The sequence below is a fragment of the Aquimarina callyspongiae genome (assembly GCF_034322225.1).
Taxonomy (GTDB): domain Bacteria; phylum Bacteroidota; class Bacteroidia; order Flavobacteriales; family Flavobacteriaceae; genus Aquimarina.
This window is the reverse complement of the sequence record NZ_JAXLPA010000003.1, coordinates 57672-173014: the sequence shown is the minus strand read 5'-3', so window position 1 is coordinate 173014 and position 115343 is coordinate 57672. Positions and strand designations below refer to the sequence as shown.

The following is a 115343-nucleotide window of genomic DNA, read 5'->3' as shown; positions in this document are numbered from 1 at the left end:
AAAACTCAAATTGTTTGTAGAAGGAAGAAAAGAGGTTTTTGAAACTCTAGAGAGTAAAATAAATATAGATGATAAGGTACTCTGGTTTCATTGTGCATCTTTAGGAGAATATGAACAAGGAGTCCCAGTGATGGAAGCTTTAAAAAAGCAATTTCCTAGTTATAAATTATTGGTTACTTTCTTCTCTCCATCAGGTTATGAAGCAAAGAAAAACAGTACGTTAGCAGATGTTATTGTATATCTGCCTATGGACACAAAATCAAAGGTTAAACGATTTGTTGAAATAGTAAATCCAGAATTAGCAGTTTTTGTAAAATACGAGTTTTGGCCTAATTATTTAAAAGAACTTCATAAAAGAAACATCCCGATAGTAATGGTTTCTGCAGCATTTAGAGAAGATCAAGCTTTTTTTAAGTGGTATGGCGGTTTTATGAGAAAAACCTTAAGAACAATTGATCACTTTTTTGTACAGGATGCTGTTTCTAAAACATTACTAGAAAAACAAGCTTTTGATAATGTAACATTGAGCGGTGATACGCGTTTTGATCGGGTATCTCATCAAATCGAAATGGATAACCGGGTTGATTTTATATCTGAGTTTGTAAATAATCGACTTTGTATAGTAATAGGGAGTTCCTGGTCTGAAGATGAAGAGGTATTTATAGAATTTATTAATAATACCTCAAAGGATGTATGCTTTATTATTGCTCCTCATGAAATAAAAAATAATGGAGTAAGAGCTTTACAGCAAAAGTTAAGCAGAAATACTGTTTTGTACTCTGAAAAAGATGGAATACAATTAAAAGATCAACAAATATTTATTATGAATACCATAGGCTACTTATCCAGAGTATATAGTTATGCTGATATTGCTTATGTGGGTGGCGCAATGGGGACATCAGGATTACATAATATTCTGGAGCCGGCAACTTTTGGGATTCCTATTGTAATAGGTAAGAATTTCGAAAAATTCAGAGAAGCAAAACAACTTCAGAAATTGGCAGGATTGTTTTCTGTTGCCAATGCTACAGAGTTTTCTCAAATACTGAACAAACTTATTGATGATAAAAAATTCAGAGAAAAAACAGGAATGATTTCTGGACATTTTATCAATAGTAATACTGGAGCTACGGCTATGATTCTTGAGTATCTTGAGAATAAAATTGAAGAAAAGAAATAAATATAGGAGACATTAATTTTTTACCATTATCTAAACGGTAACCGCTTCATTTAAATATCTTCTGAATGGGAGCATTTCTTTATATACTTGGATTACTTTTTCATCAAAATCATCTTGTAAAATATCTTCTTTTGATAATGGATGAATAACGGCTAAGGTTTTGTAACGGAGTAAATCAATGTATTCGTGATCTATTGTATATCCTTTGGGAGCTTTGGATAGTTTATCTTTGGCAGGATATAATCCACCAAAGGTTTTCTGAAAACTTTTTTTAGTTATTATTTTTAATAATTCATCCCCATTATAGTCAATGGCTTCACGTATACTACTTAACTCTTTATTATTAGGTTTCCAATAGCCACCAGCCAATTCACAATCATTAATACCAATCTGGATATAAAAATCTCCTTGTTTGGAACGTTGATCTAGTCCAGCTGCAAAATGATCTTTATAGACAGGTCTGTTGGGATGAAAAAGTAAATTGTTGTTAATACGATTAATCCCTTTTTTACCAGGTGTAGGATAATAATCAGGATCTATAGCCGCTAACCTAGTATCTAGATGATCCAGCCATTGTATAAAATCATTTCGGATCGTTTGATACTGCTTTCTATGCAGATTCATCCAATCTTTATTGTTATTTTTCTGTAGTTCTGAAAGAAATTGAAATAATGCCCTAAAATCCATAGATGCCTTGCTTCTTAGAATAAACCGTTTAATTCTGCATCAATACGATTAATAATACTTCCAAGATCCTCTGGGTTATCAACAAAATTAAGGTGATCTACATCTACAACAAGAAGATTTCCTTTATTATAATCGTGAGCCCAGGCTTCATATCGCTCGTTTAATCGACTTAGATAATCGATGCTAATTGTATTTTCATACTCTCGTCCGCGTTTATGAATTTGTGCAACGAGATTAGGGATACTACTTCTTAAGTAAATTAGAAGATCGGGTCCTTCTACCACACTTTCCATAAGATCAAAAAGAGATTTATAGTTTTCAAAATCTCGATTAGTCATAAGTCCCATGGCATGTAGATTAGGTGCAAAAATATAAGCATCCTCATAAATCGTTCTATCCTGAATAATATCTTTACCACTCTCGCGAATTTCAAGAATTTGTCTAAAACGACTATTCAAAAAATAGATTTGCAGGTTAAAAGACCAGCGTTCCATCTTATTATAAAAATCTTCGAGGTATGGGTTCTCTAATACATCCTCAAATTGAGGCTCCCACTTATAATGCTTTGCTAGTAATTTAGTTAACGTTGTTTTTCCGGCACCAATATTTCCTGCAATGGCTACATGCATATTTGATTTATTTTTGGAGTGTTAGGTCGAAACTGTAAATCTTTGTCTGGTGGTAAATATAAAGGATTTCATTAGTAACATAAAACTGTTTTACAGTAATTTCAGGAAGTTTTATTTTTTCCAGGCTTTCAGACTGTGTATCATAATAAAATAGATTATTTTCTTTTTTCAAGATTAAATCATTATTCACGATACATAGATCAGAATATCCAGAATTTTGAAATTTATATAATAAACTACCGTAGACATTATATTGTAAAAATTGATTGTTGATTAATATCCAACATACATTAAAATTACTTTGTAACGCAACAGGTAGCTCATTTATCGGTTGGGCGCTGAGTAAAGTTTTACGAGAGTTTGTATCAAATAACTCTAAGCGTTGATTGTTATTATCAAAAATCCATATACTATTGTCATTAGCTGGAGAAGCTTTTGTAACATTTTTAAATTCTGTGATAACATTAAAATTGATGCGTTCTATTTCTGTAAGATACTTATCTACTAATACAATTGTATTAGAGGATTCATAGAAAAGCATAATTTTTAAAGGATTGAGAATAGAAACACTACTTAATTGTCCTAATATATAATCACCATATTGCCATTCTTGATTATTCCATTTTTTATAAAAAACGTTGTCTTTTGAGTAAAAAATGGCATCAAAAGAATCAACTCCCCAAAAAGAATCTGCTTCTATTGAGATAGAATCTTTTATGGATACATTTCTTTGTGCGAAAGTATATTGTGTAAAGAATATAAATGTCAAAAAAAGAATTCGTCTTTTCATACTTGGGCAAAGTACAAAAATAAAGCCATTTTTAGCATACTAATTTATAACCATACCCTCTTACATTAATGATTTGTATGGTATCATCTTGTTTTAATTTTTTACGAAGTTTAGTAATAAATACATCCATACTTCTTCCATTAAAGAAATCATCATCTCCCCATAGTTTTTTGAGGATCATAGATCTGTCAAGAACCTGATTTTTATTTTTGATTAAATGAAACAGAAGGTGTGCTTCTCTGTGTGTAAGTTGCTGATTTTCGTCACGAAAAGAAAGAATTTGTTTCGGAAAATCAAATGTGTATTCTCCAATTGTAAGGACCTCTGCATTTTGCTGAAGTTTGGTTCGGTGTAATAAACTATTGATTCTAACAATCAATTCTTCCATACTAAATGGCTTTTTGAGATAATCGTTTCCGCCAATTGTAAACCCTTCTACCACGTCTTGTGTTTGCGATTTGGCTGTGAGAAATATAATAGGAATTGTTTCATCCTCTAACCGAATCTCTTTTGCAAGTGTAAAACCATCTTTTTTGGGCATCATCACATCCAAAACCAGTAACTTGGGAGCTACTTTTTTATAATATTGATAGGCTTCTTCTCCATCAAGAGCAAGGTGTACTTTGAAATTTCTGGTTTCAAGGCTTTCCTTAATGATTTGTCCTAATGAAGGTTCGTCTTCTGCAAGTAATATTTCTATAGTTTCAGCCATTGGGTAGTGTAATTTTGAAATTTGTTTGCCCCTGATCTAATAATAATTGAATGTTTCCCTTATGTTTTTCGATGATTGTTTTGGTATAAAATAAACCAATTCCAAAACCTTTTATATCGTGGGTGTTTCCTTTGGGAACACGATAAAACTTTTCAAAAATCTTTTCTTTATGAGTTTTGGTTAAAGAATTTCCGTTATCCTTAATTTCTATATGTATGTTGGGATTTGTATTCTTAATGTTTATTGCAATAAGATCGCCACCATATTTAATTGCATTATCTATTATATTATTTACAGCATTTTCAAAATGAAATACATCAATCTTTTTCCAGATGTTTGAATGGGTACTTTCAAAGGTTATATTCTTCTGAGGAGAATTGGTTTTATGTTTTTCAATAATATTATCTATTAATTCTACCATATTTGCTTCCTCCAGATTAAGCTGTAATTCATCACTGTCCAGAGTAGCCGTTTCTAATATTTTTTCAACCATAGTATTGAGTTTCCCTAATTGATTAGAAGACATCTCGACATACTTTTTGGTCTTTTGGGGATCATTAGCTTGATTAAAACTCCGAATCCCTTCCATCGCTGCACTTATAGTTGCAATAGGAGTTTTAAACTCGTGTGTAATATTACTGATCAAATCATTTTTAAGTTCTGCAAGTTGTTTTTGACGATTAATGATTCTGAGTAAGTATAACAAACACCCAATTACAGCACTAACAAGTAGAAAAGAAAGTAAGATTCCAAATAAATTCCTTTCGAGAATTATACGTGTAGTATTAGTGAAAAATAATTTTAAAGAGCTATCATATGGCAAATAAGAAGATTTAGAAACAGTATATAACTGTTCTTCTTTAGCCACGATCGAACTATTTTCGTTTTTACTGTATGATTGTCCTAAAGGATCGGTGTATTGTAAAATGTAATCTGCAGAAACTTTTTTTCTTGATAACTCAAACTTTAATAGGCTATCTATTTTTTTTAATTCTAAATCATCTTGACCAATAGAAACAACAACTTTAGAAGTTAAGATTTCAAAAGGATTAAGATCCGCATAAATGGTAATAGAATCAGAGTCATTTATTTGAATCATGGTTTTGATAGAATCAGGTTTCTTAAAAACCTTAAATAATGGATGTGTTGAATCCGTTATTTTTCTTTTGATAATGGGAGAGGTGAAAGCTTTTGTAGAATCAAGATAACGAAAAAAACTCCTATGGTCATTTATATGAGTGGGAGTAGAATCCCATATTTTTGCAACCTTATTACGTCTTAGGTTATTAGGCAAACAGTCTGAATACTCTGTGTCAGAGATAAATCTAAAAGTTTGATTTTTTGCTAGTTCCTCATAATATTGATCCACAGCATTATCAAGACTAATCTGTACTTCATTAATCAACTGTTGTTTTGAAGCCTGATAATTTTTAAGATTCCAGTATACCTGAATACTTAAAGTAACCACAATTACAGCAGTGATAAAATATAGTATGGTTTTATAATTTCTCCTTTTCATACTTCAAAAGTAAGATACTTATCTAATATAAAACCAATCGGTTAACACTCGTTAACATTGGTTAACTGTATAGTTGTCATTGAGTTTTCATATTTGTGGTGTAATTAATTTTTAAACCAAACCATTATGATACGCATTATAATATTGATATTACTGTTTATAATCAACAGTATGTCAGCACAAGAATTTCAAGGAGTCGTGACTTACAAAACTGATCGTAAGCTGGAGATAAAAATAGATAGTACTCAAGCAGGTTTTGACATGCAACAACAGATTCAAGAAATGATGAGAAAACAATTTCAGAAAGATTTTACCTTACGATTTAATATGAAAGAATCTATATATAAGGAAGAAAAAAGCCTTGGAGCTCCTCAACCTGCGGGAGTTCAAATAGTCATGGTAGGCGGAGGCGGTGAATCTGATGAATTGTATAAAAATATAAAAGAAGAACGTTATTCTAGTCAACGAGATTTGATGGGTAAAACTTTTCTGGTAAAAGATGAGTTAAAAAAACTGGAATGGAAACTAGAGGATGAAACCAAAAAGATTGGTAATTATACCTGCTATAAAGCAACAGCTAAAAGGATGATATCGACTCTAAGTGGTTTTACAGAAGATGAAGATGATCAAGAAGAACCTGAAGAACGAGAAATTACTATTACAGCCTGGTATACACCAGAAATCCCAATAAGCAATGGGCCAGAAAACTATTGGGGGCTTCCTGGATTGATACTGGAAACCAATGATGGGCAACAAAGTATTTTGTGTAGTAAAATAGTATTAAATGCAAAGAAAAAAATCGAAATTAGTGAACCCACAAAAGGTAAAGTAGTAACAGAAAATAAATTTGAAACCATTATGCAGAAAAAAATGAAAGAAATGAGAGATCGAATGCCCAGAAGAGGAGATGGTGATGGTTTTCAATTGCGAATAGGAGGATAAATCATCAAAATCAATCAAAAAATGAACAGGATAATAATTTTAATAATTGGCTTGATCACAATTGCTTTAAAAGCGCAAGTGGCAACCATATCATTTGAAGAAAATGATTTAGTATTTGTAAAAGTGTCAATAAATGATGGTAAAGAGTTAAATTTTGTATTTGATACAGGTGCATCAACTGCAGTGTTGGATAAAACCGTAGCTAGCAATTTAGGGGTAAAATCAAATTATTCTCAAAGCACACAAGGAGCTAATGGATCAGAGACTTATGAGATTGCTCTTGGCCAAAAACTAAGCGTTGGCGAAATTGATATAGAAAACGCATCAGTAGTTCTTGTAGATCTACAAAAACTGTCTCAAAGATCAGGACAAAATATAGATGGGATTATTGGGTATGATGTTCTAAAACGATATATCACCCAATTCGATTTTGAGCAAAAAACGATACAATTGTATGAAAAAGAAAGTCAGGTTTCAGGATTAGAAGATTATATCAAAATACCAATGAAGTTTGACGGTACTCCGATTCCGCAAATAGATCTCACAATTACTTTAAATGATGGAAGTGTAAAAACAGGTAATTTTTTGTTTGATAGTGGTGCAAATATGGCATTGTTATTTAATACACCGTTTGCTCAAAAACATGATATCGAAACAAAGTCAGGAAAGACCATTAAAGGGAAAGCACAAGGTCTTACCACATCAACCACATTTACAAGAGCGAGTATACAAAAACTCAATTTTAATGGTTTTGAGTTTAAAGATTTACCTATTGATATTTCTGAAGGAAAAACAGGAGTGTCAGGATCTAAAAAATATGCAGGGATACTAGGAGCTGATATAATCAATAGATTTAATATGGTATTAGATTATAAAAAGAAGTTTTTTTACTTGAAACCTAATTCCAAATTTAAAACACCGTTTGATTTTCCTTTGAGTGGAATAGGTATAGAAAAGAAGGGGAATAAAATAATGGTTAATCATGTGATTCTTGATAGCGAAGCTTACCAAAAAGGAATTCGAGAAGGCGATGAATTATTATCGGTTAATGATTATAAAGGAAAAGATCTTACAGTATGGAAAAGCTATTTTAAAACTGCTCAAAAAGAAATAACAGTGGAGGTAAAGAACAAATCCGGAAATGTTCATACCGTTATTATTTTCTTAAAGCGATTAATATGATTATAAGGTTTGATTTTTTAGGATAAAATTAACGTTAGCTCATTAAACGATGTGTGGAGCATACAGTCCAAGTACTTTAAAAACCACACAGAAAATGAAAACAAACATTCTATTAATTTTTACACTTATTACCAGCCTGACTGTTGCACAGGATTTTCAAGGCAAGGCCTATTATTTTAGCAAAACAAGCATGGATATGAATTTTGGAAGAAGACAAATGTCTGAAGACCAAAAAAAAGCAATAGCCGAGAGAATGAAATCTGCTTTTGAAAAAACCTTTGTACTGACTTTTGATAAAAACAGCTCTGTTTATAAAGAAGAAGCACAGCTTGAAGCAACAGGAAATGGAGGAAGATGGGGAGCTATGTTCTCAGGTCTTACTTCTAATAATTATTATAAAAATATTAAAGAGGGAGAGTATTATGATCAGCGCGAATTTTATGGCAAGAATTTTTTGATTAAAGACACTTTAACCAAATATAGTTGGACGATGGTTAATGAGACAAAAAAAATTGGCAACTATACCTGTTTTAAAGCAGTGGCTACTGCAAAAACAAGTGAAACAATGGATTTTGGGAGTATACGTCAAAAGGCGAGAGAACGTAGAAGAAAAGAAGAAAAAAATGGAGGTGCATCATCAGAAACCAGAGAAGAATTAAATATTCCTAAGAGACCAGAAGAAATTGAAATAGTAGCTTGGTATACTCCAGAAATCCCGGTTAACCAAGGACCTGGAGAATTTTGGGGATTACCAGGATTAATTTTGGAAATACAACAAGGAAGAACATCCTTGCTCTGCAATAAGATTGTATTGAACACTAAAGAAAAAGAAGAAATAAAAAAACCTTCTAAAGGAAAAGAAGTATCGCAAGCAAAATTTGACGAAATCACCGAAAAGAAGGTAGAAGAAATGATAGAACAATTCAGTACTCAAAGAAGAGGACAAGGACGTGCAGGAGGAGGACGTAGAAATTAAGATCCTTATCTCAAAACTTTTTAAAAAAGTATAACGGCTTAGTTCTTATCAAAGAAAATCAACAAAAGACATGACTAAAAAAATACAAATTTTGGTATTCCTTTTAGGAATAACACTGGCAGCTTCTGCTCAAAAAGTACAAATTACAGGTTTTGTAAAAGACTCTGTGGGTAGTCCTCTAGAGATGGCAAATGTTATTGCTTATAAAAAATCAGATAATGCGATGACTGCTTATGGAATTACTAACGATAAAGGTAAATATAAGATCTCAGTCCCTCAGAATGATAGCTATATTCTCAAAGTAAGCTTTATAGGCCTTTCTGCAGAAGCCAAAACTATTAACATATCTACCTCAGATGTGTCTGCTGATTTTGTAATGACTGAAGAACAGAATAGCCTTGATGAAGTAGAAATTGTTTATGAGATGCCTGTTGTTGTAAAAGGAGATACTTTGGTGTATAATACGGACTCATTTACTAATGGGACAGAAAAGAAATTGGGAGATGTTTTAGAGAAATTACCAGGAGTAGAGGTCAACGATGATGGAGAAATTGAAGTAGAAGGAAAAACGGTCTCTAAAGTAATGGTAGAAGGAAAAGATTTTTTTGATGGAGATTCTAAGCTAGCAACCAAAAATATTCCTGCAGATGCATTAGATAAAGTAGAAGTATTGAAAAATTATGATGATGTGAGTCAAATGAGAGGGCTTCGCAATTCACAAGATCAAGTGGCAATTAATATAAAACTGAAGGAAGGAAAAAAGAACTTCTGGTTTGGGGATATCACAGCTGGATCAGGAGTAGGAGAAACTGAACGGTATTTGATAAAGCCAAAACTATTTTATTATAGCCCTGATTATAGTCTTAATATTCTTACTGATTTTAACGATATAGGAGAAGTCCCTTTTACTTTAAACGATTATTTTAGATTTACTGGAGGATTTAGAAACCTGGGTCGTGGCGGAACTTCTTTTAATATTTCAGATAGTGATTTAGGGTTTGCAGTGCCCCAGAATAATCGTGCCAATGATATCAATACTAAATTTGGAGCAATTAATTTTAGTATGTCTGCAAGTAAAACATTAGATGTAAGTGGTTATGGAATTGTAAGTGATACTAAAACCGATTTGATTACAACTACAAGAAGAGTATATATTGATGATACTCCCGACCCTACAGATAATACAGTGGAAGAAACTTTTGATAATGCAGAGCAAAGAAATAAGTTGGGACTGTTAAAATTAAGCGCTACGTATAAACCAAATAGCGATTTAAGATTGGATTATGACGTTTTTGGGAAACTTTCTAAGCAAGAAGAGGATGATGTGTTTCTCTCAGTAAGAGAAAATGTGTCAGAAGATATTACAGAACGTTTAGAGAATACTCCTTTTTCGATTCAGCAAAATATGAATGCATATTATACATTAAATGAAAAGAATATTTTCTCATTAGAAGCACAGCATTTGTTTCAGGATGAAGACCCGTTTTATAATGCCGTAAGAGATGAAGTTCCTTTCAGAGGTATTTTTACAGAAATCAATGATCCTACAAACCCGGATTTAGATACATTTGATCCGCTTCAAGAATCAACCAGGTATAATATCAATCAGGAAAAACAAGTTAAGACGAGTAAACTGGATGCAAAACTGGATTATTTCTATGTACTTAATAAGAAAAGTAACCTGAATTTTACTTTAGGTTCCATTTTAAGTACACAAAACTTTGATTCTGGAATCTTTCAAATTCTGGATAACGGAGATCAGAATGATTTTGATACTACAGATTTCACCAATAATGTAAAGTATAATTTTAGAGATGTCTTTGCTAGTATGCATTATAAGTTTATTACTGGGATTTTTACAATTAATCCTGGTGTAAGTGTTCATAATTATGATCTTAAGGATCAGCAATTGGGAACAACCATCGATCAAAATGAATGGCAGGTATTACCAGATCTTTTTATTTTGGCACAATTTAAAAAAAGCGAAAGCCTACGATTTAATTATTCAATTACGGCAAACTATACCGATATTAATCGATTAGCTTCAGGATATGTATTTAATAATTATAATTCACTATCACAAGGAAATCGTAATCTCGAAAATGGTTTGTACGATAATTATTCATTGAACTATTTTAGTTTCAATATGTTTAATTATACAAATATATTCGCAAGTGTTAATTATAGCAATAGACGGAACCCTATTAAAAATACAAGTGTAATTAACGGCATTAATAGAGTTAATACTCCTGTAAATTCTAACCTTGCTGATCAGGTACTCTCTGCAAACGGAAGATTTAGTCGTACTTTTGGTAAGATAAAAGGAAATTTGAATGCCAATTTTAGTTGGTCTAGTTTTAATAATATTGTCAATAACCTTCCTAGTGAGAGTATAAGCCTTACTCAAACATATAGAACACAATGGTCAACAAACTTTAAGAAAGGACCTAATTTTGATCTAGGTTATAGTATTTCTGTTAATGATTATGATAATAATGGAACCCAAAATACATTTTATACAAGTAGACCTTTTGCAAAACTGGATTGGTCATTTGCTAAAGGGTTTTTATTAAAATCTTCTTACAGTTATTATAATTATAGCGATAAAGAAGATACATTGAATGAATATAGTTTTTGGGATGCTGACGTGTTCTATCAAAAACAGGATAGTAAGTGGGAATATAAATTTTCTGTAACTAATATTCTTAATACAGATACAATCAATCAAGATAGTTTTAATGAATTGTTTAATAGCACTTCCAGTTATATTGTTCAGCCACGATATTGGATTTTTACTGTTAAGTATAATTTATAATAAAATCAAAAAACATAACAAAATTGATTAGATATTAAGGATTAAATACCCCAGTCGTTTTTTTACTACTGGGGTTTTCTATTTTTCTCTTTGTTAATCTTATAATAAACTCAAAACCTCAATTTTTGTTTTCGGTTATCTTTAGGTTAAAAAATAGAATTATGACAAATAAAGTATGGTATTGGTTTTTGTTAGTTTTCATTTTGATGTCCTGTAATCAAAAACAAAATAATACGTCTAAAGAAGGACAAATCGTACCAAAGAAGAATATGGAAATTACAACACAACAAGGAATAATTACTAAAAAAAGCACTAAAAACTTTGAAGAAACATACAACTCTTTAATAAAGATAATCACCAATAATCCAAACCTTAAAATAATTGCAGAATTAGATCATCAAAACAATGCCGGTTCAGTAGGTTTAGATTTACGACCAACACGTATTGTTTTATTTGGTAACCCAAGATTAGGAACACCATTAATGCAAAATTCTCAAACCACTGGGTTAGATTTACCACAAAAAATTCTGGTATGGCAGGATAGCGATGATAATATCAATATATCTTATAATAACCCTGCATATCTACAGAAGAGGCATGAGATTACCGGAAATGAAGAGATATTAAAAAAGGTAAGTGGAGCATTGGATAACATTACAAATGGAGCTGCGGGATTATAATTGATCCTACAGAACATTCCCAAAATTTGGTTTTATTGATAACAACAGATTCAAAATCAAGAAATTCCTTATTTTGACAATTCTTTCTTTTACTTTTTTGATTGTATATAGTAGATAAAAGCTTGTGAAAAAAGTAACGGAAGTATCGGTTAAATAAAAAGTTAAAGGAGAAAGAAATTAAATCTCCTTTTTTTTATTGTTTTAAAAATCAGTATCTTATAGTGGTGTAACCAATAAATCTATTTGTCATGCCAACTATTAAGTCATTAAACAAATGGGCTAATGCGCATTCTTATTATCCTTTAGACCTTTTAAGAATTGCCCTAGGGGTATTTTTATTTATAAAAGGAATAAATTTTTTAAGTAATAGTCAAATACTGGTAGATCTACTAAAACCGGTTCAAAATTTGGCTGGATCTATGATCGTTATTCATTATGTAGCTCCTGCACATTTGATAGGAGGAATATTAATTGCTTTTGGATTATTAACAAGATGGTCAGTTGTAGCACAACTTCCGTTATTGATAGGAGCAATTATAATTAATTTTGTGGGCGAAATGAATGTTGCTAATCTTATTATTGCCAGCATAATTTTTATTCTGTGTGTTTTCTTTTTGTTTTATGGATCAGGAAAACATTCAACAGATTATTATCTTAAAATGCAACAATAACTTTTTACAATTCGTTGTTAAAAATAGCCTGGTGACAATAGTAAATTACTTTCACCAGGCTATTTTTAATTAATTCTGAACTTTTACTTTAATTGGGCCACCACTAGAAAGGTAGCTTCCTCCAACTTCATCAATATTGATATCTAATTCTTCGTTAGTACTTATGCTGTTAAGGTCAACTTTTAATTTATCATAGGTGTCAATATCTTTAATATTAACATCTATTACATCATAATTACTTAATCTCACAGTAATTGAGCCATCTTCATTGACCGGAACCAAACCATATCCTATAGAGGTTGATGATGTGCTGGCATGCGCTTTGGGAATCATGTTGATGTCTCTTAATACAATAATCACTAGGCAAGCAGCAATGATTGTAAGTATGGTTTTGCTAAAAGTATCAGTTTTCATAAAATTGGTTTTTAAAATATATTGATAGTCACCAATAATCACACCATTTTGGAATTGTTTAAAAAATGGATTTGTTATCTATTTGAAAATCAGTATTTAAAATAGTTAAAAAGGTGTTAAAGATGTATAAAAAATAGTTAGCTTTGCGCCTTTTAAACAATAATATGGCTCAAGACTGGTTTTTGGGTCAAAACCGACAACCACTAAAACCATGAATAAACCAACCAAAAGGTTACACTTTTTGGATGCTATAAGAGCATTTGCAATTTTGATGATGTTGCAAGGGCATTTTGTGCATTCTCTTCTTGGTAACATATACCGAGATAAAACTAATATAGTTTATAGTATATGGGAGTATTTTCGAGGTATGACGGCACCTACTTTTTTTACTATAACGGGTTTTGTTTTTACATTTCTGATATTAAAACAAAAATCTAAAGGGAAAAATAATCCTAGAGTAATAAAAGGTGTCAAAAGAGCAATAAAACTTATTTTCTGGGGATATCTATTGAGGTTAAGTGCTTTTTCCATTTTTGAGGGAACTGTAAACTCATCATTTTTTTATGTAGATGTATTGCAGTGTATCGGGATCTCACTACTTATGTTGATAGGATTGTATTTAATGTCGTATCGATATAACATAAAACTTTTTCAGTATTTATTATTGGTGTTAGGAGTATTAATTTTTCTTTTACAACCTCTTTATGATGTACTCTTATTAGAGTTTTTACCAGAAACATTTGCCAATTATTTCACTAATAAATATGGTTCTATATTCACATTGTTTCCTTGGTTCGGATATGTTTGTTTTGGAGGGTTTTTAGCAGTGATTTTTATAAGATATGGAAAACAGGTACGATTTTATCCCTTTATTATTTCTGTAATGACATTTATAGGCTTTTTGTTGATATTCTATTCTTCAAAAGGACTTATGTTATTATATGATCTTAGTGGGGTTATGGTTTTTAAATCTGTAGCCTATAATAATTTCTTATTTATAAGATTAGGAAATGTGACCATTATTTTTACCATATTCTTGATATTAAGAAATTATCTCAATGCACCGATAATTGCTAAAATAGGAGGAAGAACTTTATCCATTTATATCATCCATTTCTTTGTACTATATGGCAGTTGGTTTGGATTAGGGTTAAGTCGTTTTTTTTATCGCTCGCTAGAACCATTAGAAATAATTATTGGAGCTGCATTTTTTATAGTAGGAGTTTGTGCATTAGTATTATCCTATTACAAATATGAGGTAGAATTTAAATCCAAAATTGATCAAAGTAAACTGTTGATTTACAATAAATTAAATAGTGAATTGCCAAAAAACATCATTTCTGTTTCTTTTATAAAAAGTAGACTAAGAAGAGGTTATAATGCTTTGAAATATAACAGAAGGTAGATGTTTAGTCAGTTTTGGAAGTGTCAATATTTTTAGAATGAACGATCTGATATTCTGTAATTCTGATGATTTCTTTATTATTTTTGGTTTCAATGTTTTGATTACTATTTTGATATTGTATTGATTTAAAACCAAATATTACTGTAAAAACTAAACCAAATACAAAAGATGATACCTGGATTAAAAAAGGAATTCTAATATTGCGATCATATATGTGTGGTTCCTTTTCTTCTGTTATTTGATTAAGCCTTATGTTAATGTCTGAAGTAGAATTTTTTTCTTTTTTCGAGCTGGGCTGAAGCGTACCAGTCATAGCAAGTTTTGCCCAAACACCTGAGAAAACACAAAGAATATAAAATCCCCAGGCCCAAAATAACCAATTAAAAGATTCATTGCCAAAATCTTTCAAAATATCCTTAGCAAAAGTAATGGTGAGCGCTATAATTCCTGTAGATAAGGTAATTAATTGTTTAGAAGCATCAGATGCAAAATCAAATGCTTTTTTTACGTTTTCTTTCATCTGGTTATATTTATTGTTCTTTAATGGTTAGATGGAATCGTCAAGTAATCATATCGATGGATATCAACCTGATTATTATGACTTATTTCATGTCTAACAAAATGGAAATAAAGGACAAATACTATTTTTGATTTTTTTTAAGGTATCAGAATCTAGAATTTTTATACCCCCTTTTTTAATTCCTTCAGCTAATAAAGCATCAGCCAGAACTAATGAATTTATTTTGGCTTCGGTTATTTTATTTTCGGTTAAATCATCAAAGGGATAAAGATTATCTAATCCTTTGCGTATTAAATCCTTGAGCTCTCTTTGTAAATCTTTTGATAATTCAAAACCGTTTGTGATTATACGGTTATTAATTATAGTATATAACTCCTGATTAAAGTTTCTGTTAAGATTCATGTTTTTGTGATTATATTTTTGACTGTTAGCTTAATAGTTTTTTGTCTAGTGATTCAGTTTGTTCTTTAAAATACCATCCTTTTTTAAGTTGGTTAACATCGATTTCGAGAATTGGATTTACGTGATAATTGATGTTTTTTAAAGAATAATGTAATGCATTAGAAATATTATTAATTGCTAATGGTAATTTAGGTAGGTTAACTCTTCCGATTCTCATTTCATCAATACTTTCGGGATAGTTTTGTTCAATAGCTTTTCGCTTTTCTGTGGGATTTAAGTTTCCGTCAATATGATTAGGGATTTTAACTTTACCAGATAGAGATAGCCCTATTCGTTCTACTAGTTCAGATCTAATCTTTAAAGATGCAAAATTAGGGGAGATGATATCTGGTGTTTTGTTATCCTTGATATATTCTAGAAGATACACCTGAAAAAAATATTGGTGCCGATTCCCTTGTTTATATTCTAATGTTTTTCTTTTAGTTATTTTTTGATCAGAAGATTTTACTAATAAAGCTTTGTTTAATTTTGAATCACTTAAAATAGAAATTGTCACTGGTTCTAATGAAAAGTAGTTAACCTGATCAACGCTATGTTTGATGAATTTTTTCAAAAGATTAGAACCTCTCCAGGGAGATTTTTTAAATAATGACTTTGCCAATAACCATATAGAAGTTATAGGTAGAGCGATTGTTCCTAGAAGAGAAGTGGCAACAAAAGGAACTTTGAGAAGTAAAAAGCTTATAAATTTATTTTGTAATAAAATACCTTTAATACGTTTTACAGATGGTTCGTATAGATCTTTTTTAAGATCATTGGCATATGGATTGTCTTTATTGAAAAAATTGATTGCTTCAATTTTTTTGGTAATTTGATTTTCTAGAGCTACAAAATCCTGACCTACAATAAAAGGACTACCAGGTCTGAATCCTTCTTTGTTTTCTTTTAATGAAATTAATGTACTTAATCTAGCAAACTCAAATGCATATTTTCTTGCTTTTAAAGAAGCAAACCCTCCAAATGCTTCTATTTCTGTTCCCGGTAATTCTATCGTTTCTAACTTTTTGTTTATCGGCATAATAGCGGCGCGATAAGCATTTTTGCTTTTACCACCGGTATTGAGTGCAAAATCAGTCACTACTTTAAACACAATTTGCGCAAAGGCATTTCGATCTGCTGGAGTTTGAAGATTAAGCTTATTAAAGACATCCCCAATACCAGTTTGAGTATTGTTTTTACGATCTAGAATAATTTGTTCTTTTACAGATTCAAGCATTTCGCGAGTAATCAAGAGGCAAGCATTAGAGTTTTCTCCCTGTTGATCACAACTTTTTTTAATTTCTGTAAGAAAATATGTAATAGGGTCTCTTGTTCCTAAAGAAATAATATTACCATTCAGGTTCTTTTCTATTTTATCAAAAGCGGTACCTATGACTGCAATACTAAGATTTTCTCCCATAGTAGTGTTTGCATTGAGGTAATTGAACATATTACTTCTAAGTGCAAGATTTTCTTTTACGTCAATCATTTTATGCTCTTCCTTAATACTACCTTGATTGGCTAACACTCCAATAATACCTGATACGTTACCCATAAGTTTACTAAGCTCATTTTTGAACATTACTTGGTTGTCTGAAGTTTTAACGGGTTCAAAAGAAGATACTTTAAAAGAGTGGTATTGTTCTTTTCGTACGATTGGATCGACAAATAAAATAAGTCTTTCTTCATTTTCTGGAGTATGAGTTATTCGCCCAAAATCCTGAAACGTTCCTATTTTAAAGGCTTCTTTTATGGGTTCATTGTTAAAAGTACCGCCATCTATATAAGGAAAATTAAAACTCGTATAGTCAAGGGTGTTTTCTTTTCTTTCATTAAAAACACAATTGTAGTTAAACTCTGTATCAGGATGATTTATACTATAAGTTTTGATTTCAGATTGAATATCTTTGAAAGATTTAGGCCAGGTAGAATGCTCATTATCGCCAAATTCTCTCTGATATCTTTTTAATAATACGGGTTCAAATGCAATTGGAAAAGCTCCACAAGCCAAAGCAGATGCTGCTATGGTAGACCAAGCTTCTTTTGAAGTGATTTCAAAATGAGTTGGATTATTAACATCAGGATTTTTACAGAATTTTATCCATCTGCTATCAGTATCTTTATTACTATCGGTGACGGCATCTTGTTCAAAAACAAAGTCAATAACTCTTAATTCAGAATGATTTTCGGACCCTACTGATTTTAAAACATTTTCTTCAAGTTTTCTCTTTTTTTTGTGAGAGAAATCCATTTCTATCGGCAGAAGATTTGTTAATGAACAGGCAAAGATCACACGATTATTATCCAATAGTTGTCTTCGTGAAATATCAACTCCATCAGTAACCATTAAATATTTTTTTGTTAAACTTTCAAGGAGTTCTCTGTCAAGTAAAGCAAAGGATTTATTAGGGTCGGCGTTATAATCTTTTTTGACTTTACTTCCATATAATCTCAAAGAATTTACCTCGTCTACCCATAGTTTGTATTGGATCTTTTGTGCCAATTGCAAGGCCTTTAAAGCTTCAATTTTATGATGTTGTTTCGCGATTTGCAGATCATTATTAAAATAATCTGCTGCTATTTCATTCAACAATTCATCTTCAGTTAAATTGTTGCTGTATAAAGGAATCATAGAATGATAATCGATAAGACATTTTAGCATGATTGTCAAGGCGATGGCTCCGGCACTTGCACCACTCATTCCGTCAACAATGACATCTTCATAAGGTTCATCATTTTCTCCTTTTCCATAGAGAATTAATAATTTAAGTGCTTCTGTTAATGCCGATCCAGAAAAAGAACCTAGAGAAACTCCTCCACCCATAGCGAGACAAATTCGTAATGTTTTTTTCATGATAATACAGTGCTTAGGTTTATATTTTGGTTTTGATAAAAAAGTATCTTTTTATACGTTGATATTTAATACTTGCAATTAGCAGAGTATAAAACCAATAGTTTTTCTGTTAAGCGGTAATATTTTTAGGAAGATTATAAGGGGTATCTTTATAGTCTTAAGCTACGAATAAAATAATGAAATCGGTTACGGAAAAACCACACCTGATAAAGGGGTTATTTCCCTGTAAATGGAGCCTGAGCTATTGTAATTACTCGATTTTTGTTTCAAAAATCCTTTAAAAAAGTAAAGTTTATTTTTTTTAACTATATCCAAGTAATTATCGATTAATCATAGAAGTAGTAAGGGTTTCGGGAGAAAGACCTTTTTATAAAGAGAAAGTGTTAATTGTTTGAAAATAGGGTAATTAAGATGGTTTAGGTAGTTTTTTTCATGTATAAAAATTAAAAAGACGTCAGATGGGACAAAAAAACTTGATTAAATTATAAGATCAACTGACTAGATATTGCCAATTGATCTTAGTTTTGTGATCATAGATTACCAATCGGATAATCTAGTATCGTTTGTGAATTTTGGAATATCAAGAAATATAGTATCTATAATTTTAGAAGCTTTAATTTCTTGTTTTTGTTGAGAGATTCTCTTTTTATTTCTTTTGATTTGTCGTTCTATTTTCTTCCATTTTTTGTCAGTATATGTTTTGGAAGTTTTGGTATTTGATTCTTTTTCTAATGAACTAAGCTTTGAATAATCTTGAATGTTTGAAGTGGTGTCAAAATCTTTGGTATCATTTACTTTGGCGTTTTTAGTTTTAAGAGGCTTCTTTACGGTTTTGATATCCTGCGCATAAGACATCTGAAGTAACAATAAAAAACTAAAAGCCATTACAATTTTTAATTTCATCTTTCTTTTATTAATTAAACAATATTTTAATGAACTTATTGATTTGGGTGTAAGTCATTGATTTTCAATATGAAGATAGGAATAATAAATGAATTTCAATTACGGTAAATCCATATTTAATTATGGGGGTATTTCCCTGTGAGATACTCGTTAAGTACCGTAATTGCTGAAGATTTTATTCAAAAAAGTTATAAAATATATCTTTTTGATTTAGAAATTAAAAATCTTACTGTAAAAAGAGAATTGTTAGTAATAACAAGGGTTTTGAGCTATTGTGGAGATTTTTGAGAAAACCATAAATTATCAAAATAAATATTCATTTTATGGTTTCCCTCTGTTTTTTTAAGAATGTAAAAGGCGATAAAAATGCTAATATAGAGCAGATTAGGTGTTGTGTGTTTGAAAAAAGAACAAAAAAAACTGCCAAATAAAGGCAGCTTTTTAATTTTATATATAATTGTTGTTACCAACCGGATAATTGAGATTCTCCAGATAGTGCAGGGACATCTAAGTAAATAGTGTCAATAACTTTAGAAGAATGAATATTATCTCTTCGATTAGCAACTTTCTTTTTATTCCTTTTTATTTGCTTCTGTATTTTTTTCCATTCTTTTTCACTGTAAAACTTATCGTTTTTAGTTTTGGAATTGGATTGATTTCCGGAAACTTTTAAAACCAATTTGTCAGTTATGGCTTTTTTATCTGCGTTATATGATCCTTGGTCTATTCTAGAATCAAGAATTTTTACAGATTCGGTACTGCTTTTATAATCTTGACTAAATGATACTTGAAAAGACAAAAACAAGACAAAGGTTACCAATACAATTTTTAATTTCATTTTCCTAAATTTTGATGATTTAATCATTGCGCCTAAAGATATTGTTAATAATAACAGTAACTTTAACATTTTAGTATTCGTAGGCTCTTTTGTAGTATTCGGGGTACTGTTAAATTATCAAATCAAGCTATTTGAGCACTAAATATTTGACGGTCAAAAATTTACATCAAATAGATAATAAAATAATTAGATTCTAAAAGCTTTTTTTACAGAATCGACATAATCTAGTTTTTCCCAGGTGAAAAGCTCTACTTCTTTTTCAATTTTGCCAGAATAAGGGCTTTCAAAAATTTTGGTTACGGTTTTTGATTCTTTCCCCATATGACCATAAGCTGCGGTTTCCTGATAAATTGGATTACGTAACTTTAAACGTTCTTCAATTGCGGCTGGCCTCATATCAAAAATACTTGCCACTTTTTCTGCAATTTCTCCATCAGTTAATCCCAAAGAGCTGGTACCATAAGTGTCTACAAAGATAGAAGTGGGTTCAACAACACCAATAGCATAAGAAACTTGCACTAAGACTTCATTTGCTACCCCAGCTGCTACCAAATTTTTTGCAATATGTCTAGAAGCGTATGCTGCTGATCTATCTACTTTACTTGGATCTTTTCCAGAGAAAGCACCACCACCGTGTGCACCTTTTCCTCCATAAGTGTCAACGATAATTTTTCGTCCAGTAAGACCTGTATCACCGTGAGGACCTCCAATCACAAACTTTCCTGTGGGATTAATATGATATGTTATCTGGTCATTAAATAGCTCTTGTACATATTGTGGTAATTGTGCAATTACTCTTGGCATTAGAATAGAAATGATATCATTTTTGATTTTTGCCAACATTACATCATCATCGATATCAAAATCATCATGTTGAGTAGATACCACAATCGCAACTATGCGTTGAGGTACATTATCATCACTATATTCTATGGTAACCTGACTTTTTGAATCAGGACGTAAGTAAGGGATTTCAATTCCTTCTCGCCTTAACTCGGCTAATTCGATAAGAATTTTATGAGAAATGTCTAATGCTAAAGGCATGTAGTTAGCAGTTTCCTTGGTTGCATATCCAAACATCATCCCTTGGTCACCTGCACCTTGTTCTTCTTTAGTATCTCGATCTACACCTTGATTAATATCCTGTGATTGCTCGTGGATAAGAGATATAACACCACAAGAATCTCCACTAAACTGATAAGCTCCTTTAGTATATCCAATTTTATTTATAACCTCTCTGGCAATATGTTGTACGTCAAGATATGTTTTTGATTTAACCTCTCCTGCCAATACAACTTGACCTGTGGTAACTAATGTTTCGCAAGCAACTTTAGAATCTTTGTCAAAAGCTAAAAAATTATCTAGTAAAGCATCACTGATCTGATCAGCTACTTTATCCGGATGTCCTTCAGATACGCTTTCTGAAGTAAATAAATATGCCATTCGTTATTGTTTTTGTGTGAAAAATTAGACGAGATTTTAATATGAAGCTTTCGATCTCACAATATTAAATCGAACTGCTTTAGCATTTTTAATGATGAAATACGATTTCATTATTTTGGGTTGCAATCAGTCAAATCTTTCCCTGTAAAATGTTTCGGCAAAGGTAAAAAAAATGATCACATTTAAAAGTATTTAACGAATCATTAATTACTTAAGAATAAACCTTAGGAGTTTCTAAAACTTTTAAGGTTTATTAAATAATTCTTTTTTGTTTAAAAATAATTACTAGCTTTGCCCTCAAGTTTCTTATACATTTTAGTTAGTTATCAAGAAAGGTGGAGGGAATAGACCCTGTGAAACCTTAGCAACCCTTTATTCATAAAGAAGGTGCTAAATTCTATCCGAAATCAAATTTATGCTTTAGGAATAGATAACTCGATACAATTGCAATTTTGCAATTGTTATTCCTTTCTTTTTAATTTTCTATATCCATACGCTTAAAATTAGTAAGTGTTTGATGTATTTGAATTTTTTTAATCTATTAAAATTTAAATTTAGAAAATTATGAGCACTCAGAAATTTGCTACAGAAGCTTTACACGCAGGTCACGATGTAACTATTAATGGAGGAACAAGAGCTGTTCCTATTTATCAAACCACTTCTTATGTTTTTGATGATGCAAATCATGCTGCTAATCTTTTTAATTTGTCAGAACCAGGATTTATCTATACTCGATTAAATAATCCAACAAATGATATTTTAGAAAAACGATTAGCCGCTCTTGAAGGTGGGATTGCATCGGTTGTTACTGCTTCTGGGACAGCAGCAATTAGTACTACTTTATTAACACTCTTAAAAGCTGGAGATCATATTGTAGCATCAAGTAGTTTGTATGGAGGTACGTTTAACCTTTTGAATGTTACACTTCCCAGACTTGGGATTACAACCACCTTTGTTGACCCGTCAAATATCGAAAATTTCAAAAACGCAGTCAAACAAAATACAAGAGCAGTTTTTGTTGAATCTTTGGGAAATCCAAAGTTAGACGTTCTGGATTTAAAGGCAATTGCTGATGAAGCTAAAGCCTATAATGTACCATTGATTGTTGATAATACCGTTGCAACACCGGCATTATTGAACCCTATTGAATATGGAGCCAATATTGTAATACATTCACTTACAAAATACATTAGCGGAAATGGGACCTCGTTAGGAGGAGTTATCATTGATGCAGGAACATTTGATTGGTCCAGCGGTAAATTTCCTGAATTTACTGAACCTTCTCCTGGTTATCATGGATTAGTATATCACGAAGCAATTGGAGCAGCTGCATTTATTGCCAAAGTAAGAATAGAAGGGCTACGAGATTATGGAGCTGCATTGAGTCCTTTTAATGCGTTTCAGATTCTACAAGGATTAGAAACATTAGAAATAAGGATTAAAAAACATAGTGAGAATGCATTAACTCTGGCTGAGTGGTTAGAGGTTCAAGAAGAAGTCACTTGGGTAAAATATCCTGGATTGAAAAAAGACCCTTATAATGATCTTGCAAAAAAATACTTGCCAAAAGGACAAAGTGGAATTATAACTTTTGGAGTACAAGGAGGCTTTGAATCAGCTAAAAAAGTAGCGGATAAAACAAAGATATTTTCTTTACTAGCCAATATAGGAGATTCTAAATCTTTAATTATTCACCCGGCAAGTACTACTCATCAGCAATTAACTCAAGAACAACAAGAATCTACAGGAGTAACAAGTGATTTGATAAGGCTTTCTGTAGGACTTGAAGACATAGAAGATTTGAAAGCAGATTTAAAAGAGGTTTTTGCAAAGCTAAAAGTAGAAGTATAGTAATCATTTTATAAAGAAAAGCTCAAATTTTTCTAAACCTGATTAACAATATAAAAGAGAAATCGATTAAAATATGCTCCAAGAAATTTATATAGCTGAGTATACAACGTTAAAAGGAGAACTCCTCCATTCAATTCCGTTGACCTATGAGGTTTTTGGAAAACCACTATCAAGTGCGCCAATAGTATTGGTGAATCATGCACTAACTGGTAATTCGACAGTCTGCGGAGAAAATGGATGGTGGAATGGCCTTATTGGAGAAGGTAAATGTATTGATACTAATAAGTATACTATACTATCTTTTAATATTCCAGGAAACGGATATGATGGTGTTGAGAAGCACTTAATTTCTGATCACAAAGCTTTTAATGCAAGAGATATTGCGGCAATTTTTGCAAAGGGATTAGAACAATTACAGATTAGACAGTTATATGCTGTTATAGGAGGTTCTGTGGGAGGAGGAATCGCTTGGGAACTTGCAGTATTGCAACCAAAGCTTATTAAACATCTTATCCCTGTAGCAACAGATTGGAAATCTTCGGATTGGTTAAAAGCTAACTGTTTGGTTCAAGAACAGATCTTATTAAATTCTAGTAATCCCGTTCACGATGCAAGGTTACATGCGATGCTGATTTATAGATCTCCAGAATCATTTAAACAGAAATTTGATAGAAGTATAAATGAAGAAAAAGGAATTTATAATGTTGAGAGTTGGTTGCTTCATCACGGAAAAAAACTAAAAGAGAGGTTTACTCTTTCGGCATATAAACAGCTGAATCACATTCTTGCCAATATTGATATTACAACCAATAGAGGAAGTTTTGAAGAGGTAGCTGGATCTATTGAATCAGATATTCATATTGTAAGTGTCGATTCTGATATTTTCTTTACAGCAGAAGAGGATAAAGAGACATTTAGTGCGTTGAAAAAGGTGAAAAGTAATATAACTCATGGAATTATAAATTCTGTTCATGGACATGATGCTTTTCTTATAGAATATGAACAATTAAACAAGTTGCTAAAAAATATATTTTAACATACTTAAACCCTTTCTGGGTTTAATAATTGAATAATAAAATGAAAGTTTTAAAATTTGGAGGAAAATCACTGGCTAACGGTAAAGGTATTCATACAGTTGTGGATATTATTAAAAATAAGGTGGAAAGAGGTGAGAGAATAACGGTAGTACTTTCTGCACGTGGTAATTCTACAGATGAACTCGAAGCTATTTTAGAGAAAGCTGCTAAGAATGAAAGTTACCAGCAGCAATTACAAGCTTTTAAGGAATATCAACTTGCAGATTTTTCTAATGTTGATGTAGAAGAAGAGTTCAAAACGTTAGAAAAACTTTTTGAAGGAGTTTCGTTATTAGGAGATTATAGTAAAAGAATAAAGGATCAGGTTTTGTCTCAAGGAGAGGTGATTTCGGCTAAGTTAGTGACGCAATTACTTAAAGAAGAGAATGTCAATGCTCATTTTACGGATAGTAGAGAGTTGATCATTACAGATGGGCAATTTGGAGATGCACAACCATTAGATAAGTTGTCCAAGGAAAATGTGACCGATCATTTCAAAAAATACAATGGATCTACAGTAAATGTAGTAACAGGTTTTATTGCATCCAATGCCAAGAATGAAACAACTACTTTGGGTAGAAATGGTAGTAATTATACAGCTTCCTTATTGGCTAATTATCTGGATGCCGAAGAATTACAAAATTTTACTCACGTAAATGGGATTTATACTGCAAACCCGGATTTAGTTCCTGATGCCAAGAAAATTGAAAAACTTTCATTTACTGAAGCAAATGAATTAGCATATTTTGGAGCTAATATTTTACATGCAAAGACAATTATACCTTTGATAGAAAAGAATATCCCGTTAAGGATATTAAATACCTTTGATCAAAATAGTGAAGGAACATTAATCACATCAGAATCTAGTAAGAAAGGAATCAAGTCACTTTCAGTTTTAGAAAATGTTTCCTTAATCAATTTAGAAGGAAGAGGGCTTTTAGGAAAAGTGGGAGTTGATGCTAGAATTTTTAAAGCACTTGCTTATAAGAATATAAGTGTGAGTATTATTTCTCAAGGATCATCAGAAAGGGGAATAGGTCTAGTTGTTGAAGCTGAACAGGCGTCGCTTGCAAAAACGATATTAGAACAAGAATTTGAAGCAGATTTTGATAAAAAAGATGTGAGCCATATTACTGTAGAAAAGAATGTATCTGTAATCTCAATAATAGGTCAGGATCTAAGTACATTTCATAAACCATATAATGCATTGATTAAAAATCAGATCACTCCAATTCTTTTTAACAATACCGTTACCGGAAAAAATGTAAGTCTGGTGGTTAGAAAAGATCAATTACATAAAGCATTAAATGTAATACACGGAGGGATTTTTGGGATTGCCAAAAAAATCAATTTAGCGATTTTTGGACATGGATTGGTAGGAGGTACATTAATCGATCAGATCTTAAAATCAGCAAAGGGTATTGAGAAAAGAAAAAAAATTGATTTGAATATTTTTGCAGTAGCTAATTCTAAAAAAGTATTACTAAACAAAGATGGTGTTGATAATGAGTGGCAATCAACTTTAGAAAAAGAAGGTGTTTCTTATGCAATCGAAGATGTGATTCGATATGCAGATGAGAATCATTTAGAAAACCTAATAGCAATTGATAATACTGCTAGCGCAGTTTTTACAGAAAACTATATTAATTTGGTCGCACACGGGTTTGATTTAGTATCCTCTAATAAAGTGGCAAATACGTTGAGTTTTGATTTTTATAAAGAACTCAGAGCAACTTTAGAAGAAAATCAGAAACAATACCTTTATGAAACTAATGTGGGAGCAGGGTTGCCATTAATTGATACTATTAAACTCTTACATTTATCGGGAGAAAACATTACTAGAATTAAAGGTGTGTTTTCGGGTTCATTAAGTTATTTATTTAATACCTTTTCTGCAGAAGAAAGACCGTTTAGTGAAGTATTGCAAGAAGCAATTGATAAAGGATATACAGAACCAGATCCCAGAGAAGATTTGTGTGGTAATGATGTAGGAAGAAAGCTATTGATTTTAGCAAGAGAATTGGATCTGAGTAATGAGTTTACCGATGTTAATATCGATAATTTGATTCCTGAAAACTTACGTGAAGGAGATGCAGACGAATTTTTGAAAAAATTAGAAGAATTAAACTCGGTTTACAATAAAGTTAAATCAGATCAGAAGCCAGATCATGTATTAAGATATATCGGTGATCTTCATGGAGATCTTTCACAAGAGAAAGGTATATTAGATGTAAAATTGGTTTCTGTTCCTTCTGGTAGTGCGTTAGGACAAGTTAAAGGTTCCGACTCTATATTCGAGATTTATACAGAATCATATGGAGATCAGCCTATAGTGATTCAGGGAGCAGGAGCAGGAGCAGCAGTTACTGCAAGAGGAGTGTTTGGAGATGTGTTGAGATTAGCAGAAAAGGGATAAGAATTCCAATTTTGTTGTAGAAACAAAATAATAATAAGTTAAAAGATATAATAAGCATCATGAAAGTACAACTTAAAAGAATAGATAACGATTATCATTTCGAACTTAAGAACGAAAGAGGACATGTAACACATATTGATAATAAAACTGAGAATGGGGGGCACGATTTGGCACCTAGTCCAATGGAATATGTGTTAATGGGAGTAGCAGGTTGCAGTGCGATTGATGTCATTTCTATATTAAAAAAACAACGACAAGAAATAACTTCATACCGAGCAGAAGTAGATGGAAGTCGCCAAAAGATTGATGGAGCAACTCCGTTTAAAGAAATTGATGTTGTTGTATACCTTGAAGGAGATATTGATCCTTCAAAAGCAAATAGAGCTGCACAATTATCTTTTGAGAAATATTGCTCTGTATCCAAAACTCTGGAGCCTACGGCCAGCATAAATTATAAGGTAGTGCTTAATAATAAAGAAATATGAGCCAAAATAAAAAGCATTTCGAAACACAAGCAGTAAGGACACAAGTAGAAAAAACGCAGTTTTTAGAACACTCTACACCAATGTATCTAACTTCTGGATTTGTCTTTGAGGATTCTGAAGAGATGAGAGCAGCTTTTGCTGAAGAAAAAGAACGAAACCTTTATAGCCGTTTTAGTAATCCTAATACTACAGAGTTTGTAGATAAGATATGTAAAATGGAAGGAGCAGAAGAAGGCTTTGCATTTGCTACAGGTATGGCAGCTGTGTTTTCGACTTTTGCTGCATTATTAGATTCAGGAGATCATATTGTTTCAGCTAGATCGGTTTTCGGTTCTACGCATACCTTATTTACAAAGTACTTTCCGAAATGGAATATTGAGACAAGTTATTTTCCTGTTAATGAAGTTGAAAAGGTTGAAAGTTTAATTCAGCCAAACACTAAAATTATTTATGCCGAATCACCAACCAATCCTGGGGTTGATGTATTAGATTTAGAAGTGTTAGGAACAATAGCAAAAAAACATAATTTACTTTTAATTATTGACAATTGTTTTGCAACTCCTTACTTACAAAATCCGATTAAATTTGGTGCTGATTTGGTAATACATTCAGCAACAAAACTCATTGATGGGCAAGGAAGAGTATTAGGAGGTGTTACTGTAGGTAAAGCAGAATTGATAAGAGAGATTTATTTATTTTCTAGAAACACAGGACCAGCTTTATCTCCTTTTAATGCCTGGGTATTGTCCAAAAGCTTAGAAACTCTTGCTGTGCGAGTAGAAAAACATTGTGAGAATGCTCATAAATTAGCAGAGTTCTTAGAATCACATGATAAAGTAAATTGGGTGAAATATCCTTTTTTAAAATCTCATCCTAAGTATGAAGTGGCAAAAAAACAAATGAAATTAGGAGGTAATATTGTGGCTTTCGAAGTTAAAGGAGGTGTAGAGGGAGGCCGTACTTTTTTTGATAATATCAAAATGTGTTCTCTTTCTGCTAACCTTGGAGATACCAGAACTATTGTAACACATCCAGCTTCTACTACCCATAGTAAATTAGCAGTTGATGATAAATTAGCGGTTGGTATTACCGATGGAGCAGTGAGATGCTCGGTAGGATTAGAACATATAGAGGATGTTATCGAGGATATAAACCAAGCCTTGGAAAAAATATAGAACAAAAAAGGTCGGGATTTACCCGACCTTTTTTAATATTAAATTAAAAAATAAATTTAGTTTTTGGTAAGCGTGAAAATTTGACTACCAGTAGCTTCAAAAGTAAAACCTTGTTGTTCAACCGTTTCATCAATTGTAGCTTTTAAGCTCATAGTTTGAGCACTTAGTGCGATTATTTCAAAAGATTGTTCCTGTCCCTGAGCAGAAGTAGTTAAAGTATTTCCTTCAACACTCCATTCTCCATTACCTATAAAATCCGGAATCGCTTCTTCATAATCAATAGATTGAGTTGGGATACTTACAGTGGCAACAAGAGTAAACCCACCAGAACTTGTAAAAGTATTAGGATCGGTGCCTGATACTTCGGTAAAAGTCACTTGGGCCGTATAATCTTTTCCCGTTAGATCATAACTACCACTAACTGGTACACCCTGAATAGTAGTAGTAACCCTTCCATCTTCAGATCTGATCTCGGTTAAGCTCCATTCTCCAGGAATTAAAGATTCATCAATAACGATTGTATCATCATCATCATTACTACATGAAATAAATAATGATGAAGCAGATAAAAACAATAGTATGGCAAATTTTTTCATTTCAATTTAGATTTAGGTTGATATTAATTAATTAACGAGAATCGTATCCTCATATTGTTTTGTATATAATATGAAGAGATCCATTAATCATTTGATTAAATGTATAGGTAAAAATATGAGAATCTTCGGATTAATAGTTTTTTGAAGCGTTATTTTGAAATATTGAACCCAAAATTGAGGAAAATTTATGAACATATATTCAATGGTTTTAAAGATGTTTTAATAATCTACTAAGTTGCTAGGGTTTTTATTAAATATATCATAATTATGAGGGTTTTGGTGAAAATTTTAAATTTTAAAATCAATTAAACAATTTTTTATATATACATTTGTTTAATAATCTACTAATCCGATAGGGTAATAGAATTTAAAAATGATTATAGATCAAATGATATTAGATAAAGTAGCTACGGAGAAAACAACGTATGAGTCTGACAAAACATCAGAAAAACCGATACGTAGTATTGCCAAAGCAGTAAGTTGGAGAGTTATAGGTACATTAGATACATTAGTAGTGTCTTATCTTCTTACTAGTGAGATAGTACTTGCTACATCAATTGCATCTGTTGATTTTGTAACTAAAATGATTCTGTATTTCTTTCACGAAAGAATTTGGAATCGAATTAAATGGGGGAAATAATTGCTATTAGTCCTTTGAAAAAGATTTAAGTAGGAGAAAAACCTACGTTGAATGAAAATTAGAAAAATGAGTTTCACAGAAAAAGAAATAGAGAATTTAAATAAAGAGCTTAGAAATAAGACTCCGTTAGAAATTACAAAATGGGCGGTTTTGAATGCGACAAAACCTGTTGTAACTACTAATTTCAGACCTTATGAAGCTGCTATTCTTAATGTGTGTGCAAAAACATTACAAGATATTCCTGTGATATGGTGTGATTCAGGTTATAATACACCTAATACATACAAACATGCTGAAGAGGTTATTAGTTTATTATCATTAAACGTTAAGCTATATGTTCCAAAACAAACCTCAGCTCATAGAGATGTTGTAATGGGAATCCCAGGTGTTGATGATCCAAAACACGTAGAGTTTACGAAGCAAGTAAAATTAGAACCGTTTAAAAGAGCAATGGCTGATTTTACTCCTGATGTTTGGTTCACAAATCTTAGAAAAGGACAGACAGCATTGAGAGATTCATTGGATATTTTAAGTTTAGGTAGTGATGGAGTGCTTAAAGTAAGTCCGTTTTATTATTATTCTGATTCAGAGTTGGATATATATTTAGAAGAAAACAAGTTGCCAAACGAGTTTAAATATTTTGACCCTACCAAGGTGCTGGAGAACAGAGAGTGTGGGTTACATACAAGTTAATTTGATATAAAATTATAATTATTAGGGATATCTTTTATTCCTTATATTTAAAAAGAAATAAATGGAAGTGATTGAAAATATAAAAGAACAAATTTTGGATAAGAAAATTTTAAATGTTAATCCATTAGAAAGTGAAGCAATTTATATTTTTCGTGAAGTTGTAGCTCAGTTTGAGAAACCAGTATTGCTTTTTTCGGGAGGAAAAGATTCTATTACATTAGTAAGACTAGCTCAGAAAGCATTTTATCCGGGTAAAATACCTTTCCCATTATTACATATTGACACAGGTCATAATTTCCCTGAAACTATAGAATTTAGAGATCGTCTGGTAGAAGAATTAGGAGTAGAATTGATTGTTCGCAATGTACAAGATTCTATTGATCAAGGAAAAGTGATCGAAGAAAAAGGAAAATATGCAAGTCGTAATAGTTTACAAACAACTACACTTCTTGATGCTTTAGAAGAATTTAAGTTTGATGCTGCTATTGGTGGAGCACGTAGGGATGAAGAAAAAGCAAGAGCTAAAGAAAGAATTTTTTCGGTTAGAGATGATTTTGGACAGTGGGATGAAAAAAACCAAAGACCAGAATTGTTTGATCACCTTAACGGAAAAATTGATTTAGGGCAGAATGTGCGTGTATTTCCAATTAGTAATTGGACAGAGCTGGATGTGTGGAGTTATATTCAAAAAGAAGGAATCGAAATACCTTCTATATATTTTGCTCATAAGCGAAAAACATTTGTTAGAGATGGTATGATATGGTCCGCAGAAGATGGAGTGGTTTTCAGAGAAGAAGATGAATTGGTAGAAGAGAGAATGGTTCGTTTTCGTACAGTAGGAGATATGTCTTGTACAGCAGCAGTACTTTCTGATGCAATTACGATAGATAAGGTGGTATCAGAGATCAGAGAATCTACTATTTCAGAGAGAGGAGCTCGAATAGATGATAAAAGATCAGAAGCTGCAATGGAGAAACGTAAGCAACAAGGATACTTTTAATTTTTGAGATATTCTGACAAATTTGATTATTAAATAAAAATAAAATACCTCCTTATAAAGGGATAAAAATAGAGGTAAATGGACGTATTAAAAATAGCAACAGCAGGAAGTGTAGATGATGGTAAAAGTACCTTAATCGGTCGTATCCTTTATGATACAAAATCATTAACTACAGATAAATTAGAAGCTATTGAGGCTAGAAGTAAGGCTAATGGATTTGATTATCTTGATTTCTCACTAGCAACAGATGGACTGGTTGCAGAACGTGAGCAAGGAATTACCATTGATGTAGCACATATTTATTTTTCAACAAAAAGAAAAAGTTATATCATAGCAGACACTCCAGGACATATAGAGTATACCAGAAACATGGTTACCGGAGCTTCAACTTCACAGGCTTCTATTATTTTGGTAGATGCCCGCAAAGGAGTAATAGAGCAAACATATAGACACTTTTTTATCAATAATTTATTAAGAGTTAAAGATGTTATAGTTGCTGTTAATAAAATGGATTTAGTAGATTTTTCTCAAGAAAAATATGAAGCTATCAAAGCAGATTTTGAGAAATTAATCGAAAAAAGTGATTACAAAGAGCAAAACATAACATTTATTCCGGTAAGTGCTCTTCAAGGAGATAACGTGGTAGATTCTTCAGGAAATACACCTTGGTATAACGGTCAAACATTATTAGAACACTTAGAAGAATTAGATGCTCAAGATGTATATGAAAAAGCTCAAGTTCGCTTTCCAATACAAACAGTAATAAGACCTAAAAAAGATGAGTTTCATGACTTTAGAGGATATGCAGGTAAGTTATATGGAGGGGAGCTTTCTGTTGGAGATGAGGTTACTGTCTTACCATCATTAACGACATCAAAAATAAAAGAGATATACTTTTTTGATCAAAAATTTGATTCTGCCGGAAGAGGAAGTTCTTGCACAATTACTTTAGAAGATGATGTGAATGTGAGTAGAGGTGATATGATAGTTAAATCTACAGAACAACCTAGAGTAGAAAAACAATTGATAGCTACCGTTTGTTGGATGGATAGTAAAAATCTTAATCCAGGAACCAATTACCTTTTACAAAGTGGAAGCAGTCGTATTTTGGCAAAAGTAAAAGCTGTAACAGGAACGATAGCAACTGATTTCTCAGGAGAAGATACATCAAAAAATGTATTAAGTCTAAATGAGATAGGTAAAGTTCAAATACAATTAAGTAAACCTTTGGCAATAGATTCTTATAGTAAGAACAAAGCTTCAGGGTCATTTATATTAATAGATTCGCAAACCAATAATACTTCTGGAGTAGGTTTTATAGAATAAAAAATCAAGAGCTAATTCTTCAAAAAAGAGGAATACAAATCAGGAATTTTTAAATAAAAAAACATCACACAAAAGTCATAACTATGCCCTTTTTTAAGGGATGAAATACGAAAAGAGATGCAAAGTTTTAGAACAGAAATAGAAAACCCAATTGTCGAAAAAGACATTATAGAACTGGCTAATAAAATAGAACAGTTTCATAAGGGTAAGATTGATGAAGAGAAGTTTCGTAGCCTTCGTTTAGCGCGAGGAGTATATGGACAGCGTCAGGAAGGAGTACAGATGATTCGTATTAAACTACCTTATGGTAAAGTATTAAGTAATCAGTTAAGACGTATATGTGATGTGTCAGATGAATATTCAAGAGGAAGGTTGCATATCACAACACGTCAAGATATCCAAATCCATTATGTAGACCTTAATAGAACTCCAGAGCTTTGGGCAGAACTAGAGAGAGATGATGTAACACTTAGAGAAGCTTGTGGTAATACTGTTCGTAATGTGACTGCGTCAGAAACTGCTGGGATTGACCCAAAAGAACCTTTTGACGTATCACCATATGCAGATGCTCTATTTCGTTTCTTTTTAAGAAACCCTATTTGTCAGGAAATGGGGCGTAAGTTTAAAGTGTCTTTTTCAGGAACTGATGAAGATACTGGATTATCCTATATGCATGATCTTGGTTTTATTGCCAAAATAGAAAATGGAGTTCGAGGGTTCAAAGTGATGTTAGGAGGTGGTTTAGGTTCTCAACCTCGCCATGCAGATGAGTTATATGCCTTTTTACCATCAGATAAGATTATTCCTTTAATGGAAGGAGTTTTACGAATTTTTGACCGTCACGGTGAGAGAAAAAGTAGAGCAAAAGCCAGAATGAAGTTTTTAATCAAGGATATAGGACTTGAAGCATTTAAAGAATTGGTAGAGGCTGAGCAAGCGGCGATTCTGAATAAAACCGTAGCTATAGATGCAGAAGCTTATCAAGTATCAGTACCTGTTTCTATTGATGCTCCACAAGTGACAATTAAAGATCAGAAAGCCTTTGATTTATGGAAATCAACTAATGTAATTCCTCAAAAACAAGAAGGATATGTTGCCATAGGAATTAAAGTATTATTAGGAGATTTTTATACAGATAAAGCTAGATTATTAGCTGATTTGGTGGAAAAATATGGAGCAGGAGAAATACGTTTATCGCTTCGTCAAAACATTTTAATTCCGTTTGTAAAAGAAGATTTGATACCATTTTTCTATCAGGAATTAGAAAAATTAGGCTTTGTAGCATCTGGATATAATAAAGCTATTGATATTACTGCTTGTCCGGGAACAGATACGTGTAATCTGGGGATAGCAAGTAGTACGGGTATTGCAGAAGAATTAGAAAGAGTAATTAAAACAGAATACCCTCAATATTTAAAGAAAGAAGATCTGGTAATCAAGATCAGTGGATGTATGAATGCTTGTGGACAGCATAATATGGCCAATATTGGTTTTCAGGGAATGTCTGTTCGAACAAAAGATAAATTGGTTGCTCCGGCATTACAAGTATTGCTGGGAGGAGGAAATTTAGGAAACGGAAAAGGTCGTTTTGCAGATAAAGTAGTAAAAATACCTAGTAGAAGAGGACCTGAAGCCTTAAGAAGAATCTTAAATGATTTCGAAGCCAATGCCAATGAAAGAGTTTTTGTAGAGTATTATGCAGAACAAGGAGAGAAATATTTCTATGATTTATTAACTGATTTGTCAAATGTAGATAACCTTACCCAAGAAGATTTTATCGATTGGGGAACCGAAGAAGAGTACGTAAAAGCTATAGGTATTGGTGAATGTGCAGGCGTAGTTATTGATTTAATAGCAACCCTTTTCTTAGAGAGCGAAGAAAAAATAGAGAATGCCAAAAAATCTTTTGAAAACGAAATATATTCTGATGCCATTTACCATGCGTATAGTTCTATTATAAACTCAGCAAAAGCATTATTATTAGCAGAAAATAAAAAAACAAATACGCACGCTAATATTGTTAATCAATTTGATGAGCTTTTTGTAGAAAGTAAAAGAATAAACTTAGAAGGTACCTTTTCAGATTTAGTATATCAGATTAATAAAAATGCACCAACTAAAGATTTTGCAGTAGATTATATTAAAAATGCAAAAGGGTTTTTACAAAAAGTACAATCTTATAGAACCGCTGAGGTAGAAAATGCATAATACGATACATTAATTGTGTTGATCTTAAGCTTTAAAGACAGAATATAGAATTAAAATGAGTAATAAAACACCAAAATTAACGGTAGTAGGTGCAGGTCCAGGAGATCCGGATTTGATAACTCTTAAGGCAATAAAAGCCTTAAAGTCGGCAGATGTGGTGTTATACGATGCACTCATTAATGAATCTTTGCTGGAATATGCTCCTGATGCAGAAAAAATATATGTAGGTAAAAGAAAAGGATGTTATGCATATCAACAAGAACAGATCAATGAATTAATTATAAGTAGAGCAAAAAGCCATGGACATGTTGTAAGACTAAAAGGAGGAGATCCTTTTATTTTTGGACGAGGAGCAGAAGAAATTGATTATGTGCAACGGTTTGGAATCGAAACAAACATGGTTCCTGGAATATCATCATCGCTGGCAGTTCCGGCTTATCAGGGAATTCCTTTAACCAAAAGAGGATCATCAGAAAGTTTTTGGGTAATTACAGGAACAACAAAGGCGCATAAGTTATCACAAGATGTTTATCTGGCAGCTAAATCTAATGCAACTGTGGTAATTTTGATGGGAATGAGTAAATTAAACGAAATTGTTAGCATCTTTGCAAAAGAAAATAAGCAAGATGTTCCAGTAGCGATTATTCAGAATGGAACAACGAAGCATGAAAAATTTGGTTTTGGTTCTATTAAGACAATTGAACAAGTAGTCTTAGATAAAGAACTATCTTCTCCGGCTATTATTGTTATAGGAGAAGTTGTAAATCAACGAGTAAAATTAACGTCGGTTTATGAACAAGTTCAGGAGGAAATTGTATTTTGATCATTTCAGGATACTATAATAATGAAAGAAAGAAATAATTTATATCCGATTTTTTTGAAGGCTAAAAACCTTGAATTCCTAATTGTTGGAGGAGGAAATGTAGCCGAAGAAAAACTTACGTTCTTACTAAAATCTAGTCCAGACGCTAAAGTAACAATGGTGTCACCAATGTATCGAGAAGGTACAATAACTTTAGCCAAAAATTATGGAGTAGAAATGATAAAAAAAAAATATCACAAACGTTTTTTAAAAGGAAAACATATTGTGATAGCTACCACTGATACTCCCAAGGTTAATATGCAAGTGTATAAAGACTGTAGAAAAAAGAGTAAACTAGTTAATGTAGCAGACAATCCTCCATATTGTGATTTTTATATGGGAAGTATTGTTAATAAAGGTAGTGTAAAAGTGGCTATTTCTACAAATGGAAAATCGCCAACTACTGCCAAACGATTGCGTCAATTTTTTGAAGAAGTAATTCCCGAAAATATTGATGATTTGGTTAAAAATTTAAATGAATATAGGAAAACCATAAAAGGAGATTTTGAAGAAAAAGTGGAAACACTTAATGAATTTACAAAAGGATTAATAGGAAAAAAAGAAGTTGAAAATGATAAAGACTGATATTTTAATTATTGGAGCAGGACCAACAGGTTTGTTTACAGTGTTTGAAGCAGGATTGCTAAAATTAAAAACACATTTAATAGATGCCTTACCACAACCAGGAGGGCAATGTTCAGAGATATATCCTAAAAAACCCATTTATGATATCCCAGGATTCCCTGAGATTCTTGCGGGAGAATTAGTAGATAATCTGATGGAACAAATTAAGCCTTTCAAACCTGGATTTACATTAGGAGAAAGAGCAGAAACTATTGAGAAGTTAGAAGATGAAACATTTTTGGTCACTACCAATAAAGGAACTCAGCATAATGCACCAGTTGTAGCTATTGCAGGAGGATTAGGTTCTTTTGAACCTCGTAAACCACCGATTCCTAATATTACAGATTTTGAAGATAATGGTGTAGCTTACATCATTCGTGATCCAGAAGTATATAGAGATAAACGTGTAGTAATAGCTGGAGGAGGTGACTCAGCATTGGATTGGACAATTTTCTTGGCTGATGTAGCAAGCGAAGTAACCTTGGTACATAGAAGAAATGAATTTCGTGGAGCATTAGATTCTGTAGAAAGAGTAGGTGAATTAACCAAACTAGGAAAAGTAAACCTTATTACAGAAGCAGAAGTAAAAGAATTAAAAGGAGATAAAACTCTTGAAGCTGTAGGAATTAAACATAAAACCGAAGGAGACATTCATCTGGATACAGATTATTTTATCCCATTATTTGGATTGTCACCAAAACTAGGTCCAATAGGAGACTGGGGATTAGAGATAGAAAAGAATGCAATAAAAGTTGATAACTCGTATGATTATCAAACAAATATCCCTGGTATTTACGCTATCGGAGATGTAAATACATATAAAGGAAAATTAAAATTGATTCTTTCAGGTTTTCACGAAGCTGCAATTATGTGTCAAAGTGCTTATCAGCGAATTTTCCCAGATAAGAAATATGTGATGAAATATACAACAGTTGGAGGTGTAGAAGGATTTGACGGAACAAAGAAAGAAGCCAAAAAAGAAGTTGTAAAAGCAATAGTATAAAAAAACTAGATAATAGATCCCTCGCATATATACTGAATCATTTAGGTATATTTGCGAGGATTTTTATACCATTAAGATAAGATTATGTCAGACGTTACAATTAAAATAAAAGATCGAGAAGGTGAGGTTCATGAAATTCAGGCACCCACCGATATGGCAATGAATCTCATGGAAGTTTGTAAGGCTTATGAACTACCTGTTGAAGGAACCTGTGGAGGAATGGCCATGTGCGCCTCCTGTCAATGCTACATTTTATCAGATCATCAATTACCAGAAATGGGCCAGGATGAAGATTTAATGCTTGCAGAAGCCTTTTATGTAGAAGATAATAGTCGATTAGGGTGTCAGATTCCAATTACTCCAGAATTAGATGGATTAGAAATTGAGTTGGCTCCAGAATCATAATTTTTGATTATTTATTTCATTAAAACCTTATTTTAAGTATTCAATTGTAGCTTGATAAGTTTTACCTCTGAATCTTAAATAATTAAAGATGTTAAGTAATAAGTATAATATTGATAGATTTTCTCTTATTTTCAAATTTAATTTGCATAAGAACAAGCTATATCATTACTTTGCACACTAGTTCATAAATTTACTTAATTGTTATCAAGAAAGGTGGAGGGAATAGACCCTGTGAAACCTTAGCAACCCTTTATCTGTTAAAGAAGGTGCTACATTCTATCTCGAGAATTCGAGAATAGATAACCAATACCCCATAGCTAAGCTATACCCCATTTATTTTCTTGATACAATTTTCTTTATTTTGATAAAGATTTAACGATATTTTTTCATTTCGGTGAACTACTCTATCATGACTTTTATTTTGATAGAAACCGAAATCTATAGTAATACAGATTAAATAAATGAAAGACATAAAAAAAATATTAGATCAAAGAATTCTTGTGCTTGATGGAGCAATGGGAACCATGTTGCAAAGGCATAAGTTTACTGAAGAAGATTTCAGAGGAGAGAGGTTTAAAGATTGGTCAGTTCCTGTTCAAGGAAATAATGATTTATTAAGCATTACGCAACCCGAAGCAATAAAAGAGGTACATAGATTGTATTTTGAAGCCGGAGCAGATATTGTAGAGACTAATACTTTTTCTGGAACCACAATTGCTATGGCTGATTATGAGATGGAAGAATTGGTTTACGAATTGAACTATCAATCGGCAAAAATTGCCAAAGAAGTTGCAGATGAATTTACCGCTAATGAGCCAGACAAACCTCGTTTTGTTGCGGGTTCTATAGGACCTACTAACAGAACGGCTAGTATGTCTCCCGATGTCAATGATCCAGGATTTAGAGCTGTAACCTTTAATGAGTTAAGAGTAGCATACAAACAACAGGTAGAAGCTTTGTTGGATGGAGGAGCAGATATTCTATTAGTAGAAACTGTTTTTGACACACTTAATGCAAAAGCAGCGCTTTTTGCAATAGAAGAAGTAAAAGATCAAAGAAATATTGATGTACCGATTATGGTAAGTGGTACCATTACTGATGCCAGTGGTCGTACATTATCTGGGCAAACTGCAGAAGCTTTTTTAGTATCTGTCTCTCATATTCCAATGCTTTCTGTTGGGTTTAATTGTGCTTTAGGAGCTAATCAGTTAACTCCTCATTTAGAAGTTTTATCGCAAAAAACAGATTTTGGAGTATCTGCTCATCCCAATGCAGGGTTACCTAATGCTTTTGGAGAATATGATGAAACTCCTGAGCAAATGGCAGAACAGATTAAAGAATATGTAGATAAAGGTTTAGTAAATATTGTAGGAGGTTGTTGCGGTACTACACCAGAACATATTAAAGCAATAGCAGAATTAGTAAAAGAGTATAAACCAAGAAGAAGACCAGCGGCTTTAGTTAATTAAGACAAAATCTGTGCTGAATTAGAGAATATAATATGACAGAGAAAGAAGTAAGGCCAATGAAACTTTCAGGTTTAGAGCCGTTAATTATTACTCCCGAATCCAATTTTATCAATGTTGGAGAGCGTACTAATGTAGCAGGATCTCGTAAGTTTTTGCGTTTGATCAAAGAAGAAAAATTTGATGAGGCATTAGACATTGCAAGACATCAGGTAGAAGGAGGGGCGCAAGTGATTGATATCAATATGGACGATGGTTTGATTGATGGTAAAGAAGCAATGGTACGGTTTTTAAACCTTATTATGGCAGAACCTGATATTGCAAGAGTTCCTATAATGATTGATAGCTCAAAATGGGAGATTATAGAAGCAGGTCTTCAGGTGGTTCAAGGTAAATGTGTAGTGAACTCTATAAGCCTTAAAGAAGGAGAAGAAGAGTTTATTGCTCATGCAAAAGCTATAAAAAGATATGGGGCTGCAGTTGTTGTAATGGCTTTTGATGAAGTTGGTCAGGCAGATAATTATGAACGCCGAATCGAAATCTCTAAACGATCCTATGATGTTTTAGTTAATCAGGTAAAGTTCCCTCCTGAGGATATCATATTCGATCTTAATATTTTTCCTGTAGCAACAGGAATGGAAGAACATCGTAAAAATGCTATAGATTTTATCGAAGCAACTCGATGGGTAAAACAAAATTTGCCTCATTGCAGTGTTAGCGGAGGTGTAAGTAATGTTTCTTTTTCGTTTAGAGGAAATAATACAGTTAGAGAAGCAATGCACTCTGTGTTTTTATATCATGCGATAAAAGCAGGAATGAATATAGGGATTGTAAACCCAGCAATGCTCGAAGTATATGATGATATCCCTAAAGATCTTTTAGAATATGTAGAAGATGTAATTCTGGATCGTAAAGATGATGCTACAGAAAGATTATTGGATTTTGCAGAAACTGTAAAAGGATCAAAAAAAGAACAGACTATTGATCTATCATGGAGAGAAGAACCATTGCAAAATAGGATTACAAGAGCGCTGGTAAAAGGAATTGATCAATATGTAGTAGAAGATGTAGAAGAGGCTCGACAAAGCGTGAGTAAACCAATTGAGGTTATAGAAGGGCATTTAATGACCGGGATGAATGTAGTAGGAGATTTGTTTGGATCTGGTAAAATGTTCTTGCCGCAGGTAGTAAAATCTGCAAGGGTTATGAAAAAAGCAGTGGCATATTTACTTCCATATATCGAAGAGGAAAAAAGAAAAAATCCAAAACAAGCAGAAGGTAATGGGTCCAATGGTCGTATACTTATGGCTACGGTAAAAGGAGATGTACATGATATCGGAAAAAACATTGTTTCAGTAGTGCTGGGATGTAATAATTATGAAATTGTAGATTTAGGAGTGATGGTTCCTCCAGAAAAAATTATTCAGACGGCAATCGATGAACAAGTAGATATTATTGGACTTAGCGGTTTGATTACACCATCTCTTGACGAAATGGTATATCTCGCCAAAGAAATGGAACGTAAAAATTTTAAAATACCTTTATTAATAGGTGGTGCTACGACTTCCAAAGCTCATACAGCAGTAAAAATTGACACGCAATATCAAAACGCCGTAGTACATGTTAATGATGCTTCCAGAGCAGTGACTGTGGTTGGAGACTTACTTAATAAAAGAAGTAATCAAAAGTATGTTGGGGATCTTAAAGAAGATTATGAAAAATTCAGAGAAGGCTTCTTAAAAAGAACCAAACAAAAAGAATATTTGACAATAACCGAGGCAAGAAAGAATAAATATTCCATAGAGTGGAGTGCTTCAGAAATTGTAAAACCAAATCAATTGGGTGTTCAGGTGATAGAAGATTTTGATTTGAAAAAATTGGAATCTTATATTGATTGGACTCCATTTTTCAGATCATGGGATCTACACGGTAAATATCCAGCGATTTTAGAAGATAGTGTTGTAGGAGAGCAAGCCGTTTCTTTGTTTAAGGATGCACAAGAATTATTGCAAAAAATATTTACCGATAAATTACTAGGAGCAAAAGCGGTATATGGTCTGTTTGAGGCAAACACTGTAAATGATGATGATATAGAGGTTTTTTCTGGAGAAGGTAAATATACGTTCAGAACGCTTCGTCAACAACTGAAAAAATATGCCGGCAAACCTAATTTTGCTTTGTCTGATTTTATTGCCCCAAAAGAATCTGGTATACAAGATTATATAGGATGCTTTTGTGTTACTACCGGATTTGGAACAAAAGAACTAGCAGAGGCATATGAAAAAGATCACGATGATTATAATTCGATTATGATTAAGGCACTGGCTGACCGTCTGGCAGAAGCTTTTGCAGAATATCTGCATAAAAAGGTTCGTAAGGATAATTGGGGATACGCTAATAATGAAGAATTAACAAATGAAGAGTTAATTAAAGAAGCATACAAAGGAATTCGACCGGCTCCAGGATATCCGGCTTGCCCTGATCATTTGGAAAAATTAACTATCTGGGAGCTACTTCTGGTTAAAGAAAAAATAGGAGTAGAATTAACAGAAAGCCTTGCTATGTGGCCTGCAGCGTCAGTGTCAGGGTATTATTTTGCTAATCCTGAAGCAAGATATTTTGGATTAGGAAAAATAAAAGAAGATCAGGTAAGAGATTTTGCAAAACGTAAGAATATTGATCTCGAATCTGCTACAAAATGGTTAAGTCCCAATTTGATTGATTAACGATAAACGTAAAGATGAAAGTAACTGAACATATTAAACAAGCAAAAGGAAAAACGTTATTCTCTTTTGAATTGATACCACCACAAAAAGGAAGAAGTATTCAAGAACTCTATAATAATATTGATCCTTTAATAGAATTTAATCCTCCTTTTATTGATGTTACCACTTCGCGAGAAGAGTTTATTTATATCGATAAAGATGGATTGCTTGATAAAAAATTAACTCGAATGAGACCGGGAACGGTTGGAATCTGTGCTTCTATTAAGCATAAATATAATGTGGATACAATTCCCCATGTATTATGTGGAGGGTTTACCAAAGAAGAAACTGAGTATCTCCTAGTAGACTGCCATTATTTGGGAATTGATAATGTTATGGCATTACGAGGAGATGCTATGAAAGAAGAAAAGTATTTTAATCCGACAAAAGGAGGGCATTGCTATGCAAATGAATTAGTGACACAGATTACCAATATGAATAACGGTCAATTTCTTCACGAAGTTATAGAAAGTGATAATCAATCCGATTTTTGCGTGGGAGTAGCCGGGTATCCAGAAAAACATATGGAAGCACCATCTATGGATTCTGATATAAGGCGATTAAAAGAAAAAGTAGATGCAGGTGCGGATTATGTGGTAACCCAGATGTTTTTTGATAATAAAAAGTATTTTGCGTTTGTAGAAAAGGCTAGAGAAGCTGGGATAGAAGTCCCAATTATTCCCGGAATCAAACCCGTTGCGGTTAAAAGACATCTTCAATTATTACCTCAGGTATTTAAACTTGATATACCAGATGATTTGGTACAAGCAGTAGAAAAATGTAAGACCAATAAAGAAGTAAGAGAAGTAGGTGTCGAATTTGCAATCCAGCAATCCAAAGAATTGATGGAGTATGGGGCACCAGTATTGCATTATTACTCTATGGGTAAATCAGATAACATTAAAAAGATAGCATCAGAAATTTTTTAAGTAAACCTTCAAGGTTTTATTACATTTGCCTGATGGTAAAAAGAATTTGTTGTATTCTGATAATTTGTATCTCTTTTGTTGTATCAGGTCAGGAGAATAAGAAGTATTATGATTTAGACATCAATAATTTCTACGGAACAATACTTGAACATAACCCAGATATTTCTCATTTGATTACAGGACATCCTTCTGGGATTATTATGTCTTTAAACAAGAAAACTTTTGGAAATAAAGAGTGGCAAAGGTTATATAATGCTCCTGATTATGGGGTTTCATTTATCTATCAAGATTTAGATAATGAGTTTTTAGGTGATAATATTGGGTTATACGCTCATTATAATTTTTATTTTCTAAATAGATCATTGATGCTCAGAATAGGACAAGGAGTTGCATACACAACTAATCCCTATGATGAAGATGAGAATTTTAGAAACGTGGCATATGGTTCTCATTTTTTGAGTTCTACATTCGCTCTCTTAAATTTTAAAAAAGAAAATATTGTTGGCGGACTAGGATTAAATGCAGGAATAGGAGTAATTCACTATTCTAATGCAAACTTTAAAGCACCTAACAAAAGTACAAACACTTTTCTTTTTAATGTTGGGGTGAATTATTTAATAGATTCTGATCTTCCCGAATATATCGAAAAAGAAAAAGGATTAGCAAGAGGATCAGAAGCAATAGGCTTTGGAGCTATAGTACGCTCCGGAATTAATGAAAGTGATGTTGTAGGTTCTGGACAATACCCTTTTTTAACAATAGGAGTTTTTGCCGATAAACGATTAAATAAGAAAAGTGCTATTCAATTAGGAGCAGAATTGTTTTTTTCCAGAGCCTTGGAGCGTTTCATAGATTTTAGAGCAACAGGAAATTTTAATGATGGTACTACTGGTGATGAGGATGCTAAAAGAATAGGAGTATTTTTAGGTCATGAGTTAAGAATTAATAAACTCTCTGTTTTAACTCAATTAGGATATTATGCGTATTACCCATATGATTTTGAGGGAGATGTGTATAATAGAATAGGATTACAGTATTATTTTACAAAAAATATATTTAGTGCTGTCACTGTAAGATCACATGCCGCTAAAGCAGAAGCAGTAGAATTTTCTTTAGGATATAGATTATGAAAAAAATAGTATACATAGTTTTTATATTAATTATATACGGATGTGATACTGAAAATGCTTTAGATTGTTTTCAGAGAACTGGAGATATAATAAGAGAAGAAATTGTTGTTTCAGATTTTACCAGGATTCTTGTAAATCCTAATGTAGAGTTGATCTTGAAGGAAGGTGAGACCACAGAAGTGATTGTTGAAACAGGAGATAATCTGTTGAATGAGGTTTCAGCTATTGTAGAAGGAAATCGTTTGATATTAAGTAATACCAATGACTGTAATTTTGCGAGAGATTTTAATCAAACCAAAATTTATGTCACTGCTCCTAATATTACAGAAATAAGAAGTGCCACCCAGTTTGATATTTTTTCAGATGGTACATTGTCATACCCTTCTTTGAAACTATTGTCAGAAGATTTTAATGAAGATACAGGAACAACTACAGGAACATTTAATTTGCAATTAGATAACGAAAGTGTTGAAGTCGTATCTAATAATATAGCATCTTTTTTTCTTTCAGGAATCACTGAAAATCTAAATGTCGGAATCTTTTCAGGAACAGGAAGGTTTGAAGGAGCCGAATTAATTGCTCAAAATGTAGAAATTTTTCATAGAGGAACTAATAAAATTATTGTAAACCCTCAACAATCTTTAAGAGGTGAAATTCGAAGTACAGGTGATATAATTTCAGTGAATAGACCACCAACAGTTGATGTAACTACATTTTTTACTGGAAAATTGCTTTTTCAGTAATTTTTATCCAATCACGTATTAGTAATTAGGGTAAATTTCCCCATTTATTTTTTCTAAAACAGAAGCTTTTTTTAACCTTTTTTTTAGATTTTTTAATTCTTGAACTCTTTCTGTATACAATAAAAATATTTTTAATGTATTGATTGCTAGTGGTTTGTATTGGATTGTTGAACCGAGATTAATTTGAAATTAATAGGATTGAACGCTATAGCATGTAAAGTGTTTTGTCGAAATATTAAGAATTTTTCGTGCTCTTAATTCAAATTAATGTCTAACTTTAGAAAACCTCAAATCTTTACTACTAAACCCATACCCAAAAATGATTCAAAATCAATCTGATAAAATAGAAAGCAAGCAAAAACTAAGTGCAGATTATCTTAAAGGAGAATTATATGCTCTAATTAAAAAAGACGATTCAATTTTTGATTTCATCATGGAGAATGGTTATGATGGATTGTGGTTTTGGGACTTGAACAATCTTGAGAAAGATTGGAAAAACCCAAAATTTTTAAATACCATAGGGTATGATTTTGAAGAAATGCTTAATACAATATCAATAAAGCAGGACGTAATTAACAAAGAGGATTTGAAATTGATATTTGGCAACTTAGCAAAACATCTTAAAGATTCCTCATATTCTTTTGATCAAATCCTAAGATATAAGCATAAATTAGGACATATTGTATCTATGAAATGTAAAGGTTTGGTAGTATTAGACAATGCTGATAAGCCATCAAGGATATTACTTGCACATCGGTTAATTACTAATTTAGATGGTATAGAAATAGAATTGCAAAATAAAGTAGTATGCTATAGACATATTATTGAATCTACCAACCTTGGAACGTGGGAGTGGAATGTAAAAACTGGTGAAACAATATTTAATGAAAGATGGGCAGAAATTATTGGGTATGATCTGTCTGAACTTGGATCCATTTCAATAGACACTTGGATTAAATACTCACATCCAGATGATCTGGAAAAATCGAATGAACTTTTACAAGAGCATTTTAAAGGAGATACACCATTCTATGAATGTGAGGCTAGAATGAAACACAAAGATGGTCACTGGATTTGGGTATTAGATAGAGGAAAAGTGATAAGTTGGGATACTGAAGGAAATCCTGAATGGATGACCGGTTCGCATCAGGAAATTACAGAAAATAAAGAGGCATTTACAACACTTGAAAATATAATTGATGATATAACCCAAGTTAGTATTATAGGTACAGATAAAAACGGTTTGATTACTACTTTTAATAAAGGAGCTGAAAACCTCTTGGGATATGCAAAACAAGAAGTAATATTTAAAGAATCTGTTGAGATTTTACATCTCGAAGAAGAAATGACTTATAGAAGAGATGAATTATCATCTTTACTTGGATATGAGATTGAAGGATTTGATGTCTTTACCACTTTACTAGAAAAAGAAGAATATGATACTAGAGAATGGACACATGTTAGAAAAGATGGAGGTACATTTCCTGTTCAGGTTACATTGTCACCTATCAGAAATAATAACGAAATAACCGGATACTTAGGAGTTGCTACTGATATAAGCGAAATTAAAAAAGTAGAAAAAGAGCTGAAATCGTTACTGGCCGTTGCCGAAGATCAAAATAGAAGACTTAAAAACTTTGCTCACATCGTTTCGCATAACCTTAAATCACATTCAGGAAATTTTGAAATGCTTTTAGAATTATTCGTTCAAGAAAACCCTGGAATCGAAGAAAACGAAATTATTAAACTTTTTAAAACAGCATCAGAGCACTTGACCGAAACTATTGTTCATTTAAATGAGGTAGTACTTATGAATACTTCTGTAAATGAAAATATGATTGGCTTGAATTTAAGAGAAGCAGCAAATAGAACGATCGAAAGTATTTCTGCTTTTGCAATTGAAACAGATGTAACAATTCATAACCAAATAAATCATGAGGTCCGTATTTTAGGAATCCCAGCATATCTGGATAGTATTTTGCTTAATTTCATTACTAACGGTATTAAATATAGTACTGATAAAAAAGATAGTTATATCGCTTTAAAGAGTTATTTAGAAAAAGAATATGTAGTATTAGTTATTGAAGATAATGGTCTTGGGATCGATCTTAAAAAACATAGAGCCAAATTATTTGGGATGTATAAAACCTTTCATAATAAGAAAGACTCAAGAGGTATAGGGCTTTTTATTACCAAAAATCAAGTTGAAGCTATTGGTGGTAAAATAGAAGTGAAAAGTAAAGTTAATGAAGGAACTACTTTTAAAATTTATATGAAACATGAAAAAAATTGATATTGCCTGTATTATTGATGATGATCCCATTTTTGTATTTGGGGTAAAAAAAATAATGGAAATTATTAATTTTTGTAATAGCGTGATGGTTTTTCGTAATGGAGAAGAAGCATTAAATAATTTAAAAGCAATTATTTCTGCTAATGAGAAAATACCTGATATTATCTTACTGGATCTTAATATGCCCGTATTAGACGGATGGCAGTTTTTGGAAGAATTCATTAAAGTACCTTGTCAAAAAAAGATAATAATTTATATAGTTTCTTCATCCGTAGATCCCGAAGATGTATTAAGAGCCAAATCTTACGAAAGAGTTAGTGATTATATTGTAAAACCCGTAACTGTTCAAAAACTAAAAGAAGTTTTACAGGATATAGATAAAGCAAGTTAACTTTAAGCAAGTTAAAAAAAACTTTTTACGAAGGATTGGTGAGTTCTCTAAATATGCTTTCAAGATCTCTGTTCTTTCTGGATAACTGAAGAATTTTGAGTTCATTATCATGTGCAAAATCAAAAACAACAGGTCTCATATCAGTTGTAGTATCAAAAGTAAGTAAATAGGCAAATCCATGAATATTCTTCACTTCCTTTATATGTGGGAGTTTTAAAAGAAAAGCCTCTTCAACTCTGTAATCAAATTCGACTTCGATAACCTGATTTGTTTGATCGATCACTTCATTAAGGTTTTTGTCTGCAACAATTTCGCCTTTATTAATAATAATTACTCGATCACACATCGCTTCCACTTCTTGCATAATATGAGTTGATAGAAAAACTGTTTTTTCTTTACCTACAGATTTTATTAATTCTCTAATTTCAACTAATTGATTGGGGTCTAAACCAGTGGTAGGTTCATCCAGAATTAAAACCTTTGGATCATGAAGTAATGCACAAGCTAATCCAACTCGCTGGCGATATCCTTTGGATAATTGATTGATCTTTTTATTAGCTTCAGAAAGAAGACCAGTTAACCCTATTACTTCTTCTATTCTGGATTTAGGTGTCCCATACACTTTTGCATTAAACAATAGATATTCTCTAACATACATATCAAGATATAAAGGATTATGTTCTGGAAGATATCCAACACTTTTTCGCACATCAATAGATTCTTGATTCACATCAAAACCGTTAACAGATGCTTTACCATCAGATGGATCTAAATAAGTAGTTAGTATTTTCATCATAGTCGATTTACCAGCACCGTTAGGTCCTAAAAAACCAACGATTTCTCCTTGTTTTACTTCAAACGAAATTTTATTCAAAGCTCTTTGCTCATTATAGAGTTTAGAAACATTAGATACTGAAATAGACATAAATAAAAAATGAAAATAGATTAAATTCAAAAATACATAATTCAAGAATGTATCATAACGAGAACTCATAAAATTCCTGAAAAGTATATTAACACTTTGATAATATTCTGATAAAACACAGGAAAGAATGTTTATTTATCTTTAAAGTTATAAGAATTAAAGTATGTTTCAGAAAATTATAAAACAGACACTCAAGAAGTTCTTGACTAAGTTAGTTAGCTTGGGACAGCAATTAATTTTTCGTTTGATATTTCCTTTCTTCAAAATAGGACTGTTTAAACACTAATGATTACAACTTATATACTTCAAAAGGTTAATGAATACAGTTAAAGGCCTTATTTGGGGTGTTACTACAGCCGCAGCTCAAACTGAAGGAGCATTTGATAAAGATGGTAAAGGGCCTTCAATTTGGGATGAATTCACAAAAAAAACACATAGAATAAAAGATGGCTCAAATGCTAAGGTAGCTACGGATTTTTATCATCGTTATAAAGAGGATATCCAATTAGCCTCAGATATCGGATTAAAGATTTTTAGATTTTCAATTTCCTGGTCAAGAATCCTTCCCGATGGTACTGGAACCATAAATCAAAAAGGAATTGATTTCTATAATCGTGTAATTGATTACTGCATTAAAACGAACATCGAACCCTGGATTACCACCTATCACTGGGATTTACCTCAAAAACTACAAGATCAAGGAGGTTGGACAAACCGAAAAATTATTGATTGGTATGCGGATTACGTTCAGATTCTTAGAGATCATTTTGCCGATCGTGTTAAATATTGGGTGCTAATCAATGAAGGTATTGTTTGTATAGGAGGAGGATATTTTTTGGGAGTTCATGCTCCGGGAAAAAGAGGTGTCAGAAATTTTATTTCAAGTACACATCATCTTTTATTAGCACAAGCAGAAGGTTTTAGAGTCTTAAAGCAAATAAAAGAACTTCAAGTTGGAGCCGCCATAAGTTGTACAAAAATAGAAGCTTACAGAAATACTAAATCAGATCGTAAAGCCGCAGAAAAAATCGATACTTTAATGAATCGACTATTTATAGAACCACATCTTGGCTTAGGATACCCAACTGGAGATTTGCCTTTTCTAAAAAGGATTTCCAGGTATTGTTTAGAAGGAGATTTAGAAAGGTTAGAAATAGATTTTGATTTTTTGGGAATTCAGACATATACCAGAGAAGTGGTCAAAAATGCCTGGTATATACCATATTTGGGAGCATTATTGGTAAGAGCAGGAAAGAGAAATGTGCCGGTTTCGATCATGGGATGGGAGACATATACAGAAGGGATACCTTATTTTTTAGAGCGATTTTCTAAATATGACTCTAGAAAAGCATTATGGTTATCTGAATGTGGTATGGCACTATCAGAAGATGAAGATGATCAAAAACGTATTGAATACTATGAAAAAGTAATAGAGCACACTCAAGAGGTTTTAACTAAAGACATTCAGTTAAAAGGAATATTACTTTGGACATTAGTAGATAATTTTGAATGGGCAGAAGGATATATTCCAAAGTTTGGAATTGTTGATATGGATATGAATACTTTGGAAAGAAAGATGAAAAAAACTGCTTATTGGTTTAAAAACCTTTTGAAAAATAAAACTCCTTAGTACTAATAAAAACAAGGTCGCTTAAATATAAAATTCAGAAGTATGCTTGATTTCTTTTAAAACAAAAGTACTATTAAGAACCCCAATATTTTCTATTTTAGATAATTTGGTTTTTACAAAATCGTGATATTCCTCAAGACTCTTAGTGTGTATTTTTAATATAAAATCTACTTGTCCAGCCATATGGTAACATTCCTGAACTTCTTTTAAATTTTGTATCTGCTCTTCAAATTTTTCTATAAAAGCTTCATTGTGATATCGCATGGATACTTGACAAATAGTAGTTATAGATCGATCAATTAGTTTTTTGTCAAGTATTGCAACATACTTTTTTATAAACCCTTGTTTTTCTAACCTTCTTACCCTTTCATAAACCGGAGAAGGAGTAAGGTTGAGGATCGTTGCAATTTCTTTTGCAGTTTTTTTAGAATCCTTTTGTAAGATTCTTAGAATGGTAATATCGGTTTGATCTAACTGTTCCATATGCCCAAAAAAATTACTACAAAACTTTTATTTGTAGTACGTGAAAAGTAAATATAGCTATTATTATTTCTTAATACAGTATTTATTACTTAATTTTTTGATTAATTCGGATATAAAAGTTGTTATTATTACTTTAGTGAGTAAATAATGCTTTTATTATATTGATTTTGAATAGAATTATGGGAACAAAGATTTTAGTAATTGGAGCTAATGGCCAGTTGGGTTCGGTTCTTACAGATGCGTTACAGCATAAGTTTGGAAATGATAATGTAATAGCTTCAGATCTTAGGGTTAAAGAAGGATATAAAGGGAAATTTGAAATAATTGATGCAACAAACAAAGATCGTATTGAAGAAATTGTAGTCAAATATAAGATTACCCAGATATATCATTTAGCCGCAATTTTATCTGCAAAAGGAGAAGAAACACCATTAGCGACTTGGGATATAAATATGAAAACATTATTTAATGTTCTCGAAGTTTCAAGAGCTAATAATATTGAAAAGATATTTTTTCCAAGTTCGATAGCTGTTTTTGGAGAAGGAGCACCACTGGATCATACACCTAACAATGCTTATTTGGATCCGGCAACAGTTTATGGAATAAGTAAGGCCGCAGGTGAAAATTGGGCTCAATACTATTTCTTGAGGTATGGTTTAGATGTTAGATCAATCCGTTATCCAGGAGTTATAGGATATCAATCATTACCAGGAGGTGGAACAACTGATTATGCTGTAGATATTTATCATAAGGCGGTTCTAGAAGAAGAGTTTTCTTGTTTCTTAAAAGAAGATGCGACACTTCCAATGATTTTTATGGATGATGCTATTCGAGCTACAATAGAACTTATGGATGCACCAAAAGAAAGTATTAAACTTAGAACTTCATACAATATTGCAGGAATTAGCTTTTCTCCTGCAGAAGTAGTAGCAGAAATTCGTAAATTATATCCGAATTTTAAAGTAAAATACGAACCAGATTTTAGACAGGATATTGCTTCAAAATGGCCTAAGTCTGTAGAGGATATGGCAGCAGCACAAGATTGGGGTTGGAAACCCAAATATGATTTGGAAATGATAACCACAACAATGGTCAAAGAATTACAAAAAAAATATAAAACAGGATCAAAAAATCTAGAAACTTTACTATTATAACCCAGTAAAAAAACTTAGAAGAGATAAATTACAGAAATAAAATTAAAGAATAACAAATCATGTTTTCAAATATAAAAGAAGAGATACAAAAAGAATTAGAAGAAATTAAATCTGCGGGCTTATATAAATCCGAAAGAATTATTACAACACCTCAGGGAGCACAGATAGATACGACACAAACTAAAGATGTTTTAAATTTTTGTGCAAATAATTATTTAGGTCTTTCATCACATCCTGATGTTATTGAAGCAGGAAAAAAAGCAATTGATTCTCACGGTTATGGGTTGTCATCTGTTCGTTTTATCTGTGGAACTCAAGATATTCATAAAGAATTAGAGCATAAAACAGCAGAGTTTCTAGGAATGGAAGATTGTATTCTATATGCGGCAGCTTTTGATGCAAACGGAGGAGTTTTTGAACCTATTCTTGGTCCTGAAGATGCAATTATTTCTGATGCGTTAAATCATGCGTCTATTATTGATGGTATTCGTCTGTGTAAAGCTAAGCGTTTTAGGTATGAACACAATAATATGGTAGATCTTGAGAAGCAATTAGTGCAAGCAGAAAGTTCAAGAAGGAAATTAATTGTAACAGATGGATCATTCTCTATGGATGGAACCATTGCCCAATTAGATAAAATTTGTGATTTAGCAGATAAGTACGGAGCTATGGTGATGATCGATGAATGTCACTCAACTGGATTTTTAGGTAAAACAGGGCGTGGTACACATGAATATCGTGATGTTATGGGAAGAATTGATATCATCACAGGAACATATGGTAAAGCTCTCGGTGGAGCCTCAGGTGGATTTACTGCAGCAAGAAAAGAAATCGTAGATATGTTAAGACAACGATCTAGGCCATATCTGTTTTCTAATACTGTAGCACCATCTATTGTAGGAGCCTCCATCAAAGTATTAGATGTATTAAGTTCTTCAACAACACTTCGTGATAAGCTAGAAGAAAATACAAAATATTTTAGATCAGAAATGACCAAAGCTGGATTTGATATCATACCTGGTGATCACCCTATAGTACCAGTAATGTTGTATGAAGCAAAATTGGCGCAGGAGTTTGCTGCAAAGTTATTGGATGAAGGTATCTACGTAATTGGATTCTTCTACCCTGTAGTTCCAAAAGGGAAAGCTCGAATTAGAGTTCAATTATCTGCAGGACATGAACAAAATCACCTTGAGAAAGCAGTAAAAGCTTTTACTAAAGTTGGTAAAGAGCTGGGAGTGATTTAGATACAAACGTTTGTTAGTGCGTTAAAAAGTAGAAGATTAATAATGTTATTAATGTTTCGTTTTTGATTTTTCATAGAAATGGATAAAAAAATTGAAGATTAATGATAATGCACTAATAAAGGTGAAAAAAAGAAAAAAATATTTTGAATAGAAATAGTTTTGCCTACTTTAGCATCATAATATAACAAGACAATGAACAACGTATTTACTTGGAACCGATTTTATTTTTTCTTCTTTTATTTTAAAAGTAAGGTCGGGATCACTATGTAAATAATAGTTTAAAAGATATAGTTAAAATCCCGATAGTTAGACATCGGGATTTTTTTTTAGCAAAAATTTCAAATTGAAACCATTATTGAGTTCAGATTGAATGATTAAATAAATCTATAGAAAATTAGAATACTGTAATGAAACAGATAGATCATAATATAGAGTATATAGACAAAGCCTCTTATCCAAAACAGGATAAAGCATTAAAAGTTGCCATACAAGGTATAAGAGGTTCATACCATCATGGTGTTGCTCAAGCTTATTTTGGAGAGCAAGTAGAGGTTGAAGAATGCATGTCATTTCAAGAGTTAGTAAGCAGTCTGGAAAAAGGAAAAAGCACTGATGCAGTAATGGCTATTGAAAACTCTATTGCAGGATCTATTATACCTAATTATGCCTATATAGATGAACATAATCTAACAATAAGTGGAGAATATTTCTTACCTATTTATCATTGTTTGATGGCATTAAAAGGTCAAAAAATCTCCGATATAAAAGAAGTGTATTCTCATCCGATGGCACTATTACAATGCAAAGAATTTTTTAGAGGATTACCACATATTAAACTGGTTGAGGATGTCGATACAGCAGCAGTGGCAAAAAGAATTCAGGAAGATCAGTTATATGGTATTGCTGCAGTGGCAGGAGAGACAGCTGCTGGGATATACCAATTAGATGTTTTGGCAAAAGATATTCAAACTATTAAATCAAATAGTACAAGATTCTTTATTCTAAATACAAGAACTGATAGTGAGATAAAGAAAAAAGATATAAATAAAGCATCTCTTAAATTTCTTACAGATCATAAAAGAGGAAGTTTGGCAACAGTATTAAATGTTATGAGCGATTGTGGATTAAATCTAACAAAGATTCAATCGTTACCAGTAATTGATATGCCTTGGAAGTACTCATTCTTTGTAGACGTAACCTTTAATGCTTATGAAGATTATCAAAAAGCAATGTCAATATTAAAAATAATGGCTTTAGAATTAAAAGTTCTGGGCGAATATAAAAATCAAAACGGATGAGCATTCAAACAGCAAAACGATTAGAGACTGTTGAAGAATATTATTTCTCCAAAAAATTAAGAGAAGTAAGAGGCCTAGTAGCTTCTGGTAAGCCAATCCTTAATATGGCGATCGGTAGTCCTGATCTTGATCCTCCCAAAGAAGTGGTGCAGGCAATTAAAGATGCAGTAGTAGTTGATGGCGCTCACAAATATCAAAGTTATCAAGGTATTCCTGAGTTGCGCCAGGCCATAGCTGATTTTTATAAAGAAAAATATAAAGTTCTGCTAAATCCCGAAAATGAAATTTTACCATTAATGGGATCTAAAGAAGGGATTATGCATATCTCATTGGCATACCTCAATGAAGGGGATGAAGTATTGGTACCTAATCCAGGATACCCCACATATACCTCAGTAACCAAATTAATCGGTGCTAAACCAGTATTTTATGATTTAGTAGAGAGTAATGGCTGGGAGCCTGACTTTGAAGCACTATCTAAAAAAGATTTGAGTAAGGTAAAAATTATGTGGGTTAATTATCCTCATATGCCAACGGGAGCGTCAGGAAATATTGATTTATTTGACAAATTGATTGCCTTTGCTAAAGAAAATAATATTCTCATTGTAAAAGACAACCCATACAGTTTTATACTTAATGATAGCCCTTTGAGCATACTGTCAATCGATGGAGCAAAAGATGTAGCTTTAGAACTTAATTCTTTAAGTAAAACTTTTAATATGGCAGGATGGCGAGTAGGAATGGTGAGCGGAAGTTCTGAAAAAATTGAGGCAATACTAAAAGTTAAAAGTAATATGGATAGCGGTATGTTTCAAGGAATCCAAAAAGGAGCAATTGCAGCATTAAAAATCACAAACGGATGGTACGATAAAATGAATGCTATTTATAAAGAAAGAAGAGAGTTAATATGGCAATTGGCATCACTTATAAATTGTACTTATGATAAAACTGCCAAAGGAATGTTTGTTTGGGCAAAATTACCGCAAGGGATGGACGCTGTTAAATTCATAGATACCGTGTTGTATCAAAACGATATTTTTATAGCTCCGGGAGATATTTTCGGAAGTAATGGAAAAGGATATATAAGATTTTCATTATGTGTTACTAAAGAGAATATTAAGGAAGCGATTGGAAGGTTTAAAAACCATAAAGTTCAACCTCAAATTAATACTGTTGTCAAATAAGAAGTATGAAAGTATTTATAATTGGTATCGGTTTAATAGGAGGATCATTCGCAATTGATATAAAAGCAGCCTTTAATGAAGCAGAAATTCATGGTATAGATAAGAATGATGAAAACCTGGAAAAAGCATTATCCTTAGGTTTGATACATAAAAAATCAGAATTAGAATCTTTAAACGAAGCAGATGTTGTGATTACAGCTATTCCAGTTGATGCTACGGTTAAAATATTGCCTTCGATCCTTGAAATAATTAATGATCAATGCCTGGTGTTTGATGTTGGTTCTACAAAAGAGAAACTTTGTGATGCCATAAAAGATCATCCTAAAAGAAGAAATTACCTTGCCGCTCATCCAATTGCAGGTACAGAGTTTTCAGGGCCACAAGCTGCAATAGCAAATTTGTATAGAGGTAAAACCAATATCATTTGTGAAGTAGAAAAAACAGCATTCAAACTCCAAGAGAAAGCAATGGAGATTTTTAATAGGTTAGGGATGCGAATTCGATATATGGATCCTGTATCACATGATAAACACATTGCATATGTTTCTCACCTCTCTCATATCAGTTCTTTTATGTTAGGTAAAACGGTTATTGAGAAAGAAAAAAATGAAAGAGATATTTTTGATATGGCAGGAAGTGGTTTTGCCTCAACAGTTAGATTGGCAAAAAGTTCGCCTGCAATGTGGGCGCCAATTTTTAAACATAATAAAAAGAATGTCATTGAAACATTAGATGAATATATTGCTAACCTAAAGCAGTTTAAAAGACTAATGGAAGAAGACGATTTTGAAGAGATTTATAAAGAAATGAAAGATACCAATCATATAAAAACAATTTTAAAAGGAATTAGTTAGAGAATAATATTAAATAAACGACAAAGAATAAAAAATAGAGATGGAAAATAAAAAAGAACTTAGAAACTGGTTAGATGCATACAACCTGGACCATCCTTTGGTAATAAGTGGTCCTTGTAGTGCAGAAACCGAAGACCAGGTAGTAAAAATAGCACATCAACTTAAAGATTCTGATGCTACAGTGCTGAGAGCAGGAATTTGGAAACCAAGAACCAGACCTGGTAATTTTGAAGGTGTTGGTGCTTTAGGTTTAAAATGGTTACAAAGAGCAAAAGAAGAAACCGGAATGAAAATAGCTACAGAAGTAGCAAATCCGCATCACGTAGAGTTAGCATTAGAACACGGTGTAGATGTATTATGGATTGGAGCCAGAAGTACCGTATCGCCATTTATCGTTCAGGATATTGCAGATGCTTGTAAAGGGATTGATAACCCGGTTTTAATTAAAAACCCTATTAATCCGGATCTGTCTCTTTGGTTAGGAGCTGTTGAGCGTTTTTATACAGCTAATGTTAAAAACTTAGGAGTAATCCATAGAGGGTTTTCTACTTATGAAAAAACAAAATATCGTAACATCCCAGAATGGCAAATACCGATAGATTTACAGAATCGTTTTCCTGACTTGCCTTTGATCTTGGATCCATCGCATATAGCAGGAAGAAGAGATTTGATTTTTGATCTTTCGCAAACAGCTTTAGATCTTAATTTTGATGGTTTGATTGTAGAAACACACTATGACCCAGATAATGCATGGAGTGATGCAAAACAACAAATAACTCCAGAAACTTTAATCCAGCATATGAAAGACTTAAGAATTCGTAAAGAAATTGGAGAAGATGAAGCATATCAAAAAGCATTGTCTGAACTACGAGCTAAGATTGACATTGCAGATAATCAATTGCTAGAGGTATTATCAAAAAGAATGAAAATTTCAGACGAAATAGGTAAGGTAAAAGCAAAACAAAATGTTGCAATCTTACAATCTAAGCGTTGGAATGAAATTTTAGGAAGAATGATTCTTGAAGGAGAAGAAAATGGACTGAGTGAAGAATTTATTTTGAGAATCTATAAAGCAATTCACCAGGAGTCTATTAACCATCAGAAAAAAGTTGCTAGAGCATAAAAAATTAAACACCTCCTGATTAGATGATCGGGAGGTATTTAATTGATGAAATGAAATTTATGTTATTTTTTTCTTTTAAAAAGATATCTGGTAACATAAATACCGTTATTGTCACCTTTGCCACCAACACTTTCAACACCACTGTTTACGAAAGCTAATTCCCAGCCTTCAGCAGCCATTGTGTTTATTTTAGAAGTAACAAGGGCATCATTAGCAGCGATATTTTGAAAACGAATTCCTCCTAAGTTAAAGAAGTTTAAAAGTTTTGTTTCATCAAAACCTTTTACACGGATTTCACTTCTGTCAGATTTATTTCTTTTATCCTTTTCTCCTGTTCTTGTAGATGTAAATTCTTTGTAATCTCTAGTCTCGTTGGCAGAAATCATTCTAGATCTTCCTAATCCATTAGGAACAATAGATTCGATAACTGTAACGATTTGATATTCATAGATTTCTTGAGCAAAAGTGCTTGTAGAACCTAGAATCATAAGAGCAAGAAGTAAAAAAGTTTTTTTCATTTTGATATTTGTTTTTAAAGTTAATACGGATTCTTTATCAATAGTTATGCCATTGATAATAAAGAGGGGATTTTACAGATGGCGAATTTAAAAAAATAAACTTAAAACCGAGATTGAAACTTATAATTTGCATCTTTGTGATTATGACAGGAACTGTTTATAAATCTACCGGAAGTTGGTATACCGTTAAAACTAATAACGGTAAAGTTTTTCAATGTCGTATTAAAGGAAAATTCAGGATTAAAGGTATTAAGAGTACTAATCCTGTCGCTGTGGGAGATCAGGTTCGTTTTACTTTAGAAACCAAAAATGACCAGGATACTGGAGTGATAGAACATATCGATGAGCGTAGAAATTACATCATTAGAAAATCTGTAAACCTATCAAAGCAAACTCATATTATCGCTTCTAATATTGATGTAGTCTTTTTGCTTGTTACTCTTAATAATCCACCAACTTTTACAACATTTATAGATCGTTTCTTAATCACGGCAGAAGCTTATGATATTAAAACTGTTTTACTTTTCAATAAGATTGATATATATAACCAAGAAGAATTGTCAGAAATTAAATATCTGGCTGCACTCTACAGAAAAATTGGATATGAGTGTATAGGTATTTCTGCCAAAACTGCTAAAAATGTAAATAAAGTAAAAGCACTAATGGAAGGTAAAGTAAGTATGTTTTCCGGACATAGTGGAGTAGGAAAATCTACACTAATTAATACCATAGAAGAAGGACTATCTCTCAAAACGGCAGAGATTAGTGATCAACATCAACAAGGACAACACACTACTACATTTGCAGAAATGTTTGATCTTAGCTTTGATGCCAGAATTATTGATACTCCAGGAATAAAAGGTTTTGGAGTTGTTGATATGGATAAAGAAGAACTTGGAGATTACTTTCCTGAATTCTTTGAGCTTAAATCTCAATGTAAGTTTAATAATTGTCTACATATTAATGAACCCAAGTGTGCAGTAAAAGAAGCATTGGATAATGAAGAAATAGCTTGGTCCAGATATAAAAGTTATCTCCAAATCTTAGAAGGAGAAGAAGAACATTACCGAAAAAATAACTATGATACCGAGGATTGATAAAAAAAAATAAGATTCGATGGTAACAAATCTACGGTTCAAGACACTATATAGTAAATGAGGGCAGTAATTCAAAGAGTTTCTGAAGCTTCTGTAAAAGTTGAAGGAAAAATAGTTTCTGAAATAAAAAAAGGACTACTTATTCTGATTGGGATTGAAGAAGAAGACAATACCGATGACATAAAGTGGTTGTCTGGAAAAATAGCTAGGTTGAGAATATTTGCCGACGAAAATGATGTAATGAATAAAAGTATTTTAGAAGTAAATGGAGACGCAATCGTTGTGAGTCAATTTACTTTACAAGCAAGTACAAAAAAAGGCAATAGGCCCAGTTACATCAAAGCAGCAAGACCCGATAAAGCTATTCCTTTGTATGAAAGTTTTGTAAAACAACTAGAAGTGGATTTAGAAAAAGAAGTGGGTACAGGTATTTTTGGAGCTGATATGAAGGTATCCTTCTAAATAATGGACCAGTTACTATTATCATAGATACAAAGAACAAAGAATAAACCCAATAAACATGATTAAACTCTTTGTCTAGTTGTTCATTGGATTATTTACCCTCAAAATAATTTTTATATGCAAAAGAAAATACTACTGATTTTAGTGGCGGTTATGTTGTTTGGTTTTATGAAAACCTTTGCTCAAAACGACTTAAGTACACAAGCAATTGTACTCGATTCATTATTAACAAAAGATGCTAATGCTATCGTTAGGTCAGAAGAAATTATAATTGAGATAAACTCCGTTACTTCTGTTACAGTAAAAACAAAAAGAACAGTTACGGTACTTAATAAATATGGGAATGGATATGCAGATTCATATGAATCTTATAGTCCTTCATTAAAAATTAAAAGACTCGAAGCAACTGTATATGATGCATTAGGTAAAGAAATCAAAAAGTATAAAAAGAAGGATTTTCAGGATAGAAGTGTTTATGATGGTATTTCTTTAATGAATGATGATAGAATGAAGTATATTAATTATACTCCTACTAGTTATCCATACACGCTGTCATTCGAAAGTGAGGTAGAAAGTAGCTCTTCGGCTTTTATCCGCCCTTGGTGGCCTATGTTGGCTTATCGGCTAAGTGTTGAGAAATCAACTTATAAAATTGTAAACCCTTCAGCAATCCCTATAAGAATTAAAGAAACAAATTTTGAAGGATATCCAATAGAAGCAAAAAAAGCAAATCAAGAAGTTAGCTATGCAATAACTAGTGTACCATCAAAATTACCAGAATTATATAGTCCTTCATATGCAGAGATGGTTCCTATAGCTAGAATAGCATTAAGTAACTTCTCTTTAGAAGGAGTTGAGGGATCTGCAACAGATTGGAAATCTTTTGGAAAGTGGCAATATGAAAAATTATTATCTGGTAGAGATCAATTACCTGCAGGAACAATTGTAGAAATTAGTAAACTGATTGCCGGAGCAGCTACGAATAAAGAAAAGGCAAAATTGATTTATGAGTATGTTCAGAATAAAACTAGATATATCAGTGTTCAATTGGGTATTGGTGGATGGATGCCATTTTTGGCTAGTGATGTAGATAGATTAGGGTATGGAGATTGTAAAGCCCTTACCAATTATACCAAAGCTTTGTTAGATAGTCAAAATATCCCATCATATTATACCGTTGTTTTTGCTAAAGAAAGAAGAGATATCGATGCTGATTTTGCATCAATGCAAGGAAATCATGTAATACTCAATATCCCAAATGAAAATGAAGATATTTGGTTAGAGTGTACTAGTCAAACAACCCCCTTTAATTTTATAGGAGATTTTACTGATAATAGAAATGTTTTAGTAATTAAACCTGAAGGAGGAGAGATCAAAAGAACAAAAAAATATGAGCCAGAAGAAAATACCTTGATCACAAAAGCGACAGTCAATTTGATGCCAGATAAATCAATGATCGCAAGTGTTGAAAGAATTGCCGAAGGTTTAGAATATGATTGGAACTATAGAGTGCAGTTCAAAACACCGAAGGATCAAAAAATACACTACAAAGAAAAATGGAGCTACATTAATAATTTAGAGGTTAATGATATAAAATTAAATGATAATAAAGACGATATAAGATTTACAGAAAACATTAAGGTTTCTTGTAATACATATACCAAAAAAGCGGGTAATCGTTTATTGGTGACTCCAAACCTGTTTAGTTGTGATCAAAGTAACTTACCTAAGTATAGTGATAGAAACACATCATTGGTGATACCCAGAGGTTATGTTAATGTTGATGAATATGTAATAAGTATTCCGAAAGGATACACTCTTGGCAATTTACCAGAAAAGAAATCTATAGAAACCATTTTTGGAAGTTATACTCGCGAATTAGAAAAAATTGATGATTCTCATATTAAATTCAAAAGATCATTAAAAATAATCGATGGGACTTTTCCAAAAGAAAAGTATGAAGAATATAGATTGTTCAGAAATAAAATTAAAAAGACAGATAAATCCAAAATAGTACTAAAACAACAATAAATTAACCACAGAAAATCAGAAAATATTGTTTCAACCTATAATTATGAAATTGATAATTTCTGAGTATATAACCATAAATAGTAATTAAAAAATGAGAACCATAAATAAACTAATAACCGGGATTCTTTTGCTGTGTGCTACTATGACTATGGCGCAAGAATATAAATTTGGGAAAGTATCAAAAGAAGAATTGTCAGAAGTATCATATCCACTGGATAGCTCAGCAAATGCTGCAGTACTTTATGAAAATAAAAGAGTACGAATAAGTTTTAATGAATCTGTAGGATTTCAATTAGTAACCGATGTTTTTAAAAGAGTAAAGTTGTATAATAAAGAGGGGTTTGATTATGCATCTGATGAAATTTATTTGTATAAAAGTGGTTCAAATGATGAGACAGTAAGTGGTTTAAAAGGGGTTACGTATAATTTGTCTGATGACAAAATAGTTGAAACCAAATTGAAAAAAGATGGAATTTTTAAGAGTGAATTTTCAGAAAATTATAATCAGGTAAAATTTACAATGCCCACATTACAAGAAGGGTCTGTTATAGAATATAAATATAAAATCACGTCACCTTTTATCTATAATATTGATAAAATCAATCTACAATACGATATTCCAATCAAGAAATTGGAAGCAAAAGTAGAAACCCCAGAATATTATAATTTCAAGAAGTTTACAACAGGATATTTGTCGGTAAACTTAAAAGAGACTAGTTATGGTGATAAAATTACGATAACTTCTAAGACCAGATCGGGGGTAGGAGGACGCGGATCTGTCCAAACATCGTATTCTAAAAACAGTATCGATCATATAGTAAATGTAAATACTATACTATCAAATAATGTTCCTGCATTTAAAGAAGAACCTTATTCTGGAAATATAAATAATTATATATCCTCTATAAGTTATGAATTGTCTTTTGTTAAATTTCCCAATGAGCCTATTGATTACCGATCTACCACTTGGGAAGATGTGGTTAAAACGATTTATAAAAACTCAAAATTTGGAGACGAATTAAAGAAAACGAACTACTATAAAGAGGATATTGATAATTTGATTAGTGGAGTAAGTGATGCTGTCAAAAAGACCGCATTGATTTATGATTTTGTAAAGAAAAAAATGAACTGGAATAAAAAGAGATCAGTGATCACTAGAAAAGGAGTTAAAAAAGCATATAAAGAAGAGACTGGAAATGCGGCTGAAATAAATTTAATGCTTGCCTCTATGTTAGAGTATGCAGGGGTAGATACTAACCCTGTTCTTGTAAGTACAAGTGATAGAATTATTGCTTTATTTCCTACTTTAGACGGGTTTAATTATGTGATTTCTCGTGTAAAATTTCCAGATGGAAAAATAATATATCTTGATGCTACCGATAAGTATGGAATGCCTAATATTCTTCCTGATCGAGTTATCAGAGGAGCTGCTAGAGTACTTAATGAAAATGGTACTTCACAAAGAATTAATTTGAGACCAATAAAACCATCAGCAAATAGATATTCTTTACAATGTGAAATTGATCCGGAAGGTTCAGTAAAAGGAATTTTTAATGTACAGCATTTGGGATATTCAGCTCATGATTTTAGAATTGCTAACGCGGCAAAAGATGATGAAAGTAAAGCAGAAAGATTTAGAAAAAGATATGCAATAAATGAATTAGATGAATATACAGCAAAAGGAATTAAGGAATATGGTAAAGGTGTTACTGAAAGGTTTAATTTTGCTTGCGAAGATCAGATAGAGGTCATTGAAGATGAAATGTTCTTTTCTCCTTTATTATTTTTGAAGGATGAAGAGAATGTATTTAAATCCAATGAAAGGCAATACCCAGTAGATTTTGGGTATGGTTTTTCTAATATGTACATGATTAACATTAAAATTCCGGAAGGGTATGAAGTAGCTGAGTTTCCTAAACCTGGAGCATTTAAGTTGCCAGATAATCTTGGAGTATTTTCGTATAGATCTACTGTAGTAAATGGAATGGTGCAGATAGTAGTTAATGAAACCATTAATGCACCTATTATAACATCAGATTATTACGGGGCGTTAAAAGAATTTTATAATCAATTAATAGAAAAAGAAAACGAACAAGTAGTCCTTAAAAAAATATAACTATGAATATCCAGAATGCACAAAAAGCCGTTGACGAATGGATTAAGAATCATGGGGTTCGGTATTTTAACGAACTTACAAATATGGCGCAACTTACAGAAGAAGTAGGAGAAGTTGCAAGAATTATTGCTAGACGGTACGGTGAACAAAGCGAAAAAGAAAGTGATAAAAATAAAGACCTGGGAGAAGAATTAGCTGATGTTTTGTTTGTAGTTTTGTGCTTGGCGAACCAAACCGGCGTAGATCTTCAAGAAGCCTTTGATAAAAAGTTAGATTTAAAAGCAAAAAGAGATCACGACCGTCATCATAATAATAAAAAATTAAAATAATGTTTACCACCATAATTTCTTCAAAAAGATATTGGATTTGGGTCTTTCGATTAGGAATAGGGTTCATGATCATTTTTAGTATTGTAGAGCATTTTATGCAATATGGCGGATTGGCCTATGATACTTTTATTGAAGAGAAAATTAATAATGGTCGTTGGATCAGATATGTGATATCTCGAATTGCAGGAGGACTCATTTATGGAATAATTCTAGCCTACTATTTTGAAATAAAAAAACGAAAATCAAACCGATAAGATGGATTTGAACTTATCCCGAATTAACAATATAAAGAATTCAACATTACAGATTACAGGGTCTAAAAGCGAAACTAATAGAATGCTGATCTTACAAGCTCTGTATCCACAAGTAAAGATTGATAATGTTTCTAATAGCGATGATTCACAGTTGATGCAAAAGGCATTGTCTAGTGATGAGATGATTGTAGATATTCATCATGCCGGTACGGCTATGCGTTTTTTGACGGCTTATTTTGCTGTAAAAGATGGAAGAGAAACATTGCTTACTGGAAGTTCCAGAATGCAAGAAAGACCTATTAAAATTTTAGTTGATGCACTAAGACAATTAGGAGCAGATATTAAATATGAAAAACAAGAAGGTTATCCGCCAATAAAGGTTTTAGGAAAACAACCAACATCTAATAAAGTATCTTTAAAAGCAAATGTAAGTAGTCAGTACATATCTGCATTGATGCTCATTGCTTCTTCACTACCAGATGGTTTAAATATCTCATTAGAAGGAAAAGTTACTTCTGTGCCTTACATTAATATGACATTAAGCTTATTAAATGATATTGGAGTAGAAGGAAATTTTGAGAATAATGTTATTCAGATCAAACCATATAAAAGTGTTGAGTCATGTAACGTAGTGGTAGAATCAGATTGGAGTTCAGCTTCATATTTTTATAGTATTGTAGCATTGTCTGATAATAAATCCGTGACTATCGGAAGTTATAAAAAACAAAGTTATCAAGGAGATTCTTGTTTGGCAGAAATATATAAGCACCTTGGTGTAGAAACTCAATATGGAGATAATACGATTACTTTGACAAAGGTTGAAGATCAATCTATGAAGCTGCCAGATGCATTAGATTTGTCTAATGCCCCTGATATAGCTCAAACTATAACAGTAACTTGTTTTGGATTAGGAATTGGGTGCTATTTAACCGGCTTACATACTTTAAAGATTAAAGAAACGGATAGATTAGAAGCGCTTAAGGCCGAAATAGAAAAACTTGGAGGAATAGTTGTTATCACAGAAGATACACTTCTATTAAAACCATCAGATGTTATAAAAGAAAATGTCTCAATAGCTACATATAAAGATCATCGTATGGCAATGGCTTTTGCTCCTTTGGCGTTACGAACATCTTTACGTATTCAAGAAGCAGATGTGGTGTCTAAATCATACCCTGATTTTTGGTCAGATTTAAGAAAATTGGGATTTGAAACTTCATAAATAATAGAGGTAATACCTGTAAGTATTCTCTGGATTAACCACATTTGGTTAATCACAAGACAAACAATTTGTTAGGTGTGATAGAAATATATGCCAATTTACTTGACAACCCCTATTGTGAGATTGTATATTTGCACCTTCAAAAAAACAAACAAGAATGAAGTTATCGCATTTCAATTTTAACCTCCCACCAGAGTTGTTAGCAGAGTATCCGGCAGAAAACAGAGACGAAGCTCGTTTAATGGTGCTTAATCGAAAAGAACAAACAATAGAACATAAACAATTTAAAGACCTGATCGATTATTTTGAGCCAAACGATGTAATGGTTGTTAATAACACCAAAGTTTTTCCTGCTCGACTATATGGAAATAAAGAAAAAACAGGAGCTAGAATTGAAGTGTTTTTATTGCGCGAACTTAACTCTGAAACACGCCTTTGGGATGTGTTAGTAGATCCAGCACGTAAAATACGTATCGGTAATAAGCTGTATTTTGGAGATGATGAAAGTTTAGTAGCAGAAGTTATTGATAATACTACATCAAGAGGTCGAACTTTACGATTTTTATATGATGGTTCTTATGATGAATTCAGACAAAAACTTACAGATTTAGGAGAAACTCCTTTACCAAAATATATTAAGAGAGAAGCAGAACCTGAAGATGAGCAAAGATACCAGACTATTTATGCTAAAAATGAAGGAGCAGTAGCAGCACCTACAGCTGGACTTCATTTTTCTAAACATTTGATGAAACGTTTGGAGATAAAAGGAGTAGATTTTTCTGAAATTACATTACACGTTGGACTAGGAACATTTAATCCAGTTGAGGTAGAAGATCTTTCTAAGCATAAAATGGATAGTGAAGAAGCTTACATAACAGCCCACGCAGCAAATACTATTAACCAAGGAATATCCAATAAAAGAAGGATATGTGCTGTAGGTACAACAGTAATGAGAGCTTTAGAGAGTTCTGTCTCTTCAGAAAAGACATTAAACGAATTTAGAGGATGGACTAATAAGTTTATTTTTCCTCCATATGATTTTAGTATTGCTAATTGTATGATTACTAATTTTCATACACCAAAATCAACATTGCTTATGATGGTTTCAGCATTTGCAGGTCATGATTTTATTAAGGAAGCATACGCAGAAGCAGTGAAAGAGAATTATAAATTCTACTCTTATGGAGATGCAATGCTTATTATCTAAAATGAAAAAAATATTCAATTAAGGGAAAAAACCACTTTTTTTTAAAAAGTGGTTTTTTTTGTGGGATCATTAAAATTAACACGTTATATTCATTTTTTGTTAAAAAAATAAGTATTTTGCGGAGTTTTTTAAAACTACGGTAAAACCGTAAAAATAAGTAGGTTAAAAAACGATTAATTTTGTTTTTTGTCGAAAAGACTAAATTTGAACAGCAAATGATGTGTGTTTTTTGAAAAATAAAATCGTTTTTTGTAACAGCCTCTAAACCAATTATGATAAAACTGACCTATGAAATGAACCATAAACAATTAAACTGTTTTATTGACAGGAAATTTCCTGGTAATAGCTACGTTATTGATTATGCGTGGATTTCATCGAACGTTTTAAAACTGTAAACGAATAAACTGATGAAAAGAATATTATGCTTCCTTTTAAGCTTTATAAGCTTTTTCTCCTATGCTCAGACTAAAGCTGGAAGTGTCCAGTTTAATGATGTGGATACTTTTGATGAAACTGAATTGATGCTTAATGGCGCTGGAGAAAGAGATAGAAGATACTCCATAGCATTATACCTTGATCTTGATTTTGAAATAGATGGAGTAGAAGATGGAATTAAAGTTGCCGAAAAAGATGGCAATATGGCTTTTACTATTAAGGTAACTGGAGATTTGACAAATCCAGAGTTAAAGGATTTAGTTAGAAATGGACTAGAGCGTGCCACAGACGGAAATAGTTATCTTTTAGAAAATCAGATAAGAGATTTTTTAAATTTACTTCCCAAAGATATTAACCGATTTGATATATTTAAAATACTTCATAAAAAAGGTAAAGGTTTATTATTATTTAGAAATAGAGAGCTTTTGGGTACGATTAATCATCTCGAATTCAAAAAAGCATTATTTAAAATATGGCTCGGCGAAAATCCTGTAGATCAAGATTTAAAAAAGGATCTATTAGGAGCTTTTGATCCTAATCCTGTATTAGGAAAATGGAAAACATATGATAAAAAAACCGGAGTAGCTATTAGTATTGTACAGATATACATAATAGATAAAAAGGTTTATGGAACAATAGAAAGAATGCTGCGTCAATCAGAAAGAGATGCTATTTGTTACGAATGTCAGGGAGATGATAAAAACCAAAATGTAGAAGGACTTGTTATTCTCAAGGGGCTTAAGGCAAAAGGTGCCAACAAATATGGCAGTGGTAAGTTTACTAATATAAGAAACGGAAAAGTATCGGATTGTCAAATTTGGGTCGAAGAAGATGAAAGAAATATCTTGAGAGTTAAATACAAAGGCAGTGGAGGAGTACATGAATGGAAACGAGTAAAATAGTAGAAAATACTTTTAAATAAAGAAATAAAAGAAGGCTCTTGAAGATTTTCGAGAGCCTTTTTTAATATAAAAGATCATTCTTTTTATCAAAGAATGATTATCTTTTTACTTTTGCATACAGATGAAAACTAAGAAAAAGGACATACGAGCATTAACCAAAATTGAACTTCGACAATTTTTTGAAGAGCAGGGTGATAAGGCTTTTAGAGGTAATCAGGTATATGAATGGTTATGGAGTAAAGGAGCTCATAATTTTGAAGATATGACTAATATCTCCAAACCTACCAGGCAAATGCTCGAAGATAATTTTGTGATTAACCATATAAGGGTGGATCAAATGCAAAAAAGTTCTGATGGCACTATTAAGAATGCAGTGAGACTTCATGATGGATTAATAGTAGAATCTGTTTTGATTCCTACACCAACTCGCACCACAGCCTGCGTATCTTCGCAAGTAGGTTGTAGCTTGGATTGCAAGTTTTGTGCTACCGCTAGACTTAAAAGAATGCGTAATCTTAATCCAGATGAAATTTATGACCAGGTAGTTGCTATAGATAAAGAGAGTAGGTTATATCATAATAGACCATTATCTAATATTGTTTTTATGGGGATGGGTGAACCTCTTATGAATTATAATAATGTAATCAAATCAATTGATAAGATAACATCTCCAGAAGGCTTAGGAATGTCTCCTAAAAGAATTACCGTATCCACATCAGGAGTGCCTAAAATGATAAGAAAAATGGCAGATGATGAGGTAAAGTTTAAATTGGCAGTATCATTACATTCAGCAATCGAGGAAGTTCGTACCTCCATAATGCCATTTAATGAAACATTTCCATTAAATGATCTTAAAGAAGCATTAGAGTATTGGTATGAAAAGACTAAAAGTAGAATAACATATGAATATGTAGTATGGAAAGGAATTAATGATAGAAAAGAAGACATTGATGCGTTGATTCGATTTTGTAGATATGTTCCTTGTAAAGTAAATTTGATAGAGTATAACCCAATAGATGATGGCCAATTTCAACAAGCTTCAGACGGTGCCATTAATAACTATATCAAGGCTTTAGAATCTAAAGGATTTGTGGTTAATGTTCGTAGAAGTAGAGGAAAAGACATTGATGCTGCCTGTGGTCAATTAGCAAACAAATCATAAATTAATAGTATCAGTTTTCATAAAAAACAAATTACATTATCTTCGCACTTAACTCATCTTAGATAAAAGAGTTAATCATTAAGAAAACAGAATCAAGTAAGACGTATTGAAAGTTGTAGAACAAATAAAACTACCAATTATTGATGAGATGGAACTTTTTGAGAAAAAGTTCTCACAATCCATGTCTTCAAAAGTTGCACTCTTAAATAGGATCACACATTATATTGTGAATCGAAAAGGGAAACAAATGCGTCCTATGTTTGTATTTTTGGTTGCAAAAATGGTATCTGGTGGAGACGTGAACGACCGTACATATAGAGGAGCATCGGTGATTGAGTTGATACATACGGCGACATTGGTCCATGATGATGTAGTAGATGACTCTAATAGAAGAAGAGGATTCTTTTCTATTAATGCTTTATGGAAAAATAAGATAGCCGTTCTTGTTGGAGATTATTTACTCTCAAAAGGGTTGTTGCTATCAATAGATTATGGAGATTTTGATCTATTAAAGATTATATCTGTCGCTGTTCGCGAAATGAGCGAAGGTGAACTACTACAAATTGAAAAAGCCAGAAACTTAGATATTACCGAAGAAATTTATTACGAGATCATTCGTCAGAAAACAGCAACCTTAATAGCCGCTTGTTGTAGTCTTGGAGCTTGTTCTGTAGATCCTGAATCTGAGGCAGTAGAAAAAATGAGGAAATTTGGAGAACTCATTGGTATGGCATTTCAAATAAAAGATGATTTGTTTGACTATGGTGATACCGCTATAGGAAAACCAACAGGTATAGATATCAAGGAACAAAAAATGACGCTTCCTTTAATTTATACGTTAAATCATACTACCAAAGAGAAGAAGAAATGGCTTATCAATTCGATAAAGAATCATAACAAAGATAAGAGAAGAGTTAAAGAAGTTATAGATTTTGTAAAAGTCAGCGGTGGATTAGAATATGCAATTAAGGTGATGAATGAATTTAAAGAAGAAGCACTCACTATCTTATCAGAACACCCGGATTCTGATTATAAATCTTCATTAGAGTTAATGGTCAATTATGTGATTGATCGAAAGAAATAATCTCCATTCATCATTTATAAAACAAACCTGTAATAAATACGATCTATTTTTGTATTCAAAAAAATAGATATTGGTATTAGTTTTGATGCTAATCTGTAATTAAGAATTATTTTTTTTATCAATCAGACAACCTTTTTATGTTTTTTAGCGTCTATTTATAAGAAAATAAAGATCATTAATTTTGATAAAAATAGTATTTATGAATAGAAAATTATTTTTGTATATCGCTATTATATTGCTGTCTAGTTGTGGATCTGTAAAAAAACACAATCAACAAATTAGTAAAGTTCATAGTCCAGAAGAACTGCATAAGGATGTTGATTATGCATATAAGAAACTTAAAAAACTGCATCCGGATATATATTGGTATATCTCTAAAGAAGAGCTAGATAAGAAAATAAGTGATCTGAAAAGCAAGGTAAAAAAACCATTAACCACCAAGGAGTTCTATAGCGTATTTGCTCCAGTTATAACCAACATAAAACAAGGACACTTATCTGTTCATACGCCTTCTAAAAAGCAAACAAAAAGAGAGAGGAAAGTAAAAGGAAAAAAAAAGTCTCCATTCAGTTCATTATCGTTTTATACAAATGGGAATAAACTATTTGTGAAAAAAGTTTTTGAAAACGACTCAGCATTAATTCCTGAATCGGAAGTGCTGTCCGTGGATGATGAAAAAGTAAGCGACCTACTGGATTATTTTAAAACATTGCATGCCAGTGATGGTTATAATAAGACATTTATTCCAGAATTTGTGGGGAGTCGTTTTGGTTTTTTTTATTCAAATATCCATCAGCAAAAGGATAGTATTCAATTGCATTTGAAGCTAAAAGATAGTTTGTATTCTACATATTTGTATGTGAGTTATGATAAAATGAATAGTTCTCCAAAAGAAGATACTACAGATGTAGTAAAGAAAAAACTGACTAAGGTTGAGAGAAAAATAGCTAAGGAAACTCAAAAGAAAATACGTAAAAAAAACTACAGATATGGATACAACAAAAGAACAAAAGATTATAACCGAAATTTTGGATTTTTAGCATCTGATATAGATACACCTATTGGTTATATGCAGATTAGGAGTTTTACTAATGGAGGATACAAGGAATTTTATAAAGAGAGTTTTGCTAAAATTGACTCTGCACAATGTAAAAATTTAATAATAGATCTAAGAGGTAATTTAGGAGGTAGATTGGTAGAGATTGATGATTTGTATTCTTATCTAACCGATAAAGAGTATGTGCTTATAGAGAAGTCTAAAATGACAAAGCGACTAAGTTTTTTGTATCCATATTTCCATACAAAATCTTGGGCTACTAAAACTGTAGCTACGATTTTTTCACCAGTACTTGGGATATATCAAGTTTTTAAGGTTAAAAACGAAAACGGAGAACCTTACTTTAAATTTAGACAGAGTAAATTAAGAGAGCCCAAATCCAATGCCTATAAAGGTAAAGTATATGTGTTAATTAATGGAGAAAGTTTTTCTGCAAGTAGTATTCTTTCTACACATCTAAAAGCAACTAAACGAGCTACTTTTGTTGGAGAAGAAACGGGTGGTGCATATAATGGAACTGTGGCAGGAATTTATGCAAAAGTAGAATTACCTAATTCTAGAATTAATATGCGTGTAGGACTAATGAAAATAAATGCGCCATATACTATAGAACCTGATGGTTATGGTATTAAACCGGATGTTCCCATAAAGAGTACTACAGAGAATGAAGAAGAAGAAGAATTAAAATGGATTTTACAGGATATTAAAACATCTAATAAAAAAAAATAATAATGTCAGACAACCTTTTTCATTTTTCTGTCGTCTATATAAATAGAAGATCTAATTAATTGATTTTATTACTTTGAAAGTTATTCAGTTTTATAAAAGCGAAAAACAACTTATCCAAAAAGCGATAAAGCAGCATCGTGATGCGCAGCATCAACTGTACGAGCAATATGCTCCTAAAATGCTTAGCGTTTGCAGAAGATATGTTCGAGATATACACTTTGCAGAAGAAGTAATGCTTGGCGGATTTTTAAAAGTTTTTATAAACTTAAAGAGCTTTAAGTTTCAAGGTAGTTTTGAAGGCTGGATACGTAGAATTATGGTGAATGAATCAATTTCTTTTTTAAGAAAAGAAAAACAAATTTTCTTTACCGAAGAAATATCAAGTTATAAAGAAGAATCCTGGAATAATATAAATACAGAATTAGAAGTAGAGCAAATTCAGGAATTAATAGATAGCCTGCCAGAAGGATATAGAATGGTGTTTGTGCTGTATGCTGTAGAAGGGTACAAACATATCGAGATAGCTAAAATGTTGGGGATTTCTGAGAGCACCTCAAAAACGCAATTATTTAAAGCGAGAAAAATGCTACAGCAAAAGTTGAACCAACAAAATAAAATAAGTAATGGCGCCATTGAAATTTGAAGATAAGATGAAGGAAAAGCTAGAGCAACGCGCTATACAACCTTCTAAAGATAGTTGGGAGAGATTATCTTCTCAATTAGATGAACATCAAAATCAAAAAAAAGGAGATAGAAAATTTTGGAGATATGCAGTAGCGGCAAGCATCGTTGGGATTTTAATAATAACCTCAATATTTTTTAATGATAACCAAACTCCAGTAGAAGAAAATAAACAATTTGTTGATGTTAATGATAGAGAACATAAAGAAAAGGTTAACAATACAGATATAGTAGAATCAGAAAATAGGAATCAGAAAAATAAAGAAGCAAAACAAGAAAGCTTATTTAATGAAGAATTGATTACAAAGAATGAAATTAAGAATAATCCGGTAAATCAGATTTCTGAAAACAACACAACCAGAATTAAAAAGAATAATTCAGATAGTAAAAAATCAAATACTAGTAAAGTAGTTGAAGAAAAAGAAACAATAATTGCGGAGAGTACTAAAGAAGCCAGCATAAATGCAAACCAAGAACCAGAAAAAAATCTTATTGATGCAAAAATGATAGAAGATAAGGTTGCTAACGTAGTAGCGCAGGTAGAAGAGTTACAAAAAAATAATATAGAAGTAACCGATGAAGAAATTAATAGAATGTTACTTGATGCTCAACGAGAAATTACAACAAAAAAAATATTAAAATCTAATACGGTTAGTGCATCTGCTCTACTTCAAGACGTTGAAGAAGAACTGGATGAAACATTTAAGAATCGTGTCTTTGAAGCGCTTAAGACAGGTTTCCAAAAAGTTAGAACAGCTGTAGCAGAGAGAAATCAATAAAGATATTTTTACTTAAGATATCTTATAGAATAAAAATAAATCATTCATCAATCAAATCTGCATTCCCTCCTTTAATGGAGGGTAATGCAGAAAACGAAAATCAAATATAAATGAAGACTATTATTACATTAGCCACATTGTTGGCCCTGGCACTTTGTGCGCAAATTTTACAAGCTCAGGAAGGTGAGAACGAAGATAAAATTGAACTTCTAGTACAAGAAAAAGAGAGAATAGTTAATGTAGAAAAGGCTGCATTAAAGCAAGAGGTAGAAGTGATTAATGAAAAATTGGCGAACAATGAAATCACTAGAGAGCAGGCACAAAGATTAAAAGAAGAAGCTGCACAAAAACATGCTTTAAATATAGAGAATGCCTTGGCAATTATTGATAATAGAATTGCTCTTTTAAAACGTAATGGAACAGAAACTTTGGGTACCGATAATAATAGGGTAACGTTTGGTTTTGATCAAAAAGATAAAGATGATACAGATATGATTTTTGGATTTAAAATCAACTCTGGTGGCGAGAAAAAGGTAAAGTATGATAAGCGTACCTATTCTGATTTTGTAATTGCATTTGGATTAAATAATGCAATAGTAGAAGGGCAGTCTTTGGATGATTCTGATTATAAGATAGGAGGGAGTAGATTTTTTGAAATAGGATGCGCTTGGAGGACGCGAGTATTTAATAACTCAAACTTTTTAAGAATAAAATATGGGATTTCTTTCCAGTTTAATGGCTTAAAACCTACAGATAATAGGTATTTTGTAGAAAATGGAAATCAAACTGAATTACAAACATTTCCTTTAGATTTGAGTAAATCAAAATTTAGAATGGATAACCTGGTGGTTCCAGTTCATTTAGAATTTGGCCCTTCCAAGGTTAGAGAATCTGAAGATAAAATAAGATACTCTACACACCGTCAATTTAGAATAGGTATAGGAGGATATGCTGGAGCAAATATTAGTACTCGCCAAAAACTTAAATACAGAGAAAACGGAAATCGTGTTAAAGATAAAATCAAACGAGATTATAATACTAGTGATTTGATTTATGGTTTGAGTACATATATAGGGTTTGGAGATATGTCCTTATATGCTAAATATGATCTTTCTCCAATTTTCAGAAATGCAACAATTGATCAAAACAATGTGTCTTTAGGGTTGCGTTTTGATCTTTAAAATTGCAAATAAAATGTTAAAATATTGATGTTTTTTTAGAAAAAACAATAATATCTAATAAAATTGTTCTCAATTTAATAATTAAGTGTTTAACCAGTTTTTTGGTGAAAGAGGAGTGATACATATCCGTCACTCCTCTTTTTGTTTTTTAAGTCAGTATACAACTTATGTTTTGAAATTTAACGCTATAATGAGTACCCCATTAAAGTACTATGCTAAATAGGAATTCAAATTAATGTTAAATAATGTACAAAAACTCACCTATTGTTAAATCAAAAAATACAAAGTTGATTCCCTATAATAGTTACGGTATAAACGTAATTGATTGATTGTAAGTATTTTATGACATCTTATTTTTTTGATTCTTATTGAAATGCTCTATATTTAAATCGTCAAAAGTCGAAATAATTCTTTCTGGAATTTAATTAAAATGAGGGTACGTGTTTTTGCCTCCAAACACGAATCCAAGAGTTACTTATGCTGAAAATTGGTCTAAAAGCGCACACACAATTAACCAAATTTCACACATATGAAAACAAATTTTTTTTATGCTGCACTCTTTATGTTTTGCAGTTTCGGCTTGCTCGCTCAGCAAGGAGCAAAAAAACCTAGCACAATAGGTAAAGCAGAGTACATGAGAGTGATACCTGCGTTATCAAAAATGGATAACATTATCTCAGCAAAAGGTTTAGAGCACGTAGCCCCACCGAAAAGAAGAGGAACTAATACTGTAGTTCCCGGAAAAGGACTTCCTTTAAATGGAGATCCATTAATGACTCAGCAGAAGAGTGTTAATCAAAGAGCTGCAATAGCGCCAACAGCTTCTTTTGATGCACACATAGGTACAGTGCTGAATGATGCTACAGGTGCAATTGGGCCTAATCATTATGTATATGCATTTAACTCTGGATTTGGTATTCTTGATAGATCCGGTAATGTATTACTTCCTGAAGCATCGTTAGGAACCATTTTTCCAGGTGAAACGCTTGGAGATCCTGTAGTAGTATACGATAACTATGCAGACAGATTCATTATTATGGAGTTTAGTAATACTCCTAATGGATTTTTAATAGCTGTCGGTCAGGGACCCGATCCTGTAAATGATGGATGGTTTACATATCGATTTAATACGGGTTCTTTCCCGGATTATGAAAAACTTTCTATTTGGAGCGATGGATACTATATTACTGCAAACAAAGATCAAAACAATCCAACTAGTAATGATGTAGTATTTGCTGTAGAAAGAGATAAGATGCTAATAGGAGATGCAAATGCACAATTAATAGGATTCCCTTTGCCAGGAGCATCAACTAACGGATTTTACAGTCCAGGTGGATCACACTCTACTGGGCCAAATTTACCGCCGGTTGGAGTAGGACATTCTATATTATACCTACAAGATGATAGCTGGTCAGGAGTATCTCAAGATCATATTAAAGTATGGACGACAGATGTAGATTGGGTAACTCCGGCAAACTCCACTATTTCGCAACCTCAAGAAGTAGTTACTACGCCATTTGATAGTGTATTTGATGGCGGATCTTTTCAAAACCTTGATGAACCAGGAAATGGACCGGATATAGATGCATTACAAGCAACAATGATGTATATGACAAACTATAGACGTTTTGGAACACATAATTCAATTGTATTAAATTTTGTGGTTGATCTTGATGGTACTGATAGTTTAGCTGGTATTCGTTGGTATGAATTAAGACAAACTAGTGATGGACAACCTTGGACAATTCATCAAGAAGGTACATATGTACAACCAGATGGGCTAAGTGCTTTTTGTGGTAGTATAGCACAAGATTCACAAGGTAATATTGGATTGGCCTATACAGTAGTTAGTACTAGTGTATTTACTTCCTTAAGATATACAGGAAGGTTGTCTACTGATCCATTAGGAACAATGACATTAGCAGAAGAAGTTTCTGCAGATGGTGATTCCCAAAATAATAGAGGAGATGGTCGTTATGGAGATTATGGTCAGATGACTATTGATCCTCTTGATGATTTAACTTTCTGGCATATTAGTGAATATATGAAAGGGCCTTCTCCTAATGTAAGAAGAAGTCATGTTGTAGCTTTTAAACTAGGAAGTGCTGTTCCGGATACAGAAGCTCCTACTACACCTGCAAATCTTGCAGCTTCTTCGACTACAGAGAATTCTACAACCCTTACTTGGGATGCTTCTACAGATAATGTTGGAGTAACTGGTTATGATGTTTATCAGGATGGAGCAGTAGTTGGTACAGCTACAGCAACTACGTTTGATGTAACAGGACTTACTGCTAATACATCATATGATTTCTTTGTAAGAGCAAAAGATGCTGCTGGTAATGAATCTGCAGCAAGTGCAACAATTACTGTTACTACTTTGGCTCCTGATACACAAGCTCCAACTGCACCAGCTAACTTAGCTGCTTCTGGAACAACAGACAAGCAAACCACATTAAACTGGGATGCTTCTACTGATAATGTAGGTGTTACAGAATATGATGTGTCTCAAGATGGTGTCGTTGTTGCTACAGTTACAGAAACGATGGCAACCATTACCGGATTAACTCAGTTGACAACATACACATTCTCTGTAACGGCAAAAGACGCCGCAGGAAATGTATCTGCAGCTAGTAATAGTATAGATGTTACAACATTAGAAAGTACTACAGGTCCAGGATGTTTAGATGGTTTAACAGCTCCTTACAGCGAAAGCTTTGAAAGTGGGTTAGGAGCCTGGACTCAAGATGCTAATGATGATCTTGATTGGACTAGAGATTCAAACGGAACTCCATCAAGAAATACAGGACCTTCGAGTGGTGCTGATGGTAGCTTTTATATGTATGTAGAAGCGTCAGGAAATGGAACAGGATATCCTAATAAAAGAGCGATTTTGAATTCTCCTTGTTTTGATCTTAATGATGCTACTTCAGCAGTAATTACATTCCAATTCCATATGTTCGGAGCTAATAACTTTGGTTCTTTAGATTTAGAAGCTAGTAATGATGAAGGTGCTACTTGGACTAGCATATGGAGTAGAAGTGGTAACCAGGGTAATTCTTGGCAAACAGCAAGTATTGATCTTGCGGCATATTTAGGATCTGGATTACAGTTAAGATTTAATAGACTTACTGGTGGTACCTGGAGAGCAGATGCTGCTATTGACGATGTGCAAGTTTCTGCAGATGGAGGTACTGGTGGTAACTGTGCTGCTTCAGACCTTACACTTAGTATTACTTTGGATAACTATCCAGAAGAAACTTCTTGGACATTAGTAGATGGAGGTGGAACAACTGTTGCTTCAGAGAGTTATTCTAGTGCAAATCCAGATGGATCTACGGTTACAGAAAATATAAATGGATTAGCTGCAGGGTCATATACATTTACTATTTCAGATTCATTTGGAGATGGAATTTGCTGTGGATTTGGTAATGGTTCTTATACATTGTCAAGTGCTAACGGAACTATCGTTTCGGGTGGAGAATTCTCATCTTCAGAAGCTACAGATTTCTGTGTAGGAGGTTCTGAAGCTAGATTAGATACTTATGAATTAAGTGATGCAAATAGTGATGTGTTTAAATTATATCCAATACCAACTGGTGAAATTCTAAACGTATCTGTAGGCGATAAAACTATTCAAAGTGTAGAAATTTTCTCTATGTACGGTCAATTAGTTCGTACAATTGATAATCAAGGAACAAAACAACAAATCAATGTTAGTGACTTATCTGCAGGACAGTATTTTGTAAGATTTACGGCAGAAGAACTTATTGTAACTAAAAGTTTTGTTAAAAAATAGTGATAAGCATGTTTTGAAATAGCTTATAATCAAATAATGCTGATACAAACCTGGTGAGTTAATTAACTCACCAGGTTTCTTTATTTTAAAAGGTTCTGGATGGTGTCTCAGTAATTATATTATTTTTGTTGAAAAAGTACTTAGGAATACCAAAATGATTCATAAATCTACCATAGATGCTGTTTTTGAAACTGCTCGATTAGAGGAAGTAATAGGAGATTTTGTGCAATTAAAAAAAGCAGGAAGTAACTTTAAGGGGTTAAGTCCTTTTAGTGACGAACGGACTCCATCTTTTATGGTTTCTCCGGTAAAACAAATCTGGAAAGATTTTTCTAGCGGAAAAGGAGGAAATGTTGTTGCCTTTTTGATGGAACATGAACACTTTACGTATCCGGAAGCGATTAAATATCTTGCCAAAAAATATAATATTGAAATAGAGGAGACAGAGCGTACAGATGAGCAAAAACAACAAGCTGATGAGCGGGAAAGTATGTATTTGGTTAGTGAATTTGCAAGTACATTTTTTCAAAACTCTCTTCTTAAAACAGAGAGAGGCAAAGCTATTGGACTTACATATTTTAAAGAAAGAGGCTTTACTGACGAAACTATAAAAAAATTCAGTTTAGGCTACTCACCAGATGTATGGGATGCTCTAACCAATGAGGCTATTAAAAAAGGATACCAATTACAGTATCTTGAAAAAACGGGTCTTACTATAGTTAAAGAAGAGAAACAATTTGATCGTTTTAAAGGTCGAGTTATGTTTCCTATTCAATCAATGTCTGGAAGAGTTCTTGGATTTGGAGGAAGGATTTTAACTAATGAAAAAAAAGCTGCTAAATATCTTAATTCTCCAGAAAGTGATATTTATCATAAAAGTAAGGTTTTATATGGTATCTATCATGCTAAACAATCGATAGCCAAAGAGGATAATTGTTATTTGGTAGAAGGGTATACAGATGTTATACAATTTTATCAAACCGGTGTTAAAAATGTTGTTTCTTCTTCAGGAACGGCATTGACTTCAGATCAAATTAGGCTTATTAGTAGGTTGACTAAAAATATTACAGTACTATTTGACGGTGATGCCGCTGGTATGAGAGCTTCTATTAGAGGGATAGATCTTATACTCGAGCAAGGAATGAATGTTAAAGTATGTGGATTTCCGGATGGAGAAGACCCTGATAGTTTTGCAAAACAAAACACTTTTGAAGAACTTACTTTATACCTTCAAGAGAATTCTCAGGATTTTATTAGTTTCAAAGCATCTCTTCTTCAAAAGGAGTCTAAAAATGACCCTGTAAAAAAAGCAGAATTAGTAAGAGATATGGTGACCAGTATCTCTAAGATTCCTGATGTTATCAAACGTGAGATCTATGTGCAAGAATGCTCTCGTATTATGGATATCTCAGAAGATGTATTATTTAATACTTTGGCACAAATACGAAATGTAGATAATAAAGATCAACGTAAACAACAGAAGGAACAAAACAAAAAATCACTGGAAGTTGTAAAGGGCGAAACAAAAAAATCACCAAAAGTAAACAGGCAGTATGTATTAGAACGTTATATAATAAAAGTTTTATTGGTGTATGGGGTTAGAGAAGAAGAGTTTGAAGATTTAATAATGAAAGAGAATGAAGATGGAGAGCTTATTTTAGAACCAGAAATACATAAAATAAAAGTTTTTGAGAAAATTTTTTTGGATTTACAGGATGATGAAATTGAATTTACCAATCAGGTTTTTAAAGATGTTTATACGATATTAATTGAAGAGTTAAACCAAGCTTCTGATTTTAAAATTGAAAGCTTTATTAATAAGATCCCTCCAGAAATAGCCTCAGAGATCACAGAAATTATCATGACAGAAGAGCGTTATGAACTACATAGGTGGTCAGATCAGGAAATTCACGTAAAACAGAAAACAGATTCAATACCAGAGCATGTAAGTAACATCATATTAAGCTTAAGAGGATTTTTAATAGATCAAAAAATAAATGAGCTTTCACAAGAAGTGAAAGCCCAAGATATTGAAAATACGATGCATGTTCTAGAGGATATTCGAGATTATCAAACTCTAAAAAAATTACTTTATCAAAAACTAAACCGCGTGGTTTAGCTAATATGTAGCAATCTAGATTGATGAATCAAATCTGCAAGATTGTCTACTTTAAGCTTCTTTAATAGCCTGGTTTTGTAGGTGCTTACAGTTTTTTCATTAATAGATAGAGTGCTGGCAATATCTTTATTTCTCTTACCAGAAGATAGAAGATTAAGTACTTCTATCTCACGAGAAGATAGTTTCTTATATTTTACGACCATATTGTTCTCACTGGCATTACCATTGGCTAGCTGTTGAGTCAAATTGTCGTTAAGATAAATACCACCTCGAGCAACACGCTCGATAGCTTTTCTAAGGGTCTTTGTGGGGACTGTCTTGGACAAATAAGCAGAAGCACCAGCTTTAATAGCACTTAGCGCATACATTTCTTCAGGATGAGAGCTAAAAATAATAACTTTAATCCCGGTAAATTCTTTCTTAATTGTCCTTAATGCCATTATACCATTGATTTGAGGTAAATCTAGTTCCATGATGAGTACATCTGGGGTGTTGGCTTTCAAAATATCATACATCTCATTTCCGTTACTTACCTTCCCAACAATCTCATAGTCTTCTGAGTTGCGAAGTAAAGAAACGATCCCTTTCCTTGTAATTGGATGATGATCAGCGATTAATACGGTTGTCATTCTTGTTTACGATTGTTTTTGTTAGTTTAATTTTTAACAGATTAACATCTCTAAGTTAGGGGTAATTGATATCTTACCTGCAAAATTACTAAGAACTAATCCTCATCAACTTTTTTTTATCAATTTATCGATAAAATGTCAATTATAATAGACTAACGGGTATATTACATACCGGAATTGGAGTCATTTTGTGTTGGTTTACGGTATTTAGCCTATAAAAAATCCTAAAAACCTCCTGTTGTCTACCCTCAAAATCATCAACAAGCTTTCCTTGTTCTTTCATTTTCATGGCCCATTCTAACTCATCATAACTAGCACCAATTTGATCTTCGTCACTTCTGCTGTCGCCAAATAGACCATCAGTAGGAGCTGCTTCTTGAATAGAGATAGGTACCATTAATGCCTTGCTTATTTCATACACTTGACTTTTTAGCAAATCGGCAATCGGACTCAAATCAACTCCACCATCTCCATATTTTGTATAAAAGCCTACGCCAAAATCTTCTACCTTATTACCCGTGCCAGCTACCAAATATTTATACAGACCAGCAAAGTAATATAATGTGGTCATTCTTAAACGAGCTCTTGTATTGGCAAGCGATAAATCAAGTTGTGAGCTTGGTGTAGATCCTGGAACAGAAGATTTGAATCCTTCAAATACAGGAGTAAGATCAACTCTGGTGTCTGTAACGTTTGGAAAACGTTGTTTTAGTTGAGCAATGTGTTCTTGGGCACGTGTTACCTGGCTTTGAGCTTGATGAATAGGCATTTCTACACAAAGTGTTTTTAAGCCGGTTTTAGCGCATAAAGAAGAAGTAACAGCACTATCGATTCCACCGCTTACTCCAACCACAAAACCATCAATATTGGCTTTTGTAGCATAATCTTTTAACCAATTTACGATATGATCAATTACTTTTTCAGTTTGCATTACTAGTTTTTTTTAAGTTATGTTGTAGCTTTTGATAGAGTTTTCTTTGTAAAAAGACATTTTAAACCCCACAGCTAATTTATTTATCTTTGCGGGGATAAAATTAATAAAAAAAGATTGCGTTCTATAGCAATGAGAATTTTTTGAAAAGATGTTATAAGTTGAAAAAGAAAAGTATTAAATTTTTAAAAATTACTGCATTATTTTGTTTAATGCTATCCTGTGCAGGAGAGAGTAAGTTAGAAAAAGAAATAGCAGCAATACCTGTTAATCTAGATGTAGAGCGTTTTGACTTCTTGTTTGGTAACCTAACCTCTGAGAACTTGCCAAAGCTAAAAGAGCATTATCCTTTCTTGTTTCCTCAAAGATATGCAGATAGTATCTGGATCAATAAATCTAGAGATACTATACAATTAGAAATAAATAAAGAGGTAGAAAAGGCGTTTCCAGATTTAAAAAAAGAAGAAGATCAATTACAGGAATTATTGCAGCACATTATTTATTACTTTCCAGAAGTTACGGTGCCACGTATAATTACAATAACATCGGATGTAGATTATAGAAATAAGGTGGTCTTATCTGACAATTTATTGATAATTTCATTAGATACCTATTTAGGGAAAGAACATCATTTTTATGATGGAATTCAAAAATATATAAAGCGTAATTTTATTAAGGAGCAGATTATGCCAGATATTGCGACTATTTACGCCAAACAATTAGTAGAATTACCTAGAGATAGGACATTTTTATCTAATATGATATATTATGGGAAAGAACTGTATTTGAAAAACCTCTTCTTACCTAATCTTTCTAGTGCTCAAAAAATGGGGTATACAAATGATCAATACGCTTGGGTTGAGGCCAATGAAGAACAGATATGGAGGTATTTTGTAGATAAACAATTGTTGTATAATACAAACAGTGAATTATTACCTAGATTTTTATATCCGGCTCCTTTTTCTAAGTTTTACTTAGAAGAAATAGATAAAGAAGCTCCAGATAAAGTAGGTCAATACATAGGATGGAGAATTGTTTCTTCTTATATGAAAAATAACAATGTATCTTTGCGGCAATTATTATTGGCTGATGCCGAAACAATTTTTAATACATCAAAATATAAACCTGCGAGATAATGGCGAGTGTGCATAAATCAGAAATTAAAATCGATATAGAATTAGACGAAAATCGTATTCCAGAACAGCTTAATTGGACAGCAAAAGATGGTGGCGTGGAGAATGAAGATACCAAAGCCATATTGTTGTCTGTTTGGGATAGTAAAAATAAAGAAAGTCTTCGTATCGATTTGTGGACCAAAGATATGCCTGTAGACGAAATGAAAATATTTTTTCATCAGACTCTTGTCTCTATGAGTGATACATTTAATCGTGCCACACAAGATGAGAAGATGACAGCTACGATGAAGGATTTCTGTGACTATTTTGCAGAGAAATTAGAGCTTAAAAGAGAATAAGATATATAGTTAACAAGTTAAGAAACAAACAGTTTTTTGGCTTAGTTGTAGATATAGATTGCAGTTTTGAAAAAGACCCTTGTTTTTGTGTATAATGCTAAATCTGGTTTCTGGAATAAATCAATAGATATAGCTCATAAGATAATAAGTCCGTCTACATATTCCTGTAGTTTATGTCGATTGACACATGGGAATTTTTCTGAAAAAAAAGCTTGGAAAGATTTTAGAAAAAATACATTACAGGATGTTGTTTTCATTTATAAGGATGAGTATTTAAATAAATATTCTAGATACTTTAATGAAAAAGAAGAACTTGAGTATCCTTTTATTTTACAACATCAGAAAAATAATGAATATGAAGTTCTTGTAACTTCAAAAGAACTTTCTGAGCTAAGTTCTATAGATCAATTGATACTAATGCTTAGGAAGAAAATTTCTTAAGAATCTTTTAATTCATTATTAATATCGTTGATGTAATTGAGAACATCATCTTTCCCTAATCCAGAAGAGGAAGAGGTGATGAAATATTTTGGCATTTCTTCCCAGTACTTTAACATCTCTTCAATATAATTATTGATCTGGATAGGTAGTTTGTTTTTTGTGAGTTTGTCTGCTTTGGTGAAAACAATGCAAAAAGGAATTTGGTGTTCACCTAGCCACTGCATGAATTCAAGATCTATTTTTTGCGGTTCATGTCTGCAATCAACCAGAACAAAAGCACATACTAATTGCGTTCTTTTTGAAAAGTAGGATGTGATAAATTTTTGAAATACTTTTTTAGCAGATTTTGATACCCTAGCATATCCATATCCAGGAAGATCAACCAAAAACCAATTTTTGTTAATAATAAAATGGTTGATTAACTGTGTTTTACCTGGTCTTCCTGAAGTTTTTGCAAGACTTTTACGGTTGGTAAGCATGTTTATCAAAGAAGATTTACCTACGTTAGATCTTCCTATAAAAGCATATTCAGGAAGTCTGTCTTTGGGGCATTTGGCAACATCGCTGTTACTCATTACAAATTCAGCGTTGTTAATCTTCATAATGATAATTGTAGTTAGAAGTTACGTTGTCGTAACCAGTTGTGCAATAATTCGTTAAATTCCTCTGGGTGTTCCATCATAGCTGCATGTCCACACTTGTCAATCCAATAAAGATCAGAGTCAGGTAACAATCTATTAAAATCATCTGCAACTTCGGGAGGAGTGACATTGTCATCTTTACCCCAAATAATACAGGTGGGTGTTTTCATGTTTGGTAGATCTTTGGCCATGTTATGACGTATTGCACTTTTTGCAATAGCTAAAGTTCTAATCAATTTATTACGATCGTTGACTGTTTCGTATACTTCATCAACAATTTCCTTAGTTGCTATTTCAGGATCGTAGAATACATTTTCAGCTTTTGCTTTAATATAATCATAATCACCTCTTTTTGGATAGCTCTCACCCATGGCACTTTCGTACAATCCAGAACTTCCGGTGATAACTAATCCTTTTACTTTTTCAGGAAACATTTTAGTGCATAAAAGAGCTATATGACCTCCAAGAGAATTGCCTAAAAGAATTACTTCTTTGTCTCCGTAACCTAAATGTTCAATAAAATCTTTTAGGTACTTGGCGTACGTACTTACTTTTGTTTTTATTAAAGGTAACGTATAAACAGGTAGTTCAGGAATTAATACTTTATACCCGTGTTTAGGAAAGTATGAACTCACACCATTAAAATTGCTTAAACCACCCATCAGTCCATGTAAAATGATGATTGGTGTACCTTCCCCTAAATCCAGATAACTAAATTTTCCGTCTTTTTTTAATTCGTGCTTCATTAATACTTCTTACAAGAATTAAAAGCAAATATAGCATTTTCATAATTAGTTTTAAGTTTTTTTGTCAATACTCCTGAATGATTTTTTATAATTCTTTTCCCAATCAATTATTTATGCCTCTAATACATTAAAACCGAGTTTTTATGGGTGTTGTTGTATCACCTTGATACACAAAAAATTAAATTTTTTATTCGTCTTAGAAATACTTTTTTGAAGATAACTTATTAACAATGTGGTAGATTGTGGTAAAAAGTGGTAATTTTTTCAATATATTTGACTAATTAAACACATAGGGAAAGAAAGTGGTAAACCTGATAGGTACATACGAATGTAAGGCAGACGCTAAGGGACGTCTCATGATGCCTGTTGCTTTTAAAAAGCAACTTTCGCCAGTACTTCAAGATGGGTTTGTGTTAAAAAGAGCTGTTTTTCAGTCATGTTTGGAGTTGTATCCCATGGAGGAATGGAATCTTTTAATGCAAAAAATAAATAAACTAAACCGCTTCAAGAAAAAGAACAACGATTTTATTAGAAGGTTTACTGCTGGTGTGAAGATAGTAGAGATAGATGCTGCGGGTCGTCTTTTGATTCCAAAAGACTTAATAAGCTTTGCAGGTATTACCAAAGAATTGGTTCTGTCTTCAGCAGTTAATATTATTGAAATTTGGGACAAAGATCAATATGAGAAAGCAATTGATGATGCAGCTGTGGATTTTGGAGATCTGGCTGAAGAAGTAATGGGATTTGACGATGACGAAGATGGAGTATCATAACCCAGTTTTATTAAAAGAAACTGTTGACGGATTGGCTATAAAACCTGATGGGGTTTATGTAGATGTAACATTTGGTGGTGGAGGTCATTCCAAGGAAATTCTTACAAGGTTAGGGCCAAATGGGAAACTATTTGCGTTTGATCAGGATCAAGATGCTTTGGATAACGCGATTGCAGATGATCGATTTACACTGATTAATGAAAACTTTAGATTCATTAAAAGGTTTCTTCGATTTTATGGTGTTAGAAAAGTTGATGGTATTCTTGGAGATTTTGGAGTTTCGTCACATCAGTTTGATGTAGCAGAAAGAGGATTCTCTACTCGTTTTGAAGCAGATTTAGATATGAGAATGAATCAAAGCGGAGCATTATCAGCCTATAATGTGATTAATGATTATGACGAAGCGGATCTAAAAACAATGTTTTTACAATATGGAGAGTTAAGAAATGCTCCAAAACTGGCAAGAGCAATTGTAGGAGCTCGAAAACCTGAACCTATTAAAACTAGTGTGGAATTGAAAGAGGTGTTAAAACCATTTTTACCAAAGCACAAAGAGCATAAGATTTTGGCACAGATTTATCAAGCGATTCGGATTGAAGTAAATCAGGAAATAGAAGTATTGAAAGAATTTTTGTTACAAACATCAGGAATGTTAGATGAAAAAGGAAGAATCAGTTTGATTTCTTATCACTCTCTTGAGGACAGGTTAGTTAAAAGGTTTATTAGAAGTGGAATGTTTGAAGGAGAGCCAGAAAAAGATTTATATGGCAATATCTCCGTGCCATTTAAGAAAGTAGGAAAATTGATAGTTCCAACTGCAGAAGAAATAGCAGTAAATAATAGAGCGCGAAGTGCAAAACTAAGAATCGCAGAAAAGATCTAAATATAAATAGGAATGGTTGTCATTTTTAAGTGACAATAAAGAGAAAAATGAAGCAGACAATATATGACATATTAAAAGGTAAGTTTCTAATTGCAGATGATGCAATGAAAAACTGGAGAATGCTTTTGTTTTTGTCTTTTCTGGCGATCATTATGATAGCGAGTTCTCATAACGCCGAAAGTAAAGTTCATGAAATAGCAAAATTAAATAACGAAGTAAGAGAGTTAAGAACCCAATTTGTAGATGGTAGAACAGAATTAATGCAATTAAAAATGGAGTCTTCGGTGATTGAAAAAATGACTAAAAAAGGAATAAAACAACCAACAAAGCCTCCAAAAAAGATAATAGTAAAGAATTAATAGTTGGCAATAAAAGAAAAAAACATATTAAACCGATTGTATTTTATCGCAGGGTGTATGTTCATCTTTGCTATCGCTGTTGGTGTGAAGTTAATAAACATACAGTTTGTTGAAGGGGATATGTATCGTAAAAAAGGTCAGGAACGGGTTTTTAAAACCTTTGATATTCCTGCCAATCGCGGTAATCTTTATGATAGTAAAGGTAATTTGCTAGCTACCTCAGTACCTAAGTATGATATTAGGTTTGATGCGGTAACTGTAACAGATAAAGACTTTAGAGAGCATATTAAACCTCTTTGTGAGGCTCTTTCAAAAGAATTCAATAAGCCTGTTTCCTATTATAATAAAATGATAAGAAATGCAAGGTCTAATAAAAATAGGTATTTACTCATTCGAAGAAATTTAGGATATTCTCAATATATGAGAGTTAAAGAGTTCCCTTTGTTTGAGTACGGAGCAAATCGTGGAGGTTTAATTGTTGAACAACGTACAGTTAGAGAGCATCCAATAGGTAAAATAGCAGAACGCACGGTTGGATATGAACGTAGAGATGATCAAGGGTATTATACCAGAGTTGGTTTAGAAGGTGCATATGGAGGTTTTCTGAGAGGAAGAGATGGAAAGCGCAAGAAACAAAAAATTGCTAAAAATCAATGGAAACCTATCGGCGATGATAATGAAGTAGAGCCTAGAGATGGGTATGATGTAGTATCTACTATTGATGTGAATATTCAGGATATTGCGCACCATGCTTTGTTAGCACAATTAGAACATTTTGAAGCAGAGCATGGAACCGTTGTAGTAATGGAGACAAAAACCGGAGAGATAAAAGCGATTTCAAATTTGGGAAGAACCAAAGCCGGTAAATATTATGAAAAACTGAATTATGCGGTTGGAGAATCTCACGAACCAGGGTCTACATTTAAATTAATGACAATGGTTGCGGCACTCGAAGACAGAGCTATAGACTCTAGTTATGTTGTGGACACAGAGAACGGAAGGGTGAAGTTTTATGATAGAACGGTAAAAGATTCCAGATGGGGAGGATACGGAAAAATCTCTGCGGCCAAAGCTTTTGAGATTTCTTCGAATACAGCCTTTGCAAAGATTATTAATGAAAAATATAAAGATAACCCAGAGAAATTTGTTGATCGATTAATCAATATGGGATTAGCAGAAAGATTGGGTTTATCTATTAAAGGAGAAGGAGTACCAAAAATACCTTATCCAGGAGATAAAAATTGGTATGGTACAACCTTGCCCTGGATGGCACACGGCTATGGTGTAGCCCTTACTCCATTGCAGACATTAGCATTTTATAATGCAATTGCTAATGATGGAGAAATGGTTAAACCTAGGTTTATCAAAGAAGTTAAAGCTTGGGATAGAACCAAAGAACGGTTTGATAAAGAGGTGCTTAATCCTACAATTTGTTCTAAAGAGACGGCAAAAATTGTTCAGGAAATGATGAAAAATGTAGTGAGAAGAGGGACAGCTGATAATATTGATACAGATAACTTTTTAATAGCAGGAAAAACCGGGACCTGTTGGGGTAATTATGGTAAGGACAAAGAAAGAGAATACATAGCGTCATTTGCAGGGTATTTTCCAGCAGATAACCCAAAGTATTCTTGTATTGTGGTAATTCATAAGCCAAATAAAGAAAAGGGGTATTATGGTAATGTTGTAGCAGCACCAGTATTTAAAACGATTGCCATGAAAATCTATAATGATATACCAGTAATAGATGAGGTTTCTGCAGAGGTAAAAGAAAGTGTTTTGGTTGCCAAAAGTTATAACGGTTACTACCAGAAAGCACAAAAATATAAAACAATTATGCCTAATGTTAAAGGGATGCCCGCAATGGATGTAATCTCATTGTTGGAGAATATGGGATTAAAGGTAGAAGTAAAAGGGTCAGGAAGAGTAAAAAAACAATCTATAGAACCTGGAACTAAAGTACAAATAAATCAAACTATCAGATTAGAATTATCGTGACCGAGTTAAAAGACATTCTTTATAAAGTTGCAATTAATGCAGTAATTGGTAATACAAAAACAGGTATTAACAAGATAGAGTTCGATTCTAGAAAAATCGAACAGAATGACTTGTTTGTTGCTGTTAAAGGAACTGTATCCGATGGTCATGATTTTATTGAAAAAGCTATAAATCAGGGTGCAATTGCGATAATATGTGAAAAAACACCAGATATTACTGTAGACGGTATAACATATGTTGAAGTAGAAGATGCGCAATCTGCGTTGGCAATGACCGCTTCTAATTATTATGATTCTCCTTCAGATAACTTAAAATTAATAGGTGTTACAGGAACTAATGGTAAAACTACCATAGCTACATTGTTGTATCAACTTTTTAAGAAAGCTGGTTTTAAAGTAGGCTTATTGTCTACTGTAAAGGTTTTGATTGATACTACCGAATATAAAGCAACACATACTACGCCAGATTCTATAGCGATTAACAGGTATTTGCACGAAATGAATGAGGCAGGTGTAGAATATTGTTTTATGGAAGTAAGTTCTCACGGAATTCACCAAAAACGAACAGAAGGACTTGTATTTGCAGGTGGGATTTTTACAAACCTCTCTCATGATCATTTGGATTACCACAATACATTCAAAGAATATAGAGATGTGAAAAAGGAGTTTTTTGACCAATTACCTCCCAAAGCATTCGCTTTAATAAATAAAGATGATAAAAATGGAAGCTTTATGCTTCAAAATACAAAAGCAAAGCAATACAGTTATGCATTAAAATCGTATGCTGATTTTAGAGGGCAAATATTAGAAAATAGCTTAGGAGGATTGTTGCTAAAGCTTAACGATCATGAAGTCTGGACTAAACTTATCGGAAGTTTTAATGCTTATAACCTGTTAGCAATTTTTGGTACAGCAGAGTTGTTGGGTCTTGAATCTATAGAAACACTTAGGTTATTGAGTGATCTTCAAAGCGTCAGCGGTAGATTTCAATATCTAATCTCAGAAAGCAAGATTACTGCAATAGTAGATTATGCACATACACCTGATGCGTTAAAAAATGTGTTAGAAACGATTAACGATATCAGAACTAATAATGAAACATTGATCACAGTAGTTGGATGTGGTGGAGATAGAGATAAAATGAAACGCCCTGTTATGGGTAATATTGCTGCAAAACTTAGTAATAAAGTGGTTTTTACAAGTGATAATCCTAGAACTGAGAAACCGGAACAAATTATTGAAGACATTGAAAAAGGAGTAGAGCCTCAAGATTATAAAAAAACATTATCAATTACCGATAGAAAACAAGCTATTAAAACAGCCTGTCAGCTAGCAGAAAAAGATGATATCATACTTATAGCAGGAAAAGGTCATGAAACCTATCAGGAGATTCATGGAGAACGAATAGATTTTAATGATTTTGAAATTGTTAAAGAAGAACTAAATAAACTAAACAAGTAAAAAGATACGATGTTATACTATCTGTTTGAATATTTGGAAAGCGAGTACCAGTTCCCTGGAGCATCACTATTTCAGTTTATCACGTTTAGAGCAGCCATGGCAATTATATTGTCTCTATTGATTTCAACGATTTATGGTAAACGAATCATTGGTTTTCTGAGAAGAAAACAAATGGGCGAAAGTATTCGTGAATTAGGATTAGAAGGACAAGCCGAAAAAGCAGGAACTCCTACTATGGGAGGTGTAATTATTATTTTGGCAACCTTAGTACCAGTATTGTTATTTGCCAAGTTGGATAATATCTACGTGATCCTATTGATTGTCACTACAATATGGATGGGGATAATTGGTTTTACCGATGATTTTTTAAAAATAAAGAGAAAAGATAAAGAAGGATTAGCAGGAAAATTTAAGGTGATAGGTCAGATTGGACTTGGACTTATCGTTGGATGCACCATGTATTTTCATAATGATATAACGATCAAAGAAGAGAAGGTTAAATCAGAAACAGAGCAGGTAGCAAATGTAGAAGGAGAATCAGAATTCAATCCTGCGATAAAATCTACAAAAACAACAATTCCTTTTTTTAAAAATAACGAGTTCGAGTATTCTAGTTTGATTACTTGGATTAGTCCAGAATTGGCAAAATATGCTTGGATAATATTTATTCCGATTGTGATTTTTATTGTAACAGCAGTTTCAAACGGAGCAAATCTTACAGATGGGATAGATGGATTGGCGGCAGGGTCATCGGCAATTATGGTGTTGACATTAGCATTGTTTGCTTGGGTATCGGGTAACATTATTTTTTCTGATTACTTAAATGTCATGTATATCCCTAATTCTGGAGAAATGACCATTTATATTGCTGCATTCGCCGGAGCATTAGTTGGCTTTTTGTGGTACAACACCTATCCGGCACAAGTATTTATGGGAGATACAGGTAGTCTTACCATAGGAGGGATTATTGCTGTGATTGCTATCGCAATTCGTAAAGAGTTTTTGATACCAATTCTTTGCGGGATATTTTTTATAGAAACATTATCCGTGATGATCCAGGTGAGTTGGTTTAAGTATACCAGAAAAAAATATGGAGAAGGAAGAAGAGTGTTTCTGATGTCACCATTACATCATCATTATCAAAAGAAAGGAATCCATGAAAGTAAGATTGTTGCTAGATTTTGGATTGTTGGGATTGTTCTAGCAATTATCGCAGTAGTGACTTTGAAGGTTAGATAATTATAAAATGAGCTTTAATAATTAAAGTAAGTAACAGAAATGTTTTTAATGGTGAATTCCATCTGACAACTGAAAGAAGATAATAAAAAGGGACAGATGAAACGATTAGTAGTATTAGGAGCAGGAGAAAGTGGAGTAGGAACTGCTATTCTGGGAAAAAAAGAAGGATTTGAAGTTTTTGTTTCGGATAAAGGAACAATAACAAATCATTATAAAGAAGTTCTTAAAAATTTTGAAATCAAATGGGAAGAACAACAGCATACAGAAGCTGATATTCTCAATGCAGATATTGTAATGAAAAGCCCAGGAATTCCTGATAGGGTGTCATTAGTATTAAAACTATTGGCTAAAAAAATTCCAGTAGTATCAGAGATAGAATTTGCATCTACTTATACTTCTGCCGGAATAATTGGGATCACTGGAAGTAACGGTAAAACTACCACAACTATGCTCACACATTACGTGCTTGAGCAAGGAGGAGTAGATATAAATATGGCTGGTAATATCGGAGATAGTTTTGCAAAGCAGGTAGCTGAGAAGAATAAGCCTAATTATGTGTTAGAGTTGAGTAGTTTTCAATTAGATGGGATTGTAGATTTTGCTCCTCATATAGCGGTTCTAACAAATATTACGCCTGATCATTTAGATCGATATGAATATCAGTTTGAAAATTATATCAGTTCTAAATTCAGAATCGCGATGAATCAGACAGAAGATGATTATTTCATTTATGATGCTGATGATACTGTAATAACAGAACATCTGAAAAAACACCCCATTCGTTCAAAATTATTGCCTTTTTCATTAACTAAAAAGGTGAAAGAAGGAGCTTATTTAGAAGAAGGAAATATAAAAATAACTATAGATAACAACAAATTTAACATGCCAACAACAAATTTAGCACTAAAAGGAAATCACAATGTAAAAAATGCTATGGCCGCAGCCACAGTAGCACAATTGTTGAAAATCAGAAAAACAACCATAAGAGAGTGCTTAGAAAACTTTCATGGAGTAGAACATAGATTAGAAAGTGTATTGAAAATTAACAATGTACAGTATATCAATGATTCTAAAGCTACTAACGTTAATGCTACTTTCTATGCATTGGATGCAATGAAGTCAGCCACAGTTTGGATTGTTGGAGGGGTGGATAAAGGAAATGATTATACAGAATTGTATCCTTTGGTAAATGAAAAAGTAAAAGCAATTATTTGTTTAGGAGTTGATAATACTAAGATAATTAATGCCTTTGGAAATTGTGTCGATAATATTTTAGAAACACAATCTATGAAAGAAGCAGTAAATATAGCATATAAGATTGCAGAGCGTAATGATAATGTACTATTATCTCCAGCGTGTGCAAGCTTTGATTTGTTTAAAAATTATGAAGAAAGAGGGAGACAATTTAAAGAAGCAGTAAGAGAACTATAGTTAGATCAAAGAAAGCATAAAATATCCTAATGCATTTTTAATGAATAGGCAATAGAGATAAAAAACAAATAGTAATAAGAATGACCAAAATATTAGCAAACATAAAAGGTGATCGGGTGATCTGGGCGGTAGCAGCGTTGTTGGCTTTATTTTCATTTCTCCCAGTGTATAGTGCTAGTAGTAATTTAGCATATCTATACGGTGATGGTAATACCTTTACATTTTTGGTCAAACATTTTGCACATTTGGTATTAGGTTTTTTGATTATGTATGGAGTTCATAAAATACCATATCATTATTTTAAAGGCCTTTCTATAATTATGATACCGGTCATTGTTGTATTGCTTTTAGTGACAATGGCTCAAAATAACACAATCGGAGGAGCAAATGCCAGTCGATGGATCAGAGTGCCATTTGTAGGTGTTACATTTCAACCATCTACATTAGCGGCAGTAGTATTAATGTCATATGTAGCAAGGTATTTATCAAAAATAAAAGATAAGAAAATCTCTTTCAAAGAAACATTGCTTCCACTATGGCTACCAGTGTTTTTGATATTAATGCTGATTTTGCCGGCAAACTTTTCGACCACTGCAATTATATTTTCAATGATAATTATGTTGGTGTTTTTAGGAGGGTATCCTTTAAAGTACATTTTTACGATTTTAGGAACGGGGCTTTTAGCACTTACCTTTTTTGTATTAGTGGCTAAAGCTTTTCCTGATTCATTCTCTAATCGTGTAACTACTTGGGAGAATAGGATTGATAATTTCTTAAATGGAGTAGATACGCAGGAAGACTATCAAATAGAACGAGCCAAGATTGCGATTGCTCGTGGAGGAGTTATAGGTAAAGGACCAGGCAAAAGTGTACAAAGAAACTTTTTACCGCAGTCATCTTCCGATTTTATTTTTGCAATTATAATAGAAGAGTGGGGACTCTTAGGAGGTGTTTTTCTATTGTTATTGTATTTGTTGTTATTGTTTAGACTGGTGATAGTGGCGCATAAAAGTGTTGATGTTTTTGGTAAACTACTAGTTATTGGTGTAGGATTACCCATAGTTTTTCAGGCATTGATCAATATGGCTGTAGCTGTAGAATTATTTCCTGTTACAGGACAAACACTTCCACTAATTAGTAGTGGGGGGACTTCTATTTGGATGACTTGTCTAGCTATAGGAATCGTATTGAGTGTAAGTAGAAAGAGAGAGCGAATTATTGCAAAAGAGAGATCAAATAGAGAAGAAAAAGAATATAAAGATCAAGAAGAAAATCCATTAGAAGTATTGAGCGAAGTTATATGAGCAATCAACCACGAATTATATTATCTGGAGGAGGCACAGGAGGTCATATTTACCCTGCGGTATCGATTGCCAATGAGGTAAAAAATAGGTATCCCGAAGCCTCTATACTTTTTGTTGGGGCCAAAGATCGAATGGAGATGCAAAAAGTACCAGAAGCCGGGTATGAGATTATTGGGTTATGGATCAGTGGTATTCAACGAAAATTAACTTGGAGTAATCTTTTGTTCCCCATAAAGCTTATAAGTAGTCTTTGGAAATCTAGAAAGATTATAAAAAAGTTTAATCCCGATATAGTAATAGGAACTGGAGGTTTTGCTAGTGGACCATTACTAAAAATGGCAAACTCGAAAAAAGTACCTACAGTACTTCAAGAGCAAAATTCGTTTCCCGGAATTACTAATAAATGGTTAGCAAAAGGAGCGGATAAAATCTGTGTAGCTTATGATGGTATGGAAAGATTTTTTCCGGATAATAAGATAATCAAGACAGGTAATCCTGTTCGACAAGATTTACTTAAGATAGAAGGAAAAAGAGAAGAGGGAGTAGTAAAATATAATCTTGATAAAGAAAAGAAAACAGTACTTGTGCTTGGAGGAAGTTTAGGAGCTAGAAGAGTTAATCAATTGATTGAAAAAGAACTTGGTTTTTTTAAAGAAAAGGATGTTCAGGTAATTTGGCAATGTGGTAAATTATATTATCAGGAATATCAAAAACACCAAGAACATAAAAACATACAAGTACATCAGTTTTTAAATACAATGGATCTGGCATATGCTGCGGCGGATGTAATTATCTCAAGAGCAGGAGCAAGTTCGGTATCAGAATTATGTATAGTAGCTAAACCTACTTTATTTATTCCGTCACCAAACGTAGCAGAAGATCATCAAACAAAAAACGCAGAAGCCATAGTTGCAAAAAATGGGGCAAAAATGCTTAAAGAAACTGAGTTGGAAGAAAAATTTCAAAAAACAGTTTCACAGTTGTTAGAGTCCGAAGCTATGCGAATTAAACTGACACATCATATAAAAAAAATGGCATTGCCTAATGCAACGTCAGATATAGTTGATGAAATTGAAAAATTAATGAAAAAAGACACTAAATAAGGTAAGTGTCATAATGCATGAATATAAGTTTAGAAAACATAAAAAACATTTATTTTATCGGTATAGGCGGTATCGGTATGAGTGCGCTTGCACGATATTTTAAGTTTTTAGGAAAAAACGTTGCTGGATACGATAAAACACCTAGTCAGATTACTTCAGATTTATCCGAGATGGGTATCGCAATTCATTTTGAAGATAATGTAGATTTGATTCCTGAAACATTTTTGGATAAAAAAGAAACGCTAATTGTATATACACCGGCAATTCCTAAAAATCATCAAGAGCTCAATTATGTTATAGATAAAGGATATACTATAAAGAAAAGAGCAGAGGTATTAGGAATCATAACAAAAGACACCTATACATTAGCCGTTGCAGGTACTCACGGAAAAACTACTACAACAGCAATTTTAGCACATTTATTAAAAGAAAGCGAAGCTAAGGTCACTGCTTTTCTTGGTGGAATTAGTGAAAACTATAACTCTAATCTAGTTTTGGAAGGAAATGATGTAGTGGTTGTAGAAGCTGATGAATTTGATCGATCTTTTTTACAATTGTATCCAGATATTGCAGCAGTAACATCAATGGATGCTGATCATTTGGATATCTATGAAGAAGCAAATGCATTAGAAGAATCTTTTATAGAATTTTCTTCAAGAGCAAAAGACCATTTATTAGTGTGTAATGGATTACCACTTTCAGGAATTACTTTTGGGATAGAAGATGACTCTGACTACTGCGCACAAAATATTAGAATAGATAACGGGACTTATATATTTGATTTAAATACGCCACACAAACTCATTAGGGATTTGCATTTAAACCTGCCAGGTAAACATAACTTGTTAAATGCTATTACAGCCTTTGCTATAGCGATGCTTTATGGCTCCCCGACCAGCTCTTTAGCAAAGGCTTTATTTTCTTTTAAAGGGGTACAAAGAAGATTTAGTTATCAGATTAAAACAGATGATTTGGTGTATGTAGATGATTATGCTCATCATCCTACAGAAATTAATGCGTTGCATCAAGCAGTAAGGGAAATGCATCCAAATAAAAAGGTGCTTGCAATTTTTCAACCACATCTGTATAGTAGAACAAGAGATTTTGCAGAAGATTTTGCAAAAAGCCTTAGTCAGTTTGATCAGTTATTGTTATTAGATATTTATCCAGCAAGAGAATTACCTATTGATGGAGTTACTTCAACTTGGTTATTAGAAATGGTGGAACTTCAAAATAAAAAACTAGTTACAAAAAACAGCCTTATCGATGAGGTAATGGATAGTAGCGCTCGAGTAATAGTAACTATTGGAGCTGGTGATATAGGAGAAGAGGTAAAAAGTATAAAAGAAGCACTATTAGCATGAAAAAGATGTTGATATATATAAAATATGTACTGCTAGTCGCTTTGATCGTCTTTCTTTTTGCATTTACAGGTAAAAGGAACGAATTGCGTAAGGTGCATGAAGTACAAGTAGAATTTATTCAGGAACAGAATCGGTATGTAAATGAACAAACGGTTAATAAATTGTTAATACAAAATCCTGAACAAGTGACGAGCGTGGGTAAAGAAATTTTAGTTTTGAATACCGTAGAAAAAGAGTTGGATGCACACAAAATGGTAGAGGATTCTGACGTGTATCTTACTGTAAATGGAGAGCTTAGAGCCAGAATAAAGCAACGTACCCCAATTGCTAGGGTGAATGCGGTTACTCCTTTTTATGTAGATGTTACAGGTAATACGATGCCGCTGTCTAATAATTATTCAGCTCATGTGCCGTTAGTGCATAATGTTTCAGAACGGGAAGTTTCGGAAATTTTTCCATTATTAAAAGAAATTCAAAAAGATGAATTTTTAAAAAAACACGTGGTTAGTATTTATCGAAACGCTAAAGGGAATTATGAATTAGGACTACGCGTATACTCATTTACGGTAGTTTTTGGGAAAATAGAAGATTTAAATAGTAAGATCAGGAATTTTAAAGCCTTTTATCAAAAAGGACTAAAAGACCAGAGTCTTGATCGATATAAAAAAGTCAGTTTACAGTTTAGTAATCAAGTGGTGTGTACCATTAAATAATACCAACTATGGAAAGAGAAGTAAATGAAATAGCGGTAGGATTGGACATAGGAACAACTAAAATTGTTGCTATGGTCGGCAGATATAATGAATACGGCAAGATGGAAGTGTTGGGAGTTGGTAAATCCAAAAGCTTAGGAGTACACCGTGGAGTAGTAAATAATATAACGCAAACAATACAATCAATACAGCAAGCTGTCCATGAGGCAGAAAGTGTTTCAGGTATGAAAATTAATGATGTAACAGTTGGTATTGCAGGTCAGCATATCAGAAGTTTACAACATAGTGATTATATAACCAGACCTAATGCAGATGCTGTAATTGATGAAGAAGATATTGACACACTATGTAATCAAGTACATAAGTTAGTAATGTTACCTGGAGAAGAAATATTACATGTATTACCACAAGAATATAAAGTGGATGGTCAAGCCGAAATAAAAGAGCCTGTAGGGATGTATGGAGGAAGATTAGAAGCTAATTTTCATGTAGTGGTAGGGCAGGTAACTTCTATTCGCAATATCGGAAGGTGTGTAAAAAGTTCTGGGTTAGAGCTATCTGATGTTACTCTGGAACCTTTGGCATCTGCAAATGCAGTATTAAGTCAGGAAGAAAAAGAAGCAGGAGTAGCTTTGATTGATATAGGAGGTGGTACTACAGATCTTGCAATTTTTAAAGATGGTATTATTCGTCATACAGCGGTAATACCATTTGGAGGAAATGTGGTAACAGAAGATATTAAAGAAGGATGTTCCATTATTGAAAAACAGGCAGAATTACTTAAAATTAAATTTGGTTCTGCTTGGCCAGGAGAAAATAAAGACAATGAGATTGTGTCAATTCCAGGATTAAGAGGAAGAGAGCCAAAAGAGATTACACTTAAGAATTTATCAAAAATCATTCATGCCAGAGTAGTTGAGATTATAGAACAAGTGTTTTTGGAAATCAAAAATTATGGACATGAATCACCAAAGAAAAAATTAATAGCAGGTATAGTACTTACTGGTGGAGGAGCGCAATTAAAGCATCTTAAACAACTGGTAGAATATATTACAGGAATGGATACTCGTATAGGGTACCCTAATGAACACTTGGCAGGAGATAGTGATCCAGAAACGACAAGTCCAATGTACGCCACTGCAGTTGGATTAGTGATGGATAGCTTGGCATATATTCAAAAACAGAAAAAGGTAACTGTAAAAGAAACCGTTGTAAACGAGGAAGTGACTCAACAAGTAGAAGACACTCAGGTTGATGAAGAGGTAGAAGAAGAAACAAAACGAGAAATAAGTACAAAACCAAGGAAAAATATTCTTGAAAAATGGACTGAGAAATTTAAAGAGTTTCTTGATAATGCCGAATAGAATATCAATTTAGAAAAGAAAGTAAATGTAATAAGTTGTTTTTATTAAGAAATCAACTTATAGGCATTAAAAAAATATAAAAAAAATAAAAAGTAAGAGAACCAGAAAATTAGCAATTATGAGTAATAACGAGGAGTTCGGAAATATTTCGTTTGATTTGCCTAAAAACCAATCAAACGTGATTAAGGTGATCGGCGTTGGAGGAGGAGGTAGCAATGCTATCAATCATATGTTCCAGCAAGGGATCAAAGGAGTTGATTTTGTGATTTGTAATACAGATGCTCAAGCGTTAGAGAATAGTCCTATTCCTAACAAGATTCAATTAGGAGTTTCTTTAACAGAGGGATTAGGAGCAGGCGCTAATCCTGAAGTGGGAGAGCAATCTGCTGTAGAAAGCTATGAAGAAATAAAAACCATGTTAGACACCAATACCAAAATGATATTTATCACTGCTGGTATGGGTGGAGGTACAGGTACTGGTGCTGCACCAATAATAGCCAAGATGGCAAAGGAGTTAGATATTCTTACTGTCGGTATTGTAACAATACCTTTTCAGTTTGAAGGTCGAATGCGTAATGAGCAGGCTCAATTAGGAGTTGAGAGACTACGAGCTCATGTAGACTCTTTAATAGTAATTAATAATAATAAATTAAGAGAAGTATATGGTAACCTAGGCTTCAAAGCTGGTTTCTCTAAAGCAGATGAAGTACTTGCTACAGCATCTCGCGGTATAGCAGAGGTTATTACACATCATTATACTCAAAATATAGATTTACGTGATGCTAAGACGGTTTTAAGTAATAGTGGTACGGCAATCATGGGCTCTGCTAATGCCTCTGGTGCCAAACGTGCGCACGACGCAATTGAGAAAGCATTAGACTCTCCGTTATTAAATGACAATAAAATATCAGGCGCTAAAAATGTATTATTACTTATTGTATCTGGACGAGAGGAAATAACGATCGATGAAATTGGTGAGATTAATGATCATATCCAGCAGGAAGCAGGTCATAGTGCTAATATCATTATGGGAGTTGGTGAAGATGAAGCACTAGAAGATGCAATTTCAGTAACAGTTATTGCAACAGGATTTGATGTAGAGCAACAAGATGAAATTGTAAATACAGAAACCAAAAAAATTATTCATACACTTGAGGATGAACAAAGGGCAGCTGTACAAGATCTAACACCTAAATCTACTGGTAAAGTAACGCCAGTGTTTACACCAATACCTCAAAAAGAAGAAATAAAAGAAGAACCAATCATCAAGCATGAATTGATCGAAGATGAAGAAGAGGAAAGTATAAGAGAATCTCTATTATTACCAACGACTGAATTTCTTAAAAATATTGATGTAGAATATGAAGTGGTGAAACCATTATCGCCAGAAAATGATTTTGTGATTATCAATGCTCAGGATATTATTAAAGAGATTGAGGTTAAAGATGCAGAAGAAGTAGAAGCATCTAATGCTGTTACTAGTAAAGAAGAGGAAGATCAATTTACTTTAGCATTTGATATGCCGGTTGATAACGGGGTGAGTGCTTCTGATCAAGAGGTAAAACTTGTTGAAGATATATCTGCAGTACAACCAGAAGAGGAGGATGAAAAACCAATTATTTTTGATTTAACAGAGGATATATTAGATGTAGAGGTAAATGATCCTATAGAAGTTGTTCCTGCAAGTGATACAGTTCCTGGAGGTATACGTAAATATAGCCTTGAGGATTATATGGAAGAGGAGAAACGATTAACAGAAGCTAAACCAGCAGCAGAAGTAATTGAAGAAGATGAAGAGGTGATTTTTGAAAAGAAAACAGTATCTCCAGCTCCAGAGAAAGAGGTTAGTAAAGAAGCTGATCCTGTAAATCAACCAATATCAGAAACACTTAAAGCAAGAGCTGCAGAACGACGTGCTAAGATGAAAGAATTTAATTATAAATTCAGGAATAGCTCTAATATTGACGATATAGAAAAAGAACCGGCTTACAAACGTGCAGGGATTGATGTTGATTCTAAACCAGAAGATTCTGGATTGTCCAGAACTTCCTTAGGAACCGATAGTAATGATGATATTCAATTGCGTAAAAACAATTCGTTTTTGCACGATAATGTTGACTAATATTACTTGTTAGACAGAAATTGTAAACTGAATGATTTTATAGATATAACTGTAAAGTTGACTTCTGAAAAATAACTATATAAACCGATAATCTAAACTAAGATTATCGGTTTATTTTTTATCTTCGCAGTCCTAAAGATTAAAATATAACATTATGGGTTTACAGCAAGATGTAATGACAGCAATGAAGGAAGCTATGAAAGCTAAAGATACAAATGCTTTAACATCATTGCGTGCGATAAAATCGGCTATTTTATTAGCTCAAACAGAGAGCGGAGCAAAAGAAGAATTGACTGAAGATCAAGAGCTGAAATTATTACAAAAACTTGTAAAACAAAGAAAAGATAGTGCTACTATTTTTTCTGAACAAGGTAGAGATGATTTAGCACAGCCTGAATTAGATCAAGCCAAAGTAATCGAGAAATTTTTACCAGAGCAGTTAGATCAGGAAGAAATTGAAAAGATTGTGAGTGATATAATCGCTAAGACGGGTGCAGAAGGAATGAAGGATATGGGTAAAGTAATGGGTATGGCTTCTTCTCAATTGGCAGGAAAAGCAGATGGTAAAACCATTTCAACAATTGTAAAAAGTAAGTTATCTTAAATAAAATATACTTTCAAATTTTTAAAATCTTGAAAGTATAGAAATGGCCGTGTGGCGCAACTGAATAGCGCATCAGATTTCGGCTCTGAGGGTTGGGGGTTTGAATCCCTCCACGGTCACGAATAAATAGTTCAATAAGAAAAAACGCCAAGTTCGCTTGAGCGTTTTTTTGTTTGGGTTATTTTCAAAACGGAGTTTTATGGGAAGGACGAAGTCAATCTCTCCGTGGTCATTTTAATGTATAAAATCCGGTATTCTAAAAAGATACAAGGTTTTGTATTTATACCCAAGAGAGTATTTTTTTTATAATTCGTTTATTTTTAATTACCTATTGGTTTGAACTATTTTTAAAAACCTGATAAGTTCAAACTTATTTTAACTATATCCTGTCAAAATGAAAACATTGATTTTAAGCTAATAACTTATATCAGTTTACTTTTGTTTACAGTTAATTTATGTGGTTTTTTTTAAAAATAATTTAAAAAACTGTCATTTTTACCTGATACGGAAATAATGTTTATTCATCTTGAAACTCTTTAGAGATTATAATTTACATCTTTGAAGGTTGTCAACAAATAAATGATTAATAAAGCATAGAAATGATTACAAGAATGTATTATTTTACCCATTTATCCTATTAAATTGAGTTAAAATAAGTTAAATAAATACTAAAATTTAATAAAAGATAAAAAAACATTCAATACTTTAACCGTAGTTTAAAAATGGTATAAACATTTATTTGCTTTTTCTAACTTAGATTATAAAAATTATTTTAAAAGAAATATTCAGTGTTTGAGTGAATTAGTAAAAATTATTTTAGAAATTATCTTTTAAACTTCAATGTTAAAAATATCATGATATAACTGTTAAATAAAAATCAAAAAAAGCCTCTTTTTAATCCTTGGTAATTAGCGTTTTAGTTTTATTTACATTTGAGTTACACAAACTCAAATGTTTATTTTATGAAAAAAATGTACTCGTTTGTCATTCTAATGTTATTAGTTGGACAAACATTATTTGCGCAAAATTTGGATCAAACTGTCCAGAATTATTTAAATGATAATGCTAAATCTATACAAACTCCTGAAGATTTTTTAGAATGGAAGATAACAGATATCGTACCTTCCTTAAATCCTTCAAAACGACATGTATATATACAGCAATTTTATAAAGGTATCCCTATTCAGTATGCTACTTACAAACTTACGATAGATAATGGCACTAAAGTAACTTGGGAAATTGATCAATTTGTTAAGGATCTAAAGTCTAAGGTAGTTGCTACAAAATCTTCAATGAATCCAGAAGCTGCCATTATGGTGGTGATAAGAAAACATAATCTTAACACTCCCAACAGGTTAATCGCTATTTCCAAAAAATCTGGTAATGAATTGATTTATGAGGATTCTGGAATAAGTGATGAACCTATCAAAGTAGAAAAGGTGTATTTTCAGGATGGAGATCAATTAAAACTGACTTGGAGAGTAAATCTTTATGAACAGTATGGGCAAAATTGGTGGAATACAAATGTTGATATAACGACAGGAGAGATTTTACATGAAGAAAACTGGATATTACATTGTTCTTTTGGAACAACCAATCATGAGAGTCACAATCATGATTCTATTCTCGTTAAAAAAGAAACTCCAATTGTTACTGTTGCTAAACCTGTTGCTGCTTTGGCACCGGATTCTTATAATGTATTTGCAATGCCAGTAGAGAGTCCAATTCACGGAAATCGTTCTATTGCAACCAACCCTGCAAATATCACCGCATCACCTTTTGGATGGCATGATACTAATGGAATTGCTGGAGCAGAACATACTATTACTAGAGGTAATAATGTTTGGGCGCAAGAAGATACTAATGATAATAATGGTATTGGTTTTGCCCCTGACGGAGGAGCGAGTTTAGATTTTGATTTTCCATTAAATCTTACACAGCAACCTAGCACATATCAAAGTGCCGCTATCACTAATTTATTTTATTGGAATAATATTATACATGATGTATTCTATCAATATGGTTTTGATGAAGCTAGTGGTAATTTTCAAGAAAATAATTATGGCAAAGGAGGAGCCGGTAGTGATTCTGTCGATGCACAAGCACAAGATGGTAGTGTAACCTGTAATGACCCAAGAACTGGTTGTATTAATAATGCAAATTTTGGGACACCTCCGGATGGTAGTAATCCAAAGATGCAAATGTTCTTATGGAATACAACGAATCCTCAAAGAGATGGAGATTTTGATAATGGAATTATTACTCATGAGTATGGGCATGGTATTTCTACAAGATTAGTAGGAGGTCCTTCTTCTAATGTATTAGGAGGATCTGAACAAATGGGAGAAGGGTGGTCTGATTTCTTTGCTTTAATTCTCACTATGAAAGCAAGTGATGTAGGAACTGATGGAAGAGGTATTGGTACATATGCTTTGGGTCAGCCAATTTCTGGAGACGGAATTCGCCCGACAAGATATTCTATAGACAGATCAATTAATGATACTGATTATGCAGATGTTGGAACAACCCTTAACTCAACTCATCCTATTGGTTATGGATTTGCCACTATTTTATGGGATATGACTTGGGCATTGATTGAAAATCAAGGCTTTGATTCGGATTTCTATAACGGAAATGGAGGTAATAACATTGCTATGGCTCTTGTAATAGAAGGGTTAAAAAATACCGCAAACAATCCAGGATATGTTTCTGGTAGAGATGGAATTCTTCAGGCAGATCAAGATCTTTTTGGGGGATTATATAGATGTATTATCTGGAAAGCATTTGCTGAAAGAGGTGTTGGGCAAGATGCTGTAGAAAATAACAATGGTGGAAGTAACGCATCTAATGATCAAACAATATCTTTTGTAAATCCATGTGATGGAAATCCGCCACCAACAGATGAGTGTACAGGAGATATAGTATCTTTCCCCTATAATGAAAGTTTTGAAGGTACTATAGGAGATTGGTCACAAGCTAGTGATGATGATTTAGATTGGACTGTGAATTCTAATGGAACACCTTCAAATGGCACAGGACCAAGTAGTGCAATAGATGGTAATTCGTACATTTATGTAGAAGCATCCGGAAATGGAACAGGGTTCCCTACCAAAAGAGCAATCCTGAATTCACCTTGTTTGGACTTTACAAATCTTACAGCTCCTAAATTAAATTTCCAATACCATATGATAGGTAGTTCTGTTGGAAACTTAACGATTGAAGTTAGAACTAATAATACTGGATCATGGACAAGTGTTTTTACAAGAACGGGTGCTCAAGGAACAGACTGGAACGCCGCAGAGATTGATCTTTCTGCTTATGCAGGTAATGCAAGTGTGCAGTTACGACTGAATGCCGTTACCGGAACCAGTTGGCAAGGAGATATCACTATTGATGCCTTAAGCATCACTAATGATACAGGAAATCCACCACCAACTTGTGATGCTTTAGATTTCAATGATTTTACTATCACTCCTTTCTCTAATCAAGATTCAGCAGGTGATTTCTCCATTGTGAATGGAGGATCAGGGTTATCCTTAGAGAATAATACTTGGAAATATATAACAATGAATTATGCCGTAACTGCAAATACAGTTATAGAATTTGATTTTAGCAGTACTTCTCAAGGAGAAATCCACGGGATTGGATTTGAGAATGATAATACATTGACTTCCACGATGTATTTTAAAGTTTATGGAACTCAAAACTATGGAGTTACTAATTTTGATAATTATTCTAGTGGTACAACAACCTATACTATTCCTGTAGGGAACTTTTATACAGGGGATATGGATCGTTTAGTGTTTATCAATGATAACGATGCCAGTTCAGGAAATAACTCTATTTTCTCTAACGTTAAAATTTATGAAGGATCCTGTGGAGGATCGTTTACAACCATAGATTTTGGGCCTACAACACCAATTTTGGGTACTGAAGATGAAAATGTAATTATAGCTTCACTTTATCCAAATCCTACAAAAGATAGTTTTGTACTTAATGTGAATAGTATAAATGCTAAAAAAATTAAAGCTACTGTATATAATATGTTAGGGAAAAGGCAATCTCAGATTGATTTAAATCCTGGTATTAATAACGTATCGACTAAGAATTTATCTCTATCTTCTGGTATATATATGATCCAGATTGAAATTGATGGAAGTGTTCAAGAAACACATAAACTAGTGGTTAGGTAGATTCTTAATAGAATAAAAAAAAAGATTTAGTAATAACTTAAAAAAGACTATCTGAAAGGATAGTCTTTTTTTGTGGTTTAGACCTAAATTTACTTTGTGTTAATGATTGTTCTGTAATATAAATTGAAAAACGGCCCCTTTTTCTATTAAAAACACTTGAAATAAAATATTTACAATCAATTTTATCGAGTTCGATAGTTATGCAGGGTAATCATTACAATTTTAATTCTGAGATCCTTTTTTGGATTATTGGATTGTCTGGATTTAATTGTAAAGATTTTTTAAAAGCGTTTAATGCATCTTTTTTTCTCCCTAAATGCACCAAACTATTACCATAATAGTCCAGTATTCGATGGGTGTAATAACCGTGGTTTGGATATAATTTTAGATTCAGTTCAAAAAACTTGATGGCGTCTTTATGATTTCCTTTATCAGCAAGGGATAGTCCATATTCATTAATCAAGCGTTCAGAAATACCATATTCAGAATCTTGACAATATTCAGTCTTGATAAATGCTATGATTTCGTCGACAGATTTTGTAGCTTCTAATTCAGAAATATTTTTTCTAGTTAGCATCAAGTTTCTTAGAATCCACCAATATTGCCACTGCGGTGTACTTGCCCTGTTAGAAAATCCACTTAGTGTTAGAAGATCTGGGATAGTTTTGTGGACAACAACTACGTTTCTCTTAGGAATAACTGTAAGAAAATGGCTAGTGGCTCCAGATGCGGTGTAAGCTCCTTTAAAATCAGGATTGTCATAGAATCGTTCAAAAAGCCACCAGAAGTAACCATATGAACGTTGCAGTGGACTAGAAAAATCCAATTCAAACCTGTTGGTCAAAGTGTCTTTGGGAGTCACTACAGTGGTTATTTTTTGTATCCATTCCTTGGAGATTAGTTGTTTTCCTTTCCATTCTCCTTCTTGTAACATTAATTGCCCAATTTTTGCCATATCCCTGGTAGAAAGATATATGTGATTTGCTGGATATCTTGATGTTTTTTTGTTGACCGTTTTTACTTGATTTTCAACATTCCAATCCTCAAACCCCAACGGAATCGCAAATTGCTGCTCAAGCTCTTCATAAACAGTATTTTTTGACTTCTTTTCCAGAATAAATTCAGCTACATTAAAATCCCAGTTATTGTAATTAAAATACTCTCCTGGCTTTTTACTCCCTCTTTCTGTTATATTTTCGCCATGATTACTTCCATCTACTGATTGATGAAAAACACCAGATCTTGAAGTGATCAAATGTTCTACCGTAGCTTCCTTTTCTATATCCAACAATCCATCATCTTCCTCGATTTTAATACTACCGATAGTTTCTTGTAGATCAATTTTTCCATTTTCAATGTGTTTACCATAAAGAAGACTCACAATACTTTGCCGAGCAGAAGATATATTACTAATTTCTGAAACGTCTCCATATTCGAAAACGACTTTTCCATTCTCAATAACCATCATACTTGTTGTCGCTGACTCCTCTTTAAGATAGTTTTCAATTTCGGAAAATTTCTCTTTTGTAAATACAGAACCCGAAAGAGACTTCGCTTGTTCTAGAGAAGCTCCTTTAAAAGCAGCTTCTTTATAAAACCAAGTATGAATGCTGGTAAAAGAAAGTGAAACAGTAAGCACTGCTATAACAACTACGGTAATTGTAGTTTGTTTTATATAAAACCTTTTGTAGAATGAAATGAGCGATTCTTTTTTGTGAATAAATAAGTAAACCAAAAAGACACTCGGCATCCAACTCATCCAAACAGAAATGCCATACGCTATTTTAAAACTTGTGATCATCATTAATGGCGGAAGAATTAATCGCAATACTATAGCTGCACATGTTCCTGCATAACTATACATCATATATTCTTTGTGCTTAACCATATTTCCTTTTCTTATGGCGCTATACCCTAGATAAGTGAAAAGAATCCAAATCATAGCACCAAATGTAAATCCGATTTGAGTTACTAATCCACCATATACAAAAAAGCCCAAATAAAAAGCAAAAGGGCCACCAATTAAGATAGAAGAGATATAAATTTTACCAATAATTCTATGAAGTTTCAGATACCTATTCCTTAATTTTTTACTGAACTGTGTCCAGCCAATTAACAGTGCAATACCTCCAAGACTGATGTGGGTATAGAACGAGATAAAATACATGTAACTATCCATAGGTTTGGAATTCAAAAAACCTATAGGTTCATCTGCAAAATAATATTTTATGGGTTGGAAGCTAAATAACAAACAACAGCTTACAAAAACTACCCAAGCAAGTTTTTTCATTTGACGTTTTTTAAGATTGATGAGAAGCAAACTTAATGTCAAAAATGGAAGTCAATTAGCAAATTAAAAGAAGAGGTACAGAGACTCTGTTTTTAGGTGTATTTGTGAGATTTAGGTATAAAAGATCCGTTTTTTGGTACGGGAATTAGAGTGACAAAAGTCTGTTTTTATAATTTTTAGAAACAGGAAGTTCAACTTGGGTTAGTAAAATGGTAGTTGAATCTTTCCAGGATTTAAAGTGAGAAGGATTGATTAAATGAGAGCGATGAATTTGAATTAAGAAGTCAAATTCATGTTGAATTTTCTTTAAAGAACTACGGATTAACTTTGTTTTTAATTGTTCATTCTCTACAAAGAAGATCTCGACATAATTTTGTGAATTGGAAACACAGATGAGTTCTTCCTGTTTGATTTTTAAAAAATCCATTTTATTATTTCCTCTTATGATAATATGTTCTTCTTTTTGAGGAATCAGTTTTATAGAGTATCTCCTGGCCAAAAATATAATTGGTGTTAATATTAGTGAAAGGATTAGTATAATTTTTGTTAAGAACTCGTAAAGGCTATAAAAACCTTTCACTATATCACTCTTATAATAAGGATAGGTAATGGTGGTATAGACAATATAGAAAAAAACATAGACTCCAACTTCCAAACTATAATTCCATTTAGACCATTTTTGATACACTATTTTTTGACAAAAACTAACCAAAATGTAGGATATCATAATAGCGATGCTAAAACCTGTACTAACAACAATCCATTTATAAAGATCCATTGTCCCGTGCTCAAAAGGTCTTACGAAATATCCAAATAGAAAGCCCCATAATCCTGTGAGTAATCCTATAATAGAATGAAGAGTTATTGAAGGGTTCAATTTCATTACTTGTGACAATTTTTTATAATAATGGGAACAAATATATTACAAATACGATTATATAATGATACATTTTATGTGAGGAAATGCTGGAATTCTTCTGTTACAGCATTAAACAAATACCTTCTTAACATAATAATAATTTAGTGAAACTCTGTAAGAAACGAGAATAGGAGTTGAATTTGCCACCTGCCAGTTATGTGTCTGAAAAAATAAATTCATTGATAAGCTAATTAATATCAATCAAAACGGGAATCGAAAAATTTGAACTTTAAATTATAGGAGTCTCAAATGAAACAAAATACAGACATGCTATCTGGCATTTTAGTATGTCTATTTTGAAAAGTAATAATTACGATATCATTTAATTTCTTTACACCATTTTCAATAATTTGGTTGTTGCAGATATTTAATAAAATTATTACTTAATGAATATCTTGTGGTTGATTTATATAGTTTTATAAAACATCATAGAATTTAATCGATAATTAAAAGAAAAAGTCCTTTCAAAGGACTTTTTCTTTTAAAGTATGCTTAATTAAATGCGTGTGTAATAAAAGCTGGACCACATCCACTATAATTAAGACAAGCTTCAAATTTATCATCATTTGTAGGATGTTGTTCGTCACAAGCGTTAAATATTACACTACAATCAGTTCCTCCACCTGATATTGTTTTTAGGCTGTTTCTGGTTAATGATTTAACTCCATTAATTTCTAAAATAGATTTTAACATGATTTATTGTTTTAAGAATTAATTTGTATGTTTTTTTAAGTCGCTCATACCTTACACGACTATTTTTGCGCAAAACAATTTATGATATCATAAATTATGATTTCTATAAAGGTAATGGAGTATCTTGCTCTCTTAAAACAGGTTGTGATCCGTTTTTATAAATTTTGACTGATCAATTTATAAATTTTATCTTATGCTTTTAAGTATGCGTGTTAAAATATATTTGATGATAAAAAATGTAACTAGTTTGTTTTTCTGTACCCAATATCAATATATATTAATTAATTATAAGTAAGATTGAGCTATTGCTTTGTGCGGTTTATTGAAGAATTGAAAAATACAAACTTCTGATTTTTGGATTCTTTATTATTTTTGAAGATATCTCTTATGTTTTTCTGTTCGCTGACTTCGCATGTTATTTTTTTGTAACTGCTTTTTATCTTTATAGTACACTATCCAATTATAAATCGTGAAAATGAATAGAATTAGTATCAATAAAACCTGAATTGTAATTAGAGTAAGCATTTTATAAACTGATTTTTGTGACTAAAAATTAAATAAGGGTAACGAGTAACAATATCTATTCTCTTTAATGTTGTTGTGTTGTCCAGTGTATATGGTTCTGACTATTAGACCTGTAATTGTAATTTTTAAAGCATAGATATTTTTAATAATCCAAATGTACTAGGACATTTAGGCAAAAAATATTTCATCGTATATCATTGATAAGACTATAAAAAAGAAAAGTGATAGTCAAACGACTATCACTTTAAGAAAAATACTTTTCTGTAATTTTATTCTAGTTCTTATAATTCTTGAGATACAACCTTGTACGGGATAACAGGGTTGGTTGGATTACTATTTATAGCACTTATTTTAATATCTTCAGGAAGTAAACTTATAATTTGATTTAAAGATAGAATATCAAAATCTTTATTATTAAAAGTAAGATCTATTGTAAAATTTTCTGTCCCTGAATTAAGAAAGTAATGAAAATATCCTTGAGGTAAAAAGACGCTGTCTCCTTTTTTAAATTGATATGTATTACAAACTATTGTTCCGGGATTCGAAGGAGATTCTTTATTTGGAGCTATTAAAGTAACGATTCCTTCTCCTTCAGTGCAAGTAGTAATTTCGTTAGAATTGGGATGCCAATGAGGAGTGAGTAAATGACTAGGAGGAATTTTTATAGTAGTAGTTCCTTCAGAATATGGTTCTTCAATTCCTTTTGGTGGTGTATTAACGAATTTTAGTTGTTCTAGTGTAGCCATAGTATTTGATTTCAGGTTAATTTTTTCCTTTATATAAAAATAAATCTATGTCTTCAAAAAAATATTACATTCTATTGCACCGGTAAAACCATAAAATAATTAATGAAAATTTACCTTTTGAGATGAGAAATACGATGCAATTATTTTCTTCAAAGAAATCAAAAGAACTATTAAAACTAGCTGTATAAATATTACAACTCTCCTTATTTTTGGAAGTTTTTAGCTTTTGCTGTATAATAATTTGTTTATGTATATAGCCATTTCTGTTTGTAAACTGTTTATGATATTATCTGAATAAATAATGTTAGGAAAAATCGTTTGTGAAATATTAGGCTTTAAAGATGAGACTAAAGATGCATTTGCCAAGTTCGCCAAATCTTTAATACTAGATCCAGGCAATATAGGTAGAGCACAGGTAACGGCTTGGGTGTCGTCTTGTGTTAAGGTCCATGATAATAAAAAATAGGTATTGTTTTCGCGCTCTGTATTCATTTTTGATATTTGATCAGATCTCATAGTATTGAGATTATTGGTGTCAGAATATTTATTGTAAACATTAAAAGAAGAATATGGAAACACTCCTTTACCTAAAAAGGCATTTAAATTTACACTTGTATTTTCGACAATAATGAGAACCGATGCTTTTTTATTACCTATAAATGAGTTAAGTGTTTTTTGAGTTAAATCTGTAATTTCAATATCAGAAAGTAAATGATTGATCTTTTGTAATTCCGTTAATAAAGAGTTCCATTCATTTTGATTAAATGAACGATATTTAGTGTTTCCTACATCTGTATTTAAAGAATGAGAAAGATTAAGAACAATCAACTCGTTATATTGTGATGTAAAATTATTTACTCCATTTATAATATCATCTATAGATTCACCATTGGCTCCTTGCCAGCTCACAGATACTTTAGTATAATGTCCGGTATAATAATCTCCTCCAGAGATAACTGGTCGAATATCAAAGTAACGCATCCCCAAACTTAATTGCTTTTCTATATTATAAGTCTGGGTTAATGTATTGCAATCAAATGCTCCAATAGTTCCTCCTGTTTTTACAGACATTCCAGAATCGTGAGACCCTGTTATACATATTTCACCTAGTTTTTTGTTTCCTATATAAGAAAGACTGTCCTGCATCCAAGAAGTAGTATTTAATGGAGTAGAAAAAAGAGTTGAGCTTAGTTTTTGATGGAGTTTAGATGTATTCATGTTATATGGATTTGGTGTAAAAAGGTGAGATGAAATGGAAAATATTTATAGAGAAGCTTCTTTAACTATAAGAAACTTCTCTACATATTATGTTATCAAAAAAATGGTGGTTTTACCCAAAAATTGAGCAATGTGTCGATTTTAAAATACATCCAGGTTGTGGAGGCTTTGGATCGCTACATGGGTTACATCCGCTAGGAAAATTATAGCAGCAACTTATTACCGTTGTAGCTGTTCTGCCATCACAATCCCAAACTGCATTGCCATTGGGACAATCTGAAGGAGTAATCCCCGTATTAATTTTGTGATATTGATTATTTTTCAAAATCGGTTTGGACTGAATTGGAAATCTCATAAATTATTGATTTAAATTAAATGTGAGCAGAAACTAACTTCTTGATTTGATTGCAATAGCTCGTAATTGTTAGAAGTACATACGATAAATTTTTTCAATAATAATCGATGAAGCTAGTTTCTTTGAATAAGCCATATAGATGTTAAGTGACATCTCATCTTTTTGAGAAGTGCTTTTTATAACATCTATTGAACGATAGTTAAGTTTAATATTCTTAACATACCGTATTGTCACAAGCCAAAAGACAGAGTGTTTTTTTAAACCCTGAAAGTAAACTACATCCTGCTTTACATATAGAACAAGCACTTGATGCATTAATACCACCGTTAACACTTTGACTTAGCTGACTGTTAACGGGAACTGATTGAATTGGAATTCTCATTTTGTGAAATTTTAAAAAAATTAATAAATATTTGAAATAATCATATGATTCTAGATTAGAAAATGCTCCAAGAGCGAACTTCTCCAATAGTTACAGGAATAGCATAGCTTACATCTACGGTGAACCTATAGATTTTTCTAGCTTGTTCTGTACGTTTAGTTGGATTAAAGAAAGTTAATTTTACATCCCAACAATCAGAATTAGGAGCACATATTGGGCTTCTTTCTACATCAATATCGCTCAACTCCATTTCATCTTTGACAGCTCTCTCAAATACTTGAGCTAATTGAAATGCATTGGTAGCTGCATAATTGATTGCTCTTTCTTGAGCAGAAATCCCTAAATTTCTTAATTCGTAATATACTCTGTCAAGAAAATTATGAATACCCGCAGATTGTTTATCATGTTGTTCTTGTTCATTTTTTCCAGTAGGTTTTTTCCCTAATACGGCACTAATCAAAGCATCGTTAGACCAGCTGTACATCCCTTGACCTTTTGGTACCAGAACAGGAACATTAAGTCCATTCATCAACGTTATTTGTCCACCGATTACTCCTGGAACAGAGATTCTTTGAATCTTACCTGAAATTTGGTCTTTAAGAAATTCTTTAAGTCGATCATGAACTATATTAGCATATCCTCCTACAGGGTATATTACATATACTTGAGTAGCATCTAAATTAATAGTCCATAGTACATCTTCAACAGCTTCTGGAGCGTTATCTAAATATTTGAGAAATTGTTCTGGATTATTAGGGTCTTGACCTCCCATTGCTTGTTGAAATGCATCTTTTTTAGCAACGGTTTGAAATTCATATCCCAAAGCTCCAATTGAATAAACCAGAGAAGCAACTTTTTTCTTTTCTCCTTTATTACATCCACAACTAGAAGAAGGTTCTATTCCTTCAGTATCTCCCAAATCTGTTTGTAGTTCTGTTTCAGGAGTGGATTCTGAAAGAGAAATTTCATTGGGCGTTATCTCATTCATCATTTCTTGATTTGATAATGGTGATGTTACGCTTTCGGATATATTTATTTCCGAAGTAGTCAAAGTTTGATCTGTTTCTGTCATGATTTTTTGATTTTGATTAGAATTAATAAAGTGTGTGTAATGTGAATTTTCCTGAATAGACACGCCAATACTCTTTTTATTATTATCGATTTGTTTCTTCTGAGAAATAATTTCATCTAAGGCTTTGGATATGGATATAGTACCAACTAAATTTTTATCGCAATTTTCCTTTATCGTATCATCGCATTTGATAACCGTTTTAAGAAGTAGTTGAAATATATCATAAGGAGTATTATGGATTCCATATTGCTTACTGATACTAAGTAATAATGCTACAACTCCCGAAGCAATAGGAGTTGCAAAACTGGTTCCTGATTTTGTTACGTATTGATTGTTAGTAGTTGCTGTCAAAATATTGTTGCCAGGAAAAAGAATTCCATTACGTTTATATGCTTTCCCCCAATTACTAAATGAAGAAGGCTCCTGATTTTCATCCATAGCACCTACGGCTAGGACAGAGGGATCTGCAGCAGGAAGATGTAAACATTCACAACCATCGTTTCCTGCTGCCGCAACTATAAGAACTCCTTTTTTTTGGCATGTTTCGAGGGCTTTAGAAAGTAATGTATCTGAAGCACCCGATGTTGTAAACTCTCCTCCACTGATATTAATAATATCAGCTTTATTTTCT

The 115343-nt window shown here is 32.5% G+C and carries 98 protein-coding genes, 1 tRNA gene, 1 pseudogene and 2 riboswitches (2 of these 102 cut by a window edge); of the genes and pseudogenes, 72 read left to right on the top strand and 28 right to left on the bottom strand.

The window, feature by feature from the left end; genetic code table 11:
* Positions 1–1180: the 3' portion of a 3-deoxy-D-manno-octulosonic acid transferase gene (locus U0D62_RS13100; RefSeq protein ID WP_322287754.1), read on the top strand. 8 nt of this gene lie to the left of the window's left edge; 1180 of the gene's 1188 nt are visible here — the last part of the coding sequence; its start codon lies off the left edge, out of view; its stop codon occupies positions 1178–1180.
* 30 nt (positions 1181–1210) lie between these two features.
* Here the strand turns inward: U0D62_RS13100 and U0D62_RS13095 are convergent, their stop codons facing one another.
* Genes U0D62_RS13095 through U0D62_RS13075 form a run of 5 tightly spaced genes read right to left on the bottom strand, consistent with a single transcriptional unit; the run spans position 1211 to position 5517 of the window.
* On the bottom strand, positions 1211–1867 hold the full coding sequence (locus tag U0D62_RS13095) for a DUF2461 domain-containing protein (RefSeq protein WP_322287753.1): 657 nt from the start codon (positions 1865–1867) through the stop codon (positions 1211–1213).
* Positions 1868–1881: 14 nt separating this feature from the next.
* Positions 1882–2496 (bottom strand): deoxynucleoside kinase, encoded by a 615-nt coding sequence (locus U0D62_RS13090; RefSeq protein WP_322287752.1) that lies wholly within the window; start codon positions 2494–2496, stop codon positions 1882–1884.
* A gap of 7 nt (positions 2497–2503) precedes the next feature.
* Entirely contained in the window at positions 2504–3286 is a 783-nt protein-coding gene (locus U0D62_RS13085; protein WP_322287751.1) for a hypothetical protein, read from the bottom strand.
* Positions 3287–3317: 31 nt separating this feature from the next.
* Positions 3318–3998 (bottom strand): response regulator transcription factor, encoded by a 681-nt coding sequence (locus U0D62_RS13080; RefSeq protein ID WP_322287750.1) that lies wholly within the window; start codon positions 3996–3998, stop codon positions 3318–3320.
* Positions 3991–5517 carry a sensor histidine kinase gene (locus U0D62_RS13075; protein WP_322287749.1) on the bottom strand — a complete coding sequence of 509 codons (1527 nt, stop codon included), beginning with the start codon at positions 5515–5517 and terminating at the stop codon, positions 3991–3993. Before U0D62_RS13075 ends, U0D62_RS13080 begins: the two co-directional genes overlap by 8 nt.
* Before the next feature lie 126 nt (positions 5518–5643).
* On the opposite strand from U0D62_RS13075, the gene U0D62_RS13070 reads away from it, so the two are divergent.
* From U0D62_RS13070 to U0D62_RS13045, 6 genes are all read left to right on the top strand, one after another.
* Positions 5644–6459, top strand: a complete 816-nt coding sequence (locus U0D62_RS13070; RefSeq protein ID WP_322287748.1) for a GLPGLI family protein — start codon at positions 5644–5646, stop codon at positions 6457–6459.
* A 21-nt stretch (positions 6460–6480) separates the two neighbouring features.
* On the top strand, positions 6481–7641 hold the full coding sequence (locus U0D62_RS13065; protein ID WP_322287747.1) for an aspartyl protease family protein: 1161 nt from the start codon (positions 6481–6483) through the stop codon (positions 7639–7641).
* Between the two features lie 94 nt (positions 7642–7735).
* Positions 7736–8617, top strand: a complete 882-nt coding sequence (locus tag U0D62_RS13060; RefSeq protein WP_322287746.1) for a GLPGLI family protein — start codon at positions 7736–7738, stop codon at positions 8615–8617.
* Between the two features lie 70 nt (positions 8618–8687).
* Complete coding sequence (locus tag U0D62_RS13055; protein WP_322287745.1) at positions 8688–11432, top strand: outer membrane beta-barrel protein; 2745 nt, start codon at positions 8688–8690, stop codon at positions 11430–11432.
* 161 nt (positions 11433–11593) lie between these two features.
* Positions 11594–12112: a DUF302 domain-containing protein gene (locus U0D62_RS13050; RefSeq protein ID WP_322287744.1), complete on the top strand. Its 519-nt coding sequence runs from the start codon at positions 11594–11596 to the stop codon at positions 12110–12112.
* A gap of 248 nt (positions 12113–12360) precedes the next feature.
* A complete protein-coding gene (locus U0D62_RS13045; RefSeq protein WP_322287743.1) occupies positions 12361–12783 on the top strand; it encodes a DoxX family protein in 423 nt (140 codons plus the stop codon).
* Between the two features lie 69 nt (positions 12784–12852).
* Here the strand turns inward: U0D62_RS13045 and U0D62_RS13040 are convergent, their stop codons facing one another.
* A complete protein-coding gene (locus U0D62_RS13040; RefSeq protein WP_322287742.1) occupies positions 12853–13197 on the bottom strand; it encodes a hypothetical protein in 345 nt (114 codons plus the stop codon).
* A 211-nt stretch (positions 13198–13408) separates the two neighbouring features.
* Here U0D62_RS13040 and U0D62_RS13035 point away from each other — a divergent pair, with 211 nt between their 5' ends.
* Complete coding sequence (locus tag U0D62_RS13035) at positions 13409–14602, top strand: heparan-alpha-glucosaminide N-acetyltransferase domain-containing protein (RefSeq protein WP_322287741.1); 1194 nt, start codon at positions 13409–13411, stop codon at positions 14600–14602.
* 4 nt (positions 14603–14606) lie between these two features.
* Here U0D62_RS13035 and U0D62_RS13030 read toward each other — a convergent pair whose 3' ends face one another.
* From U0D62_RS13030 to metK, 6 genes are all read right to left on the bottom strand, one after another.
* Positions 14607–15122: a hypothetical protein gene (locus U0D62_RS13030; protein ID WP_322287740.1), complete on the bottom strand. Its 516-nt coding sequence runs from the start codon at positions 15120–15122 to the stop codon at positions 14607–14609.
* A gap of 93 nt (positions 15123–15215) precedes the next feature.
* Complete coding sequence (locus tag U0D62_RS13025) at positions 15216–15524, bottom strand: hypothetical protein (protein WP_322287739.1); 309 nt, start codon at positions 15522–15524, stop codon at positions 15216–15218.
* Positions 15525–15549: 25 nt separating this feature from the next.
* Positions 15550–18417, bottom strand: a complete 2868-nt coding sequence (locus tag U0D62_RS13020) for a patatin-like phospholipase family protein (RefSeq protein ID WP_322287738.1) — start codon at positions 18415–18417, stop codon at positions 15550–15552.
* Between the two features lie 537 nt (positions 18418–18954).
* Positions 18955–19320: a hypothetical protein gene (locus tag U0D62_RS13015; RefSeq protein ID WP_322287737.1), complete on the bottom strand. Its 366-nt coding sequence runs from the start codon at positions 19318–19320 to the stop codon at positions 18955–18957.
* A gap of 463 nt (positions 19321–19783) precedes the next feature.
* Positions 19784–20158, bottom strand: coding sequence for a hypothetical protein (locus U0D62_RS13010; RefSeq protein WP_322287736.1), 375 nt, complete (start codon positions 20156–20158; stop codon positions 19784–19786).
* 186 nt (positions 20159–20344) lie between these two features.
* Entirely contained in the window at positions 20345–21601 is a 1257-nt protein-coding gene (metK, locus tag U0D62_RS13005; RefSeq protein WP_322287735.1) for a methionine adenosyltransferase, read from the bottom strand.
* 320 nt (positions 21602–21921) lie between these two features.
* Positions 21922–22038: riboswitch (SAM riboswitch) on the top strand.
* Positions 22039–22165: 127 nt separating this feature from the next.
* Between metK and U0D62_RS13000 the strand changes: the two genes are divergently transcribed.
* The 5 genes from U0D62_RS13000 to U0D62_RS12980 all read left to right on the top strand — a co-directional run bounded on the left by U0D62_RS13000 (position 22166) and on the right by U0D62_RS12980 (position 28604).
* A complete protein-coding gene (locus tag U0D62_RS13000) occupies positions 22166–23452 on the top strand; it encodes an O-acetylhomoserine aminocarboxypropyltransferase/cysteine synthase family protein (RefSeq protein WP_322287734.1) in 1287 nt (428 codons plus the stop codon).
* Between the two features lie 73 nt (positions 23453–23525).
* The gene (locus U0D62_RS12995; protein ID WP_322287733.1) at positions 23526–24488 is read left to right on the top strand and encodes an alpha/beta fold hydrolase; all 963 of its coding nucleotides are present in this window, start codon (positions 23526–23528) and stop codon (positions 24486–24488) included.
* Positions 24489–24529: 41 nt separating this feature from the next.
* Positions 24530–26944 carry a bifunctional aspartate kinase/homoserine dehydrogenase I gene (gene thrA / locus U0D62_RS12990; RefSeq protein WP_322287732.1) on the top strand — a complete coding sequence of 805 codons (2415 nt, stop codon included), beginning with the start codon at positions 24530–24532 and terminating at the stop codon, positions 26942–26944.
* Positions 26945–27003: 59 nt separating this feature from the next.
* Complete coding sequence (locus tag U0D62_RS12985) at positions 27004–27429, top strand: OsmC family protein (RefSeq protein ID WP_322287731.1); 426 nt, start codon at positions 27004–27006, stop codon at positions 27427–27429.
* A complete protein-coding gene (locus tag U0D62_RS12980) occupies positions 27426–28604 on the top strand; it encodes a trans-sulfuration enzyme family protein (protein WP_322287730.1) in 1179 nt (392 codons plus the stop codon). The genes U0D62_RS12985 and U0D62_RS12980 overlap by 4 nt, the downstream gene beginning before the upstream one ends.
* A 56-nt stretch (positions 28605–28660) precedes the next feature.
* On the opposite strand, the gene U0D62_RS12975 is transcribed toward U0D62_RS12980, so the two are convergent.
* The gene (locus U0D62_RS12975) at positions 28661–29200 is read right to left on the bottom strand and encodes a lipocalin family protein (protein WP_322287729.1); all 540 of its coding nucleotides are present in this window, start codon (positions 29198–29200) and stop codon (positions 28661–28663) included.
* Positions 29201–29588: 388 nt separating this feature from the next.
* On the opposite strand from U0D62_RS12975, the gene U0D62_RS12970 reads away from it, so the two are divergent.
* The 16 genes from U0D62_RS12970 (at position 29589) to U0D62_RS12895 (ending at position 47678) form a co-directional block, all read left to right on the top strand.
* Positions 29589–29840, top strand: coding sequence for a DUF2061 domain-containing protein (locus U0D62_RS12970; protein ID WP_322287728.1), 252 nt, complete (start codon positions 29589–29591; stop codon positions 29838–29840).
* Between the two features lie 66 nt (positions 29841–29906).
* The gene (locus tag U0D62_RS12965) at positions 29907–30533 is read left to right on the top strand and encodes a phosphoadenosine phosphosulfate reductase domain-containing protein (RefSeq protein WP_322288402.1); all 627 of its coding nucleotides are present in this window, start codon (positions 29907–29909) and stop codon (positions 30531–30533) included.
* A gap of 61 nt (positions 30534–30594) precedes the next feature.
* Positions 30595–31533, top strand: a complete 939-nt coding sequence (gene cysD / locus U0D62_RS12960) for a sulfate adenylyltransferase subunit CysD (RefSeq protein ID WP_322287727.1) — start codon at positions 30595–30597, stop codon at positions 31531–31533.
* A gap of 78 nt (positions 31534–31611) precedes the next feature.
* Complete coding sequence (locus tag U0D62_RS12955; RefSeq protein ID WP_322287726.1) at positions 31612–32859, top strand: sulfate adenylyltransferase subunit 1; 1248 nt, start codon at positions 31612–31614, stop codon at positions 32857–32859.
* A 117-nt stretch (positions 32860–32976) separates the two neighbouring features.
* Positions 32977–35067: a HEPN domain-containing protein gene (locus U0D62_RS12950; protein ID WP_322287725.1), complete on the top strand. Its 2091-nt coding sequence runs from the start codon at positions 32977–32979 to the stop codon at positions 35065–35067.
* Between the two features lie 55 nt (positions 35068–35122).
* Positions 35123–35890 carry a uroporphyrinogen-III C-methyltransferase gene (gene cobA, locus U0D62_RS12945; protein WP_322287724.1) on the top strand — a complete coding sequence of 256 codons (768 nt, stop codon included), beginning with the start codon at positions 35123–35125 and terminating at the stop codon, positions 35888–35890.
* 21 nt (positions 35891–35911) lie between these two features.
* Positions 35912–36514 (top strand): precorrin-2 dehydrogenase/sirohydrochlorin ferrochelatase family protein, encoded by a 603-nt coding sequence (locus U0D62_RS12940; protein ID WP_322287723.1) that lies wholly within the window; start codon positions 35912–35914, stop codon positions 36512–36514.
* The gene (locus tag U0D62_RS12935) at positions 36501–37556 is read left to right on the top strand and encodes an NAD(P)/FAD-dependent oxidoreductase (protein WP_322287722.1); all 1056 of its coding nucleotides are present in this window, start codon (positions 36501–36503) and stop codon (positions 37554–37556) included. Before U0D62_RS12940 ends, U0D62_RS12935 begins: the two co-directional genes overlap by 14 nt.
* A gap of 84 nt (positions 37557–37640) precedes the next feature.
* Entirely contained in the window at positions 37641–37961 is a 321-nt protein-coding gene (locus U0D62_RS12930; RefSeq protein WP_322287721.1) for a 2Fe-2S iron-sulfur cluster-binding protein, read from the top strand.
* A gap of 198 nt (positions 37962–38159) precedes the next feature.
* A riboswitch (SAM riboswitch) is annotated at positions 38160–38267 on the top strand.
* A gap of 155 nt (positions 38268–38422) precedes the next feature.
* Entirely contained in the window at positions 38423–39430 is a 1008-nt protein-coding gene (locus tag U0D62_RS12925) for a homocysteine S-methyltransferase family protein (protein WP_322287720.1), read from the top strand.
* A gap of 32 nt (positions 39431–39462) precedes the next feature.
* Positions 39463–42153, top strand: coding sequence for a methionine synthase (gene metH / locus U0D62_RS12920; protein ID WP_322287719.1), 2691 nt, complete (start codon positions 39463–39465; stop codon positions 42151–42153).
* Between the two features lie 14 nt (positions 42154–42167).
* Positions 42168–43121 carry a methylenetetrahydrofolate reductase [NAD(P)H] gene (gene metF, locus U0D62_RS12915; RefSeq protein ID WP_322287718.1) on the top strand — a complete coding sequence of 318 codons (954 nt, stop codon included), beginning with the start codon at positions 42168–42170 and terminating at the stop codon, positions 43119–43121.
* A gap of 32 nt (positions 43122–43153) precedes the next feature.
* Entirely contained in the window at positions 43154–44251 is a 1098-nt protein-coding gene (locus tag U0D62_RS12910) for an acyloxyacyl hydrolase (RefSeq protein WP_322287717.1), read from the top strand.
* Complete coding sequence (locus U0D62_RS12905; protein WP_322287716.1) at positions 44248–44994, top strand: head GIN domain-containing protein; 747 nt, start codon at positions 44248–44250, stop codon at positions 44992–44994. The genes U0D62_RS12910 and U0D62_RS12905 overlap by 4 nt, the downstream gene beginning before the upstream one ends.
* A 319-nt stretch (positions 44995–45313) precedes the next feature.
* On the top strand, positions 45314–47287 hold the full coding sequence (locus U0D62_RS12900; protein WP_322287715.1) for a PAS domain-containing sensor histidine kinase: 1974 nt from the start codon (positions 45314–45316) through the stop codon (positions 47285–47287).
* Positions 47274–47678, top strand: coding sequence for a response regulator (locus tag U0D62_RS12895; protein WP_322287714.1), 405 nt, complete (start codon positions 47274–47276; stop codon positions 47676–47678). The genes U0D62_RS12900 and U0D62_RS12895 overlap by 14 nt, the downstream gene beginning before the upstream one ends.
* A 25-nt stretch (positions 47679–47703) precedes the next feature.
* Here the strand turns inward: U0D62_RS12895 and gldA are convergent, their stop codons facing one another.
* Entirely contained in the window at positions 47704–48603 is a 900-nt protein-coding gene (gldA, locus tag U0D62_RS12890; protein WP_322287713.1) for a gliding motility-associated ABC transporter ATP-binding subunit GldA, read from the bottom strand.
* A 316-nt stretch (positions 48604–48919) separates the two neighbouring features.
* Between gldA and U0D62_RS12885 the strand changes: the two genes are divergently transcribed.
* Positions 48920–50233: a glycoside hydrolase family 1 protein gene (locus U0D62_RS12885; protein ID WP_322287712.1), complete on the top strand. Its 1314-nt coding sequence runs from the start codon at positions 48920–48922 to the stop codon at positions 50231–50233.
* Between the two features lie 21 nt (positions 50234–50254).
* Here the strand turns inward: U0D62_RS12885 and U0D62_RS12880 are convergent, their stop codons facing one another.
* Positions 50255–50716, bottom strand: coding sequence for an Lrp/AsnC family transcriptional regulator (locus U0D62_RS12880; protein ID WP_322287711.1), 462 nt, complete (start codon positions 50714–50716; stop codon positions 50255–50257).
* Positions 50717–50895: 179 nt separating this feature from the next.
* Between U0D62_RS12880 and U0D62_RS12875 the strand changes: the two genes are divergently transcribed.
* The 6 genes from U0D62_RS12875 (at position 50896) to U0D62_RS12850 (ending at position 57576) form a co-directional block, all read left to right on the top strand.
* Complete coding sequence (locus U0D62_RS12875; RefSeq protein WP_322287710.1) at positions 50896–51870, top strand: NAD-dependent epimerase/dehydratase family protein; 975 nt, start codon at positions 50896–50898, stop codon at positions 51868–51870.
* 59 nt (positions 51871–51929) lie between these two features.
* Positions 51930–53117 (top strand): glycine C-acetyltransferase, encoded by a 1188-nt coding sequence (gene kbl, locus U0D62_RS12870; protein WP_322287709.1) that lies wholly within the window; start codon positions 51930–51932, stop codon positions 53115–53117.
* 407 nt (positions 53118–53524) lie between these two features.
* Positions 53525–54415, top strand: a complete 891-nt coding sequence (locus U0D62_RS12865) for a prephenate dehydratase (RefSeq protein ID WP_322287708.1) — start codon at positions 53525–53527, stop codon at positions 54413–54415.
* Positions 54412–55599 (top strand): pyridoxal phosphate-dependent aminotransferase, encoded by a 1188-nt coding sequence (locus U0D62_RS12860; protein WP_322287707.1) that lies wholly within the window; start codon positions 54412–54414, stop codon positions 55597–55599. The genes U0D62_RS12865 and U0D62_RS12860 overlap by 4 nt, the downstream gene beginning before the upstream one ends.
* A 5-nt stretch (positions 55600–55604) precedes the next feature.
* Entirely contained in the window at positions 55605–56453 is an 849-nt protein-coding gene (locus U0D62_RS12855; RefSeq protein WP_322287706.1) for a prephenate dehydrogenase, read from the top strand.
* 40 nt (positions 56454–56493) lie between these two features.
* The gene (locus U0D62_RS12850; RefSeq protein ID WP_322287705.1) at positions 56494–57576 is read left to right on the top strand and encodes a bifunctional 3-deoxy-7-phosphoheptulonate synthase/chorismate mutase type II; all 1083 of its coding nucleotides are present in this window, start codon (positions 56494–56496) and stop codon (positions 57574–57576) included.
* A gap of 62 nt (positions 57577–57638) precedes the next feature.
* Here U0D62_RS12850 and U0D62_RS12845 read toward each other — a convergent pair whose 3' ends face one another.
* Entirely contained in the window at positions 57639–58094 is a 456-nt protein-coding gene (locus tag U0D62_RS12845) for a hypothetical protein (protein ID WP_322287704.1), read from the bottom strand.
* Between the two features lie 143 nt (positions 58095–58237).
* On the opposite strand from U0D62_RS12845, the gene rsgA reads away from it, so the two are divergent.
* The 17 genes and pseudogenes from rsgA (at position 58238) to dnaG (ending at position 80740) form a co-directional block, all read left to right on the top strand.
* The gene (gene rsgA / locus U0D62_RS12840; protein WP_322288401.1) at positions 58238–59191 is read left to right on the top strand and encodes a ribosome small subunit-dependent GTPase A; all 954 of its coding nucleotides are present in this window, start codon (positions 58238–58240) and stop codon (positions 59189–59191) included.
* Positions 59192–59248: 57 nt separating this feature from the next.
* A pseudogene (dtd, locus tag U0D62_RS12835) lies at positions 59249–59700 on the top strand (D-aminoacyl-tRNA deacylase).
* 70 nt (positions 59701–59770) lie between these two features.
* Positions 59771–61684: a DUF3857 domain-containing protein gene (locus U0D62_RS12830; protein WP_322287703.1), complete on the top strand. Its 1914-nt coding sequence runs from the start codon at positions 59771–59773 to the stop codon at positions 61682–61684.
* Between the two features lie 91 nt (positions 61685–61775).
* Entirely contained in the window at positions 61776–63800 is a 2025-nt protein-coding gene (locus U0D62_RS12825) for a transglutaminase (protein ID WP_322287702.1), read from the top strand.
* A gap of 2 nt (positions 63801–63802) precedes the next feature.
* On the top strand, positions 63803–64129 hold the full coding sequence (locus U0D62_RS12820; protein WP_322287701.1) for a nucleotide pyrophosphohydrolase: 327 nt from the start codon (positions 63803–63805) through the stop codon (positions 64127–64129).
* Positions 64129–64383, top strand: coding sequence for a hypothetical protein (locus U0D62_RS12815; RefSeq protein WP_322287700.1), 255 nt, complete (start codon positions 64129–64131; stop codon positions 64381–64383). The genes U0D62_RS12820 and U0D62_RS12815 overlap by 1 nt, the downstream gene beginning before the upstream one ends.
* Before the next feature lies 1 nt (position 64384).
* Positions 64385–65605 (top strand): 3-phosphoshikimate 1-carboxyvinyltransferase, encoded by a 1221-nt coding sequence (locus U0D62_RS12810; RefSeq protein ID WP_322287699.1) that lies wholly within the window; start codon positions 64385–64387, stop codon positions 65603–65605.
* 157 nt (positions 65606–65762) lie between these two features.
* The gene (queA, locus tag U0D62_RS12805; RefSeq protein ID WP_322287698.1) at positions 65763–66812 is read left to right on the top strand and encodes a tRNA preQ1(34) S-adenosylmethionine ribosyltransferase-isomerase QueA; all 1050 of its coding nucleotides are present in this window, start codon (positions 65763–65765) and stop codon (positions 66810–66812) included.
* 407 nt (positions 66813–67219) lie between these two features.
* The gene (locus U0D62_RS12800) at positions 67220–68149 is read left to right on the top strand and encodes a chalcone isomerase family protein (protein WP_322287697.1); all 930 of its coding nucleotides are present in this window, start codon (positions 67220–67222) and stop codon (positions 68147–68149) included.
* A gap of 121 nt (positions 68150–68270) precedes the next feature.
* Positions 68271–69311, top strand: coding sequence for a dual-specificity RNA methyltransferase RlmN (rlmN, locus tag U0D62_RS12795; RefSeq protein ID WP_322287696.1), 1041 nt, complete (start codon positions 68271–68273; stop codon positions 69309–69311).
* Positions 69312–69417: 106 nt separating this feature from the next.
* Complete coding sequence (locus U0D62_RS12790) at positions 69418–70395, top strand: polyprenyl synthetase family protein (protein ID WP_322287695.1); 978 nt, start codon at positions 69418–69420, stop codon at positions 70393–70395.
* Positions 70396–70594: 199 nt separating this feature from the next.
* Positions 70595–72181 (top strand): S41 family peptidase, encoded by a 1587-nt coding sequence (locus U0D62_RS12785; RefSeq protein ID WP_322287694.1) that lies wholly within the window; start codon positions 70595–70597, stop codon positions 72179–72181.
* A 73-nt stretch (positions 72182–72254) separates the two neighbouring features.
* A complete protein-coding gene (locus tag U0D62_RS12780) occupies positions 72255–72824 on the top strand; it encodes an RNA polymerase sigma factor (RefSeq protein ID WP_322287693.1) in 570 nt (189 codons plus the stop codon).
* The gene (locus tag U0D62_RS12775; RefSeq protein ID WP_322287692.1) at positions 72805–73641 is read left to right on the top strand and encodes a ring-infected erythrocyte surface antigen domain-containing protein; all 837 of its coding nucleotides are present in this window, start codon (positions 72805–72807) and stop codon (positions 73639–73641) included. The genes U0D62_RS12780 and U0D62_RS12775 overlap by 20 nt, the downstream gene beginning before the upstream one ends.
* 110 nt (positions 73642–73751) lie before the next feature.
* Positions 73752–74822 carry a coiled-coil domain-containing protein gene (locus U0D62_RS12770; RefSeq protein WP_322287691.1) on the top strand — a complete coding sequence of 357 codons (1071 nt, stop codon included), beginning with the start codon at positions 73752–73754 and terminating at the stop codon, positions 74820–74822.
* Positions 74823–75351: 529 nt separating this feature from the next.
* Complete coding sequence (locus U0D62_RS12765; RefSeq protein WP_322287690.1) at positions 75352–78621, top strand: fibronectin type III domain-containing protein; 3270 nt, start codon at positions 75352–75354, stop codon at positions 78619–78621.
* 154 nt (positions 78622–78775) lie between these two features.
* Positions 78776–80740, top strand: coding sequence for a DNA primase (gene dnaG, locus U0D62_RS12760; RefSeq protein WP_322287689.1), 1965 nt, complete (start codon positions 78776–78778; stop codon positions 80738–80740).
* Here the strand turns inward: dnaG and U0D62_RS12755 are convergent.
* Together U0D62_RS12755 and nadE are read right to left on the bottom strand one after the other, a co-directional pair.
* Positions 80737–81369: a response regulator transcription factor gene (locus U0D62_RS12755; RefSeq protein WP_322287688.1), complete on the bottom strand. Its 633-nt coding sequence runs from the start codon at positions 81367–81369 to the stop codon at positions 80737–80739. The genes dnaG and U0D62_RS12755 overlap by 4 nt on opposite strands.
* 142 nt (positions 81370–81511) lie before the next feature.
* A complete protein-coding gene (nadE, locus tag U0D62_RS12750; RefSeq protein WP_322287687.1) occupies positions 81512–82300 on the bottom strand; it encodes an NAD(+) synthase in 789 nt (262 codons plus the stop codon).
* A 212-nt stretch (positions 82301–82512) separates the two neighbouring features.
* Between nadE and gldB the strand changes: the two genes are divergently transcribed.
* From gldB to U0D62_RS12735, 3 genes are all read left to right on the top strand, one after another.
* The gene (gene gldB / locus U0D62_RS12745) at positions 82513–83436 is read left to right on the top strand and encodes a gliding motility lipoprotein GldB (RefSeq protein WP_463428670.1); all 924 of its coding nucleotides are present in this window, start codon (positions 82513–82515) and stop codon (positions 83434–83436) included.
* Positions 83436–83774, top strand: a complete 339-nt coding sequence (gldC, locus tag U0D62_RS12740) for a gliding motility protein GldC (RefSeq protein WP_322287685.1) — start codon at positions 83436–83438, stop codon at positions 83772–83774. The genes gldB and gldC overlap by 1 nt, the downstream gene beginning before the upstream one ends.
* 66 nt (positions 83775–83840) lie before the next feature.
* Positions 83841–84215, top strand: a complete 375-nt coding sequence (locus U0D62_RS12735) for a GTPase (RefSeq protein ID WP_322287684.1) — start codon at positions 83841–83843, stop codon at positions 84213–84215.
* Here the strand turns inward: U0D62_RS12735 and yihA are convergent.
* Both yihA and U0D62_RS12725 read right to left on the bottom strand, forming a co-directional pair.
* The gene (gene yihA, locus U0D62_RS12730; protein WP_322287683.1) at positions 84212–84817 is read right to left on the bottom strand and encodes a ribosome biogenesis GTP-binding protein YihA/YsxC; all 606 of its coding nucleotides are present in this window, start codon (positions 84815–84817) and stop codon (positions 84212–84214) included. The genes U0D62_RS12735 and yihA overlap by 4 nt on opposite strands.
* Before the next feature lie 14 nt (positions 84818–84831).
* Positions 84832–85602 (bottom strand): alpha/beta fold hydrolase, encoded by a 771-nt coding sequence (locus tag U0D62_RS12725; protein ID WP_322287682.1) that lies wholly within the window; start codon positions 85600–85602, stop codon positions 84832–84834.
* A 302-nt stretch (positions 85603–85904) separates the two neighbouring features.
* On the opposite strand from U0D62_RS12725, the gene mraZ reads away from it, so the two are divergent.
* The 16 genes from mraZ to U0D62_RS12645 all read left to right on the top strand — a co-directional run bounded on the left by mraZ (position 85905) and on the right by U0D62_RS12645 (position 106512).
* Positions 85905–86375 (top strand): division/cell wall cluster transcriptional repressor MraZ, encoded by a 471-nt coding sequence (mraZ, locus tag U0D62_RS12720; RefSeq protein ID WP_322287681.1) that lies wholly within the window; start codon positions 85905–85907, stop codon positions 86373–86375.
* On the top strand, positions 86362–87258 hold the full coding sequence (rsmH, locus tag U0D62_RS12715) for a 16S rRNA (cytosine(1402)-N(4))-methyltransferase RsmH (RefSeq protein ID WP_322287680.1): 897 nt from the start codon (positions 86362–86364) through the stop codon (positions 87256–87258). Before mraZ ends, rsmH begins: the two co-directional genes overlap by 14 nt.
* 47 nt (positions 87259–87305) lie before the next feature.
* Positions 87306–87617, top strand: a complete 312-nt coding sequence (locus U0D62_RS12710) for an FtsL-like putative cell division protein (RefSeq protein ID WP_322287679.1) — start codon at positions 87306–87308, stop codon at positions 87615–87617.
* A 3-nt stretch (positions 87618–87620) separates the two neighbouring features.
* Positions 87621–89615 (top strand): penicillin-binding protein, encoded by a 1995-nt coding sequence (locus U0D62_RS12705; RefSeq protein ID WP_322287678.1) that lies wholly within the window; start codon positions 87621–87623, stop codon positions 89613–89615.
* Entirely contained in the window at positions 89612–91075 is a 1464-nt protein-coding gene (locus U0D62_RS12700; RefSeq protein WP_322287677.1) for a UDP-N-acetylmuramoyl-L-alanyl-D-glutamate--2,6-diaminopimelate ligase, read from the top strand. Before U0D62_RS12705 ends, U0D62_RS12700 begins: the two co-directional genes overlap by 4 nt.
* A 9-nt stretch (positions 91076–91084) precedes the next feature.
* Positions 91085–92314: a phospho-N-acetylmuramoyl-pentapeptide-transferase gene (gene mraY, locus U0D62_RS12695; protein ID WP_322287676.1), complete on the top strand. Its 1230-nt coding sequence runs from the start codon at positions 91085–91087 to the stop codon at positions 92312–92314.
* A 96-nt stretch (positions 92315–92410) separates the two neighbouring features.
* Entirely contained in the window at positions 92411–93745 is a 1335-nt protein-coding gene (murD, locus tag U0D62_RS12690) for a UDP-N-acetylmuramoyl-L-alanine--D-glutamate ligase (RefSeq protein ID WP_322287675.1), read from the top strand.
* Between the two features lie 80 nt (positions 93746–93825).
* Positions 93826–95049, top strand: coding sequence for an FtsW/RodA/SpoVE family cell cycle protein (locus tag U0D62_RS12685; protein WP_322287674.1), 1224 nt, complete (start codon positions 93826–93828; stop codon positions 95047–95049).
* Positions 95046–96152, top strand: coding sequence for an undecaprenyldiphospho-muramoylpentapeptide beta-N-acetylglucosaminyltransferase (gene murG / locus U0D62_RS12680; RefSeq protein ID WP_322287673.1), 1107 nt, complete (start codon positions 95046–95048; stop codon positions 96150–96152). The genes U0D62_RS12685 and murG overlap by 4 nt, the downstream gene beginning before the upstream one ends.
* Positions 96153–96175: 23 nt before the next feature.
* Entirely contained in the window at positions 96176–97516 is a 1341-nt protein-coding gene (gene murC, locus U0D62_RS12675) for a UDP-N-acetylmuramate--L-alanine ligase (RefSeq protein ID WP_322288400.1), read from the top strand.
* Positions 97513–98229 carry a cell division protein FtsQ/DivIB gene (locus tag U0D62_RS12670; protein WP_322287672.1) on the top strand — a complete coding sequence of 239 codons (717 nt, stop codon included), beginning with the start codon at positions 97513–97515 and terminating at the stop codon, positions 98227–98229. The genes murC and U0D62_RS12670 overlap by 4 nt, the downstream gene beginning before the upstream one ends.
* 8 nt (positions 98230–98237) lie before the next feature.
* Positions 98238–99593: a cell division protein FtsA gene (gene ftsA, locus U0D62_RS12665; RefSeq protein ID WP_322287671.1), complete on the top strand. Its 1356-nt coding sequence runs from the start codon at positions 98238–98240 to the stop codon at positions 99591–99593.
* 118 nt (positions 99594–99711) lie between these two features.
* Entirely contained in the window at positions 99712–101715 is a 2004-nt protein-coding gene (ftsZ, locus tag U0D62_RS12660; protein WP_322287670.1) for a cell division protein FtsZ, read from the top strand.
* 154 nt (positions 101716–101869) lie between these two features.
* Positions 101870–102319, top strand: coding sequence for a GatB/YqeY domain-containing protein (locus U0D62_RS12655; protein WP_322287669.1), 450 nt, complete (start codon positions 101870–101872; stop codon positions 102317–102319).
* A 45-nt stretch (positions 102320–102364) separates the two neighbouring features.
* Positions 102365–102438, top strand: a tRNA-Arg gene (locus tag U0D62_RS12650).
* A gap of 843 nt (positions 102439–103281) precedes the next feature.
* Positions 103282–106512: a M36 family metallopeptidase gene (locus tag U0D62_RS12645; protein WP_322287668.1), complete on the top strand. Its 3231-nt coding sequence runs from the start codon at positions 103282–103284 to the stop codon at positions 106510–106512.
* Positions 106513–106726: 214 nt separating this feature from the next.
* Here U0D62_RS12645 and U0D62_RS12640 read toward each other — a convergent pair whose 3' ends face one another.
* From U0D62_RS12640 to U0D62_RS12605, 8 genes are all read right to left on the bottom strand, one after another.
* Positions 106727–108802, bottom strand: coding sequence for a DUF2306 domain-containing protein (locus U0D62_RS12640; protein WP_322287667.1), 2076 nt, complete (start codon positions 108800–108802; stop codon positions 106727–106729).
* A gap of 145 nt (positions 108803–108947) precedes the next feature.
* A complete protein-coding gene (locus U0D62_RS12635) occupies positions 108948–109685 on the bottom strand; it encodes a LytTR family DNA-binding domain-containing protein (RefSeq protein WP_322287666.1) in 738 nt (245 codons plus the stop codon).
* Positions 109686–110213: 528 nt separating this feature from the next.
* Positions 110214–110414, bottom strand: a complete 201-nt coding sequence (locus tag U0D62_RS12630) for a hypothetical protein (protein WP_322287665.1) — start codon at positions 110412–110414, stop codon at positions 110214–110216.
* Positions 110415–111220: 806 nt separating this feature from the next.
* Positions 111221–111685: a cupin domain-containing protein gene (locus U0D62_RS12625; protein ID WP_322287664.1), complete on the bottom strand. Its 465-nt coding sequence runs from the start codon at positions 111683–111685 to the stop codon at positions 111221–111223.
* A 219-nt stretch (positions 111686–111904) separates the two neighbouring features.
* Entirely contained in the window at positions 111905–112903 is a 999-nt protein-coding gene (locus U0D62_RS12620) for a PI-PLC domain-containing protein (protein WP_322287663.1), read from the bottom strand.
* Between the two features lie 112 nt (positions 112904–113015).
* The gene (locus U0D62_RS12615; protein ID WP_322287662.1) at positions 113016–113258 is read right to left on the bottom strand and encodes a hypothetical protein; all 243 of its coding nucleotides are present in this window, start codon (positions 113256–113258) and stop codon (positions 113016–113018) included.
* A gap of 214 nt (positions 113259–113472) precedes the next feature.
* Positions 113473–113640 (bottom strand): hypothetical protein, encoded by a 168-nt coding sequence (locus tag U0D62_RS12610; RefSeq protein ID WP_322287661.1) that lies wholly within the window; start codon positions 113638–113640, stop codon positions 113473–113475.
* Between the two features lie 55 nt (positions 113641–113695).
* Positions 113696–115343 carry the 3' portion of a PatA/PatG family cyanobactin maturation protease gene (locus tag U0D62_RS12605; RefSeq protein WP_322287660.1) on the bottom strand. The gene runs 392 nt beyond the window's last position, so only the last 1648 of its 2040 coding nucleotides appear in the window; its start codon lies off the right edge, out of view; its stop codon occupies positions 113696–113698.

What these genes read in the sequence shown, in the direction of transcription:
- U0D62_RS12640 (WP_322287667.1), bottom strand. Translation starts at nt 108,802, where the DNA reads ATGAAAAAACTTGCTTGGGTAGTTTTTGTAAGCTGTTGTTTGTTATTT.
- U0D62_RS12725 (WP_322287682.1), bottom strand. Translation starts at nt 85,602, where the DNA reads ATGAAGCACGAATTAAAAAAAGACGGAAAATTTAGTTATCTGGATTTA.
- U0D62_RS12645 (WP_322287668.1), top strand. Translation starts at nt 103,282, where the DNA reads ATGAAAAAAATGTACTCGTTTGTCATTCTAATGTTATTAGTTGGACAA.
- U0D62_RS12820 (WP_322287701.1), top strand. Translation starts at nt 63,803, where the DNA reads ATGAATATCCAGAATGCACAAAAAGCCGTTGACGAATGGATTAAGAAT.
- U0D62_RS12970 (WP_322287728.1), top strand. Translation starts at nt 29,589, where the DNA reads ATGATATTAGATAAAGTAGCTACGGAGAAAACAACGTATGAGTCTGAC.
- U0D62_RS12630 (WP_322287665.1), bottom strand. Translation starts at nt 110,414, where the DNA reads ATGTTAAAATCTATTTTAGAAATTAATGGAGTTAAATCATTAACCAGA.
- U0D62_RS12985 (WP_322287731.1), top strand. Translation starts at nt 27,004, where the DNA reads ATGAAAGTACAACTTAAAAGAATAGATAACGATTATCATTTCGAACTT.
- U0D62_RS12810 (WP_322287699.1), top strand. Translation starts at nt 64,385, where the DNA reads ATGGATTTGAACTTATCCCGAATTAACAATATAAAGAATTCAACATTA.
- U0D62_RS12950 (WP_322287725.1), top strand. Translation starts at nt 32,977, where the DNA reads ATGCAAAGTTTTAGAACAGAAATAGAAAACCCAATTGTCGAAAAAGAC.
- U0D62_RS12850 (WP_322287705.1), top strand. Translation starts at nt 56,494, where the DNA reads ATGGAAAATAAAAAAGAACTTAGAAACTGGTTAGATGCATACAACCTG.
- U0D62_RS12765 (WP_322287690.1), top strand. Translation starts at nt 75,352, where the DNA reads ATGAAAACAAATTTTTTTTATGCTGCACTCTTTATGTTTTGCAGTTTC.
- U0D62_RS13075 (WP_322287749.1), bottom strand. Translation starts at nt 5,517, where the DNA reads ATGAAAAGGAGAAATTATAAAACCATACTATATTTTATCACTGCTGTA.
- ftsZ (WP_322287670.1), top strand. Translation starts at nt 99,712, where the DNA reads ATGAGTAATAACGAGGAGTTCGGAAATATTTCGTTTGATTTGCCTAAA.
- U0D62_RS13060 (WP_322287746.1), top strand. Translation starts at nt 7,736, where the DNA reads ATGAAAACAAACATTCTATTAATTTTTACACTTATTACCAGCCTGACT.
- U0D62_RS12855 (WP_322287706.1), top strand. Translation starts at nt 55,605, where the DNA reads ATGAAAGTATTTATAATTGGTATCGGTTTAATAGGAGGATCATTCGCA.
- U0D62_RS12940 (WP_322287723.1), top strand. Translation starts at nt 35,912, where the DNA reads ATGAAAGAAAGAAATAATTTATATCCGATTTTTTTGAAGGCTAAAAAC.
- U0D62_RS12770 (WP_322287691.1), top strand. Translation starts at nt 73,752, where the DNA reads ATGAAGACTATTATTACATTAGCCACATTGTTGGCCCTGGCACTTTGT.
- U0D62_RS12785 (WP_322287694.1), top strand. Translation starts at nt 70,595, where the DNA reads ATGAATAGAAAATTATTTTTGTATATCGCTATTATATTGCTGTCTAGT.
- U0D62_RS12610 (WP_322287661.1), bottom strand. Translation starts at nt 113,640, where the DNA reads ATGAGAATTCCAATTCAATCAGTTCCCGTTAACAGTCAGCTAAGTCAA.
- gldB (WP_463428670.1), top strand. Translation starts at nt 82,513, where the DNA reads ATGCTATCCTGTGCAGGAGAGAGTAAGTTAGAAAAAGAAATAGCAGCA.
- U0D62_RS12995 (WP_322287733.1), top strand. Translation starts at nt 23,526, where the DNA reads ATGCTCCAAGAAATTTATATAGCTGAGTATACAACGTTAAAAGGAGAA.
- U0D62_RS12625 (WP_322287664.1), bottom strand. Translation starts at nt 111,685, where the DNA reads ATGGCTACACTAGAACAACTAAAATTCGTTAATACACCACCAAAAGGA.
- U0D62_RS12955 (WP_322287726.1), top strand. Translation starts at nt 31,612, where the DNA reads ATGGACGTATTAAAAATAGCAACAGCAGGAAGTGTAGATGATGGTAAA.
- U0D62_RS12930 (WP_322287721.1), top strand. Translation starts at nt 37,641, where the DNA reads ATGTCAGACGTTACAATTAAAATAAAAGATCGAGAAGGTGAGGTTCAT.
- metK (WP_322287735.1), bottom strand. Translation starts at nt 21,601, where the DNA reads ATGGCATATTTATTTACTTCAGAAAGCGTATCTGAAGGACATCCGGAT.
- U0D62_RS13020 (WP_322287738.1), bottom strand. Translation starts at nt 18,417, where the DNA reads ATGAAAAAAACATTACGAATTTGTCTCGCTATGGGTGGAGGAGTTTCT.
- U0D62_RS13040 (WP_322287742.1), bottom strand. Translation starts at nt 13,197, where the DNA reads ATGAAAACTGATACTTTTAGCAAAACCATACTTACAATCATTGCTGCT.
- U0D62_RS12980 (WP_322287730.1), top strand. Translation starts at nt 27,426, where the DNA reads ATGAGCCAAAATAAAAAGCATTTCGAAACACAAGCAGTAAGGACACAA.
- U0D62_RS12830 (WP_322287703.1), top strand. Translation starts at nt 59,771, where the DNA reads ATGCAAAAGAAAATACTACTGATTTTAGTGGCGGTTATGTTGTTTGGT.
- U0D62_RS12815 (WP_322287700.1), top strand. Translation starts at nt 64,129, where the DNA reads ATGTTTACCACCATAATTTCTTCAAAAAGATATTGGATTTGGGTCTTT.
- U0D62_RS12620 (WP_322287663.1), bottom strand. Translation starts at nt 112,903, where the DNA reads ATGAATACATCTAAACTCCATCAAAAACTAAGCTCAACTCTTTTTTCT.
- metF (WP_322287718.1), top strand. Translation starts at nt 42,168, where the DNA reads ATGAAAGTAACTGAACATATTAAACAAGCAAAAGGAAAAACGTTATTC.
- yihA (WP_322287683.1), bottom strand. Translation starts at nt 84,817, where the DNA reads ATGAAGATTAACAACGCTGAATTTGTAATGAGTAACAGCGATGTTGCC.
- U0D62_RS12825 (WP_322287702.1), top strand. Translation starts at nt 61,776, where the DNA reads ATGAGAACCATAAATAAACTAATAACCGGGATTCTTTTGCTGTGTGCT.
- gldC (WP_322287685.1), top strand. Translation starts at nt 83,436, where the DNA reads ATGGCGAGTGTGCATAAATCAGAAATTAAAATCGATATAGAATTAGAC.
- U0D62_RS13010 (WP_322287736.1), bottom strand. Translation starts at nt 20,158, where the DNA reads ATGAAATTAAAAATTGTATTGGTAACCTTTGTCTTGTTTTTGTCTTTT.
- U0D62_RS13095 (WP_322287753.1), bottom strand. Translation starts at nt 1,867, where the DNA reads ATGGATTTTAGGGCATTATTTCAATTTCTTTCAGAACTACAGAAAAAT.
- U0D62_RS12685 (WP_322287674.1), top strand. Translation starts at nt 93,826, where the DNA reads ATGACCAAAATATTAGCAAACATAAAAGGTGATCGGGTGATCTGGGCG.
- U0D62_RS12965 (WP_322288402.1), top strand. Translation starts at nt 29,907, where the DNA reads ATGAGTTTCACAGAAAAAGAAATAGAGAATTTAAATAAAGAGCTTAGA.
- cobA (WP_322287724.1), top strand. Translation starts at nt 35,123, where the DNA reads ATGAGTAATAAAACACCAAAATTAACGGTAGTAGGTGCAGGTCCAGGA.
- U0D62_RS12670 (WP_322287672.1), top strand. Translation starts at nt 97,513, where the DNA reads ATGAAAAAGATGTTGATATATATAAAATATGTACTGCTAGTCGCTTTG.
- murD (WP_322287675.1), top strand. Translation starts at nt 92,411, where the DNA reads ATGAAACGATTAGTAGTATTAGGAGCAGGAGAAAGTGGAGTAGGAACT.
- cysD (WP_322287727.1), top strand. Translation starts at nt 30,595, where the DNA reads ATGGAAGTGATTGAAAATATAAAAGAACAAATTTTGGATAAGAAAATT.
- mraY (WP_322287676.1), top strand. Translation starts at nt 91,085, where the DNA reads ATGTTATACTATCTGTTTGAATATTTGGAAAGCGAGTACCAGTTCCCT.
- U0D62_RS12865 (WP_322287708.1), top strand. Translation starts at nt 53,525, where the DNA reads ATGAAACAGATAGATCATAATATAGAGTATATAGACAAAGCCTCTTAT.
- queA (WP_322287698.1), top strand. Translation starts at nt 65,763, where the DNA reads ATGAAGTTATCGCATTTCAATTTTAACCTCCCACCAGAGTTGTTAGCA.
- rsmH (WP_322287680.1), top strand. Translation starts at nt 86,362, where the DNA reads ATGGAGTATCATAACCCAGTTTTATTAAAAGAAACTGTTGACGGATTG.
- U0D62_RS12895 (WP_322287714.1), top strand. Translation starts at nt 47,274, where the DNA reads ATGAAAAAAATTGATATTGCCTGTATTATTGATGATGATCCCATTTTT.
- U0D62_RS12875 (WP_322287710.1), top strand. Translation starts at nt 50,896, where the DNA reads ATGGGAACAAAGATTTTAGTAATTGGAGCTAATGGCCAGTTGGGTTCG.
- U0D62_RS12710 (WP_322287679.1), top strand. Translation starts at nt 87,306, where the DNA reads ATGAAGCAGACAATATATGACATATTAAAAGGTAAGTTTCTAATTGCA.
- U0D62_RS12775 (WP_322287692.1), top strand. Translation starts at nt 72,805, where the DNA reads ATGGCGCCATTGAAATTTGAAGATAAGATGAAGGAAAAGCTAGAGCAA.
- U0D62_RS12910 (WP_322287717.1), top strand. Translation starts at nt 43,154, where the DNA reads ATGGTAAAAAGAATTTGTTGTATTCTGATAATTTGTATCTCTTTTGTT.
- U0D62_RS12925 (WP_322287720.1), top strand. Translation starts at nt 38,423, where the DNA reads ATGAAAGACATAAAAAAAATATTAGATCAAAGAATTCTTGTGCTTGAT.
- U0D62_RS12655 (WP_322287669.1), top strand. Translation starts at nt 101,870, where the DNA reads ATGGGTTTACAGCAAGATGTAATGACAGCAATGAAGGAAGCTATGAAA.
- U0D62_RS12860 (WP_322287707.1), top strand. Translation starts at nt 54,412, where the DNA reads ATGAGCATTCAAACAGCAAAACGATTAGAGACTGTTGAAGAATATTAT.
- U0D62_RS12635 (WP_322287666.1), bottom strand. Translation starts at nt 109,685, where the DNA reads ATGAAATTGAACCCTTCAATAACTCTTCATTCTATTATAGGATTACTC.
- U0D62_RS12755 (WP_322287688.1), bottom strand. Translation starts at nt 81,369, where the DNA reads ATGACAACCGTATTAATCGCTGATCATCATCCAATTACAAGGAAAGGG.
- ftsA (WP_322287671.1), top strand. Translation starts at nt 98,238, where the DNA reads ATGGAAAGAGAAGTAAATGAAATAGCGGTAGGATTGGACATAGGAACA.
- U0D62_RS13090 (WP_322287752.1), bottom strand. Translation starts at nt 2,496, where the DNA reads ATGCATGTAGCCATTGCAGGAAATATTGGTGCCGGAAAAACAACGTTA.
- thrA (WP_322287732.1), top strand. Translation starts at nt 24,530, where the DNA reads ATGAAAGTTTTAAAATTTGGAGGAAAATCACTGGCTAACGGTAAAGGT.
- U0D62_RS12615 (WP_322287662.1), bottom strand. Translation starts at nt 113,258, where the DNA reads ATGAGATTTCCAATTCAGTCCAAACCGATTTTGAAAAATAATCAATAT.
- U0D62_RS13065 (WP_322287747.1), top strand. Translation starts at nt 6,481, where the DNA reads ATGAACAGGATAATAATTTTAATAATTGGCTTGATCACAATTGCTTTA.
- U0D62_RS12885 (WP_322287712.1), top strand. Translation starts at nt 48,920, where the DNA reads ATGAATACAGTTAAAGGCCTTATTTGGGGTGTTACTACAGCCGCAGCT.
- U0D62_RS13085 (WP_322287751.1), bottom strand. Translation starts at nt 3,286, where the DNA reads ATGAAAAGACGAATTCTTTTTTTGACATTTATATTCTTTACACAATAT.
- U0D62_RS13015 (WP_322287737.1), bottom strand. Translation starts at nt 19,320, where the DNA reads ATGAAATTAAAAATTGTAATGGCTTTTAGTTTTTTATTGTTACTTCAG.
- murG (WP_322287673.1), top strand. Translation starts at nt 95,046, where the DNA reads ATGAGCAATCAACCACGAATTATATTATCTGGAGGAGGCACAGGAGGT.
- U0D62_RS13050 (WP_322287744.1), top strand. Translation starts at nt 11,594, where the DNA reads ATGACAAATAAAGTATGGTATTGGTTTTTGTTAGTTTTCATTTTGATG.
- U0D62_RS12905 (WP_322287716.1), top strand. Translation starts at nt 44,248, where the DNA reads ATGAAAAAAATAGTATACATAGTTTTTATATTAATTATATACGGATGT.
- U0D62_RS12935 (WP_322287722.1), top strand. Translation starts at nt 36,501, where the DNA reads ATGATAAAGACTGATATTTTAATTATTGGAGCAGGACCAACAGGTTTG.
- gldA (WP_322287713.1), bottom strand. Translation starts at nt 48,603, where the DNA reads ATGTCTATTTCAGTATCTAATGTTTCTAAACTCTATAATGAGCAAAGA.
- U0D62_RS13080 (WP_322287750.1), bottom strand. Translation starts at nt 3,998, where the DNA reads ATGGCTGAAACTATAGAAATATTACTTGCAGAAGACGAACCTTCATTA.
- U0D62_RS13025 (WP_322287739.1), bottom strand. Translation starts at nt 15,524, where the DNA reads ATGAATCTTAACAGAAACTTTAATCAGGAGTTATATACTATAATTAAT.
- nadE (WP_322287687.1), bottom strand. Translation starts at nt 82,300, where the DNA reads ATGCAAACTGAAAAAGTAATTGATCATATCGTAAATTGGTTAAAAGAT.
- U0D62_RS12900 (WP_322287715.1), top strand. Translation starts at nt 45,314, where the DNA reads ATGATTCAAAATCAATCTGATAAAATAGAAAGCAAGCAAAAACTAAGT.
- U0D62_RS12975 (WP_322287729.1), bottom strand. Translation starts at nt 29,200, where the DNA reads ATGAAAAAATTTGCCATACTATTGTTTTTATCTGCTTCATCATTATTT.
- U0D62_RS12845 (WP_322287704.1), bottom strand. Translation starts at nt 58,094, where the DNA reads ATGAAAAAAACTTTTTTACTTCTTGCTCTTATGATTCTAGGTTCTACA.
- U0D62_RS13070 (WP_322287748.1), top strand. Translation starts at nt 5,644, where the DNA reads ATGATACGCATTATAATATTGATATTACTGTTTATAATCAACAGTATG.
- rsgA (WP_322288401.1), top strand. Translation starts at nt 58,238, where the DNA reads ATGACAGGAACTGTTTATAAATCTACCGGAAGTTGGTATACCGTTAAA.
- U0D62_RS13055 (WP_322287745.1), top strand. Translation starts at nt 8,688, where the DNA reads ATGACTAAAAAAATACAAATTTTGGTATTCCTTTTAGGAATAACACTG.
- U0D62_RS12880 (WP_322287711.1), bottom strand. Translation starts at nt 50,716, where the DNA reads ATGGAACAGTTAGATCAAACCGATATTACCATTCTAAGAATCTTACAA.
- U0D62_RS13000 (WP_322287734.1), top strand. Translation starts at nt 22,166, where the DNA reads ATGAGCACTCAGAAATTTGCTACAGAAGCTTTACACGCAGGTCACGAT.
- metH (WP_322287719.1), top strand. Translation starts at nt 39,463, where the DNA reads ATGACAGAGAAAGAAGTAAGGCCAATGAAACTTTCAGGTTTAGAGCCG.
- U0D62_RS13030 (WP_322287740.1), bottom strand. Translation starts at nt 15,122, where the DNA reads ATGAAAGAAAACGTAAAAAAAGCATTTGATTTTGCATCTGATGCTTCT.
- U0D62_RS12800 (WP_322287697.1), top strand. Translation starts at nt 67,220, where the DNA reads ATGAAAAGAATATTATGCTTCCTTTTAAGCTTTATAAGCTTTTTCTCC.
- U0D62_RS13045 (WP_322287743.1), top strand. Translation starts at nt 12,361, where the DNA reads ATGCCAACTATTAAGTCATTAAACAAATGGGCTAATGCGCATTCTTAT.
- rlmN (WP_322287696.1), top strand. Translation starts at nt 68,271, where the DNA reads ATGAAAACTAAGAAAAAGGACATACGAGCATTAACCAAAATTGAACTT.
- dnaG (WP_322287689.1), top strand. Translation starts at nt 78,776, where the DNA reads ATGATTCATAAATCTACCATAGATGCTGTTTTTGAAACTGCTCGATTA.
- kbl (WP_322287709.1), top strand. Translation starts at nt 51,930, where the DNA reads ATGTTTTCAAATATAAAAGAAGAGATACAAAAAGAATTAGAAGAAATT.
- U0D62_RS13035 (WP_322287741.1), top strand. Translation starts at nt 13,409, where the DNA reads ATGAATAAACCAACCAAAAGGTTACACTTTTTGGATGCTATAAGAGCA.